The sequence below is a fragment of the Leisingera sp. ANG-M1 genome (assembly GCF_000813745.1).
Classification (GTDB): Bacteria; Pseudomonadota; Alphaproteobacteria; order Rhodobacterales; family Rhodobacteraceae; genus Leisingera.
Genome location: NZ_JWLC01000021.1, coordinates 1 through 113,655, shown reverse-complemented (window position 1 = coordinate 113,655; position 113,655 = coordinate 1). Strand labels below are relative to the sequence as shown.

The window sequence follows — 113,655 nt, the reverse complement described above, 5'->3', positions numbered from 1 at the left end:
GCTGGTGCTGCGCGGCATGCGCACCCTGCATCTTCGAATGGCCCGCCACATGCAGAACGGGCTGGCACTGGGGCGGGCGCTTTCGGCCCACCCCGCCGTGACCCGTGTCCGCCACCCCGCATTCGAAGCCAACCCGGGCAACGCCTGCCTGTCCGGCTATGGCGGGCTGTTTGCCTTCGATCTGGACAGCAGCGTCGATATTCCCCGTTTCACCAACGCGCTGAAAGCGGTGAAAATCGGCGTCAGCTGGGGCGGCCCGGAAAGCCTGGTGATCCCGGCCCAGGCCGCCCTTGGCCTTTCCGGCCCGGCCAATGTGTTCCAGCGCTTCGGCACACCGGCCGGATCGGTGCGCCTCGCCGCAGGCCTGGAAAACGCCGATGACCTGGTGGCGGATGTGCTGCAAGCCATCGGGGAGGCCCGCCAATGACGCAGCTGCCGCCCCCCGCCGCCACCGGCGAGACCTGGACCGGAGCCCGCTGGCACGATGTCACCGACAGCGAAACCGGTGCTGTCCGCCGTGTCTTCATCTGGACGCCCCCGGGCGAGCCTCCTGCCGAAGGCTGGCCCGCCCTGTTCATGACCGACGGCAATGCAGTGATCGGCACCGCCATCGACGCGATGCGGGCGCAGGCCTGCTACCCCTCGGGCGCCAATGTGGGCTGGGGCGTGCTGATAGCCGTCGGCTACCCCACAGACGGCGCCTACGATCCCTTCCGGCGCAGCTGGGACCTCGGCCCGCCTCCGGGTCAGACCTATCCGCCGTTTTACGATGGCGGCGAACCGGTCCGCACCGGCGGCGCGGCAGAGATGGCGCGGTTCCTGCTGGAACAGGTCCTGCCGCAGGCAGAGACCCTTGCGCCGCTCAATCCCGCGCACCGCGGATTGTTCGGCCATTCCTTTGGCGGCTTGTTTGCGCTGTGGCTGCTGTTCACCCGGCCAGGTGCCTTCAGCCACTGGATCGCTGCCAGCCCCGCGATCACCTGGGAAGACAGCTTCCTGCTGCAGCATCAGGCGCGCTTTGATCCCGGCCCGCACCGCCCCTATGTGCATCTCTCTGCTGGCGAATGGGAAGGCGCGCGCCTGGCTCCGTTCCAGGAGGGGGCCGCCGATGCCGCCGAACGGCTGACTGAGAAGGAAAAGACCCGGACCATCGCCGCAGCACAGGACATGGCTGACGCATTGAACCAGCTGCCCGGGGTTGCAGCAGACTACGAAACCTATGCCGGAGAAAACCACATGTCGGTGCTGCCCGTGGCAGTCAACCGCGCCATCCAGAAGGTATTTGCCCTCAGCTAACACCTGATTTCCCAGTAAAAACCGCTCCCGGCCCTGTCTCCAGGCGCCGGGTTTTCTGGTTTGCATTCAGTCGCTTGCGAACAAATCCGCAAAATGCAGAGCACCTGATCTTTTTTGTAAATTTCCACCGCCCTCCAGCGTTCTCCAAGCAGTCCCGGCGCACATCCGCGCCGCCCAGCAAACGGAGGACCCTGCGTGTCATTGGATTACACCTCAGATCACAGCCCGCCCCATTGGGCCCGGCCCTGCCCCGGCGGTGTCACGGTTTACAGCCATGGCACCGCGCAAGAGATCGCCGTTACGAACCACGGCGGCGGCAAACAGCAGCTCGCTGCACCTGCCGGGCCGCTCAGCCTGGCCGCCCTGCTGGCCGCCTGCGAGGCCCTGACCAGCCACGCGGCAGAAGAAGTTCTGGTCCTGCTGAAGCGCGAGGACTTCGCCTCTCTGGAGCAGGAGCTCCTGTCCATTGGCGCTGCCTGCCTGCTGAACGGCGGCTGGCTTGGCGTTTTCCCGGAGATGCTCTGGCAAATTCCGGACCTCTGGCTGGTGCAGCCGCCCCGCAGCTACCCGCAAGTGCCGGTGGCGGGCCCGCATGGCAGCCACCCGCTGCGTCCAGCCAAACCGTCAGGCCTCCTCTACCGCCGCCGCATCCCCTGGCTGCAGCAGTGCTTCTCGCTGCGCACGCTGGACCCTGCCGCCGACCTGGAGCTGTTCCACGCCTGGATGAACGACGAGCGCGTCGCCGCCTTCTTCGAGGAATCCGGCACCCTGGAATACCACCGGGACTACCTCGCCCGGATGCAGGCCGATCCGCATATGATGCCGGTCCTTGGCTGCCTTGACGGCCGCCCCTTCTGCTACTTCGAACTCTATTGGGCTCGGGAAAACCGCATCGGCGCCCATTACCCGGCCGGAGACTGGGACCGCGGCTGGCATGTGCTGGTGGGGGACCCCGAGGCCCGCGGCGCCGATTTCATCACCGCCTGGCTGCCCTCGCTGATGCATTACATGTTCCTGGCCGAGCCCCGCACCCAGGCGCTGGTCGGAGAACCGGCCGCCAGCCATACCCAGCAGCTGCGCAACCTGACCCGTTCCGGCTTTGCCGCGGTCAAGGAGTTCGACTTTGCCCACAAGCGCGCAACGCTGGTGCGGCTGGAGCGGGCGCATTTCTTCCAGGCCCGCCTCTGGTCCCGCCCCAGCCCTGCAGATCCCGGCCGCCCGCTGCAGCTGTCCCCCTTTGCCCAATTGAAACCCGGAGAAACCCGATGAGCGAACCGCACCACATCCACGACATGATCGGCGTGGGCTTCGGCCCCTCGAACCTGGCCCTGGCCATCGCCCTGCAAGAGCGCGCGCAGGCCGGCGCGCCAAAACTGGACGCCCTTTTTCTAGAGGCCAAACCCCGCTTCGCCTGGCACCCGGACATGCTGCTTGAGGGGTCGGACATGCAGGTTTCCTTCATCAAGGACCTTGTGACCCTGCGCAATCCCGCCAGCCCCTACTCCTTCCTCAGCTACCTGCACGCCCAGGGCCGTCTGGAGCGTTTCGTCAACCGCAAGAGCTTCTTTCCCAGCCGGCAGGAGTTCAACAGCTACTTCGTCTGGGCTGCCGCGCAGCTCGAGGATGCCTGCCGCTATGGCCAGCGGGTGATTGGCGCCGAACCCGTTCAGGACCCCGGCGGCAGCGGCGAGGTGCTGGCGGTCACTGCTGAGGACGGCAGCGGCCAGCAATCCCGCTACCTGACCCGGGATCTGGTGCTGGCCATCGGCGGCAAACCCGCGATTCCGGACATCTTTGCTGCGCTGCAGGGCCACCCCGGCGTGGTCCACAGCTCCAGCTACCTCAGCAGCGTCAAACCCAGGCTGGCAGCAGCGGACAGACCGCTGAAGGTGGCAGTCATCGGCTCAGGCCAGAGCGGCGCCGAGATTTTCATGGACCTGGCCAATGACCCGGCCCGGCCCCAGGTGGATTTCATCTTCCGCAGCCACGCGCTGAAACCGTCGGACGACAGCCCTTTCGTGAACGAGATTTTCGACGCCAGCTTCACCTCCCATGTCTACCAGCAGCCCGCAGACCAGCGCCGGGCCCTGATGGCGGAGTATTCCAACACCAACTACGCCGTAGTGGACGGCGATCTGATCGATCAGGTCTACGGACTGTTCTACGAGCAGGAAGTGGCCGGCAGCTCATCCTACGGGCTGCTGCGCAGCACCTGCGTCACCGCGGCAGAAGCCAGCGGTCAGCAGACACTGCTGACCCTGCAGCCCGCCCAGGGCGGCGAAACCCGCAGCAGCGCCTATGACCTGGTCATTCTGGCAACCGGCTACCGCCGCCGTCTGGGGGAAACCCTTCTGGCCGGGCTGGAGCCGCATGTGCATTTCGAAAGCCCGGACCGGAATTACCGGATGCGGACCTGCGGAAGCTTCCGCCCCCGCATCTTCCTGCAGGGCTACTGCGAAGAAACCCACGGGCTGAGCGACACCCTGCTGTCGGTCCTGGCGGTGCGCGTGGATGAGATTGCCGAAGCGCTCCTGACACCGCAGCCCGCACAGCTCGCCGCCGCGGAATAAACCGCCTGCAGCGGCCCGCAGCAGCGGGCCGCACACCCGCTTACGGCATTTCTCTGCCAATCTCACACGCAAAGATTGACCTCGCAATCCACCTGGGAGATAACGGCTGCGCGACCCAGGGCCTGCAGGCCCAAAGGCAGTTTTCTCCAAAAACATCACCTTCCCGGGCATTTGCCCGGACAAATGCCGATGGGATTGCCATGACAGATCACCCGCGCCCGCGCGTCTGCGAAGCTTTGATTGAAGAACTTGTCACCCACCGCAGGCTGCACCTGTGCGCCGCCCTGAAACTGGTAGGCTCGCTTGACGCTGCCGAAGACGTGATCCAGAACACGGCCCTGAAATGCCTGTCTTTCAAGCCCGGCAGCCTGCCGGACCGGGCCCGGCCTTATGTGGCACGGATGGTGCGCAATGCGGCCATCGACTATTTGCGCAAATCGCGGCGCGAGATCGCCACGGATTTCGAGGACGAAGGCCAGCTGGCAGCAGCCGGCGTGACGCCGCTGTGCGGGCAGGCAAGCCTGGAAGGCAAACAGGCGCTGCACGCGGTTGTCCAGAGCCTGGCCGGTAGCCCGCCGCGGAACCGCGACGTGTTCCTGCGCCACCGGCTGGACGGTGTCCCGCAAAAGGACATCGCAGAAGAGCTGCAGGTCTCCCGCGCACTGGTCAATGTGATCGTGCGCGATGTCCAGCAGCGCTGTGCCGACGGGCTGAAGGCTGCTGGCTGAAGAGAAGCCAGGCGTCTTCCATCCATGTTAGAAAACATCCTGAGTTCAGGCTCAGCACTCCTCGCCAATAGATGACAGATACCCCGAGAACGATTGCGGCGTCTGCACCTTCGCTTGCCGTACATGACGGTTGGTTTCCGCTGCCTTCGGCCAGGGATACAGGCCCTGCCTTCCAACGCTTCCCCGAACCAGCCGGCGCCACAGCAGCTCTGCCCGGGCGGCCATCAATGCCGAAGGATTGCCCTGCGATTGGCCCTCTTGAAGTTTCCGGTTTTGGATATTTTTCCGCACCAATCGCATATCTAGAGTGGTGGCTGCCAAACCCGTGCGGCGCCGGAACTGAGGCACCGCCGCTCGAAAAACAAATTAAAACCGGGAACAAACCAGATGACACGGACCAACCATCTTGGCCAGCCGATCGGCGACGCGCTTCCGGCGGGCTGGACACCGCCACCCAGGCCGGTGCCTGTGACGCTCGAGGGGCGGTTCGCGCAAATTGTGCCGCTGCAAGCGGGCCTGCACGGCGAGCAGCTTTTCGAAGCCTTCCGCAAGGACACGGACGGCGCCGGCTGGACCTATATGGCAAACGGCCCCTATGACCGGCTGGATGACTTCATGCAGTGGCTGACCGCCGCCGAAGCAAGCACCGATCCGATGTTCTTTGCCTATATCGACCAAAGCACCGGGCGGGCCGCCGGCTACGGCTCGTTTCTGCGGATCGAGGCGGCAATGGGGTGCATCGAGGCCGGCAACATCAGAATGTCGCCAGCAATGCAGCGCACGCCGGTGTCCACCGAAGCCATGCATCTCAAGATGGCCTATGCCTTCGGTCTCGGCTACCGCCGCTATGAATGGAAATGCGATGCGCTGAACGCCCCGTCGCGCCGGGCCGCGGGCAGGCTCGGCTTCACCTTCGAAGGCATCTTCCGCAAGGCCCTCCACTATAAGGGCCGGTCGCGGGACACGGCCTGGTTTTCGATTACGGATGACGAATGGCCTGCGGTCTGCAAGGCCCACCAGGCCTGGCTCCACCCTGGGAATTTCGATGCCGAAGGCAGGCAGAAGCAGCCGCTGGCCAGTTTCCTTGCCCCCGGACAGCCTGGCAGTCCCTAGGTGCGGATGGTCCTGAATGTCAGGCTGATGCGCGGCCGGGTGACCGATTTTGCCGGCGGCACCCGGTGCTTCCAGAAGGATTGCGTCGCATCTTTCATCACCAGCAGGCTGCCGTGCTCCAGGGTCACGTCAGCCTTCAGATCCAGGCTGTTGTGCTTGAAGGAGAACCGCCGCGCCGCCCCCAGGCTGAGCGATCCGATTGCACCGTTCCTGACCAGGTCGCTTTCGGCATCGCTGTGCCAGGACATCCCCTCGTCACCCGAGTGATAAAGGTTCAGCAGACAGGAGTTGAAACGCTCCCCGGCCGCCCTCTCCACGCAGTCTTTCAGGAGGCGCAGCTCCCGGGTCCAGGGCAGCGCGGTTCTAGTGACTCTGGAATAGGTATAGCGGAACGCCCGGTCTCCATACCACGCCACCTTGCGCTTTGTGGTAATGCGCTTGCCGTAAATGACGGCTTCGTCATGGCGCCAATCAACAGTCTCCATCAGCCGGGCAAAATACCAATCCGCCTGGTCTTCCGGCAGAACCGGCCCGAAGTAATGCACCGTGCCATCCGCCGGCAGCAGATTGACGGCCGGGTCTGCCGTATTTCCGAACAGGTCCATAAGCCTCTCCTGTCTTCATGCCGCGTGCTCAGGCCGCATCATGGAAAATGATGCCCATCGCATACCGCTCTCCCGCCCGGATCTCGCTGACGCCATGGCGGTGCTTGACCCTGTAATACCCTTTGACCCCCTGCTTGGGGCGGTCGTTCACTGCAAAGGCATACCCGTGCCCGGAACGCAGCGGCACGACCTCAGCCCGGGACTGCATCCTGGGGCGCTGTTCGGTCATCACAAATTCCCCGCCGTCAAAATCCGTTTCCTGCGACAGCAAAAAGACAACCTGCAGCGGGAACAGATGCGCACCGTACACATCCTGATGCAGGCAGTTGAAATCGCCGGGCCCGTATCTGAGGATCAACGGCGTCGGCCGCATCTGCCCGGCGGCATGGCACTCATCCAGAAACGCCGCATGGGTTTCCGGGAACCTGCCGTCCGCGTTCAGCCGCGCATTCCAGGTGTTGGCGATCCGGGCCAGCGGCGGGTAGAGGTCCCGGCGCAATTCCGCAATGACGCCAGGCAGCGGGTGGGTAAAATACTTGTACTCGCCCTGCCCGAACCCGTGCCGGGCCATCCGGATATGACTGCGGTACAGCGGACTGCTGCCGTAATTTGCAATCAATTCAGCCGCCGCCCCGTCCGGCAGCAATGCCCCCAGATCCGCATATCCGCGCGCATCCAGATCCGCCGCCGCCTGCGCCCAGTCGATGTCTGACACCCGTTTCGCCATTCCGTTTCCGTCTCCTGCACCCGCATCCCGTTCCTTTGCGCCGCCTGCCCGCTTGCAGATGCGCCGCAAAGATACCGCTACAGACCAGCCCTGGCCCCGGTCGACCCGGTTCCTGCGCAAAACCCGGCCGCTACCAAAGCACCGGAACCGCCGGACCCAGCCGGCCGGGTTTCCGCTCTGCAGCGCAGCCGGCTGCTGTGGCCCTTCGGCGGAAACCTTGCTAAGAGTAAACATTCAGGACGAAATTTTACCCGACCGGCGATCCGGAGGAAAGCCGCTCCCAGCGGCGCAGGAACACACCCATGGCAAGCGGCATCCCCCCGAGCAGCGACGCCGGAGACACCTCCGGAGCCCGCCCAGTTGGCCCCGAAATCCGGGCCGTGCGGCGTGCCCAGAACATGACGCTGAACGACCTGGCCCAGGCGGCGTCTTTGTCCGTCGGTTTCCTCAGCCTGGTGGAGCGCGGCCAAAAGCAGCCCTCGCTGGATGCGCTTCAGCGGATCAGCAAGGCGCTGTCGGTCGAGATCGGCTGGCTGTTTCCCGCCTCCCCCAGCGACGACCCTGTCGAAGACGCCTATGTGGTGCGCAAAGGCTTCCGCCGCCGGATTGATTACTCGCGCCTTTCCGGCACCGAATATCTGGGGGAGACTGACTATCTGCTGACGCCTACTGTCGACGGTCAGCTGGTGATGACAATGATGCAGTTCTCCCCCGGCGGCCATTCCGGCGACAACCCGTTGTCGCATGAAGGCGAAGAGGCGGGCTATGTGCTCTCCGGCCAGCTGACGCTGGAAGTTGACGGGCGGGTGTTCGTGCTCGAGCCGGGGGACAGTTTCGGCTTCTCCGGCGAGAAACCCCACCGCTACCTCAACAATGGCACCGAGGACTTGCAGATCATCCTGACCAACACCCCAGTAATCATGCGGCAGCGGTAATCGCGCCTAGCCTTCCTCCAGCATCATCTCGACAATCTTGCGCGCATAGCTGAGCGTCGGCCCCTCCCAATGCGGCGAGTAGCGGCCGCCGTCATAACCAGGGCAGCGCCGCCCCTGCTGCATGCCCTTCAGGATCGAAATGTCCTCGCGGTTCAGATCGTCCCACATCCGGATGACCTCCTCGCGTTCCTTGGCGTATTTCTCTCCGCTCGCTGCCTCATCGCCGATCAGGAAAACATGCAGCTCCTCGCGGCAGTGATCCGGCGCGTCCGGATAGGCGACCAGCACGGTGAATTGATCCGGAAAGATCTCGACCGCAAAATGCGGCATGGTCAGAAACCACTGCCCCTGCATCCTGTCTTCGTCTGACAGACCGGGATAATGCGGCAGCCCCTCGCCGCGCCCGGCCTGGATCTCCGGGAACCGGTAGCCGTTTACAAAAGTATTGCCGCGCCATTCCCCCGACCAGCGCAGATCCATCGGGGCGAACTCCAAGAGCCGCGGGTGCAAGGCAAAGACGTGATAGCCCTCCATGTAATTTTCATAGGCCAGCTTCCAGTTGGCCTCGATCTCGAAGTCCAGCTTTCCGGCCCAGCGGATGGCGGCCAGGTCATACCCTTTGAGCTGCTCCAGCACCGGCGCCATCCAGACATCCAGCGGGTCGGCGTCGCCCGAGATATTGACGAACAAACAGCCAAAGAACTCCTCAACCCGCACCGGGATCAGGTCCAGTTTCTCTCCGCCGCCGTCCTTGAAGCTGTCCGCCTGGTTCGGCCCCTGGAAATGCGGCCGCGAGCGCAGCTTGCCGTCCAGCCCGTAGGCCCATTTGTGATAGGGGCAGGTGAGCGTCGCCTTCTTGCAAGGCTCCGTGACCAGCTGCATCCCTCGGTGGCGGCAGACATTCTGGAACCCCCGGATCACGCCGTCGCGCCCATGCACCAGCACGATGGGAAGCCCGCCGATCTCCAGCGGCTTCATATCTCCCGGCGCTGCAATTTCGGCCCGCGCGCCCGCAAATACCCAGGAGCGGCGGAAAATCAGCTCCTGCTCCAGTTCATGCCACTCTTGCGACCAATAGGCGGCATTGGGCAGACCGCCGGCCTCTTCAATCGGGCGGAACACCTGGTCAAAGCCCTCCGGCCCCAGGATGCGCTTGATCCGCTGCTCCGTGGTTTCCGCTACGATGGTGCCGTCCATGGTGCCTCCCGAATCTGGATCTCGGTCGATTATTATCCCTTGGATAAAAAATGCTATGAAAATTTTTCCTTCGCCACGATAGTCACCCCAGGACAGCGGAGAACAGATCATGGAATCAGCGCGTGTTGTGGTGATTGGCGGCGGCAATATGGGCGCCGCCGTCCTGTATCACTTGGCCAAAGAGGGCTGGACGGACATCGTCCTGGTGGAAAAGGCCGAGCTGACGTCCGGCGCCACCTGGCACGCCGCCGGGCTGGTCAGCCGGATGACCCCGGGCCACGCCCTGGGGACCTGCCACGACTATGCGGTGGACCTTTACAAGACCATCGAGGCGGAGACTGGACAAGGCGTCAGCTGGCACAATTGCGGCTCGCTGCGCGTGGGCGCGACCGGGGATCACCGCGACTGGCTGCTGCACACCCGCGATGCAGTGCTGGCGCGCGGGCAGGAGTGCCATTGGCTGTCGCCCGCGGAAATCACCGAGCTGAACCCGATCTATGACACCTCGCATATCATCGGCGGCATCTATACTCCTGACGACGGCCACGTGGATCCCTCCGGCACCTGCCAGGCGATGGCCAAAGGCGCGCGGATGCGGGGCGCCAGGGTGATGCGGCGCAACCGGGTGACCGATGTGCAGCAGCTGCCTTCGGGCGAATGGAAAGTCTCCACCGAACAGGGCGATATCGTCTGTGAGCATGTGGTCAACGCAGGCGGCTATCACGCCCGCCAGATCGGCGCCTTCTCCGGCCTCGATCTGCCGATTGTTCCGATGCAGCACCATTACGTGGTGACCGACACGGTGCCTGATTTCGAAACCATGGGCCACGAAATCCCCGTCACCCGCGACGACTACTTCACCGGCTATCTGCGCCGGGAACAGGGCGGCGCGCTGATCGGCCTTTACGACACCCACGACGCGCTCGCCAAATGGCGCGAAGGCTGCCCCTGGGACAGCGAGAATGAGCTGTTCGAACCGGATTATGACCGCATCACCCCCTGGCTGGAGAGATGCTTCGAGCGCTACCCCAGCCTAATGAACCTGGGCATCAAACGCATCGTGAACGGCGCCATCACCTATACACCGGACGGGCATCCGCTGGTTGGCCCGGCGCCGGGGCTGAAAAACTACTGGCTCGCCTGCGGCGCCACCGTTGGCATCGCCTGGGGGCCGGGACTGGGCCGGGCGCTGGCGCAATGGATGGTGCATGGCACGGCCGACATCTCCATGCGCGGTTTCGACCCGCGCCGCTTTGGCCCCTGGGTGGATGAAGAACATGCCTATCAGCGCTGCCGCGAGAACTACATGACGCGGCTGTCGCTGCCCTATCCGCAGCTGCAGTATGAAACCTGCCGCAACATACGGATCTCCGGTGCCCACGAGCGGACCAAGGCCTTGGGAGCGGTTTACGAGGATGCCGGCGGCTGGGAACGCCCCCGCGTTTACGGCAAGGACTGGAACGGCGCCGAGCCCAAAGCCTGGCGCCGCGGCCCCTCCTGGGAGGCGGCCGTGGCCGAAGCCCGCGCAGTGCATGAAGGCGTCGGGCTGGGCGACTTCACCGCCTTTTCCAAATTCGAGATCACCGGGCCGGAGGCCGAGGCCTATCTCAAACGCCTCTGCGCAAACCGGATGCCACGCAACACAGGCGGCACCTGCCTTACCCTGCTCCTGAACGAACAGGGCACCATCGAGGGCGAGGCCACCATCGCACGCCTCGGTGAAAACCGCTTCTGGTTCGTCACCGGCGGCCCTTCCGAGCGGCGGATCTGGGATTGGATCACTCTGCACCAGCGCGGCAGCGAAGACGTCACCGTCCGCAACCTCTCAGACGATTGGGGCATCCTGACCATCGCCGGTCCAAAGGCGCGCGAGGTTCTGGCAACCCAAACCAGCGACCAGCTGGACAACGCCGCCTTTGGCTGGCTGAAGGCACGCGAGATCACCGTGGCCGGCATCCCGCTGATCGCCATGCGCATGTCCTTCTCTGGCGAGCTGGCCTGGGAGCTGCACGCCCCCAACACCCAGCTGGGCACCCTTTGGGACGCACTGTGGGAGGCCGGCCAGCCCCATGGCATCACCCCCTTCGGCTCCAAGGCGCTGGAGATGATGCGGATGGAAAAGGCCTACCGCGGCGGCCATGAATTGGCCAATGACGCCTCACCCGTCCACACCGATCAGATGCGGTTCGTGAAACTCGACAAGGACTTTGTCGGCCGCGATGCGCTCGCACGCCGGGCCGAATCCGGCGAAACCTCGGTCATCGCCTATCTGGAGGTGGAGGTCACCGACAGCGATGTGCTGGGCGGCGAAGCCGTTTTCTACAATGGCACCAGGGCCGGCTCTGTCTCCTCGGGCGGCTTCGGTCCCAATACCGGGCGCAGCCTCGCTTTTGCCTTCCTCCGCCCCGAAGCCGCACAGCCCGGCACCACGCTGGAAATCTCACTCTTCGGCGAATTGCACCGGGCAACAGTGCTGGCAGAACCTGTGCTCGATCCGCAAAATCTGCGTCTGCGCGATGCCGCGCAAAGCTGAGGGAAAACTGACATGAACATGCCAAACGGTTTCACCAAAGCAGAGCTGCCGCCGCCCGATATCGACTGGACCCGCCTGAACGACTACCGCATGGGCCGGATCCGCGAAGCCATGGCGGAAAGGGACGTGGAGCTGGCCATCATCACCAACCCGCTGACCATGCGCTATGCGGTGAACTACCATGAATACATGCAGTTCCAGGCGCGCATCCCGCTGATGACGCTGATGATCTTTGCCGATGGCCCAGTGGTCTTCAGCGGCGCCTTCATCAAGGATCTGGACCACGTCACGGAATACATCCCGATGTTCGGGCTTGCGCCTTTCCTTGCGGGCTTTGATCAGGTGGAGAATACCCGCAAGTTCGTGGATTTTGTCCGGGGACGATTGGCCGGCAAAGGGCGTTGCCGCGTGGCGCTTGACCGGCTGGATGCCTCCGCCGTGCAAGGTTTGATGCAGGCCGGGTTCGAGGTCGTGGACGCCCCCGGCTTTCTGGAAAAAGCCCGTTCGATCAAGTCCGCGGAAGAGATCACCCTGTGCCGCTATGCTATCGACGTGGCGCAGCTGGGCATCGCGAAAATGCATGAAGCCTTCCAGCCCGGCATCTCGGAAAACGAACTGTGGAGCATTCTGAGCCAGGTCAACATCGCCCATGGCGGCCTGTGGTCCGAGGCGCGCATGCTGGCCTCGGGCGAACGCACCAACCCCTGGCTGCAAGAGGCCGGCGAACGGCGTGTGCAGAAGGGCGAACTGCTGGGCTTTGACACCGATATGGTCGGCCCGTTCGGCTATATGTCCGACATCTCGCGCACCTGGTATTGCGGCGAAGGCAAGGCACCGGATGAGTTCCGCGACCTTTACAAACGCGCCCTGGATGAAATCGAACACAACAAGGCCAATGTCCGCCCGGGCGTGTCCTTCAAGGAGCTTGTGGACCAGAGCTTCCGCCACCCTGAAGAGTTCGTCGCCCACCGTTACCCCTGCATCATGCATGGCGTCGGCATGTGCGACGAATACCCCTACGTCCCCTATCCCCAGGATTGGGACGACATCGGCTACGACGGCATCATTGAGGAAAACATGATGATCTGCGTTGAAGGCTATGTCGGATCGGATCGCGGCGGCAGCGGCGTCAAGATCGAACACCAGTTCCTGGTGACCGCGGATGGTCTCGAACAGCTCGACTCCTATCCCTACGACGAAAACCTGCTGCGCTGAGCAAGCCCCCGACACACGGTTGCCCCATGAAAATCACCCGCATTGAAACTTTCCCGCTGGAACCCCGTTTCAAGGGCGGGGGCTACGCCATGTCGATGGGCCGCCAGACCGTCCTCTGCCACCGGCTGCTGCGGCTGACCGCGGATGACGGCACCGTCGGGATCGGCGAGTTCGTCCGCCCGCCCACCTATACCGTGGCCGAAATCGAAGCCTTCGAAGACGAATGCCTGCCCGCCTTGCAGGGGCTCGCTCTCTCTGATCTGCCCGCGCTCCTGGCCAAATGGCGCGGCGGCGAGAAACGCCTGCAGTATGCGGTGGCCGGGATCGACCTGGCGATGCTCGACATGATGGGCCGCGCGCTTGGCATGCCGGTCTCCAGCCTTTTGGGCGGTGCCAGGGCCGCGGACTGCCCGGAATACCTGTCGCTCTCCTGCGAAGCGCCCGAGGCCATGGCAGAGACCGTGCGCCGCGACGGCGGGCCGTTTGCCGTGGTGCAGGCCAAGCTCGGCTCGGATACGCTCGGCAACGACCTCGACCGGGTCCGGGCGGTGCTGGCGGCCATGCGCCCGGATCAGCTGCTGCTGGCGGATTTCAACGGCGCGCTGGCGCTCGATGACGCTGTCCGCGCCCTGCCCGAAATCAGCGACCCCCGCGTGATATGGGAGGAGCCCTGCGACGACTACGGCGATGGCGCTGCTGTCGCACGCGGGATCAAGGCTCCGGTGATGCTGGATCAATGCCTCAAGGATCTGCCCACCTATATGCACGCCATTCAGGACCGGGCAGCGTCGGCGCTGGTGATCAAACCCGATTCCATCGGCGGCCTGAGCGCCGGGCGCACCGTGCGCGACGCCTGTGCGGCGTCCGGCATCAAGGTACGCATCGACGGCTGGTGGGCCGGTCAGGTGGCTGGCGCAGGCGCTTTGCACCTCGCCGCAGGCACCGCCCCTGGGATGCTCCTGTCCACCATTGACCTGACCGACCCGATCGATACCGGCCGGACCATGATCCGGCGCCCTGCCCCCGGCAGGGTCTGTGCCGCACCCGGCCCCGGCCTGGGCCGCATACCTGAAGGTCTTTTCCCCTGACACCCGGCCGCGGCCTGCACCGGATCCGTCCAAACGCTAAAGGCGCACCGGACGCCCGGAAGGCATCACTGCACTACACGCGCCGTCCCGCGCGCAGCCCTTCCAGCACTGCCTCTTCGGCGGTGCGCGGCGCAACACAATCGCCCGCCAGGTGATGCTCCAGCCCAAGCCCGCGCACCATTTCCTCAACGCTGTTGCGCGGCACATGCCCCTGGCACAGCACCAGCGTGTCCACGCCCTCGCAGATCACCGCCTCATTGCTCATGATGTGCTGCAGATAGACGCTGTCTTCATCGGCCCCGAACAGCCGCATGTAGGGCAGCACCTCAACGCCCAAGGAGTGCAGCCGCCCGATGCCCGCATCGCGCACATACATCTGGATGGTCTGCCCCGGCATATAGCCGTTCACCGCCAGCCGCACATGATGCCCGTTCTGCGCCAGCAGCTCCGCCACACCCATGCCAACCCAATCGGCGCGCCAATCCGCAACCAGCACCGATTTGCCGATGTCCGCCTGTCCCTGCAGCACCTGCCAGGCATCCACGGTATGCGCTTCCCCGCGCCCCTCGAACTCCGGCCAGCGCGGCGCAGCACCCGTGGCAATGATCACCGCATCCGGGCCGTAGTCCCGGATCACACCGTCATCCACGGCCGTGCCGGTGCGGATATCCACCCCGGCCAGCTCCATCTCGCGTGTCAGGTTGGTGATGATGCCGCCGAACTCCGCCCGGTGCGGCAGCAGCTGCGCCAGCCGCGCCTGGCCGCCCAGCTGCGCTTCCTGCTCGAACAGGGCAACCTCATGCCCCCGCTCCGCCGCCACCGCCGCAGCCTTCATACCGCCGGGGCCGCCACCGATCACCATCACCCGGCGCTTGGCGGCAGCCAGAGACGGCGTGCCCAGCTGCAGCTCCCGCCCGCTCACCGGGTTCTGGATGCAGGAGATCGGATAGCCGTCATGGAAGTGGCCGATGCAGGCCTGGTTGCAGCCGATGCAGGCGCGGATGTCCTCCGCACGGCCCTCTTGCGCCTTATTGCCCGCTTCCGGGTCGCAAATCATCGCCCGGGTCATGCCGCACATATCTGCCTGGCCGTTGGCAATGATCTTCTCCGCCTCCTGCGGCTGGTTGATCCGCCCCGTCACAATGGTCGCCAGCCCGGTCCGCTCCCGGATCGCCTGCCCCAATGGCGCGGTATAGCCCGCCGCCTCATACATCGGCGGCGCAATATGCACCGAGCCCGCCAAGGTTGCCGAGGACCCCGCCACCACGCTCAGGTAATCCAGCGTCCCCTCCGCCGCGATCAATTCGCAGGCGTCCAGGATCTCATCCGCCTCCAGCCCCTCATGGCTGCGCTCATCGCCAGACAAACGCAGGCCCACCGCAAAGCCCGCCCCAGTCTCAGCCCGGATCGCCGCCGCAATCTCGCGGATGAACCGGGTCCGGTTCTCCAGCGAGCCGCCATAGGCATCCTCGCGCCGGTTCACCTGCCCATTGAGGAACTGCGCCGGCAGATACCCGTGCGAGGCGACAATCTCGACCCCATCGAGCCCGGCTTCCTGCATCCGCCGCGCCGCCGCACCGTAAGAGGCAATCACCTCCGCAATCATTTCCGGCGTCATCGGCCGCGGCATCACATGGAACCGCTCATTCGGCGTGGCCGACGCGCTGTATGAGACCGGCGCGGTGCCGTCTTCCGAGGCCAGCATCTCGCGCCCCGGATGGAACAGCTGGGCAATCAGCCCGCTACCGTGGCCCTTCACCACCTCCGCCAGCCGCCGGTAGCCGGGAATGCAGTCGTCCGTATCGACCCGAATCGGATCCGCCACAAACACCGCGCTTGGATGCACCAGCGCCACCTCCACCACGATCAGCCCGGCGCCGCCCCGCGCCCGCGCCTCGTGGTAGGCGATCATCCGGTCGCCAATCCGCCCCTTCTCGTTCAGATGCGTCTCATGCCCGGTTGAGACAATCCGGTTGCGCAAGGCAAGGCTGCCCAGGGTGATCGGGGAGAACAGATTGGGGAAACTGGCCTGGCTCATCGCTACTGCCTCTCGGGTCTATGTCTTTGTCAAATCGCGGATCGCCGCCCCGGCGCCATCGGGCCGCGGCAGCTGTGCATGGGCGCATTCCAGCGTTTTCAGGGCATCAGCAACATGCGGCAAAGGGTCTGACACCCGCCGCGTTGCCAGATCCACATGCAGGATCATCATCTCCACCGTGGCGCTCAGGCCCTCCGGCCCCAGGATGCGGTGAAACAGATGCGTCTTCTTGCCCGAGCCATGCAGCACCTGGGTCTGCACGGTGATCTCATCGCCTTCATGCAGCTCTGCCAGATAGCGCACATGGGTTTCGGCAGTGAAATGGCTGTTGCCGCCTGCGATATACTCCGCCGTCACCCCGCAGCTTTCGGTCAGCGCATCGGCGGCGTTTGAGGCCACCTCAATGTAATGCGCCTCGTTCATATGGCCGTTGGCATCGGTCCAACTGGGCGGGATCACCCGTTTGGCCGTGACCGGCAAATCCGCGGTCTGTGGGATCGCCAGCTTTGCCTCCTGCGCCTTCACCGGGCGCCCTGCCCCGGCATCCCGCTGCTTCAAGGCCCGGATCAGCGCCACCAGATTGGCATCCCGCGCCCGCTCCATTTCGCGGATGCTCAGATGCCCCGACTGTGCGTCAGACTGCGCCGCCAGCCGCTCCACCAGCGCGCCGTCCAGTTCCGGCACATCCATCAGCCGGGTGAGCGGCTCCTGCAAGGATGGCCCGAACTGCGCCAGGAAATGCCGCATCCCGGCCTCGCCGCCCGCCAGCCGGTAGGTGTCGAACTGCCCCATCTGCGCCCATCGCAGGCCAAAGCCATAGAGGATCGCCTCGTCGATCTCCTGCGTGGTGGCAACACCCTCCTTCACCATCCACAATGTCTCGCGCCAGACCGCCTCCTGCAGCCGGTTGCCGATGAAGCCGTCAATCTCGCACCCCATCACCAGGGGATGCATCCCGATCCCGCGCAGCACCTCCGCCGCGCGGGTTTTCAAATCCTCAGGCGTCGCGTCCGAACCCACCACCTCAACCAGAGGCACCAGGTAGACCGGGTTGAACGGATGCGCCACGATCAGCCGTTCCGGGCGCTCCAGCAATTCCTGCAGCTGGCTCGGCCTGTAGCCCGAGGTCGACGACGCCAGCACTGCGCCCTCCCCCAAATGCGGCTCAATCTCCCTATACAGAGCCTGTTTTACGTCCAGCCGCTCCGGCGCGCTCTCCTGCACCCAGTCCGCGCCGGCCACCGTCTCCGCCAGCGAGGCCGAGAAGCGCAAAGCCCCTTCCGGCGGCAGCGGTCGGTCATACAGGGCAGGCAGGCTGGCGCGGGCGTTGTCCAAGACCTCGCCCAGCTTGCGCTCCGCATCCGGCGCGGGATCATAGACCGCCACGTCGTGGCCATTGAGCAGGAATCGCGCCGCCCAGCCGCCGCCGATCACCCCGCCGCCAAGGATCGCAACCTTCATTCCGCCGCCTCCCGCACAGCGCTTTGCGCAGGCACGATCAGCGCATCCACCGCCATCGCGCCGGTATCTGTCACCATCACCGGGTTCACGTCGATCTCCGCCACCTGATCCCGCATCGCAGCACAGGCCACGGAAAACGCGCTCAACGCCTGTGCCGCCGCCGCCATATCGCGCGGTTCATCACCCCGCACCCCGTCGATCAGCTTGGCCACCCGCAAGCGGCGGATCATTTTCTCCGCCTGCCCCGGCCCAAAGGGCGCGCGGGCGAACTGACGCTCGTCAAACAGCTCCACCAGCGTGCCGCCCGGCGCCACCATGACCAGCGGGCCAAAGTCCGGATCCATCACGCAGCCAAAAGCCAGTTCAACGCCTTTCGAGGCCTGTTTCTGCACCACCGCCCGCGGCCCCAGCCGCGCCGACAGGTCCGCATAAGCCGCCGCCAGCGCAATCTCATCGCCAAGGTTCAGGATCACCCCGCCCAGGTCGCTTTTGTGGTCGATCCCGGCCTCGGCAGTCTTCAGCACCACCGGAAAGCCCAGTTCCTGCCCCGCGGCAGCCACGCTGCCCGCATCACTGCACACCCGGCTCAGCGCCCCCGGCACGCCAAAGCCGGAGAGCACTTCCAGGCTCGCCGCCTCATCCAGATCCGCAGGCAGTGCCTGCCCGCCAGGCACCTCAGGCGCGGTCTCAACCTCCGCCCGCAAGCCATCGGCCCAGGCCTGAAACGCCTTCACGGCTTGCATCGCGGTTTCAGCCCCGTTCAGGCAGGGCACACCCGCTTCCGCCAGCGCCTCGCCAATGCCGCGGTTATGGGTCTGGCCGAAACTGGCGTAGAAAAACACTGGTTTGTCCGTGCGTGCCCGCAGTTGCCTGGCGTGTTCCAGCAGCTGAGGCTCATAGACATAATCGTCCCGCAGGTCCGCCTCGAACCCCAGCATCGACACCTCCGGCGCCGCCGCCAGGATGTCCAGCCCGCGGTCAAACACCTTGGGAAACTCATCCGTCAGATCCGCCGCGCAGTCGAGCGGGTTCGACGGCTCCAGCTCCGGCGGCAAAGCCTCGCGCAAGGCAGCCCGCGTCGCCGAACTCAGCACTGCCAGCGGCGTGCCGGTCTCTGCCGCCAGATCGACCTGCATCTCGCGCAAGCCGCCACTGTCGGTCACCAGCCCGGCGCCACCCGGCCCCGGAATGCGGCCGCCCGAGCACAACAGCGCCGTGTTCATCAGCGCATCGACCGTATCGACCGAAATCGCGCCGCATTCCTCAAACACCGCCTCATAAGCCGCATGGCTGCCCGCCAGCGCCCCGGTATGCGAGCGCGCCAGCCGCGCGCTTTCCTCGGTGCGGCCCACCTTGCAGATGACCACCGGCTTGCCCGCATCCCGCGCCAGCTTCAGCGCCTCCACCAGCCCTTCAGGGTTGCGGGCGCTTTCCATGAACACCGCAATCGCCTTGGTGGTTTCGCGGCTGGCGGCATAGGCGATGTATTCATCCACGGTCGCGCCGATCTCCTGCCCGGGCGAGGCGACCAGATCGAAGCGGAAGCGCGGATCGTTCATCCCCAGCACGGTGAACACACTGCCCGAATGGGCAATCAGCGAGATGCCCCCGGCCCGCATGTGATCCGCCGGATAAAAACTGCCCACCAGCCCGGTCTGCGTGTTGATCACCCCCATGCCCGAGCCGCCGCAAATGGGTATCCCGGCCTCCGCCGCAATATCCTTGAGCCGCGCCAGGATCGGCGTGCCATTGGCCGTCTCGCCATGGCAGACATCAAAAATCACCGCCGATTTCGCGCCCATCGCAATCGCATCCACCAGAGCACCTTCCAGATTGGCGCCGCCAATCCCCAGCACCGCCACATCCGGCGCATGGTCCAGTTCCCGGATCGAGGCCAGCGCCTGCCGCCCCAGGATCTCGCCGCCGCGCGGGTTGATAAAACTGATCTGCCCCTGGAACCCGCCGGACAAAGTGGCCTCAGCCAGCCGCGCGCCAAAGGAGCTGGCCCGCGCCGAGGCGCCCGCCACAGCCATCGAACGGGCCTCAAACATCGGAGAAAGCCTGTGCATCATCTCAGCCCTTGAACTTGGGATCGCGTTTTTCGGCAAAGGCGACCGAGCCTTCGGTGAAATCGTCCGACCGGATCATCTGCTCGTACATCGGCATGTCGCTCTTGCCGACCCAGGCCCGGCGCACCGCCGCATGGCTTTCCTCGACCGAGCGGTGGCCGTATTTGCGCATGTATTCCTTCAAGGCGCCGGCAACCAAAGGCGCCCCTTGCGCAATCGTATCCGCCACCCCGCGGGCGTGCTCCATCAGCTGATCAACGGGCACCACATCGCGCACCAGCCCCCAGTGCTTGGCTTCATCCGCATACATCTTGCGCCCGGTCAGGATCAGATCCATCGCCACGTTCCACGGAATCCGGTGGTGCAGTTTCTGGATCGCGCCCGCATCCGGCAGGAACCCGCGCTGCATTTCCGGCAGCCAGAAATAGGCATCCTCGGCACAGAGGATCACATCTCCCCCCAGCGCCAGCTCAAAGCCGCCGCCGATGGCGCCGCCCGCCAGCGCCACCACCACGGGTTTGTAAAGGTCGAAGTACTCCGGCAATCCGCCCAGGCCGCCAGGCCCAAGGTCGAACCCCTGCTCTGCATCGGCGCTTTCGCCGGCGGCAAAAGCCTTCAGATCCCAGCCCGCCGAGAAAATGTTTTTGTCATTGCCCAGGCTCGACAGCAGCCCGACACTCAGCCCCTCGTCCTCGTTCAGCCGCTGAAACGCGGCATACATCTGGCGGCTCAGATCCAGATTGATCGCATTCACCGGCGGCCGGTTCATCGCCACCTCCAGCACACGGCCGCGCGCGCGCACCTCTATCAGCCCTGCCATATCGTCTCCCCTCATGCCTCCCGCGGGCACCAGCCCTGCGCATTCCGCTTGATTTCAACGGCAAACAGGCGGCAAGGGTAGAGAGAAAGCGATCATTCTATCATGAAGGAATTTCATGATGCACTACTGGAAGACCATCCCGCCGCTAAAAGCCCTCTTGGCGGTTGAGGCCGTGGCCCGCCTGCGCAGCTTCACCCGCGCGGGCGAAGAGCTGAACACCAGCCAATCCGCCGTCAGCCACGCCGTGACCCAGGCGGAAAGCTTCCTGGAAACCAAACTGTTCGACCGCTCCGCCCGCCCCGTCGCGCTGACGGCTGAGGGCACCGAATACATTGCCTCGCTCAGCACCTGCCTGGCGCAGCTCTCGGCCGACACCCAGGCGCTGCGGCAGCGCAAGGAAGACAACACCCTGACGATCTCCTGCAACCTGGCTTACGGCAACTACTGGCTGCTGCCGCGGCTCAAGGGGTTTCACGCCGCGCACCCCGGTGTCCAGGTCAATATGGTCACCGCCTTCCACGGGCTGTCCACGCTTGACCCCGGCATCGACGTGGCGATCCGCTTTGGCCGCGGCAGCTGGCCCGGCTGCCAGTCGCAGCTCTTGTTCCGCGAGCAGATCCTGCCGGTCGCCTCCCCCGGCTACATCGCCCAGACAGGCGCCGCTTCCAGCCCGCAGGACCTGCTGCGCCATACCCTGCTGCACGCCCGCTCCAACGACAAATCCTGGTACGACTGGACGCAGTGGTTCTCTTACTTCGGCGTCAGGCAGAGCGGCCCCCTGCCCGGCCCTGCCTTCGACAATCACCTGCTGATGATGCAAGCCGCCCTCAGCGGCCGCGGCATCGCGCTCGGCTGGATCGGCACCGCCACCGATTTCCTGCAGGAAGGCCAGCTGGTGCCGGTCCTCAACACACCGGTGGTGCTGGAGGAAGGCCTCTATGCCGTAGCCCGCGACCGCAGCTCACCGCGCATCAATGCATTTCTGGAGTGGTTCGCCAACTACACCGCGACTGAGTTCCGCGGCCAGACGCAAGCGCACTGGCCCGGGCTTGCCGCCCCCCTGCCCCGGGACTAAGCTCGAAAACAGGCTCTAAATTGGGGTTTCCTTCTGAATCAAAGACCGGCCCCGCGCGCCGTGCAAGCCAGCCGCGAAACGCGGCCAACTATAGAAAACACTTGCACGAATCCGCCTGTTTCGCCAATAGTCACGAAAAAGAGGCGGTAAACGCCAATTTCCGTGAACACGCCGCCAGGCAGAAAAACGGAATTACATACGGGCAGCGAGCAGATGGATACTACACACACTCCCGAGGACCTCAACGCGGTTATCCGCCAGCATTCCGAATGGATTGCGGCGCAGCTGCACGCGCAGCGCGAGAGCCTGTTTCCGCCCAACGCCTCGAAAACCATGCGGAAATTCACCTCTGGCGAGGCCGCGGCCCTGCTTGGTGTGAATGATTCCTACCTGCGCAAGCTGCATCTGGACGGCAAGGGCCCCTCGCCTGAGCTGACCCCCGGCAACCGCCGCCAGTACACCGCCGACGACATCCAGGAACTGCGCGAACTGCTGGAAAAAACCGCCCGCAAGCCCGGCGACTACCTCCCCGGCCGCCGTGACGGCGATAAAATGCAGGTCATCGGGGTGATGAATTTCAAAGGCGGCTCGGGCAAGACCACCTCCTCCGCCCACCTCGCACAGCGGCTGGCCCTCAAAGGCTACCGGGTGCTGGCCATCGACCTCGACCCGCAGGCCTCGCTGACGGCACTGCACGGAGTGCAGCCGGAGTTTGACCTGCAGGATGGCGGCACGCTCTATGACGCGATCCGCTATGATGATCCCGCACCGATCCAATCGGTGATCCGCAAGACCTATATCCCGAACCTGGACCTGATCCCCGGCAACCTCGAACTGATGGAGTTTGAGCACGACACCCCGCGGGCGCTCGCCCAAGGCAGCGCCGGGCTGTTCTTTTTCCGGGTAAAAGAGGCTCTAACACAGGTGGATTCGGACTATGACGTGGTGGTCATCGACTGCCCGCCGCAGCTCGGCTTCCTCACCATGTCGGCGCTTTCCGCCGCCACCGGCGTGCTGGTCACCATCCACCCGGAAATGCTCGATGTGATGTCGATGTCGCAATTCCTGCGCATGACCGCCGACCTGATGGACGTGATTGCGGAATCCGGCGCCGATATGAGCCACGACTGGATGCGCTACCTGCTGACCCGCTACGAACCCTCGGACGCGCCGCAGAACCGCATCGTTGCCTTCCTGCGCACCATGTACGGCGACAAGGTGCTGAACGCGCCGATGCTGAAATCCACCGCGATCTCCGACGCGGGGCTCACAAAACAGACACTCTACGAGGTCGAACGCAGTGCCTTCACCCGCTCGACCTATGACCGCGCGGTCGAAAGCCTGAACGCAGTCAACGACGAGATCAGCCAGCTCATTCAGGAAACCTGGGGGCGCACATGACCAAGAGCAAAAAGTCCCGGCTGTCGATGCTCGACAGCCTGGCCGCCGCCGGCGCGCCGATGGCCTCCCCTGGCCCGGCCACTTCGATGATGACCAGCAACCGCGCCCTGCGCTCGGCCCGCGACGCGGTGGACTCGCACCGGGTCTGGGAGCTGGAGCCGCATCAGATCGAAGATACCCGGATCAACGACCGGCTCGACCCGTCGGACATCATCGACCTGCGCGACGCGATTGAGACCAACGGCCAGACCGTGCCGATCCTGGTGCGCCGCCACCCGGCCGAGCCCGACCGCTATCTGCTTGTCTATGGCCGCCGCCGGCTGGAGGCGATCCGCTCGTCGGACAAGGTCGCCAAGGTCCGCGCTTTGGTTGCCAATCTCGACGATGACGCCGCAGTACGCGCCCAGATCTCCGAGAACATGGCCCGGCGCGACCTCACCTTCATCGAAAAGGCCCTGTTTGCGCAGGAGCTGGTCGAGAACGGCTTTGGCAACCAGTCGCAGGTGGCCGAGGTGCTGACCGTCACCAAATCCTCCGTCTCGATGGCCATCGCCATTGCCGAAGCTGTCGGCCCCGAGCTCGCCCGCGCCATAGGCCCCGCCCAGGGCATTGGCCGCCCCCGCTGGGACACCCTGGCCAAAGCCATCGAGGAAACCGGCGCCGACCGCGACGCGCTGATCCGGATTGCCGAGGCTGAGTACAGCAATTTCGCCGTGGAAGCCGTAATCGAAGGCTCAGAAGCCTCACCTGCAGACCCCTCGCTGCTGGCCTTTGAAGCCGTTTTCAAGGCCGCGGTTCCCTCCCCTGCCCCGCAGGCTGCCAAACCGGCAAAGAAGGTGCTGCAAGGCGCGCAGAAACTGACCATCGGCGGCAAACGCGGTGCCACTCTGCGCCGCTCTGCCAAGGGTTTGAACCTGGAGCTTCCCGGCGGCGATTTCGCCGACTGGTTCGAGGCCGAGGCCCAGACCCTGATCGAAGAGCTTCACGCCCGCTGGCAAGAACGGGTGGAAGGTTAAATGAAAACAATAACTTAAGGAGGCACAGAGCAGACTAAAAAGAAGGCCCCGCAAAGCCGGAGCTCCACGAGACCTACTTGTTTCTAGCACTCTCAAGTTAGTGGCCGGAGCCTGTAACCGCAAGTCCAAAGCGATTCGCGGGCCGCTCTTTTTTTGTCTTTCGTGATGATGACATGGGATACATGCCGATCACGCCTTTCGGGCGAACGGTGGACGCTGTCCTGCTGCACCAGCAGGCCGCCACCGAACGGGCCATTGCGCCCGCTGCAGTGAACAAATGGGATGTGCTGCGCGAACTCGCCGCCGCACGTAAGCACTACGGCCTGAATGACCGCGACCTCACCGTTCTGCAGGCGCTGCTCAGCTTCCTGCCCGGCAAGATGATTGAGTCCGCCTCCGGCACCCCTGTGGTGCATCCGGCAAACCAGACCATCTGCGAGCGGCTGAACGGCATGCCCTGCTCCTCCATGCGCCGCCATCTTGCCAAGCTGGTTTCCGCCGGCCTGCTGATCCGCCGCGACAGCCCCAACGGCAAACGCTACGTGCGCCGCTATGGCGGTGAGCGGGTGGCCTATGGGTTTGACCTCTCCCCCCTCGCCCGCCGCTTTGCCGAAATCTCCGATGCCGCCGAAGCCGAGCGCTCTCTTCAAACCCGCATCAAACAACTGCGGGAAACCGTCAGCCTGATGCGCCGTGACCTTGCCAATCTCACGCTTCTGGGTGAAGCGGAACGCCCGGATCTGCCCCACTGGACCCGCTTCCAGGACTGCGCCCTGCTGACCGCCCGGGCCCTGCGCAGAAAGCTTGGTTTGGACGAACTGCAGCTGATCGCCTCGGGTCTGGAGCAAATGCTGACCGAAGTAAAAGCTCTTCTAGAGCCTGTTTTGACCGAGGATCTGAGCACCAGTGACAGCCATATTGAGCAGCACTATCAGAATTCAAAGAAAGACTCTTATGAATCTGAACAGGCGACTAAGGCTACGCACAGATCTGAAAGCATACCGCATGAGGACATGGCATATGCTGAGAAAACCTCAGCGCAGATCCTGCCGGACCGCACAGTTTCAAACCAAACCCCAAGGAGCGCTACAACGGGACCGAATATCTCTCTCCGCCTGATCCTGGCATCCTGCGGAGAAATCCGAAGCTATGCCGAAGGCGGAATCACAAATTGGTCCAGCCTCCAGCGCGCCGCGGATACCGTGCGGCCCATGATGGGGATCTCTTCCCAGGTCTGGGAGGAAGCCAAGCGCACTATGGGAGCGGTGGAGGCCTCGGTTGTCGTGGCAGCAATGCTGGAACGGTTTGGCGACATTCGCTCTCCCAGCGCCTATTTGCGGAGCCTCAGTGCCAAGGCTTTGGCCGGAACATTCTCCAGCGGGCCGATGGTGGTTGCGCTCTCGCGCCGGGCGGCTGTGTGAGGAGTTCACAGCTGTGAACTTTGGCTGGGTACGGCTGTGAACAGGGCCTGGGGTCTGAAAACTTTGCATCGGCGCATAGTAGCGCAACGCGGTTAACACCCGGCAAGTTGTGCGTGCGGAGGCAACGCAACGGCCAGGGCACAGAGTTCGAAAGCTCGGATAACGGAGTGGTTGCAGACCGTTCAGAAACGGATAACAGCTTCTGGCCTAAGGCCCCTGCCCCGGTTTTCATAGGGCTACGAGCAAGGTCCGGGGTCTCTGGGCCAGCCGGGATGACCGGCCCAAAGAAAGAGGCTTAGACCCAGCCCATCTTGTAGTGATGATGGTCAAAGGAGAGATGCTGGCCGCAACCGGCCAGTCCCGGGCGGTGGTGGCGGTAGAGCGCGCGCCAATAGGGCTGGATGGCGACGCCCTCGTCCTGGATCAGCTTTTGGATCTTGGCCATGACGTCACGGCGTTTGTCTGCGTCTGCAATCGACAGGGCCTCGTCCAACAGGGCGTCGAACTCGGGGTTGTCCCAGCCGAATTCGTTCCAGGCCTCGCCGGAGCGGTAGGCCACGTTCAGGATCTGCACCGCCAGCGCCCGGTGGTTCCAGTTGGTGGCCGAGAACGGGTATTTGGTCCAGTCGTTCCAGAAGGTCGAGCCGGGCAGCACTGTGCGCTTCACCTTGATGCCTGCATCGCGCAGCTGGGCGGCCACGGCATCGCAGGTGTTGCGGCGCCAGTCGTCGTCGATCGAGATCAGCTCATGCTCGAAGTCGCCCATACCGGCCTCGTCCATCAGCGCCTTGGCCTTTTCCGGGTTCACCTCCAGCGGCGGCAGTTCGGCGTAGGCCGGATGCACCGGGGAGACGTGGTGGTTTTCGGCAGGCGCGCCGAGGTTGTTGTAGCCCAGTTCCAGGCAGACCTTGTTGTCGACGGCCAATGCCAAGGCTTTGCGGACGCGGACGTCGGCATAGGGTTTGACGCCGTTCACCTCGGCCTGCTGGTTGGGGCGGATCACCAGGGTTGAGGCGGTCACAACCTCGGACTTCTCCAGGCCGAGATCGTCGAGGATGGAGATATATTCGCCGACGGATTCATGCAGCATGTCGACTTCCTCGGACTCCAGCGCCGCCAGCCAGGAGGAGGGATCGGTGCCGAAATCGAGGTATTCGATGCGGTCGAGGTAGGGTCCGCCATAGACCTCGGTGCCCCACCAGGTGAAATCCGCCTTGCGTTCGAGGATGCAGTTCACGCCGACCTGATGTTCGGCAATCACATAAGGGCCGGTGCCGATGTTGTTCAGCAGGTCGGCGGTGTCGAAATTGGCGTGGATGATTTGCGCCGGGTAGTCGGCCATCGCCGGGATCAGCGAGATGTCAGGGCGGGGTAGGGTGAGTTTTACTGTCAGGTCATCGGCCACAGTGATGGCGCCGGGGAGGGCCTTGCCGCTGTCCCTGTCGACCAGGGTAGCCATGCGGCCGGCCATGGAGTTGCCCTCGACGGATTTGTCGCACCAGCCTTCGATATTGCGGGCGACGTCGGCGGCGGTGAAGGGATCGCCGTTGTGCCAGGTGACGCCGGGGCGGACGTGCAGGGTGTACTCGGTGGCGCTGTCGTTCACCTCCCAGCTTTCCAGCAGCATGCCGCGGAAGGAGCCGTCGTTGTTGTACTCGACCAGGTATTCAAAGGTGCCGCGGGTGATGTTGCCGATCTGCGACCAGTCGTAGACGCGGGGCTCCTTGAGGCCTTTCACGTCCATCTGGATGCGCAGGGTGCCGCCCTGCTGGGGCACGGTTTCGGCGCGGGCCGGAGCCGTTGCGCCGATCAGCCCGTAGGCTGCTGTGGCACTGACGCCAAGGGCGGTGGCGCGGGACAGGAATTCGCGGCGGCTGAGTTTGCCGTCCTGCAGTTCTGCGGCGTGCATTCGGGCCGCGGGGTGGATGTGGGGATGGGTCATTCTGGTCTCCCTGGAGTGATCTTGGCCTGCGCGCCTCAATAGGTCGCAAGCGATGGGCCGCCGGCCTCGGGGGCGGGCGGGAATTCGCGGGTGAGCTGCTCGGTAAACTGTTGTTTTTGTTTGGTATAGTCGGGATGAAAGTAAAGATTTACGTGTTCGCCCGGGTCAGAGGCGAGGTGGAACATCTCACCCCAGTCCGGATTCTCCGGATAAAGGGTGAAACGCCAGTCCGCGCTCAGCAGGGTCTGGTTGTAGGTGTCCATGCGGGTGCGCGGGTGGTACTCGGCATAGAAGGTATCGCGGCCCGGGCTTTCGGGTTCGGCGAGCATGGGCTGGAAGGATGTTCCGTCTGTATGCTGGGTGGGCAGGGCGAGGTGGTCCTGCAGCGTGGCGCGCAGGTCCAGGTGGCTGGTGATGCCGTTCCGCTCGCCAGGGGTGACGCCTGGTCCGGCCATGATCAGCGGCACATGCAGGAGCGGGAGGTAGGGGGAGGGGCCCTTGCGGATCAGCCCGTGGTCGCCCAACAGCTCGCCGTGATCGGAGGTGAAAAGGATCAGGGTGTCCCCGGTCAGGCCTTGGGCGTCGAGCTGGGCGAGGATGCGTCCGATGCCGTCGTCGATCATCGAGACCATGCCGTAGGTATGGGCGATGGCCTGGCGCAGGGAGGCGTCGGAGAACCGCTGAGTGGTCTGCATGAACCCCTGCTCGCGCGGGGGGCCGGGGTTGCGCAGGAAATCGACGTAGCTGCTGGCGGCTTCCTCGCGGTCATTGTCGAGGATGTAGGAGGGCATTGCGGCCAATTCGTCGGGGACTTGGGCCGGGGCAGGGACCTCGGCAGGGTCGTACATGTCGCACCAGGGGGCGGGCGGTGAGAACGGGTGATGCGGGTCGGGATAGGAGACGAAGAGGAAGAAGGGCGCGTCGCCGTTTTGGTCCTGCAGGAAATGGCAGGCGCGGTCGGTGATCCAGCTGTTGTAGTGGAGCTCTGCCGGGATGGCGGACTTCCAGACCTCGTCCATGTCCTCGGGCGGCTGCTCCAGCGCGTTTTCGGGGAGGTAGAGGGCGGCGGCCTCGGGGGCGGTTTCACGCAGCCAGTTGGCGTAGTGGCCGCCCTCGGTGGCGCTGACGGATTCGCCGATCAGGATGTCGACGGTGTCAAAGCCGTAGAATGGGCCGGTCCAGCCGTCGCTTTGCGGCAGGTCCCAGAAGGCGTTGCTGTCGGGCATCTCGTGTTCAGCGCCAGCGAGGATGGGCTGGAAGTGGAACTTGCCCGCGCCGTGGGTGCGGTAGCCGGCCGCCTTCAGGTCATGGGTGATCAGCGGCAGCTCCTCGGGCAGGGCGACGCCGTTGCGGGTCAATCCGTGGTGGCGGGCGAACAGGCCCGAGAACAGGGTGGAGCGGCTGGGCGAGCAGATCTGATGCGGGGTGAAATGGTTGCGGAAGACCGCACCGCGGGCGGCGAGGGCGTCGATCTGCGGGGTCTGCACCACCGGGTTGCCGGTGCAGCCGAGGCTGTCGGCGCGCTGCTGGTCGGTCATGATCAGGATGACATTCGGAGGCGTGGGGGGCGGCATAGGGGTCCTCTGCGGTTGCGGCGCAGGGACGGTAGCGGGCCAGAGAGATTTGGAAAAATACTATGTTTTTCCCATGATATTCGTAGAGTGAATATCATGTTCAGTCAGAAGCAGCTCGAAGTGTTCCGCGCGGTGATGTCCACCGGCTCTGTCTCCGCCGCCGGGCGGCGGCTAAACCTGTCGCAGCCGAGCGTCAGCCGGATCCTGGGCGATCTGGAACGGCAGTTCGGGGTGCCGCTGTTTCAGCGCAAGAGCAAGGGTGTGCATCCGACGCCAGAGGCGGAGGCGTTTCTGGAGGAGGTGGAGCGGAACTATCTGGTGTTGTCGAACCTCGAGGAGGCGGCGGCGCAGATTGCCCGCAAGGAACGCGGCACGCTATCGATTGCCACCATCACCGCCGCGTCGCTGGAGATCGTGCCGCGGGCGCTGGAGCGGCTGGGGGTGCAGGAGAAGCAGATCAAGGTGTCCTGGCAGGTGAAATCCTCGAAATGGGTGCTGGATTTTGCCCGCTCGGGGACGCTGAAGACCGGCTTTGCCAATGTGCTGCATATGCCGACGGGGATGCATCTGCTGTTTGAAGGCGCGGTGCCGCATATGGTGTTTGTGCCGAAGGGGCATGTGCTGGCCGCAGACGCCGGGCCTTTACCGCTGCGGGAACTGCGCGGCGAGCCGTTGATTGGCCTTCTGGGGCAGGTGGCGGATGAGTTGGCCTTGCGCAATATAGGATCTAATGCGGGCGCTCCGATGACCGCGGAGACCTCTTTGGCGGCGCTGACGCTGTCGCAGCATTGCGGCGGGCTGCCGGTGGTTGATGCCTTTACTGCGCATTACTGGCAGCAGCGCCAGGGTGGGCAGGCGCGGATCGTGCCGGACCTGCCGGCCTACCGGTTTGCGGTGTTTGAGCCGCTGGGCAGCCGGGCGTCGATGATCGACCGGGAGTTTCAAGCCTGCCTGATTGATGAAATCAAAGAGATCATGAGCTGGACTGGGGCAGAGCCCCAGGAGGATGCGCGTGCATAAACGTGAGGGCGGCGCATGACCTTGGGGAGGCGTGTAGCGCCTTCCCAGAGGGAAGGTCAGGCGCTGCCCGGCGGTGCCGCCGGGCGAGTCTGCTGCTACCGGTAGGTTCTGTCTTCCAGCGGGGTGTCTTCTAGGAAGGATTTTACCTCGCCGATCAGCGCGGTTTCGGCGGGGTTCAGGCTGCGCTTGGGGTTATAGGCGAAATGCACGTCGATCGGGGGCAGGTCGTCATAAGGCGGCAGCTGGCGCAGGTTGCCGAGCGCCACGTCGCGGTTGGCCACGTGAACGGGCAGGGCGCCGATGCCGATGCCGGCCATGATCATCCGGCGCACCTCGGGCAGGTTGGCGGAGACGCCTTTGAGCCCCGGCTTCAGCAGCGCCCGTTCGCGCAGCTGGGTGACGGCATAAAGCGGGCCGCTTTCGATGTCGGTCTGGAAGGAAACCGAGTTTTCGCCGCGCAGCTCAGCCAGCTGAATGGTGTCCTGGTTGAACAAGCGGTGGTGCGGGCCGCAGTAGAGACCGAAGAATTCGCGGAACAGCGGCGCGCTCCATAAGGCCGGGTCGGGTTCGCGCATCAGGCACATGCCGAATGAGGCCTGGTTCTGCCGCAGCCGGTTCATCACCTCGGAGCTTTCGGCCACGGAAATGGAATAGGTCACATCCGGATGGCGGCTGTTGAAGCTGTGCAGCAGGTCCTCGAACTGGCTGGAGATGACATGGCTGGCGACCACGATGGCGATATGGCCGGTGACCTGGGCTTTGACCGCATTGACCAGGCCGGGGATCTGCGACACGGCGCCGAACATCGCCTGGCATTCGCGGTAGAGGATTTCGCCCTCGGGCGTGACGGCAAAGAGGTTGGGCTTGCGGTCGATCAGCCGCTTGCCGACGGTCTCCTCCAGCCGTTTTAGGGCGCTGCTGATGGTGGGCTGGGTGAGGCCCAGAAGCTCGGCCGCGCGGGTGATGCCTTGCTGGTCGACAACCACCATGAAGGTGCGCAACAGGTTCCAGTCCAGGGTCCAGGGGAAGCGCTGTTCATAGGGTTTCATCATAGATCCTATCAATGATGCCAATTCAGATTATTTTTTTGCTCTATGTTGAGGGCACATGCAACAGTCCGGCACCGAGCGAGGAGGCCATAGCGCTGCCTGAAAGGCGGGCGTGGCATGTCATTAGGGAGGACACCGCATGAACGCTCTCACCAAAACCATCAAAACCGTGCTGGCGGCCGGCGCGCTGGCTGCGGCCTCGTTTGGCGCGGCGCCTGCGGCAGCCGAGGAGCTGGACACCATCAAGGAAAAGGGCGTGATGCGTATCGCCATGAGCGGCGCCTACCCGCCGTTCAACTTTGTCAATGAGCAGAATGAGGTGGTGGGCTTCGACCCGGCCATCGGCGAGGAGATCGCCAAGCGCATGGGTGTTGAGGTCGAGATTGTGACCACCGCCTGGGACGGCATTATCGGCGGGCTGCTGGCGAATAAATACGACGCCATTGTAGGGTCGATGTCGATCACCGACGAGCGCAAGGAAGTGGTTGATTTTGTAGGCCCGTATTACCGGATGAGCCGGGGCATTTTTGTCAAGGAAGGCTCGGACGTCAGCGATATGGCGGCGCTGGCCGGGCGCAAGATCGGCGTGACTCTGGGCGAGACCCATGAGCAGTGGGCGCGCGAGCAGGCGGGCTGGACCATCCGCACCTACAAGGGCCTGCCGGAGCTGCTTCTGGAGTTGGACAACGGCCGCATCGACGCGATTGTGACCGATGACATCCCGGTGCTGCTGGCGGTGCGCAACAACGGCAACAAGATTGCGCAGCTGGATACCTCGGGCCTGGCGGGGGTTGCCGATCAGGCAGGGATTGCCATCCGCAAGGGCAACCCGGAGCTGGCGGCGGCAATGCAGGCGGCGCTGGACGCGATGCAGGACGACGGCACCTATGTGAAGATTGCCGAGGAATGGGTCGGCGGCGATATCCGCTAATTTGAGCCGCAGGCCCGGCCGCGGCGTTCTGCGGCCGGGCATCCCTTGAACTTTCTGCCCGGAACTGACCATGGATTTCGACCTTATCCTGCGGGTCTATCCCTTTTTCCTGGAGGCCGCCTGGGTCACCATCCAGCTGTCGGTCTACTCGATTGCGCTGGGGCTGGCCTGCGGCGCCTTAGGGGCCGCGGCGCGGCTGTCGCGCAGCAAACCGGCGCGGGCGGCGGGGGCGGTGTATGTCTCGGTGATCCGCGGCACGCCGGCGCTGATCCAGCTGTTTATCCTCTATTTCGGCGGGCCGCAGATCGGCATTCAGCTGGATGCGTTTGAGGCGGGGGTGATCGGACTGGGCGTGAACATTGGCGCCTATATGACCGAGACCATGCGCGGGGCGATAATTGCGGTCGATAAAGGCCAGGGCGAAGCGGCGCGGACGCTGGGGATGAGCCGGGCGCAGGCGATGCGCAAGGTGATCCTGCCGCAGGCGGCGCGGCTGATGATCCGGCCGCTGGGCGTTAACATCAACGCGCAGATCAAGGGCACCGCGCTGGTGGCAGCGATCTCGGTTGTGGAGCTGACCTACACCGCGCAGCGCTATATCGGATCAACCTACAAACCGTTTGAGATGTTCTTTCTGGCGGGGGTCATCTACCTGGTGATCATCTATGCCACCGGGCTGGGGATCTCCTATCTGGACCGGAAGGCGGCGCTGCGATGACCGGGGCTATTCAACGGGCAGGGGGCTGTCATGGGGCTTGATTTCACGGTGCTGCCAAAATTCATCGACCAGCTGCTGCTGGGGTCGATGTGGACGGTGGCGATCACCGTGTCGGCGGCGGTGCTGAGCTTCTTTGGCGGGATCTTTCTGGCGGTTGTGGTGCTGTATGCGCCAAAGCTGGTGAGCCTGCCGTTCCGGGTGTTTTCCTGGCTGTTCATGGGCACGCCGCTGCTGTTGCAGCTGTTCCTGATCTATTTCGGGCTGATCGAGCTGGGCGTGGACCTGCCGGCCTTTGTCGCCGGGGTGATCGGGCTGGGGCTGCATTTTGCGGTCTATAACTCCGATATCATCCAGGCGGGCATCAAGGCGGTGGACACTGGTCAATACGAGGGCGCGCGGACGCTCGGCCTCAGCAAGCTGCAGACCCTGCGCAAGGTGGTGGTGCCGCAGGCGGTGCGCGCCGTGGTGCCGCCCATTGGCAACAACATGATCGCGCTTTTGAAGGACAGCGCGCTGGTGTCGGTGATCGGGGTGACGGAGCTGACGCTGAGCTCGCAGCTGGCGATCTCAAAAACCTTCCGGCCGTTTGAATTCTATCTGGCAGCGGCGGCCTGCTATTACGTCATCAACCTGGGGCTGGAGGCGGGTCTGCGCCGGATCGAGCGCCGCATCCAGACCGCTCGGTAGCCTGGGCAGGGAGGGTCATTCACATGAGCAAACCGTTCGTAGACATCCGCCACGCGGCCAAGAAATTCGGCGAGCTGGAGGTGCTGCATGACATCAGCATGCAGATCGGCAAGGGCGAGATTGTGGCCATCATCGGCCCCTCCGGGTCGGGAAAATCGACCCTATTAAGGGCAATCAACGATCTGGACCCGCTGAGCTCGGGCGAGGTCTGGCTGGAAGACATGCAGGTCAACAAGGCCCTGCCGCCGCGCCAGTACGAGAAGCACATCAATCAGGTGCGCCAGGACATCGGCATGGTGTTCCAGCACTTCAACCTGTTTCCGCATCTGACGGTGCGCGGCAATATCACCCTGGCGCCGAAGATGCTGAAGGGGATTTCCGACGCCGAGGCCAATGCGCTGGCCGAGGAGCAGCTGAAGCGGGTCGGGCTGTTGGAGCGGATCGACTATTACCCGAGCCAGCTGTCGGGCGGCCAGAAGCAGCGGGTGGCGATTGCCCGGGCGCTGGCGATGAAACCCAAGGTGATGCTGTTTGACGAGGCGACCTCGGCGCTGGACCCGGAGCTGGTCGAGGAGGTCAACCAGGTGATGAAACAGCTGGCCGAAGAGCACATGACCATGATCATCGTGACCCATGAGATGGGCTTTGCCGAGAGCGTCTGCGACCGGGTGGTGTTCATGGATGGCGGCTATGTGGTGGAGGAGGGCCCGCCTGAGGTGCTGTTCCGCAACCCGTCCCACGAGCGGACCAGGAATTTTCTGCGCAAACATCTGCAAGGGCAGAGCTGAACGTGAAAGACCAGACCATGACAGAGTCGAACCTGTTCTATCAATCCCGACTGGCGCGCCCGATGCTGGACCGCGCCGAAGGGATCTATCTGTGGGACACTTCGGGCAAGCGCTATATCGACGGCTCATCCGGCGCGATGGTTAGCAATATCGGCCATTCCAACCCGAATGTGATCGCGGCGATGAAGGCGCAGATGGACAAGTCCACCTTTGGCTACCGGCTGCATTTCCAGAACGAGCCGGCCGAGCAATTGGCGCGGATGACGGCCGGGCTGATGCCCGAAGGCCTGGACCGGGTGTTCTTTGTCTCCGGCGGGTCGGAAGCGGTGGAAAGCTCGATCAAACTGGCGCGGCAGTATGCTTTGACCCAAGGGCAGGAGAGCCGCTGGAAGGTTATCTCGCGGTTTCCGTCGTACCATGGCGGCACGCTGGGGGCGGTTGCGCTGACCGGCTATGACCCGCTGTCCAAGCCGTTTGCGCCAATGCTGCGCGACATGCCCAAGATCGCGGCGCCGCTGTGCTACCTGGACCAGGACAATCTGGATGATGAGGCGCGCGGGCTCAAATATGCCGAGCTGCTGCGCGACAAGATCATCGCGGAAGGGCCGGAGAGCGTGCTGGCCTTCATCATGGAGCCGGTGGGCGGCGCCTCGACCGGGGCGCTGGTGGCGCCAGACAGCTATTACGCGCGCATCCGCGAGATTTGCGACGAGTTCGGCATCCTGCTGATTTATGACGAGGTGATGACCGGCGCCGGGCGCACCGGGCGGTTTGTCGCCTCTGAGCATTGGCGGGTGACGCCCGATATTGTGGCTCTATCCAAGGGATTTGCCGCGGGTTACGCGCCCTTGGGGGCGATGGTGGCCAAGGGTTCGATTGTCGAGGCCGTGCTGGATGCGGGCGGTTTCATGCATGGGTTCACCTATGCCGGCAACCCGCTGGCCTGTGCCGCCGGGGTGGCGGTGCTGGGCGAGCTGCAGCGTCAGGACATGATTGGCAATGCCGCGCGGATGGGGGAACTGCTGAAGGAGCGGCTGGCGGGGCTGATGGAGCGTTATCCCTTCATCGGCGATGTGCGCGGCAAGGGGCTGCTTTTGGCGTTTGAGCTGGTCGCAGACCGTGGAACCATGGCGCCGCTGCCGAAAGGTTTGAACGCTTATAACCGGCTGGTTGATCTGGCCTATGAGCGCGGGCTGATCATCTATTCCCGCCGCACGCGGGGCGGGCTTGAGGGCGATCACTTCCTGGTCTGCCCGCCGCTGATTGTGACAGAGGCCCAGGTGGATGAGATCACCGGCATCCTGACCGAGAGCCTTGATGCGATGGCGGCGGAGATGTCCCTGCCGGTGGTGCGCTGATGCCGATGCTGGACAAGTCTTGCGGGATGGCGGAGGCGATTGCCCGCATCCCCGATGGCGCCAGCGTGATGCTGGGCGGCTTTGGCGTGCCGGGCACGCCGTTCTGCCTGATCCAGGAGCTGGTGCGCCATGGAGCCCGCGATCTGACGATCATCAAGAATGACAGTAATGAAGCGGGGATGGGCGTCGACTGGCTGCTGCAGAGCGGCCAGGTGGCTAAGCTGATCACCAGCCATATCGGGCTGAACGCCAACGCCGTGCGGATGATGAACGCGGGCGCGCTGGAGGTGGAATTTGTGGCGCAGGGCATCCTGGCTGAGCGCATCCGCAGCGCCGGGGCCGGGGTGATGGGGTTCGTCACCGATATCGGCGTTGGCACGGAACTGGCCGAGGGCAAGCAGGTGGTCACCGTGGACGGGCAGACAGGGGTGTTTGAGCCGTCCTTGCGCGCCGATTTTGCGCTGCTGCATGCAGCGCGGGCGGATAGCTTTGGCAACCTGGGCTTTGCCGCCGCCGCGCGCAATTTCAGCCCGCTGATGGGGATGGCGGCGCGCCATACCATCGTGGAGGCCGAGGAGGTGGTGCCGCTCGGCGCGATCCACCCAGAGGATGTGCATCTGCCGGGGCCGTTTGTGGATGACGTGATTGCTTTGCCTGAACTGCCGGAGGTCTATGGTGTCGTTGAACGCTAAGGAACGGATGCTGCGCCGGGCGGCGGCGGATATCGAGGCCGGGATGACGGTGAACCTTGGCATCGGACTGCCGACCCAGGTGCTGCGCTATGTGCCTGCGGATCTGCCAGTCTGCTTGCATTCCGAGAACGGCATTGCCGGGGTCGGGCCGGTGGGCAAGCCGGACCGCAATCTGATTGATGCGGGCGGGGCTTATGTGTCGCCGATTGCCGGCACCTCTTACTTCGACAGCGCGGTGAGCTTTGCGATTGTGCGCTCCGGGCGGCTGGATCTGACCATGCTGGGGGCGTTCGAGGTTGCGGGCAACGGCGATCTGGCCAACTGGATGATCCCGGGCAAGTTCACCCCCGGGGCAGGCGGCGCGATTGAGCTGGCGCAGAAGACCCGCAAGGTGGCGGTGCTAACCACCCATACCGACAAGAAGGGCAACCCCAAGATCCTGGAGGCCTGCACCCTGCCGCTGACCGCGCGCGCCTGCGTGCACCGGATTTTCACCGACATGGCGGTCTGCGATGTGACGCCGGAGGGGCTGGTGCTGCGCGAGGCCGCCGAAGGGGTGAGCGTGGCGGAAATCCGCGAGGCGACTGGGGCGCGGCTGATCGTGCCGGATGCTCCCTTGCCCGTTTTTTGAGGACATTAGCGATGGATCAACAGACCCAAACCCGCATCCTGCACGCGGTGGATGCCGTGTTCGACGGCGAGACCGAGTTCCTTCTGGAGCTGAGCCGCCACCCCTCGACCCGCGGCAATGAACAGTCGGCGCAGGATTTCATGGCTTCTGAACTGACCGGGCGCGGCTATGCGGTAGACCGCTGGCAGATTGATGTCGATGAGATCTCGCATCTGCCCGGGTTCTCGCCGGTGCTGGGGCCTTATGAAGATGCCGTCAATGTGGTCGGCAGCCATCGCAGCCGCACGGGCAAGGGCCGCAGCCTGATCCTGAACGGCCATATCGATGTGGTGCCCGAGGGGCCTTTGGGGATGTGGGACACGCCGCCTTATGACCCGCGGGTGGATGACGGCTGGATGTACGGGCGCGGCACTGGCGACATGAAGGCGGGGCTGGCCTCGAATCTGTTTGCGCTGGATGCGCTGCGCAGCATCGGCGCGGCGCCGGCGGCGGATGTGTTTTATCAGTCGGTGGTCGAGGAGGAATGCACTGGCAACGGCGCGCTGGCCTGCCTGCAGCGCGGCTATAGGGCGGATGCGGCGCTGATCCCCGAGCCCTTTGCCGAAAGCCTGGTGACGGCGCAGCTGGGGGTGATCTGGTTCCAGGTGCATCTGAAGGGGATGCCCACCCATGTGGCCTATGCGGGCAGCGGCTCCAACGCGATTGAGGCGGCAATCCCGCTGATCAGCGCCCTGCATGAGATGGAGGCGCGGTGGAACCGGCCGGAGTGCCGCCATCACGCCTATTGCACACATGATCATGCGCTCAATCTGAATGTGGGCAAGATCCAGGGCGGCGACTGGACCAGTTCGGTGCCGGCCTGGTGTGTGTTCGATGTGCGGATGGGGCTGTTTCCGGAGCAGGACCTGGAGGAGGCCAAGCGCGAGATCGAGGCGGTGCTGATGGAAGCGGCGCACACCCACTCCTTCCTGCGCAACAACGCGCCGGAGATTGTCTATCACGGCTTCCACGCCGAGGGCTATGCGCTGGCGGATCATGACGTGCCGAACGCGCATGGGGCGGTTTCGGCGCTGGGGCAGGCGCATGAGGCTGTCACCGGTAAGGAGCTGGACAAGATGGCGATCACCGCCACAACGGACGCGCGGTTCTTTGGCCTTTATGCGGATACCCCGGCGCTGGTTTACGGGCCGGTGGCGGAGGCCATTCACGGCTTTAACGAGCGGGTTGATATGGAGTCGGTGCGCCGCATCACCCAGGCCACCGCGCTGTTCATTGCCGATTGGTGCGGGCTGGAGGAGGTCTGAGCATGCAGGACGCCGTCATCGTCTCCACCGCGCGCACAGGCATCGGCAAGGCCTATCGCGGCGCTTTCAATAACACTCAGGGACCGGTGCTGGCGGCGGAGGCTGTGCTGGCCGCGGTGTCGCGGGCTGGGCTGGAAGGGGGCGAGATTGAGGATTTCACCCTCGGCTGCGCCTTAACCCAGGGCACCACGGGGATCAATGCGGCGCGCCATACGGTCTTTGCCGCCGGGCTGCCGGACAGTGTTTCGGCGGCGACTCTTGACCGGCAGTGCGCCTCGGGGCTGTCGGCGATTGCCGTGGCGGCCAATCAGGTGCGGCTGGGCGAGGCGGAGGTGGCGCTGGCCGGCGGGGTGGACTCGGTCTCGCTGGTACAGAACAAGGATTGGAACGGCACCCATCACCGGATTCCGGCGGTGCGGGATGGATATTACATGCCGATGCTGGAGACGGCGGAGGAGGTTGCCAAACGCTATGGCGTCAGCCGGGCGGCGCAGGATGAATATGCGCTTCTGAGCCAGCAGCGCACGGCGGCGGCGCAGGCGGCGGGGCACTTTGACGCCGAGATCGTGCCGGTGCGTGCGGTGAAGCTGGTGAGGGACCGGGAGACTGGCGCGGTTTCCGAACAGGCGGTGACGCTGGCGGCGGATGAGTGCAACCGGCCCGCGACCTCTTTGGAGGGGCTGCAGGGTCTGGCGCCGGTGATGGGCGACGGGCATTGCGTCACGGCCGGCAATGCCAGCCAGATGTCGGATGGCGCCGCGGCCTGTGTGATCATGTCGGGGGCGGAGGCCGCCCGGCGCGGGCTGGCGCCCTTGGGTGTGTTTCGTGGCATGGCGGTGGCGGGCTGCGCGCCGGAGGAGATGGGCATCGGACCGGTGCTGGCAATCCCGAAACTGCTGCAGCGGCATAGGCTGACGGTGCAGGACATCGGACTGTGGGAGATCAACGAGGCCTTTGCGGCGCAGCTGGTCTATTGCCGCGATAAGCTGGAGATCGACCCGGAGCGGCTTAATGTGAATGGCGGCGCGATATCCATCGGCCATCCCTATGGCATGAGCGGTGCGCGGATGGCGGGCCATGCGCTGCTGGAGGGCCGCCGCCGCGGCGTGCGCTATGCGGTGGTGAGCATGTGCGTCGGCTGGGGCATGGGTGCCGCGGCGCTGTTTGAGGTGGCCGGGTAGGGCTGGCAGCCGCTAAATCTGCGGCGTTCAAATTCAGGCGCAAAGGGTTCAGAGATCCGCGGGGTGGCGCAGCCTTTAGGTGCGGGTCTTGCGTTCCTCGCCCTGCCATTCGAGGAAAGCGTTGAACAGCTGCTGCTGGGTGCTGATGCCCAGTTTGGCATAGGCGTTCTTGCGGTGGGTTTTGACCGTCGGCAGGGCGATGCCCAGGGTCAGGCTGATCGACAGGCTGGAGTGGCCCTTGAGGATCATCTGCACCACCTCCGCCTCGCGCGGGGAGAGGATGGTGCGGGCGAAATCCTTTAGCTTGCGGTCCGGTTCCTGGGGGCTTTGGCTGGCGGGCAAGGTCGAGGCCTGCCGGGACCAGAGCTGGCGGAAGGCGGCGGCGAACAGCGGCAGGAAGGGGCGCAGGCGCGCCAGAAGATCATCCGGGAAGCCGCCTTCGGATGCGGGGCGGGCGAAGCTGATCTCGCCCATGGCGCCGCCGGGCAGTTCTGTCAGCAGCGTGAGCTCCACCAGGCCTGCGGGCCAGCCGGGGGTGCGGTAGCCGATTTCCTCGGCATCTTCGACCAGAATGCCGGGGGTTTCCGGCGCTGGGTTCCAATTGTCGGGGGCGAGGTCTGCCATCCGGTAGAGGCCGGGCTGCAGCCCGTCGAGCAGCGCGTTGTAGACTGGGTTCAAGAGGTAGGTGCTGCTGACGTAGAGCTGCACCGCGTCCTTGGCGGCACCGTCGGGATAAGTGTCATCCAGGTAGTGCGGGCGCTGGCCGGGGCGGTTCACCACGCAGAAGGCGGCGGTGAAGGGCAGCAGGGGGCGGGCGGCGGCAATCAGCTCCGGTGCGCCGCCGCTGCCGTCGATGACGCGGGCCAGCGCGCTGTTGGCCGTTTCGATGTCAGTGCCCTGATAGTCCACATCATCCTCCTGGTTCCGGCGGCATAACATGGCGGTGCGGTGGGCGCATCATCCTTGGGGAGGATGGCGCGGGGTGCGGGGGCTCCTTAGAGACGCGGGCAAAGAAGGAATGTGCCGATGACGACTCCCCCGATTGTTCTGGATGCCGAAGCCGTGGCGCGGCTGCTGCCGCAGGTCGATGTGTTGCAGGAAATGCGGGCGCTGTTTGCCGAACTGGGCCGCGGCCAAGCGGTGCAGCCGGCGCAGACGCTGACACTGTTTCCGGAAGGGCAGGGGGATTTCATCACCTATCTGGGCGCCGGGGGCGGTTCGTTTGGTGCGAAGCTCTCGCCCTATCTGGTGCGGGAGGTCGGGCCGGTGATCACCGCCTGGACGGTTCTGATGTCGATGGAGACCGGCCAGCCGCTGATGCTGTGCGATTCCGGGCGGCTGACCACTGAGCGCACTGCAGCCACTACCGCGCTGGCGGTGGATCTGCTTGCTGGGAAAGAGGCAAAGACGGTAGCCATAATCGGGTCCGGTGCCGTGGCGCAGGCGCATTGGCGGCATGTGCAGGGCCTGCGCGATTGGCAGCAGGTGCGGGTCTATTCGCCCGGCCTAGGTGCGGACGCGGGCAAGCAGGCCGCTTGGCGCGGGATCTGTCCGGAGGCTGCCTTTGCCGTCAGCGCCGAAGAGGCTGCACGGGAGGCGGATGTAGTGATGCTGTGCACCTCGTCGGGCACGCCGGTTCTGGACGCCGCGGCGGTGGCGCCGGGGGCGCTGGTCACCTCGATCAGCACCAATGCGGCTGAGGCGCATGAGATCGCGCCCGCGTTTCTGGCTTCGGCGCAGGTCTATTGCGACTATCGTGAGACCACGCCGGCAAGCGCCGGAGAGATGGTGCTGGCTGCACGGGATCATGGCTGGAGCGCGGATCAGCTCCGGGGCGATCTGGCGGGGCTGGCCGCCGGAACGTGTGAGGGGCCGGAGCCTGGGCGGCCGGTGTTCTTCCGCTCGATCGGGCTGGGGCTGGAAGACATCGCCATCGCCAATGCCATCTACCGCGCCGCAAGCGCTTGAGAGACAGGAGAGTGATCCATGCATATCGAACCCTTTGGCGTTGAAATCTGGATGAACGAGTGGGAGACCAAATGCGAATGGAACCTCGCCGAGACCTGTGTCGAGAGCCTGACTATTGACGAGTTGCTGCAGCTGGCGGGGAGAAACTCCGCCGATGTGTCTGAGCTGCTGGGCATGAAAATGACCTATGGCGCCATTGAGGGCTCGGACCGGCTGCGCAACGCGATTTCGGCTCTGTACAAGGGGCAAAGCCCGGAGAATGTGATCGTCACCCATGGCACCATCGGCGCCAATATGCTGGTGCATAAGACGCTGGTCGCGCGCGGCGACCGGGTGGTGGCGGTGGTGCCGACCTATCAGCAGCATTACTCGATCCCCGCGAGCATCGGCGCGGATGTGCATCAGCTGCGCCTTTGCGAGGAGAACGGGTTTCTGCCCGACCTGGAGGAGCTGCGGGCGCTGGTGACGCCGGAGACCAAGCTGATTGCCATCAACAACCCCAACAACCCGACCGGGGCGCTGATGGACCAAGCGATGCTGGAGGAGATTGCGGCGATTGCACGGGAAGCTGGCGCCTGGATCCTCTGCGACGAGGTTTACCGCGGCACCGATCAGGACGGGGACGGGATGACCGCCTCAATCGCGGATATCTATGAAAAAGGGATCTCCACCGCCGGCATGTCCAAGGCCTATTCGCTGGCCGGGCTGCGGCTGGGGTGGATTGCCGCGCCCAGGGAGGTGATCGAGGCAGTGGCCATTCACCGCGATTACGACACCATCTCGGTGGGGATGATCGACGACCATTTTGCAGCCCTGGCATTGGAGAACCGGGAGGCGGTGCTGGCGCGCAGCCAGCGGATCACCCGCGGCAACCTGGCGATCCTGGAAGCGTGGGTGGAACAGGAGCCGCGGATCTCTTGGGTGAAGCCGCGGTCCGGCACCACGGCGCTGCTGAAATATGATCTGCCGATGAGCTCGCGGGAGTTCTGCGTGGCGCTGCTGCAGGAGACCGGGGTGATGTTCACGCCGGGGTCGGCCCTGGGCATGGAGGGCTATGTGCGGATTGGCTATGCCAACGGGCCGGAGGTTCTGAAACAGGGTCTGGAGCGTGTTACGGCATTTCTGTCGGCACAGGAGCAGTGAGGCCTGCGGCCCGCTAAGCTGCAACAAAACATGATAAATTGAACAGCGCCGGAGGTCTCCGGCGCTGATTTTGTTATAGACGTCCGAAAGCGGTTCCAGCGCCTGCGCGCAGGGCTCTTGACAGAACAGCACGAATACCAAAAGGTACAGGTAGGAACAGGTACTATGACTCGCAAGCCAGTGAAACACGTCGGACTCCCAAAATCTGAGCAGGTGGCGCAGACCATCGAGCGCGAGATCCGCGAGGGCCGTGTTGGCCATGGCGACCAGCTCGAGAGCGAAGGCGCGCTGATGCGCCGGTTCTCGGTCAGCCGCAACACGGTGCGGCGCGGGCTGGAGAAGCTGTCGCGCCAGGGGCTGATCACCACACGGACCGGGATCGGGTCCTTTGTGACCTATGACGGGGCGACGATTGACAGCAATCAAGGCTGGACCGTGGCCTTGTCCGAGGGCGGCGGCGATGTGTCGACCCGGCTGTTGTCGCTGCGCAAGGACGGGTGCGCCCGGGCAGATACGGCACTTGGCGGGCAACAGGACTACCTGTGCCTGGACCGTCTGCGGTATTGCGGCACCGCGGGGCAGGGCATTTCGCTGGAGCGCAGCCGGCTGCCGTGGCGCGATGGATTTGAGGCGGTGCTGGAGCAGGGGCTGCAGGACGGCTCTTTGAATGAAACGCTGGCGGGGCAGGGCCTGGCGGCGGCCAGCGGCGAAGAAACCGCCGGGGTGATCCCGGCGCTGGAAGCGGTGGATGCGGCGATCATGGAGCGCCCGGCCGGCGCGCCGATGCTGCGGCTGCAGCGGGTGACCCGCTGCGAGGACGGCAGCGTGCTGGAGTTCGTGGAAAGCATCCTCGATCCGGACCGCTTTGGCTTGAGGATTTCGTTTTGACGGAACGGTTCGATAGGGCGCTTGGGGCGCTGGCCGGGGTGGCCCTGGGGGATGCCATGGGCATGCCGGCGCAGACCCTGCCGCGGGCGCAGATCCGGGCGGCCTACGGGCGGATCACGGATTTCATCGATCCTTTCCCGGATCACCCGGTGTCGCACGGGCTGCGGGCTGCGCAGGTGACGGATGACACAGAACAGACCCTGCTGCTGGCGGATCTGCTGCTGGAGAACCCGGACGGGTTTGACGATCACCGCTGGGCGCGGGCGCTGCTGGACTGGGAAGCCGACGTGCGGGCTCGGGGCCTGCGGGATCTGCTGGGGCCCTCGTCGAAAGCGGCGCTGGATGCGTTGCTGGCGGGCACGCCGGCCAGCGAGACCGGCAGGGGCGGCACCACCAATGGCGCGGCGATGCGGATTGCGCCGGTGGGGATTGCATGCCACTCGCAGGATATTGAGGCGCTGGTGGCCAAGGTGGCCGAGGCCTGCCGGGTGACCCATGCCACGCGCGAGGCCATTGCGGCGGCGTCGGCCGTGGCGATGGCGGTGAGCTGCGGCATTGACGGCGCAGATTTCGAGGCGGCTTTGCCCGCGGCGCGGGAGGCGGCCCGGATCGGCGGCACCCGGGGCTATCCGGTTGGCGAAGAGGATATGGCCGGGCGGATTGCCCGCGCGGTTGAGGCTGCAGACAGCGGCGGCGAAGAGGCGCTGCTGCGGGCTGCAGGCAACTCGGTTGCCAGCCGGGAGTCGGTGGCGGCGGCCTTTGGCATTGTACGGCTGGCACAGGGCGATCCCTGGCAGGCGGCGCTGCTGGCGGCGAATTTCGGCGATGACACCGACACCATCGGCGCCATTGCCTGCGCCATGGCAGGGGCCTGTGCCGGGATCGACGCCTTTCCGGCAGATAAGCTGGCGCAGGTTACGGAGGCCAACGGGCTGCAGTTGGGACCGGTGGCGCAGGGGCTGCTGGAGCTGCGTGCGCAGAGGGCTTCGGGATGAGCGCGCGGCTGATCCAGCTGTCCGGGGTGATCATCGACATGATCTACTCGGTGGACGCGGTGCCGGCGCCCGGAACCGAGGCCGTGGTATACGGCAGCGCCATTGCTGCGGGCGGCGGGTTCAACGCGATGGTGGCAGCGCGCCGGGCCGGATTGGATGTGGATTACGGCGGCACGCTGGGCAGCGGGGCGTTTGCCGGGATTGCCGAAGCCGCGTTGAAAGACGAGAGCATCGGCATTCTGCGGCCGCGGCTGGACGGCCAGGATCAGGGCTGCTGCACGGTATTGATCGACCGCGATGGCGAGCGCAGTTTCATCGCCTCTTCCGGGGCGGACGGGGTTGTGACGGATGCGGACCTGGCGCGGATCGTCCCCGGGGCAGGGGACTGGCTGCTGCTGTCGGGCTATGCGCTGCACTACCCGGGCAGCCGGGACGCGCTGACGCGCTGGCTGCAGGCGCAGGCCGGGCGCGGGCTTGATCTGGTGTTCGACCCTTGCCCGCTGGTGGCGGAACTTCCGGCGGAGGCCGTTTCGGCGGCTTTGGGTGCTGCGGCCTGGGTCACGGCCAATGCTGAGGAGGCGCGGGTGCTGACCGGCCTCTCGGCCCCGGTGGAGGCCGCTTGCAAACTGGCGGAGGGCCGCAAGGGCGGCGCGCTGGTGCGGGCGGGGGCCGAGGGCTGCTGGCTGGCGCTGCCGGGTGGGGCGGTCTCGCATCTGCCGGGGCATAAGGTTGCGGCAGTAGACACCAACGGGGCAGGCGATGCCCATACCGGCACCTTCATCGCGCTGATGGCGCAGGGCTGGGCGGCGGCGGAGGCCGCGCGGGCAGCCAACATCAGCGCGGCGCTTTCAACAACCAGACGAGGGCCATCAACGGCTCCGGCATGGGACGAGGTTCAAAGCGTGCTGGAGCGCGCAGAGGCCCCGGCCTGACACACCACACACATATCTGGGAGGATATCATGAAGAAACTGCTCGCCGCATCGGTGCTGGCCCTGGCTGCCCAGGGAGCGCTGGCCGATGAAATCCGGGTGCTGAACTGGCAAGGCTACGGCACCGATCTGGACTGGTCGCTGGAGGCCTTTACCGAAGCCACCGGCCATACCGTGGTGCATGAGTATTTCACCTCGGAACAGGAGATGCTGACCAAGCTGCGCACCAATCCGGGCGCCTATGACGTGGTGCTGGTCAACGCGGCCTATACCGCGCAGGCGCAGGAAGAGGGGCTGATCGGGCCGGTTGATGCGGCGCTGATCTCGAACTTTGCCGATCTGGACCCGAACCTTACGGGCAATGAGGACCTGAATCCGGGCGGTGCGCTGCATGGGGTGCCCTGGACCTGGGGGCTGACCTCGCTCGCGGTGAATGCAGGCGAATTCCCCGATGCGCCGACCTCGCTGTCGGTGCTGTGGGATCCGGAGCTGAAGGGCCGCGTGTCGATCCGCGACGACGGGCTGGAGGCGGTGCAGTTTGCCGCAATGGCGACCGGGCAGAACATCAACGACATCCAGGACATGGATGCGGTGAAGGCGAAGCTGACCGAACTGCTGCCGCAGATCACCACTTTCTGGGGCTCGGAGAACGACTGGAACCAGTTCATGGCAGCGGGCGATTTTGCGGTGGCGACCTACTGGTCGGGTTCTGCCTCGCGGTCGATTTCCAAGGGGCTGCCGATCACCTTTGTGGTGGCGGATGAAGGCGCCATCGGCTGGCTGGACGGGCTGTCGATCCCGGCAAGCTCGACCCACAAGGAGGCCGCACACGCCTTTATCGACTGGATGGTCGATCCCGAGTTCTATGTGAAATGGGACGCCGAAGGCGCGCCGGCCACCTCCAACGCCAAGGCGGCGGCGGCTTTGCCCGAGACCAGCTTCAATCGCACCGTGCTGGGCGATCCGGCGACCGTGGCCAAGGTGCAGTTCATGCGGCCGGTGTCGGAAGAGAACCGTGAGACCTACCTGAAGCTCTGGCAAGAGCTGAAGGCGGCGCAGTAGGGCGGGCCAAAGCTATCTGAAAGCAAAGCTGCATGCCGCTGATGATTGCCGCAACAACAGGTTCGCGCCCGCCCTGGGGGGCGGGGACGGGCGCGAACCGGGCCGCAAGCGGCCCGGGGATTCAATCAGGTTAGGTTTCGAAATGCCATGACCCCAAGGGAATTGAGATGAGCAGCTTATCTGCCAGACAGGACCGGATACGGGCGTTCACGCTCCTTTCCCCGGCGTATCTGTGGCTGACGGTGGCGGTGTTCCTGCCGCTGTCGGCGATGGTGTTCTTCAGCTTTCTGTCCGATGTGCCGTTTGGCGATCGCGAGTGGCATGGGACGCTGGAGAACTATCAGGAGTTCTTTCAGACCAGCACCTATGCGACGCTTTTGTGGAAGTCGCTGAAGCTGGGGCTGATGGTGACGGGGATCTCGGTGCTGATCGGGTTCCCATGCGCCTATGTGCTGGCCAAGGTGATCAAGGGCCGCTCGCGCGAGGCGCTGTTCCTGCTGGTCATCCTGCCGTTCTGGTCCAACTCGCTGGTGCGGATCTTCTCCTGGGCGATTGTGCTGCGCGGCAACGGTGTGCTGGATTTTGCCGCCAATGCGGTGCTGCCCTGGGACGTGCGCATCAACCTGATGTTCAGCCCCACCGCCATTGTGATCGGTTTGGTGCATTCCTATCTGCCTTACGTGATCCTGACCTCCTACCTGGCGCTGCAGGCGATTGACGACAGCCTGATCGAGGCGGCGCGGTCGCTGGGGGCCAAGCGGCGCACCATCCTGACGCGGCTGATCCTGCCGCTGGCCGCACCTGGCATCCTGGCCGGTGCGGTGCTGATCTTTGTACCCGTGGTGGGCTCTTTCATGGAGCCGCGATTGCTGGGCGGGCGTCGCGGCACCTATTACGGCACTGTGATCGAGGACCAGTTCGTGGCGGTGTTCAACTGGCCCCTGGGCGCGGCGCTGTCCTTCATCCTGCTGGCCGTGGTGCTGGTGATCCTGGGCGCCTTCAGCCCTGTCTTGCGGAGGGCGCGGACATGAGCAACCGGCTGCTGGCCCATCTGGGCAAAGCCTATCTGGGGCTGATCCTGTTCTTCCTTTATGCGCCGATCCTGGTGATGGCGGCGATGTCGTTCAACGCGTCAGAATTCTACCAGCTGCCGTTCAGCTTCTCGACCGAATGGTACGAGCGGCTGTGGAAGAATGACGAAATCCTGGAGGCGGCCTGGCGCTCGGTCTGGATTGCGGTGGTGGTGACGGTGATTGCCACCTCATTGGGCACCGCGGCGTCGATTGCGCTGTTCCGCTATGAGTTTCCCGGCAAGACGGTGCTGCAGCTGCTGCTGTTCCCGCCGATTGCGATCCCCTGGCTGATCACCGGCACCGCAATGCTGATCTTTTTCTTCGGCATTGGTCTGGACCGCGGCACGCCGGCGGTGATCATCGGCCATGTGGCGCTGGCGCTGCCTTACGTGATCGTGGTGGTGACGGCGCGGCTGGCAACCTTTGACAGGACGCTGGAAGAGGCGGCGCGCTCATTGGGGGCCAGCGCCTGGAAGGTGACCATGGCAGTGACTGTTCCCTGGATTTTGCCGGGGATCATCGCGGGCGGCCTCTTTGCCTTTGCCGTCAGTTTTGACCAGTTCGTGGTCTCCTACTTCCTGTCGGAGCCGGGCGACAGCACCCTGCCGGTGCTGATCTACACCTCGATCCGCAAGGGTTTCACACCGGAGATCAACGCGGTCTCCACCATCATCATCGCGGTCTCCATGGGCATCATGCTGCTGGCCGCGCGCTATTCAAATTTCGGAGGCGAACAGTAATGGGCGAAGTCCGGGTAGAGCATCTGGTCAAGACCTACGGCCCCGCGCGGGCGCTGGATGATGTGTCGCTGACCTTTCCTGACGGCGGGTTCTTTGGCCTGCTGGGGCCGTCGGGCAGCGGCAAGACCACGCTGCTGCGGGCGATTGCCGGCTTTGTGGCGCCGGATACGGGGCGGGTGATCATCGGCGGTGATCCGGTGGAAAACGTGCCGGTGGAGAAGCGCGAGATCGGCATGGTGTTTCAGAACTATGCGCTGTTTCCGAACATGACCGTGGCGGAGAATGTCGGCTTTGGTTTGGAGGTGCGCAAGGTTTCCGGAGCCGACCGCGCCCGCCGGGTGGCGGAGGCGCTGGAACTGGTGCAGCTGGGCCATCTGGGGGAGCGCAAGCCGCATCAGCTCTCGGGCGGCCAGCGCCAGCGGGTGGCAATGGCGCGGGCGATTGTGACCCAGCCGCGGGTGCTGCTGCTGGACGAGCCGCTGTCTGCGCTGGACAAGGCGCTGCGGGTCGACATGCAAATCGAGCTGAAGCGGATCCAGCGCGAGATCGGCATCACCACGATCTTTGTCACCCACGACCAGGAAGAGGCGCTGACCCTGTCGGATCAGATCGGCATTCTGAAAGACGGGCGGCTGGTGCGCCACGGCCCGCCGCGCGCGGTATACGACGATCCGCAGGATGCCTTTACCGCACGTTTCCTGGGTGAGGCGAACCTGTTCAACGGCACGCCGGAGGCAGGCGGGCTGCGGCTGGCGGATGGGGCCTTGATTGCGGGCTGCACGGGCTCGACCGCGGCAGTCCGGCCTGAGAACATCGAGGTTTCGCTGCAGGAACCGGACAGGCCGAACAAGCTGCAGGCGCATTTGGTGCAGCAGGTCTTCGGCGGCGCCATGGGCACCTGCATCCTGGACTGGCAGGGCGAAAGCCTGAAGGTGATCGGGCGCGACCAGGACTTGCAGGGGCTGCCGGAGCAGGGGCCTGTGTGGCTGTCGTGGGACAGCAGCAAGACCATTGCGCTGAACGGTTAGGGGCTGGCAGGAGGGGGAGGGGCGCTGCCCCTCTTGGGCCTTTGGCCCAATTCACCCCGGGATATTTTTGGCCAGAAGAAGGCCGGGGGCTGTCAAACCACTTCCGGCAGGTTTTGTGCAGGCGGGGTGTTGCGGCTGCGATGGCTGCGGACGATGCCGTCGATGATGGTCATGCCGACGCCAGGCAGGTTGCCGAGCTGGACCGACTCCAGAAGGGTCTTGCCCGGCGCGTGCTGGGCCTGGTCCATCAGCACAAAATCGGCAGCATAGCCGGGTTCCAGCAGGCCGGTGTCCAGCTCGCGCTGGCGGGCGGTGTTGCCGTTGGCAAAGCAGAAGGCCAGCTCGGCCGGGACATTGCCCAGGCTCGACAGCATCGCCACCATGCGCAGGATGCCCAAGGGCTGCACGCCGGAACCGGCCGGGCCGTCGGTGCCGAGAATGATCTGGTCCAGCTTGTCCAGCTCGCGGGCGGTGTTGAGGGTGAGGAGCGCGGCGCGCTCGTTGCCGTTGTGCACGATCTCCAGCCCCTTGGTGCAATTCTCGCAGAGGCAGATGATCTGGTCGTCCGGCAGCGCCGAATGGCCGCCGTTGATATGGCCGACCACATCGGTGCCGGTCTCCAGCACCATATCGGCGTCAATGAGGCCGGAGCCGGGGATCGAGGGGCCGCCGGTGTGGATGGTGGACTGGATGCCGTATTTGCGGGCCCAGTTGACCATCTGATTGGCGGTCTTGCCGTCCTTCACCGTGCCAAGGCCCACTTCGCCCAGGAACTTTACCCCGGCATCGGCCAGGTCTTTGAAGTCCTGCTCCTCCATGCCGTGTTCGATCACCGGCGCGCCGGCCAGCACCTTGACGCCGGAAGGGCGGAAGTTTTCATACCAGCGCTGCGCCGCAATCGCCATTGCCTTGAGGCCGACGATATCCTTGGGGCGGCCCGGCATGTGGACTTCGCCTGCCGAGATCATCGTGGTCACGCCGCCGTGCAGGGTGGAATCGATCCAGTGCAGCTGCTGCTGGCGCGGGGTGTAGTCGCCGACCACCGGGTGGATATGGCTGTCGATCAGCCCCGGAGCCAGTGTCACGCCTTTGGCGTCCACAGTGGTTGCGGCGCCTTCGGTGTCGAGGTCCTTTTCATAGCCGAATGCGGTGATCCTGCCGTCCACGGCGATCACACAGTCGCCGTCGGCAACCGGGGCTTCGAGCTTGCCGGTCAGCATGAGGCCAATGTTCTTGATCACCAGTTTGGTTGCCGGGCTGTCCATCGGCGCCTCCCTTTGCTGTTTGTTTGTATGCTAACGAATTTGGGAGCGATTTCAAGCTTGCGTTTGCAGCGCGCCCGGGTTGGCCTTATGGGAGCGGGAGCCTTGCCTGAAGGAGCGCAGACGTGAGTGAGCCGTCCGGAACAGATGAAACGCAGCGCCCGGCCTATGTGCTGGATGCGCAGGTCGGCTATCTGATGCGGCTGGCCGGGCAGCGGCATGCGGCGATCTTTCAGAAGCTGGCGCCGCTGGAGCTGACGCCGACGCAGTTTGCGGCGCTGGTGAAACTGGCCGAGCGGGGGGCTTGTTCGCAAAACGAGCTGGGGCGGCGGACCGCGATGGATGTGGCCACCATCAAGGGAGTGGTGGACCGGCTGCGCAAGAAGGGGCTGGTGCAGCTGCAGCCTGACCCCAATGACAAACGGCGTTTGATGCTGTCAATTTCCGAAGAGCATGCCGGTCTGGTGCCGCAGCTGTATGAGTCCGGGCACAGGATTTCGGAGGCAACGCTGGCGCCGCTGACCGAGTCTGAGAAAGACACCTTTCTGGAGCTGTTGAAGAAGCTGGGCTGAAGCCCGGCTGAGTTTCCGCAATTGGCGGGATGCGCCTTGGCTGGCGGCCAAGAGTGTTGACTCAGGTGTTTTGCGTCCATATCGTTTGTATACTAACGAAAAGCTGCGGGGAGGCTGCGCGTGCCGTATCTGGTGCCCAGAGATGTTGAGGAGGCCTGTTCGATCCTGGCCCGGGGTTCGCCGAGGGTGATCGCCGGGTGCACCGATTTCTTTCCAGGCCTGCCGGCAGGGGCATGCGGCGATGTGATGGATATCACCCGGTTGGCCGGGGCGCGCGGGGTTGAGGAAACGGCGGAGGGCTGGCGGATCGGTGCGGCCGCCACTTGGACCGACATTGTTCAGACGCCGCTGCCGGGTTGTTTTGACGGGCTGAAACAGGCGGCGCGGCAGGTTGGTTCGCGGCAGATCCAGAACCGGGCGACGGTGGCCGGCAATCTCTGCAATGCCTCGCCCGCGGCTGATGGCGTGCCGCCGCTGCTGGCCTTGGATGCGCAGGTAGAAGTGGTGTCGCACCGCGGCGTGCGGCTGGTGGCGCTGCGGGACTTCATCACCGGGGTGCGGCAGGTGGATCTGGCGGCAGACGAGTTTGTGCTGGCGGTGCATGTGCCGCGCCAGGCAGGGGAGGCCAGGGCGGCGTTTCTCAAACTGGGCAGCCGCACGCATCTGGTGATTTCAATTGTGATGGCGGCTGCCGTTGTGACCGTGGAGCAAGGCGTGATCACCCGGGCGGCGCTGGCTGTTGGCAGCTGTTCGCCGGTGGCGCAGCGGCTGCCGGGACTGGAGGCGCAGTTTACCGGGCAGCGGGTCTCGGAGCTGGTGGATCTGCCCATTGATCCGGAGCTGCACTTGGCGCCGCTGGCGCCGGTGTCCGATGTGCGGGGCTCGGCGGGCTACCGGCTGGAGGCGGCGGCGGAGCTGTGCCGCCGGGCGCTGCTGCAGGCGGCAGGGGAGGATGCGCGATGAAGGATCAGGCGGTAAATCCGGCAGTGGCCTTTACCTTGAACGGCCAGGCGGTGCGGGCGGTGCCGCGGCTGGGGGAGCGGCTGTCGGAGATGCTGCGCGAACGGCTGGGCGCGCGGGATGTGAAGACCGGCTGCAACGCCGGCGATTGCGGTTCTTGCACGGTGCTGGTCAATGGCGAGACGGTGTGCGCCTGCCTGATGGCGGCGCAGCAGGCCGAAGGGCAGCAGGTGGAGACTTTGGCGGGCCTGATGGCAACCGATGGCGTGGCGCAGGCGCTGGCGGAGCGGTTTCAGGATCATGGCGCCGCGCAATGCGGGATTTGCACGCCGGGAATGATGGTCTCGGCGGTGTCCTTGCTGCGGCAGAACGCCAGCCCGGGAGAGGACGAGATCAAGGAGGCGCTTGGCGGCGTGCTATGCCGCTGCACCGGTTACCGCAAGATATTGGATGCGGTGATGGATGCGCCTGCCGGCCTGCATGGCAGCGGGCTGGCCGGGGATGCAATCCGGCGGCTGGATGGGGCGGCCAAGCTGCGCGGAACCGAGCTGTTTGGCGATGACGTGGCACCGCCCGGCACGCTGGAGGTCAGGGTGATCCGCTCGCCTTTTGCCCATGCACGGTTTGCGTTTGGCGATCTGGAGGGCTGGTGCGCGTGTGCCGAGGGGATCGAGGCGGTTTTGACCGCAGAGGACGTGCCGGGGGAGAACCGGTTCGGGGTGATCCCGGACTTTGCCGACCAGCCGGTGTTTGCCGAAGGCACCGCCCGGTTCCGCGGCGAGGCGGTTGCAGCGGTGGTGGGCACACCAGACGCGATTGCCGCCTTCCGTCCGGAGGATTTCCCTGTCGCTTGGCAGGAGTTGGAGAGTGTGGCCGATGTTGCCGCCGCACAGGCTGCTGAGGCACCGCAGCTGCATGCGGGCCGCGAACACAATGTGATGTGCCGGGGCTTTGTGGCCTGCGGCGATCCGCAGGCGGGGTTCGCGCAGGCGGATGCAGTTGTGGAGGGGCGTTTCTCAACCGGATTTGTCGAACACGCCTATATCGAGCCTGAGGCGGGCTTTGCGGAAATCGTGAAGGGCCGGGTTGAGGTCCACGCCTGCACCCAGGCGCCGGTGATGGATCTGGAGGCGATGGAGATCATCCTTGGCAAGGACCGCAAGGATATCCGCATCGTGCCCACCGGGGTGGGCGGCGGATTTGGGTCCAAGCTGGATATCTCGGTGCAGCCCTATGCGGCGCTGGCGGCGCTCAAGACCGGGCGTCCGGCCCGCATTGCCTACAGCCGCGCGGAGTCGATGCAGTCGACCACTAAACGGCACCCAGCGGAGATCCGGCTGAAGATCGGCGCTGCCAGCGATGGGCGGATTTCCGGGTTCGACTTCCAAGGCGAATTCAATACCGGCGCCTATGCCTCGTGGGGGCCGACGGTGGCGAACCGGGTGCCGGTGCATGCCTCGGGTCCATACAGAATAGGCGATTACCGCGCCGAGGCTATGGGCATCCATACGCATTGCCCGCCTGCGGGCGCTTTCCGCGGCTTCGGTGTGCCGCAGTCGGCGATTGCCCAGGAGCAGCTGTTTGACGAGCTGGCGGAAAAGCTGGGCATCGACCCGCTGGAGTTCCGCATCCTGAATGCGTTGCGCGATGGCGAGCCTACCGTTTGCGGCCAGGTGTTTGACCAGGGCGTCGGCGCCCGCGCCTGCCTGGAAGCATTGCGTCCGTCCTGGGCAGAAGAACGTGCTAAGGCTGAGGCTTTCAATGCCAGGGCTGACGGTCCTTTGCGCCGCGGCGTGGGGGTGGCGGCGGGCTGGTACGGCTGCGGCAACACCTCGCTGCCGAACCCGTCAACGATCAAGGCGGGCGTCCGCGCCGACGGCACCGTGGTGCTGCATCAGGGGGCTGCGGATATCGGCCAGGGCGCCAATACGGCGATTGCGCAGCTCTTTGCCAGCGCGCTGGGGATTTCTGCAGCTGATTTGCAGCTGCTGGGCGGCGACACCGATATCACGCCGGATGCAGGCAAGACCTCAGCCTCGCGCCAGACCTTTGTGTCGGGCAATGCGGCACGGCTGAGCGGAGAGGCGCTGCGGGCGCAGATCCTGCGCCACGCCAATGCCTCGGAGGCGGCTGTGCTGGGATTTGGCGGCGGTGCCATTACCATCGCGGATGGCGCCTCTGACCACGTGATTGAACTGGGCAGCCTGCCGGCGGATGGCGACGGCTATGTCTTTGCCGCTGAAGAGACCTATGACCCGCCGACCAAGCCGCTGGATGAGAACGGCCAGGGCGAGCCATATGCGCAGTTCGGCTATGCGGCGCAGCTGGCGGTGGTGGAAGTGGATATGGCGCTTGGCACCGTGACGCCGCTGCACTTCGTGGCCGCGCATGATGTCGGCAAGGCGGTCAACCCGATGCTGGTCGAGGGCCAGGTGCAGGGCGGCATTGCCCAGGGGCTGGGCATGGCGCTGATGGAGGAATACCTGCCGGGGCGCACCGAGAATCTGCATGATTATCTGATCCCGACCATCGGCGATGTGCCTCCGGTCGAGACGCTGATTATCGAAGTGCCGGACGCCCATGGCCCCTATGGCGCCAAGGGGCTGGGAGAGCATGTGCTGATCCCCACTGCGCCGGCGCTGCTGAATGCAATCACCCAGGCAGCAGGCGTGCGGATGCGGCGCGTTCCGGTGACGCCCTCGCGCCTGCGCCAGGCAATCAAGGACAAGACAAATGGCTGACAGCCCGCGCCCGCAACCCGAAAAGATCCGCTGCGATGCCTGCCCGGTGCTGTGCTTTATCGCCGAGGGCCGCTCCGGCGCCTGCGACCGCTATGCCAACCACGGCGGTGAGCTGGTGCGGCTGGATCCGCTGACCATCATCGAAAACGCGGCCGAAAGCGGCACCCAGGCAGTGCCGTTCCTGAAGGGCACCGATGGCAGCGACTGGGACGGGGATATCCTGCAGGGCAGGCGCCCGTTTGTCACTGCGGTCGGGGCCGGCACCACCTATCCCGACTACAAACCCGCGCCCTTCATCGTCAGCCAGAAAGTGGCAGACGCCGATATGGTCACCGTCGTGACCGAAGGGATCTTCAGCTATTGCGGGGTGAAGGTGAAGATCGACACCGACCGCTTCCTGGGCCACGAGCGTGCTGTCGTGCGCTGCCAGGGCGAACCGGTAGGCCATGTGATGACCAGCGAATACGGCTCCAAGATGCTGTCGCTGGGCGGGGTCGAGCATCTGACCGGCGGCACCAAGAAGGAAGGCCGCGTCACCTGCGATGCGCTGCTGAAACTGTGCAATTGCGAGGCGGTGGAGCTGACCATCGACGACGGCGCCACGGTGGTGGTGCAGGCCGGCGCCGCGCCCATCGTGAACGGGGTCACGGAACAGCGGATGCGGGTTGGCTGCGGCTCGGCCACCATCGGCATGTTTGCCTCGCAATGGGCGCAGCATGTCGACGAGGTGATCGTGGTGGATGACCATATCACCGGGGTGCTGTCCGAGCATCAGGCCGGCAAGCTGCTGAACGTGCCGCCCACGGGGATCAAGATCAAGGGCCGCCGCTCGACTCCCGGGCGCTACTTCCAGGTGGCGGAGCCTGGCACTGGCTGGGGCGGCACCGATATCGACGACCCGCTGACCATTCTGAAGCCAGCCGATGCAAAGGTGGCCTGGCAGGGGCTGCGGTTGCTGATGGTTTCCACCACGGGAGAACAGCACGCCTACTTCGAACTGGACGAAAACCTTGAGCCGCAGCCGGCTGAGCTGCCTGCAGACCTGCAGGTCTCGGTGGACAGGATCACCGAGAATTGCGAGCCTTCGGTCTGTTCGGTTCTGTTCATGGGCGGGGCGGGGGGATCGCTGCGGGCAGGGGTGACCGAGAATCCGGTGAAACTCACCAACTCGGTGAAGGACTCGCTGACCCATGTGTCCTGCGGCGGTGCCAACGCCTATGTCTGGCCCGGCGGCGGCATCACCGTGATGGCGGATGTGCTGGATATGCCGTCGAACTCCTTTGGCTATGTGCCGACGCCGGCGCTGGTGGCGCCGATCGAGTTCACCATGCGGCGCACGGACTACGAGGCGCTTGGCGGGCATACGGACAGCATCCGGCTGGTTGATGAGGTGATCACCGAAGATGTGCGGCGGGTCGGGCAGATTGACCCGGATGCCGACCCGGTTGCGCGGCGCAACTACCGCTGGAAACCCGGGAGCTGAGCGGTGCAGGGTCCGGCAGCGGCATATCTGGACGGCGGCGCGCGGCTGCATCTGCAGCACGGGCCGATTGACCTGATCATCGGCGCGGAAGGCGCCGATGCGCCGGCGCGGCAGGCGGCTTTTGCTGCGGCGGTTGAGCGGTTTGAGACCATCCTGCCTGGGCTGGTGGCCGAATTGCCGGTGCTGCGCAGTCCGCTGCAGGCCGAGGCGCCTGAGCTGCAGGACCCGGTGGCCCGGCGGATGGCGGCGGCGGCCCTTCCCCATGCCGCCGGGTTTGCGACCCCGATGATTGCGGTGGCCGGAGCGGTGGCTGATGCGGTGCTGGCAGCGATGTGCCGCGCCGTTCCACTGCAACGGGCCTATGTCAACAACGGCGGCGATATTGCGCTGTTTTTAGCGGCCGGCGAAGTGTTCTCTGTCGCCATGGCGGAACAGGCCGGCGCGGACCTGGGCCGGATCCGGGTGTGCGCGGGCGACGGCATCGGCGGCATTGCCACCAGCGGTGCAGGCGGGCGCAGTTTCTCGCTGGGCATTGCCGACAGCGTGACCGTTCTGGCGCACTCTGCGGCAGCGGCGGATGCTGCGGCGACGCTGATTGCCAATGCGGTGGACCTGCCTGGCCACCCGGGCGTGCAACGCCGGCCTGCTTGCGAACTCAGCCCCGACAGCGATCTGGGCGCGCGTCTGGTGGTGACCCATGTGCCGCTGCTGGCGCCCGAAGACTGCCGCCGCGCCATTTCGGCGGGCCAGGCGGTTGCGCAATCAATGCTGAAGCGCGGTTTGATCAAGGGCGCGGCGCTGTTCCTGCGCGGGGCGCAGGCCGCCCTGGGGCAGGCGGTGCCGCAGATATCCAACAGAAAGGAGCTTCACCATGCCTGAAGTGAAAGTCAGGAAAATGCTCCTGGCCGTCGAGGAAATCTATCACGAAGGCGGCCCGGTGGCGGAGACACCGCTCTTGCGCGGCGCCTGCTATGCGGTGGTCAAAAACCCCTTTGCCGGCCGCTATGAGCCGGAGATCAAAGGCTTCATGGAGGATTTGAAGCCGTTGGGGCTGGAGATGGCCCGGAAACTGGTGGACGCCCTGGGCGGAGCTGACCGGATCGAGGGCTATGGCAAGGCCTCGCTGGTGGGCGGCGCGGGAGAGCTGGAGCATGGCGCCCTGTGGCACGCGCCCGGCGGCTATGCGATGCGGGAGCTGATCGGCAATTCCAAGGCTATTGTGCCCTCGGCCAAGAAGGTGGGCGGCCCGGGCACCCGCATCGACGTGCCGGTGACCCATGTGAACGCCTCCTATGTGCGCAGCCATTTCGACTCGATGGAAGTAGGGCTGAACGACGCCCCGCGGGCGGACGAGATGCTGCTGGCGCTGGTGATGACAACGGGGCCGCGCATCCATTCCCGTTCGGGCGGGCTGGAGGCCTGGCAAATCAAGGGAGAGGACGGCTTGCGATGAAGGCGGAGATCAGGAAGACCGGTGTCTGGGTCGAGGAAACCCACAGCGAAGGCGGGCGGCACATTTCGCCGCCCACCCGCAAGGCAGTGGCGGCTGCGGTGATCCGCAATCCGCACGCCGGCGCGTACGTCGAAGATCTGTCCGGGCTGATGGAAATCGGTGCTGAGCTCGGCGGGCTGTTGGGACAGAAGGCGGTGGCCGCCCTTGGCATCCGGCCGGAGCAAGCGGAGAGCTATGGCAAGGCGGCCATGGTCGGCGAAAACGGCGAGCTGGAGCATGCCGCAGCGCTGCTGCACCCCAAGATGGGCGCGCCGCTGCGGGCGGCGGTTGAAAAAGGCGCAGCGCTGGTGCCGTCGTCGAAGAAGCGCGGGGGCATGGGCCAGGATCTGGATGTGCCGCTGGGGCATAAGGATGCCGCCTATGTGCGCTCGCATTTCGACGGTATTGAAGTGCGCTTCAACGATGCGCCCAGGGCAGATGAAATCCTGGTGGCCATTGCCCTCACTGACAGCGGCCGCCCGTTGCCGCGTGTCGGAGGGCTGACCGCGGAAGAGGCCGAGGGCAAGGACGGGCTACGCTGAGTCTGCCCAGCGGCTGACCTTACAATGCTGCGCATCTGATACCCCCGGGACCCAAGGCGGCCCCGGGCCGGATCTCTGCGCCTGTCTGAAATCCACATTGCGAGGACAACATGTCAGATATTGAACCTATCGTGCAGGGGGCGCCCGCAGGGTTTGCCATTCCGGCCGGGGTGTTTGCCCAGACGGTCACCTCGGTCGAACATTACACGGACCGGCTGTTCAAATTCCGCATCACCCGGCCCGGCAGCTTCCGGTTCCGCTCGGGCGAGTTTGTGATGATCGGCCTGCCGAATGCGGAAAAGCCGGTCTACCGGGCCTATTCCATTGCCAGCCCCTCCTGGGACGAGGAGATCGAGTTCTATTCGATCAAGGTGCCGGACGGGCCGCTGACCGGCAAACTGCAGAAGATCCAGCCCGGCGACACGGTGCTGATGCGCAAGAAGCCGACCGGAACCCTGGTCAATGACGCGCTGCTGCCGGGCAAGCGGCTGTACATGTTCTCGACCGGAACCGGGATTGCCCCTTTTGCCTCGCTGATCCGGGATCCCGAGACCTATGAGAAGTTCGACGAGGTGATCCTGACCCATACCTGCCGCGAGGTGGCGGAGCTGGCTTATGGCGAGGCGCTGGTCAAGGGCGTGCTGGAGGATCCGCTGGTCGGTGAATTCGCTGCAGGGCGGCTGCGCCGCTATGCTACGGTGACGCGGCAGGACTATGGCCGGCGCGGGCGGATCACCGATCTGATGACGTCGGGCAAGCTGTTTGAGGATCTGGGCGTGCCGGTGATCAGCCCGGACGCGGATCGCGGCATGATCTGCGGGTCGATGGCAATGCTGCAGGAGACCAAGACGGTGCTGGAAGGCTTTGGCCTGGCGGAAGGCGCCAACAGCAAGCCTGATACCTTTGTCGTGGAACGGGCTTTTGTGGGTTAGGACCGGGCGGGTGCGGTTGCGGCTGGGTATGTAGTTTGCGCTGTAGCGTAAATTCTGCATTTTTACGTTGCAGCGTAAATTGCTCCGAGTTACGCTGCGGCGTAAAAAGGAGCCCCGTCATGGACCTCTCAGCAAGAACCGCTGAACAACTCGGTGAAGCGGTCCGGCGGGTGCGCAAGGCACGCGGCTGGACGCAAAGCGATATCAGCGCGCGCACCAATCTCCGGGTGGCGACGATCTCGTCGCTGGAAAACGGCGATGCCGGAACCAAGCTGGCCACAGTGCTGGCGGTCATGGCTGCGCTGGGGCTGGAGTTCCGGCTGGCTGAACGCGGCGGATCGGTGGATATCGAGGATATCTTCTGATGGCGGGGCAGGCGCGCGGCGGTCAGATGCAGGTGCTGCTGAACGGGCGGCTGGTCGGGATGCTGCGCCTCGCCGGCTCTGGCGCGATCAGTTTTGTCTACGATCCTGACTGGCTGGCGTGGGAGCACGCCATGCCGGTATCGCTGTCGCTGCCCTTGCGTGAAGATGCGCATCAGGGCGGGCCTGTCATCGCCTATCTTGAAAACCTTCTGCCGGACAATCAGGCAATCCGCGAGCGCGCCGCGGCGCGGGTTCGGGCCGGCGGCACCGATGCCTGGCATATGCTGGAAAAGATCGGGCGCGACTGCGTGGGCGCGCTGCAGTTTGTCCCGGGTGAGGTTCCCGGGACCGGTGCGCTGGAAGGCGAGCCCGTGACCAGTGCTGAAATTGCCCGCATGCTGCGCAATCTGGCGAGCGCGCCGCTGGGGCTGGAGGAAGAAGACAGCTTCCGCATTTCCATTGCGGGCGCGCAGGAGAAAACGGCGCTGCTGCGCTATAACAATGAATGGATCAGGCCTTCGGGCATGACCCCTACGACCCATATCCTCAAGACGCAGCTTGGCGTTCTGCCTGCCGGAATTGATCTGTCCGACAGTGTCGAGAATGAGTTCTTCTGCATGAATTTCTGCCGCGCCATGGGTATGGATGCGGCTGAAGCCGAAATCGTTGATTTTGAGGATGTGCGCAGCCTTGCGGTGACGCGATTTGACCGGCGCTGGACCAAGGACGGGCGGCTGATCCGCCTGCCTCAGGAGGACTTCTGCCAGGCGCTTTCGGTGCCGCCCAGCCGGAAGTATCAAATGGACGGCGGGCCGGGGATCACGGACAGCATCGGCTTGCTTGCGGCCAGCGATGCGCCTGAGGCCGATCAGCGTGCTTTCTTTCGCTCCCAAGTGCTGTTTTGGCTGCTGGGGGCGACTGACGGGCATGCCAAGAATTTCAGCGTCGCCCTGCGCCCCGGCGGATTCCGGATGACACCGCTTTATGATGTGCTGAGCGCGCAGAAGGCAGTCGACGATGGGCAGATCCGCCAAAACCGCATGCGCCTGGCGATGGCGGTTGATGGTCACTACAGGGTCAACGAAGTGGTTCCGCGCCACTTTTTGCAGGCGGCCAAGGCGGCAGGGTTTGGCGTGGCCCTGGCGGAGGAAGCATTGTCGGAAATTGCGGCGCAGCTTGAGCCGGCTCTGGAGAGTACGCTTGCCGGATTGCCGGCAGGTTTTCCGGAGGCGCTGGCGGAGGCGATTGCGCGCGGGGTCCGCGTTCGGGCGGCAGCCCTCCATCTGGCGTGAGGCAGAGAACAATCCGCTGAACAGTCTATCGCGCATCTTCGGCGGCAGGGAAACGCAATGCCTTTCGGTCCCTTTGGGACGGCCGGAGAGGCTTTCTGCCAGCATCTGCTCCTGCAGCGCGAACCATGCGGAAAGCGAAGGGGACGCGGCGGCGCTGATGAACGTTTTCGGCGAGGCCTTTGGCAAGGCGGGTAGTGGCCGCGCTGGGGAAACAGTGGCTGCGGGGATAGGCTGATAAGCCTTTTCGGCAGCCTCAACCTGTTGGAAAGCCCGGCAGGGCTGGCTTTGGTCCGGTTCAGGCCGGGCGTTGATGCACGTTTTTTCTCCTTAAAATCATGGTGTTTTCAGCTTTGCATCCGACTGGCTTGCCAGTTTGGGGGCGGGGATGTCCGTGCCGCTGAAGCTGGCGGGGTGTCGGCCAGGAGGACCCCGGGCAGTTCCGGCAGCCGGGGAGAAATACAATTCAGAGGTGAGTTTTTGGCCTTGCGCGCCGATGCGCCGCTTGCCGAGCCGCCGGTAAGCTGAACCTGTGCTGGCGTTTGCCAGCTTCAAATTGATGGGAGACACAACATGACTGCTTATCTGAAGATGATGCTGTCGCGCCTGCGCCGGGATGAGCGCGGGGTGACACTTGTGGAATACGGCATTGCCATCGCCCTGGCGGTGACATTGGGTACCGCCGCACTGAACGGGCTGGCAACCAATGTCGGCGATGCAATGACTGCGGCCGGCAACGAGATGCCGGATCCCTAAGAACTGCCTTGAGCCTTTTCCCGCAGGGGCTGCTTGCGGGCGGGCGTCCAAAGAATGCCGCGGCTGCAATGCGGCTGCGGCATCCTTTCATTCAAATTCCCGGGGGCTGGCACGGCCCGGCCAAGTTCAAACCGCCGCGCGGAAAGGATGCATGACATGAATATTTCATCGCTTTTGAGCATGATCTCCGGGCTGGCGCTGGCGGGCGGCTCGGCCTATGTCGCCAAGGACTATATGGACGGCCAGCATGCCGCTCGCATCACCGCGGGGCCGGAGCTGGTGGAAGTTGTGGTGGCGTCGCAGGACATTGCGTTTGGTGCGGCTATCACGGCGCAGTCGCTGACCACCATCGCCTGGCCTGCCGAGGCGCGGCCGGGGGGGACCTTTACCGCGTATGACACGCTGTTGCCGGAGACGGGCAAGCCGCCGCGCCGGGCGCGCCGCGCGATTGCCCAGGGCGAGCTGATCCGGGCCTCGCGGATTTCCAAGTTCGGCGAGAAGGTGACGATTGTGCAAACGCTGCGCCCGGACCACCGGGCGATGGCGATCAAGGTGAGCGCCGAGACCGCGGTGGGCGGATTTGTGACGCCCGGCGACCGGGTCGACATTCTGCTGACCCAGGGCCGCGGCAATGATCTGAAGACCGTGACCATCCTGCAGAACTCCCGTGTGGTGGGGGTGGACCAGGATGCCAATGAAGAATCTGAAACTCCGGGGGTGGCCCGGACCGTGACCGTTGAAGTGACCCCGGAGCAGGGCCAGCGGCTGGCGCTGGCGCAGCGGGCGGGCACGCTTAGCCTCACATTGCGGACGCTGGATGCACCGGCGGAGGAGGTGCCGCTGGAGTCGATCGGGCTGGGCGATGTGCTGCGCAATCTGCCGCCGGCCGATGCGGCCGTGCCGGTGCGCAAGACCGTTCTGATCCGGCGCGGCACCGAGGTTACGGAAACCGAGATCCGCTGAACTTCGGCACTGTCCGGAATGGGGCAAGGGGGTGGCCCCGGAGTCCCGGAACAGGCAGCGCCGGAGAGCGGAGCCAAACCCGGCCCGCTGATCCGGGCCGGGTTTGGTCGGAAATGCAGAAAGGAAGGGCCGATGCAGGCTGAGACGCAATCCATCGTGGTGATCTCCAAGGATCCGGCCATCAGCACCCTGGTGGCCAGCGTGGCGCAATTCTGCCCCGGCACCGGCGTGCACAAATGCGCGGCGGCGCTTTCGGACATCAACGGCACCGCGCTGCAGCTGGCGAGCGGCAACGACCTGGTGATTTTCCGGGTCGGGGGCAGCGCGGAACAGGATGCGGCTGCGGTGCGCGGAATCATGCAGCACACCGGGAATGCGGCCCGGATCCTGGCGCTGGCCGATGCCGCCTTGCCCTTTGCCGAACTGCGCCGCCTGACCGATGCCGGGGTGCGCGAAGTGCTGCCCGACACGGTCTCGGCGGATGAGCTGTCGGCGGCGATCCGCAAGTGCCTCAGCCAGGACGGGCTGCCTGCCGGCGCCAGCGGCAGCCGCGACGGCATGGTGATCCCGGTTGCGCAGTCCTGCGGCGGCGCAGGCGCCACGACGCTGGCGGTCAACCTGGCCGATTGCCTGACGCAGCGCCGCGGCTTCCGGCAGCAGCAGCCGGAGTTCCGGACGGCGCTGCTGGATCTGGATCTGCAGTTCGGCGCGGTGGGCAGCTTCCTGGACCTGCCGCCGAACCGCTGCCTGTATGAACTGGCCAGCAAGGGAATTGTCCCGGACCATGTCTTTGCCAAACAGTCGCTGACCGAAGCCGCTCCGGGGCTCTGGGTGCTGGCAGCCCCTGCTGAAATCGCCCCTTTGCATGCCTTGAAACCGGAGCAGCTGCAGGCGTTGATCGCTCATCTGCGGCTGCAGTTCGACTTTGTGGTGATCGATTTGCCGCGGGCGCTGGCAGAATGGCTGTCACCGGTTCTGGAGGCGTCGGAGCGGCTGCTGATGGTCACCGCCAGCTCGGTGCCAGCGATCTGCCAGGCCCGGCGGCTGCTGGATTTCTATGGCGAAGCCAGCCCGGCTTTGCAGTCTGATATTGTGATCAGCCGGGAGCGCAAGCCGCTGATCGCTCCGAGCCATCACAGGGAAGCTGCCAGGCTTCTGCAAAAGCCGTTCCGGTACTGGCTGCCCAATGACGCCTCCGCAGCGGCGGCGGCGTCGGATCACGGGGTGCCGCTGTCCGCAGCGGCAGGGCGCTCGGGGCTGGCCAAGGCGGTTCGGCGGATGGCTTTGGATCTGATCGGAACCCGGAATGCCCGCGCCGGTGCGGAGCAGCCCTCGCATGGAAAGGCGGTTTGAGATGTTCAAGAACTTTGGCAAACGGACGGACACCCCTGCCGATGCGGGCAAGATCGTGCCCTTGCGGCCGCAGGGCGGGAGTGCGGCTGATCCGGAACCCGCACCGGAAGACCTGAAACTCATTGCCTTTCTCGAGCTTAAGAGCCGGATGCATGAGGCTGTGATCGAGCGCCTGAACCTGGCCGTGATCGACAAGGTGGAGCCCGAAGAGCTGCGCCGCGAAGTGGCGGCGCTGGTCAGCGATGTGCTGTCCGAGGAGAACAATCCGCTGCGGGCGGATGAATTCCGCCGCCTGGTGGATGAGCTGATCGACGAAGTGCTGGGGCTGGGGCCCTTGGAGCCGCTGCTGGCAGATCCGGGCGTGAATGACATCCTGGTCAACGGCCACAAGACAGTATTTGTCGAGCGCAGCGGAGTGCTGGAGCAAACCGCGGTGCGGTTCCGTGATGAAAAGCACCTGCTGCGGATCATCGACAAGGTGGTGTCGCGGGTCGGGCGGCGGGTCGATGAAAGCAATCCCTGGGTCGATGCGCGGCTGGAGGACGGCAGCCGAGTCAATGCAATCATCCGGCCCTGCGCGATTGACGGGCCGTCGCTGTCGATCCGCAAATTCTCCCGCGATCCCCTGACCCTGGAGAAACTGGTGGCAGGCCAGGCGCTGAACGCCCAGGCCGCAGCCTTTTTGCAGGCGCTGGTCGAGGCGCGGATGAACATCCTGATTTCCGGCGGCACCGGTTCGGGCAAGACCACGATGCTGAATGCGATTTCCGCAGGCATCGACCAGCGGGCGCGGATCGTCACAATCGAGGACGCTGCCGAGCTGCAATTGCAGCAGGCGCATGTGGTGCGGCTGGAAACGCGGCCGCCGAACCCCTCGGGCGGTGGTGCCGTCAGCCAGCGCGACCTGGTGCGCAACGCGCTGCGGATGCGGCCCGACCGGATCATCGTGGGTGAGGTGCGCGGGGCCGAGACCTTTGACATGCTGCAGGCGATGAACACCGGCCATGACGGCTCGATGACTACGGTGCACGCCAATTCCGCCCGCGACGCGCTGGGGCGGATCGAGCAAATGGTCTCGATGATGGGGATGGAGCTGCCTTTGCCTGCCATCCGGGCGCAGATCGCCTCGGGGCTGCAGATCATCGTGCAGCTGGCACGGCTGGCGGATGGCCAGCGCCGGGTCGTCAGCATTTCCGAACTGACAGGCCTGGAGGGCGACGTGATCACCATGCAGGATATTTTCCTGTTCCGCCGCCAGGGCAAAACGGCGGATGGCCGCATTGCCGGGGAGTTCATTCCCACTGGCATCCGGCCGCAATGCGCCGCGCTGCTGGAGGCTGCGGGGGCGGTGTTCGACCAGAGCCTGTTTTTGCCGGAGGAGGCATAGATGCTGGACGCGCTCCTGAATACGGCCCGGGGGTGGGACGGGCATCTGGCCGGATATGCGATTGCCTGCGGCCTGGCTCTTGGCGTGCTGCTGATTGCATCGGGGCTGCACCAGCTTTTGAGCCGCACAAGCCTTGCTGCCGCGGCGCGCAGCCGCCGGATGCGGATGATAGCGCAAGGGCGTGCCGGGGCCGAGCGGCTGGCGCTGCTGAGGCCGCCCGCGCGGCGGACGGGCTGGCGGCGGTTGCCGCTGATCGGCGGGCTGCCGAAGGCGCTGCGCCAGGCCGGGGTGCCGCTGAGCACCGGCGTTTTTCTGGCTGGGTGCCTGGTGCTGTCGGCGGTGCTGTCGTTTGCGGTGGCCGCTTTGGCGGCACCGGGGCTTGCCGTTGCGATTGGCGCAGTCTTGGGGTTTGGCGTGCCGCTGGCCTTGCTGAAACTGCAGCAGGGGAAGCAGATGGACAAGCTGGTGCACCAGCTCCCGGATGCGCTGGAGATGATGGCGCGCGGCTTGCGGGCGGGGCATCCGCTGAACAACTCCATCGGCATTGCGGCCCAGGAAATGGCGGATCCGGCGGGCACGGAACTGGGGATTATCTTTGACCAGGTGAGCTACGGCGAGGACCTGCCCGCCGCAGCGCAGGAGTTTGCCGAGCGGAGCGGCCTGGAGGACGTGCAGTATCTGGCGGCCAGCATCAGCATTCAGCACGGCACCGGCAGTGATTTGTCCGGAATGCTGGATACGCTGGCGCGGGTGATCCGGAACCGCATCGCCCTGCGGCGGAAAGTGCATGCGCTGGCCTCGGAAGGGCGGCTCACCGCCTGGCTGCTGTCGGCGCTGCCGCTGGTGATCTTCGGCTCGGTCTCGGTGCTGACGCCTGACTACTTTTCCGGGGTGGCGGATGATCCGCTGTTCCGGCCGATGGCGGGCGGCATCATCCTGCTGACGGTGCTGAATGCGGTGGTGCTGAAGAAGCTGGTCAGCTTCCGGATCTGACGGGGAGAGACGCTATGGAACAGTTGCTTGCCGAAGCCATCAGCCGCACTGGCCTTTCGGCCGCAGCCTTGGCCGCCGCAGCGGCGGGGGCGGCGGTGCTGCTGCTTTATTTCGGGCTGGCGGGCAGCCTGATGCGGAGCTCCCCGGCCGCTGCGCGGCTGCTGTCGCTGCAGGAGGCCCGCCGCCGCCAGCGCCGCGATCTGAACATTCTGAAGGCGCCGGCAGAACAGGCGGGCGGGCTGATGAAAGCCTTTGTGCCCGCAGATCTGCGGGAACGCTCAGCGCTGGAAAACAAGCTGGCCCAGGCCGGGTTTTCGCAAGCGGGTGCGTTGCGCAAATTCACCCTGATCCGGGTGCTGCTGGGTTTGGTGCTGCCGGGCCTTTTGCTGCTGGTCATTGCCGCCGGGCGGACTCCGGGTCTGCTGCCGCCCAATCCGGTCACAGGTTTCGCTGCGGGCTGGACCAGCCTGCAGGTGTTCCAGGCCCTGAGCAGTTTGGTGGGTGCAGGGTATTTCGGCCCGGTCTACGTGCTGAATGCCCGCGCCGCTGCCCGCCGCCGCCGGATCGAAGAGGCGTTTCCCAACGCGCTGGATCTGATGCGGATATCGGTGGATTCCGGCCTGGGCTTTGACGCGGCCATGACCCGTGTCGGCAATGAGCTGGCCGGTGTCTCGCCCGATCTGGCTTTTGAGCTTCTAAGCGTGCAGCGCCAGATCCAGGCCGGGCGACAGCGCGAGGATGCATTGCTGGATATGGCGCAGCGGACCGGGGTGGAGACTGCGCGCTCCTTTGCCAATGTGGCGCTGCAGTCGATGCAGTTCGGCACCAGCATGGCCTCGGCGCTGGCCACCTATTCCGAAGACCTGCGCGCCCAGCGGGAAATGCGGGCACAGGAAATGGCCAACAAGCTGCCGGTGAAAATGTCGGCGGTGCTGGCCTCGCTGATGCTGCCCGCGCTGATCGCCATAACCATCGGCCCGGTGGTGATCCGCTATATCCGTCTGCTCGGCGGTTGATTCGTGCGCGCCTGAACAATCCGCCGGAACCAGCTGCATTGATCCCGCAGGCTGTGGGCAAAAGGAGCAGTTTTTCTGCCTGTGATTGAGTTTTTGAGCGGCAGCGGCCAATTCCATTCAAATTATTGACGCATTTGAAAAAAGCCGGCAGCATTACTGGAGCAACAAAGGAGTGTTTGGTTTTTGCGCTTGCTAAGCTGCTAAAAGCGCTAGGTTAATAAGTATACTTTGCTGTGGGGGATGCGCGTTATGGGGACCAATGCGCTTTTTGACACCCGCACCATCCAGGCCGCTGAGGCCGGAATGATTGCGCCTATTGCGCGATGGTGTGAGTGCCTTCATGGCTGCGCGCCATTCCGGGACGCTTTGCGCGCCCTGGCGGCAGCCATTAATGGGGAAGCGGCTGCAGTTTGCAGGGTTTCGACCGGCCGGGGCCGGGCTTCAGGATCAGTTTTCTTCGATGCGGCCGCGGGTGAAGGCCCGCCGCTGGACCGGTCTTTTGCCCGGTCGGTTCTGGGCGGTTACCTGGACAAGGCCAAGCCAGGGCTGATCTGGTACAAATCCATGAGCGACCAGGAAGGCGATCCGGCGTTGGACCGGTTCCATGCGGCGCGCAGGCTGGCCGAGCTGGCGGTTATCCCGCTGTCGTCCGGCAAGCGGCACACCGATTTCCTGGAGCTGCATTTTGCGTCGCGCCCGGCGGCGGTGCAGCAGGCGCTTTTGAACATCATTTCCGACACGCTGGTGCGGACATGGACCAACCGTTCGCCCGGGCTGTACACAGAGGCGTGCCTGAGCGAACGGCGGCTGCGCCGCAATGACGGGATCGAAGCGCATCTGCTGAGCATGGAGAACCCGGCGCAGCTGAGCCGGGCCGAGTACCGGGTCTGCGTGCTGTTGAGCAAGGGCCAGCCGGCCAAGCGGGTGCAGACGGATCTGGGGATTTCGAAATCCACCCTGCGCACCCATCTGCGCAACATCTATGCCAAGACGCGGACACGAAACCTGACCGAGCTGGTCTATCATCTGGTTTCAGTCGACACCTTTGCCGGGCAGTCGCCGCGGCGGGGCACAGCAGCATGAACGGGCTAGACGGGTTCGTGCCCCTGGCGGCGGCCGCTCCGCTGCTGGTTTGGGCTGCCATTGGCGACCTGCGGCACTTGCGGATACCGAATTGGCTGGTGCTGGGGCTGGCGGCGGTGTTCGTACTGGCGGCGCCGTCGCTGCCGCTGCAGGAAATCGGATTGCGGCTGCTGGCGGCGGCTCTGGTGTTCCTGCTCTGCGCGGCCTTGTTTCACTGGCAGGTGCTGGCGGGCGGAGACGTCAAGATGATGGGGGCGGCGATGCTGTTTGTGCCGTCTCCGGCGTTGATCAGTTTCGGGTGGAGCTTCAGCGCGGCGATGATCGCGGTGGTGATCGCCGCCGCTGCGCTGCGGGTGCGCCGGCCTGCCGCAGCGGAAGGTTGGGCCGTTGTGCGTGCGCCGGGCAGCATGCCGATGGGGGCCGCGATCTCATTGGCATTGATGCTTTTGCCTGCGGTTTGGCTGTATGCGGGCTGAGTGCTGTGCTCAGCCTGGCAGCGGAAACACCGCGGTGCGTTTCACAGTGCTGTAGACAAAGCTGGTGTCGATCGAGGCAATGCCGCCAATCGGGTGGATGCGGTTGCGGATGAAATCCTCGTAAGCTTCCAGGTCGGGCACCAGCACCCGCAGTTGGTAATCCATGGCGCCGGTCAGTACGTGGCATTCCAGCACTTCCTCGATCATCTGCATCCGGCGCTCGAAGTGCTGCACGTCGGTTTCATTATGCCGTTCCAGCTTGATGCGGACAAAGACGGTGATGGCAATCCCATAGGCCTTGGCGTCCACCTCGGCGCTGTAGCCGCGGATCACACCCTTGGCTTCAAGGTTGCGGACCCGGCGCAGGCAGGGGGAGGGCGACAGGTTCACCGCTTCGGCCAGCTCCTGATTGGTCATCCGGCCGTCGCGCTGCAGGGCGCGGATGATTTGCCTGTCCTTGTCGTCCATTTTCGGCCTCATTTTGGCAGATTCTGCTAATCAGCATAGAGGTTGAGGCAGAATTGGCAATCAATGGCCTGCGATTGAGGCGCAGCATGGCTGTAAAGAGATTGAGGAGACAGCTATGACCAAGACGCCCGGCTTTGCCACCCGTGCCATCCACCACGCCTATGACCCGCAGGAAAACGAGGGTGCGCTGACGCCTCCGCTGCATCTGACCTCGACCTTTGCGTTTGAAACGGCTGAGGCCGGCGGCGAGATGTTTGCGGGCGAACGGGCCGGCCATATCTACAGCCGGATTTCCAACCCGACCTGCGATCTGCTGGAGCAGCGGATTGCCACATTGGAAGGGGCGGAGGCCGGACTGGCCTTGTCCAGCGGCATGGGCGCGGTGACGGCGGTGCTGTGGACGCTGCTGTCGCCCGGCGATGAGGTAATTGTCGACAAGACGCTTTATGGCTGCACCTTTGCCTTCATGCGCCACGGGCTGTCGAAATGGGGCGTGACCATCACCCATGTGGATATGACCGATATGGAAAACCTGCGCGCGGCGGTCTCGGACAAAACCCGGGTGGTCTATTTCGAGACCCCGGCCAATCCGAACATGCGGCTGGTGGATATTGCCGGCGCTGCAGAGATTGCCCATGCGGCGGGGGCGCAGGTGGTGGTGGATAACACCTACTCCACGCCTTACCTGACCCGGCCGATTGAGCTGGGCGCGGATATCGTGCTGCATTCGGCTACCAAATACCTGGGCGGCCATGGCGATGTGGTGGCAGGGCTGGTCGCAGGCCGCGCCGAGCAAATTGCCGAGATCCGCCTGGTCGGCATGAAGGACATGACCGGTGCGGTTATGGCGCCTTTCAATGCGATGCTGATCCTGCGGGGTCTGAAGACGCTGAACCTGCGGATGGACCGTCATTGCGCCTCGGCCCGGGTGGTGGCGGATTTCCTGGCTTCGCACCCGGCGGTGCGGGAGGTGCATTTCCCCGGGCTGGAGAGCTTTGCGCAGCATGGCATCGCCGAGCGCCAGATGGACCAGCCCGGCGCGATGATTGCCTTTGAGGTCGAGAGCGGGCTGCAGGGCGGCATTGCCCTGATGAACGGTCTGCAGATGATCCAGCGGGCGGTGTCGCTGGGCGATGCAGAGACGCTGATCCAGCATCCGGCCTCGATGACCCATTCGACCTATACTCCGGAAGAGCGGGCCGAGCATGGCATCAGCGACGGCCTCATCCGCCTGTCCGTGGGCCTGGAAGAGGTGGAGGACATCTTGGCCGATCTGGAGCAGGCCCTGCCCGCGCCGATGCAGCACGCCGCCGAATAAGGAGAGAGCCATGCGCCCGGACCTGATCCATCTTAAGACCGTCGAGCAGCGGCTGCTGTGGCTGTCGCACTGGATGATCCACAACGCCAACCACATCCGCCCCAACCCGGACGGGATCAAGGTGGGCGGGCATCAGGCCTCATCCGCCTCGATGGTGTCGATCATGACGGCGCTGTATTTCTCGGCGCTGCGGCCTGAGGACCGGGTGGCGGTGAAACCCCATGCCTCGCCGGTGTTTCATGCGATGCAGTATCTGATGGGCAACCTGAGCCGGGAAAAAATGCAGAACTTCCGCGGCTTTGGCGGGGTGCAGAGCTATCCGAGCCGGACCAAGGACGTGGATGACGTGGATTTCTCCACCGGCTCAGTGGGGCTGGGTGTGGGCATCACCGCGCTGGCCTCGATGGTGCAGGATTTCATCGCTGCCAAGGACTGGGGTGCGGAGACCCGGCTGGGGCGCATGGTTGCCCTGGTTGGCGACGCCGAGCTGGACGAGGGCAACATCTACGAGGTGCTGCAAGAGGGCTGGAAGAACGGCCTGCGCAACACTTGGTGGATCATCGACTATAACCGCCAGTCGCTGGACGGGATCGTGCGTGAAGGCCTGTTCGAGCGGGTCGAGAAAGTGTTCGGCGCCTTTGGCTGGGATGTGGTGCGGGTGAAATACGGTGCGCTGCAGCAGGCTGCGTTCGAGGAACCGGGCGGGGAGGCTTTGCGCGGCTGGATCGATGCCTGCCCGAACCAGGAGTATTCGGCGCTGACCTTTATGGGCGGTGCGGTCTGGCGGCAGCGCCTGCTGGATGATCTGGGCGACCAGGGTGAGGTGACGGCGCTGATCGAACGGCGCAGCGATGCCGAGCTGGCGGAACTGATGGAGAACCTCGGCGGCAACTGCGTGGAGACCATGGCAGAGAGTTTTGCCGCCATCGACCATGACCGTCCGGTCTGCTTCCTGGCCTATACGGTCAAGGGCTGGGGCACGCCGATTGCGGGCCACAAGGACAACCATGGCGGCCTGATGACCAAGGCGCAAATGGCAGAGTGGCAGGCCCATATGGGGGTGCCGGAGGGGCAGGAGTGGGAGCCTTTTGCCACCGTCAGCGATGTATCTGCGCTGCAGGCATTCCTGGGGCAGGTGCCGTTCTTTGCGGAAGGCCCGCGGCGTTATTCCGAAGCCCCCTTGGCGGTGCCTGCGGTGGCTGTGGACACGTCCCGCGAAATCTCGACCCAGATGGCCTTTGGCAAGATCATGGACACGCTGGCCCGGGGCGAGAGCGATTTGGCGTCGCGGATCCTGACCACCTCGCCGGATGTGACCGGCACCACTGGGCTGGGGCCCTGGGTGAACCGGCGCAAGCTGTTTGCACGCGAGGCGCAGAAGGATGCGTTTATCGAGCACCGCATCCCCTCGACCGCGAAATGGAACTTTGCCCCGGATGGCCAGCATCTGGAACTGGGTATCGCCGAGATGAACCTGTTCCTGCTTCTGGGGGCGGCGGGGCTGGCGCACAGTCTGTGGGGCAAGCGGGTGATCCCGGTGGGCACCGTCTATGACCCCTTTGTCTGCCGCGGCCTCGATGCGCTGAACTATGCCTGCTACCAGGACGCGCGCTTTATGATTGCGGGCACGCCCTCGGGTGTCACGCTGGCGCCCGAAGGCGGCGCGCATCAGTCGATCGGCACGCCCCTGATCGGGATGAGCCAGGACGGGCTGGCGGCCTTTGAGCCTGCCTTTGCCGATGAGCTGGCGGTGATTATGGAATGGGCCTTTGGCTATCTGCAGCGCGATGGCGAGGGCGACCCGGATGAGCGCACCTGGCTGCGGGATGAAACCGGCGGCTCGGTCTATCTGCGCCTCTCGACCAAGCCGCTGGAGCAGCCGGGCAAGCGCGTTGATGACGCGTTCCGGCAGGGGGCCATTGATGGTTCCTACTGGCTGCGCAAGCCCGGGCCCAACTGCTCGGTTGTGATCGCCTATCAGGGTGCGGTTGCCGATGAGGCGATTGCCGCGGCCGGCATGATCGGCGAGGTGCGCCGCGATGTGGGGGTGCTGGCAGTCACCTCGGCGGATCGGCTGAACGCGGGCTGGACCGCTGCCCAGCGGGAGCGCGCCCGCGGCAACCCGGCGGCACTGTCGCATATCGAGCGGCTGCTGGGGGAGCTGCCGGCCCATTGCACGCTGGTCACCGTGATCGACGGCCACCCGGCAACACTGGCCTGGCTGGGTGCGGTGGCGGGGCACAAGACGATCCCGCATGGCGTAGAGCATTTCGGCCAGACCGGCACCATCGGCGATCTGTCGCGGCATTTCCGGATCGACCGGGAAGCGATTGTGAAATCCGTGGGCAGTCTGACCGCGGGGCGCACGGCGGCGCTGATGCCGGTGAGCCACGGCTGATGAGATTGGCCGGAGCGGGGGTTCCTCACGCTCCGGCCGTGCCACGGTCAGCCGTGGGTGCGGGTTTTCTGCGGGTCGTAGATTGGGCTGTTCACAACAGTTGCAGTAGTGTCCAGCGCCTCGCTTTTGACCTGCAGGGTAGCTCCGGCTGCGATCCCCGGGCGGATATGGGCCAGCGCCAGGGATTTGCCCAACCGGTGCGAATAGCAGGGGCTGTTGACCACCCCGATTTCCTCACCGTCCAGCAGCAGGGTCTCGCCGCCCTCAACCATGTCTGAGTGGTTGATGTCGAGGCAGACGTTGCTGATTTTTTCCCGGCCTTTCGCCGCCATCACCGCGTGTTTGCCGCGGAAATCTCCCTTGGCGCTGCTGACGGTGAAGCCGAGGCCAACCTCCCAGGGCGTATGCTCCTCAGTCATGTCGTAGCCGTAGAACAGCAGCCCCGCCTCGATCCGCACCTTGTCGAGGGCGGTGAAGGAGCAGGGCATAACGCCCGCCTCGGCCAGCTTGTCCCAGATGTCCGTGACCACGGCTGCGCTTGCAAAGATCTCATAGCCGCGCTCGCCCGAGTAGCCGGTGCGGGAAATCCGGCAGGCATGGCCAAACAGGGTGGCGGGGGTGTGTTCGAAATAGCCGAGGGCGGCCAGGTCGATATCGCAATGGGCGTTCAGGATCTCCAGTGCGGCGGGGCCTTGGACCGAAACGTCGTGCAGGTCGTCGGTGAATTCCAGCCAGACGTCGCGGCCTTGGGCGGAGGCCGCGAGCAGCGCCATAGTGCCGCCGGAGCCATGCACGATCATCCACTCATTGCCGCCGTTGTTGGAGACAATGGCGTCGTCAGCAATGCCGCCCGCTTCGGTCAGCACACAGAGGTAGGCAGCCTTGCCCGGCGGCACCTTGGACAGGTCGCGGGTGGTCAGGTGGTCGAGCACGGCCTGTGCATCCTTGCCGCGGACAAAAACCTTTTTCAGCGGCGACATGTCGAACATGCCGGCATGTTCGCGCACCGCGTCGTGCTCGTCATTCGGGTTGGTGTTGTAGCTCCAGGCGGTGCCCATGCCGTTCCAGTCCTCCAGCCCCGATCCCAGGGCGGTGTGGCGGGAGGCAAGCGCCGAGGTGCGGCTCAGTTCTTCGGTCATCTTCAGTTGTCCTTTCTTAATACCATTCGTCGGGCTTGGCGGCTTTGCGCGCCGCCACGAATTCCTTCAGGGCTGTGCGGGTGTGTTCCGGCATTGCCGGCGGCTGATACTCCGCCAGCATCTGCCGCCAGAGGGCGGCGGCGCGCTGGTCTGCGGTCTGGCGGCCGTTTTCGTCCCAGGTTTCATAGGGGGCGCCTTCGGGCACCTGGGGTTCGAAATTAGCGGTGGTGTAGTGGCGCAGGGTGTGGCCGGTGGAGAGGAAGTTTTCGCCCGGCCCTGCCTCGGCGTAAGCATCGCGGCCAAAGGCCTCGTCATCGGTGCCGAACCCCTGCAGCATCTTCAGCATGGCGCCGCAGTGGTCGAGGTCCATCACGAATTTCTCGTAAGACATCACCAGCCCGCCTTCGAGCCAGCCCGCTGCGTGCCAGACCTGATGGCCGCCGGACAGAAGCGTCGCCCACATCGCGCCGGTGCTGTCCTGCATCGCCTGGCCGTCGGCAGCGTTGGAGGCGGTGACCTGGCCGCCGCCCGAGCGCACAGGCACCCCCAGCCTGCGGCCCAGCTGGCTGAGCGCCATGGTGGTGAGGTTGGCTTCCGGAGAGCCGAAGGTCAGCGCGCCGGTGCGCAGGTTCATCGAGGAGTGGAAGCTGCCGAAGACCACCGGGCAGCCGGGGCGCACCAGCTGCGTCAGGGCAATGCCCGCCATCGCCTCGGCCAGGGTCTGGGCTGCGGTGGCAGCGGGGGAGAGCGGCCCCATGGCGCCGGCAAAGATGGCGGGCGAGATGCAGACGCATTGGTTGGCCTCTGCATAGATGCGCAAGGAAGCCGACATCACCTCGTCATAGATCAGTGGCGAATTGACGTTGATATTGGCCTGCATCACCGGGTTTTGGTCCAGGAATTCCACGCCAAACGCCAGCCGGGCCATTTCGACACTGTCCTTGGCGGCCTGCGCCGAGGTGACGCCGCCCATGAAGGGTTTGTCCGACAGGGTCAGATGCGCCAGCATCATGTCCAGATGCCGCTTGTTCACCGGAATATCCGTCGGCTCGACCACGGTGCCGCCGGAGTGATGCAGGGCGGGCGACATATGGGCAAGCTTCACAAAATTTCCGAAGTCTTCCAGCGTGGCATAGCGGCGGCCCTGATCCAGGTCGCTGACAAAGGGCGAGCCGTAGCCGGGCATCAGCACCAGATTGTCTCCGCCCAGCGTGACCGTGCGGGCGGGATCGCGGCCGTGCAGCCGGAATTCGGCGGGGGCGGTTTGGCAAAGCTGCCGGACATGGCCCGGCGCAAAGCGGACGCGGACGCCGTCGACACGGGCCCCGGCTTCGGCAAAGAGCGCCAGCGCCGTGCCGTCGCCGCGGAATTCGATGCCGATGTGTTCCAGGATCCAGTCCGCCTGGGCTTCGATGCGCAGAAGTGCGGTCTCGTCCAGCAGGCTGTACGCAGGGATCTTGCGGCGCTGATACACCGGTATTGCCTGCGGCGCATTGTGCCGGGTCAGCCGCCCTCTGCGCGATTTACCGCGCTGGGTGATATGGATTTGGGTGTTCACATTTCCCAACGGAGCGCCTCCCTGACAATGTTGCAGGGTCCATATTTTATGAAAGCGTCAGTTCAACAATCGATTTTATTTGCTCTGTGCGTTCAGGAAATTTATACGCTCAAGCCATGCCCGTAGAATTCCGCCACCATGACAGCCTGCGCCTGTTTGCCGAGATCGCCCGCTACCGGAGTTTTTCCGATGCGGCGGAGGCGCTGAACATGACCAAAGGCGCGGTCAGCTATCAGGTCAAAACGCTGGAGATGGATCTGGGATTTGCCCTGTTTCAGCGCAGCGCCCGCGGGGTGGAGCTGACGCCGGGCGGGCTCAAGCTGCTGGCCGCCTGCCAAAGCCACTATGAAGAGATCGAGGCCGAAATCCTGGCCCTCAAGGGCGTGTCGACCAGAACCTTGACGGTGGGGGTTTCCACCTATTTTGCCGCCCGCTGGCTGTCGCCGCGGCTGATGGCTTTCATGCAGGAACACCCGGATATCCAGCTGCGGCTGCAGCCGATGATCCGCTTGTTCGATCTGGAAGCGCAGGGTGTGGATATCGCGATCCGCTGGGGCAGCGGGCAGTGGGAGGATGGAGAGATCACGCCGTTTATGCCATGCCCGGCCTATCCCGTGGGCAACGCAGCGGCACTGCAGCGGGTGGAGCAGCAGGGCTGGGCGCACGCGATTTCCGGCTTTACCCTGCTGCGGGATCATGACGACAGCAATGCCTGGACCGACTGGCTGAACACTGCGGGCCTGCCGCATCAGACCCGGCGGGACACGCTGATCATCCCGGATCCGAATGTGCGGGTTCAGGCCGTGATCGATGGGCAGGGCATTGCTCTCATGGACGCTCTGGCGGGGCAGGAAGCGGCCGAGGGCAAGCTGTTTCGCCTGTCTCCGCGCGCGCTGGAGGATTACGGCTATTTCCTGGTCCGTCCGCAGCGGGGCGGTGCCAGGAAAAGCGTGCAGGCCTTTGCCGATTGGCTGCAGGGCCAGTAGCGGGCGCGTGCGGGGACCATTGGAGGCGGCCCTTTGCGGCGGCCTGGGGCATCTCAGGCGCTGCGGGCTTGCGGCAGCAGGAAGGGCATTCCGGGAGGCGGCGGCGTGTTCACCGGTACCGGGCAGCCATAAACCTGGGCAAGGGTTTCGCTGGTCAGAACCTCCGCGGGGGAGCCGTCGCAGGCCACCCGGCCGTTGTGGATCAGGGTGATGCGGTCGGCAAACATCGCCGTCAGGTTCAGATCGTGCATCACCGCCACCACGCCGCCGCCGCGCGCGGCATAATTGCGGGCCAGGTCCATCACGGTGAACTGCTGGCCGATGTCGAGGCTTGCCACCGGCTCATCCAGGATCAGCCAGCGCGGGGTGCCATCCGCAACGGGCTCCCAGACCTGTGCCAGCACCCGGGCCAGCTGCACCCGCTGCTGCTCGCCGCCGGAGAGATCCTGATAGAACCGGCCGGCGTAGCCAGCCAGATCCACTTGTTCGAGCGCCTGCAGCGGCAGGCTGGTCTCTGCGGCAGCGAGACCGGCTGAGAGGCCAAGGCGGACGATTTCCAGCACGGTGAACGGAAAGGCGATGGCGGCGGCTTGCGGCTGAACGGCGCGGATGGCCGCGAGCTGCCATGGCTTCATTACGCTTGTGTCCTGGCCATTCAGCAGCACCCGGCCGGTAAAGGGCACCTCGCCGGTCATCGCCCGCAGCAGCGTGGTCTTGCCGGAGCCATTGGGGCCTGCGATGGCGGTGACCTGGCCGGGCCTGGCCTCGAAATCCACGCCCTTCAGGATGGTGCGGCGGCCGAGGGTTACAGTGATATCAAAAACTTGCATGATGTGTTCTCAAATCCCCATGTGGCCGAAGCGGCGCAGCAGGATCCACAGGAAGAAAGGTGCCCCTAGCACTGCGGTGATGATGCCGATGGGCAGTTCGGCCGGCGCCACGATTACCCGGGAAATCATGTCGGCGCCGATCAGCAGCGCCGCGCCCAGCAGGGCTGCGTTGGGCAGCAGGCTGTGGTGGTCCGGGCCGGTGGCCAGGCGCAAAAGATGCGGCACCACGATACCGACAAAGCCAATGCCGCCGGAGACCGCAACGGCGGCGCCGGTGGCGGCAGCAACCGTCAGGATGGAGATGTTCTTGACCCGCTGCACCGGAATGCCGGTGTGGCCGGCCGCAGCCTCTCCTAGCGCCAGGCCGTTCAGGCCGCGGGCCAGGAAGGGGGCGGTGAGCAGCGCGGCGCAGATCACCGGCGCAGCTGCCAGCACCTTGGTCCAAGTGGCGCCGGCCAGCGAGCCCATGCCCCAGAAGGTCAGATCGCGCAGCTGTGCGTCATCGGCCATATAGGTGATCATGCCGGTGGCAGCACCCGCCAGCGCACCGATCGCGATGCCTGCCAGCAGCATGGTGGCCACCGAAGTCCGGCCGCCGCGGGTGGAAATCCGGTAGAGGACCAGGATTGCGATCCAGCTGCCCAGGAAGGCGGCGATAGACACCAGATAGCTGCCGGCAGCCTGCTGGACAGGGCCGGGCAGCGCGCTGCCCAGCACGATCGCCGCCACCGCCGCTAGCCCGGCACCGGAGCTGACGCCGACAATCCCCGGGTCGGCCAGCGGATTGCGGAACAGGCCTTGCAGCACTGCGCCGGAGACCGCCAGCGCTGCGCCCACAAGCAGCCCCATGAACAGGCGCGGCAGCCGGATATCAAAGAGGATGATCCGGTCCAGACGGCTCAGCTCGCGGCCTGATGCCAGATCGGTCAGCGCCCCCCAGAGCGAAGCGCCCGAGGCGCCCCAGGCCAGGGAAAAGACCGACATCACCGCCAGCAGAACCGCCAGCAGGCCTGTCAGCCGCCGGGCCTGCACCCGGCGGTCCGTCACGCCCCCTGCGGCGGGCGCGTCAATGGCCAGCGTCATTTTGGCTGCCTCCGCCGTAGATTTCCTGGCTTAGCTGCGCAATGGCTGAAGCGGTGCGCGGGCCGAAACCGATCAGATGCAGCCCGTTCATCCGCACGATGGCGCCGTTCTGCGCCGCCGGGGTCGGCTGGATTGCCGGAATGGCCAGCAGGTCTTCGGTGGTGATGCCATGGTCGCCGCTGCGGGTCATCATCAGGATGACGTCGGGGGCGGCCTCAGTGATGGCCTCGTCGGTCATCGGCTTGTAGCCCTCGAAGCCGGCCGCTGCGTTGACGCCGCCGGCCAGGCCGATGATGGCGTCCGCGGCCGAGTTGCTGCCGCCTGCCATCACTCTGCCGCCGCGGGTGGAGAGCACAAACAGAACCTTCTTGGGCGTGCCGTTTGCTGTCTGTGCTGCCCTGGCCTGGGCGGCGTTGACCTGGGTGATCACGTCCTGTGCCAGGGCTTCAGCCGCCTTGTCCTGCCCCAGAGCCGCGCCGACGATGCGGATCTTGTCGGCAATCCCCTCTGCTGTGTAGGTTTCGGGTACGCTGACCAGCGCGACCCGGGCTTCCTGCAGCACATCCAGGGTTTCCGGCGGCCCGGCGCCTTCGGTGGCCAGGATCAGGTCCGGCGCCACCGACAGAACCCCTTCCGGCGCCAGCGCGCGCTGGTAGCCGATGTCCGGCAGTTTGGTTGCGGCTTCGGGATAGGTGGAAGTGGTGTCGCGGGCGATCAGCCGGTCCTGCTGGCCGAGGGCATAGACAATCTCGGTCACCGCGCCGCCGACCGATACGACGCGGCTGGGCGTCCCGGCCAACGCCATGTGCCCTGCAAAGACCGTGGCGATCAGCAGGTTCAGGCTCAGATACAGGCGGGAAAGCAAGGACATCACGCGGTCTCCTTCGCGGGCAGCGCGGCCAGGTTTTCAACGATGGTATTCCATTCGGGGCGGTGATCCTTGGCTTCGGTACGGCGGCCGAAGACCTGGAAGATGATGCCGCCATCGGCGTCAAACGCCTCAACCGATATGGCGTCGCCGCGCTGGGTGGGTTTGGTGACTGCCCAGACCTCGGCTATATGATCGAGCCGCAGGTGCAGATCGAAGCCGGGGTCGAGGATGTTTTGCCAGGGCCCCATCTCGCGCAGGGTTTTCACGGGGCCGCCGTGGATCTCGATGCAGCCCATGTTGCCCACGAAGATCATCACCTCGACGCCCTGATCGCGCACTGCAAACAGCATCTCATTGACTGCGGCGGGGGCCAGTTCTCGCGCCAGCGGCGCGCCGGCGATGCGGTAGGCGCCCAGCCGGTTCATCTTCAGCTTGGAGGTCAGCCGCAGGAACTGGTGGGTGTCGGTCATCCTGGCCCATTCGCGGCGCAGGGCCTCGGCCTTGTCCGGATTGGCCTTGGGCGGCTCGGCGGGTTTGCGCGGTTCCACCTTCAGGTCCTGGCTCTGCTCCGGCAGCGCCAGTTCTGCGACCAGCTGCTCCCAGGCCTGCAGGTCCGAGGCTTCGCGCAGATGCACCTTGTGGACCGCATCACCCGCCGCGTCAAAGATCTGGATCGAGCGTTTGGTGCCCTTGTCTGTCTGCCGCTCCACCGCAAAGGCAGAGACGAAATGCTTGGGGAACAGCCGCAGGTCGATGGCCTCGTTCAGGATCATCGAGGCGTGCTGGCCGGAGTGGTAATTCTCGTAGACCCCAACCTTCTCGATCACGCACGACTGGTTGCGGGTCAGCGCCATCACTTCGCCCAAAGACGCAAGCCGCGGCATGATGCGGTCCGGATGGGCAGAGATGCGGGTCACGCCCTCGCCTGCGTAGGCCGCCACCAGTTGGCCTTCAGAGATGCCGAACTTGTCGGCAAAGTCGCGGTCGCGCAGGTTTGAGTGTTCAGCACGGGCTGCGCGGATCGCGGCCGGCGCCATCGGATAATCTGTCATGTCAGCCCTTTCAGGTGCGATGTCGGGGAAAGGGCTGGCAGCGGCAGAAAGAGCGCAGCGGCTGGCCACCGTGGTTAACGGTGTATTAATTTATGTTGACTGTTTTTATCACCTTTATTAACAGGCTCAAGCGGAATTTGTGATTCCGCGAAATCAACAGACAAACGACCACGCCAGCCCCGACGCAAGCATCCGGTTCGAAGAACGAATGAGATGCGAAGGGACGCGAGATGGGGACTTACCACAAGGGTTGGCGGCTGCTGAGCACCGTGTCGGTGCTGGGCCTGATGGCCAGCGCAGGCAGCCTGACAGCGCAGGAGATCATAGAAGACGAGGACTTCCTGGGCACGGTTGAGCTGGGGGCAGGTAAACGCGAGGTCCAGACCAGCACCGCAAAAGCCGTGACTGTGATCAGCCAGGAAGAGATCGATGACCGCCAAGCCAGCACGATTGCCGAACTGATTGACTCGGTGCCGGGCGTGACACTGGTCAACGGGTCGACACCACAGGGGTCCGGCATCAACATCCGCGGTTTTGGTGCCAACAGCACTTTCGGGACCGACAACAAGGTTCTGATCGCCATCGATGGCGCCACCACCGGGGCCGAAGAAATCTACCGTATCGGCAACCAGCTGTTCACCGACCCGGCACTGTTCCGTGAAGTCCGGGTGAGCCGCGGCATCAATGGTTCTTTCGAGTTTGCTTCTGGTGTCGTCGGCGGGATTGTTGAGTTGGAAACCAAGGACGCTTCGGATTTTACTGGCGGTGAGATCGGCCTGCGGGTCCGTCAGTCGCTGGAGGCTTCCAGCAATGCTCAGGGCTGGAATTCGTCAACGACACTGGCCTGGATGCCTACCGAAGATCTGGAATTCCTCGCGCATTACACAGTTCGCGATAATGATGACTACAAGGATGGTGATGGCACGGTTGCACCCAACAGCGCCTTCCGCACCCCGTCCTGGCTGGTGAAGGGCAAATATACCTTTGGCGATGCGAGGGAGCATTCGATTGCCGCAACCTTCACCGATACAACTTCTAACGATCAAGACGTGCCCTATGATACGTTTACCACCACCAGCGGGTCCTTTGGCAACGTCGACCGTGAAGTGCGGACCAAAGTCGCGCAGTTGAACTATAACTACAATCCCGTCGGCAACGATCTCGTCGATTTGGACGTTATCCTGAGTTACTCCGAACAGACAATCGAGCAGGCATACCGCACGGGGTCATCCTCCTGCGACGTGGGCGGCCTGCTGCTGATTGCGCCTGGTTGCTTTTTCGGCCCACCTCCCGCACCCGGCACTGCCTATGATAGCTCGACACAGGATGCGGACCATTACTATGAGATCACCAAACTGACGGTGAAGAACAGCATGTTCCTGCAGACCGGCGCCGCGTCGCATGATCTGCGTTTTGGCGTGGAGTATCTGCACCGTGAGCGCCCCTTCGAAGCCGCTGCAGCGCCAGCAGGGACGGACAAGCGTTTCGCCCTGTTTGTAAGCGACGACATTTCGATCGGCGACGCTTGGACCATATCCCCGGAACTGCGTTATGAGATGCAGGACATCTCCGGCACCCCGGAGCTCTCCTCTCCGAGCGCCAGCAATGCCGGGGATGGCGAGTATGACAATTCCGCTCTGATGGGCGGGTTGTCTGTACGCTATGAATTCCAGTCCGGCTTTGCCCTGTTCGGCAGTGCGGGCTACACGGAATCGCTGCCGATTATCGATGATCTCGAAAACCCGGCCTTTATGACCCGCCCGGAACTGGCAACCGGGTTTGAAGCAGGCGCGTCTTACAGCGGGGCTGATGTCCTTGCCTCAGGCGATACGGTGCAGGCGAAGATCAATGTCTACGACACCACGTTGCGGGACGTGACCACCAGCGGCCGCGGCACCATCGACAGGATCGAAATCCAAGGGGTTGAGCTTGAGGCAGGTTATGGCCTGGCCAACGGGTTTTACGCCGACTTGAACGCAAATTGGTCGACTGGCAGCCAAACGACGACCTCCGGTGCCGAAACGGGCTGGGCTGGCATTCCGGCAAATTCCGCACGGCTTACACTGGGCAAGCGCTTTGGCGAGACCGTCGATCTGAGCTGGGAACTGGCTGCAAGCGTTGACAGCATCAACCCGCAAAACGAAGCGGTTGCGGGGTATGGCATTCACAACCTGCGCGCCACCTACAAGCCGCAGACAGGCGCTTTGGAAGGGACCGAAATTCGGTTCGGCATCGAAAACGCGTTTGATAAAACTTACCGGACGTCGCTGGCCACCCGGAACGCGCCTGGCCGGAACTTCAAGGTCAGCATCGCGAAAACCTTCTGATCCCGTTGCAAAACCCGAGAGGTGTGACATGGCACTTGGACTGAAATCCGTGAAACCCATGCTGCTGGCCGCTGTGCTGGCAGCAGCAAACTCTGCGGCGGCCGGCGAGGCCGCCAAACCCGGGGTTGCCATCGAACTGAGTGCCGCCGAACCGGCAGGCGAGGCCTGCAAGCTGTCCTTTGTAGTGCAGAACGCCCACGCGGCGGACATCGGCAAGGCGGTTTATGAAACCGTCCTGTTCGATGCCCGGGGGCAGGTGGCGCGGCTCACGCTTCTCGACTTTCAGGATCTTCCTGCCGGGCGCCTGCGCGTGCGGCAGTTCCAGTTCCCGCAGGCCTGCGAAGGCATCAGCCGGGTTCTGATCAACGGGGCTGACACGTGCGCGGGCGAGGGGCTGCCGGAAGGCGCCTGTTCGCGCGGGCTCACCCTCAGCAGCAAGGTGATGGAGCTGGCCGGATGACAGTGGTTCAGGATGCCTTGGCACGGGTGCTGGAGCTTGGCGGCCCGGTGGTTCTGCTCCTGCTGGCGGTCTCGGTGCTGACGACTGCCCTGGTGCTCTACAAGATCTGGCAGTACCGCGCGGCGCGGGTCGGCCAGCACCGCGCCCTGGCCGCTGCGGTTGAAGCCTGGGACCGGGGCGAGGCTGATGCCGCCCTGCACAAGCTTGGCCAAAGCAAATCCTACCTGGTGCCGGTGATGCGGCTGGCGCTGGACGGCGGCCGGGAGGCTGGCACCGGCCCATTGCTGGCCGAGCGGGCGGATGCTGAGGCCGAGGAACGGTTCTCAAAACTGGAGCGCGGGCTGGGTGCCCTGGATATGGTGGCGCAGCTGGCGCCTTTGCTGGGGCTGTTCGGCACCGTCCTGGGCATGATCGAAGCCTTTCAAAAGCTGCAGTCGGCGGGATCTTCGGTGGATCCCGCACTGCTGGCGGGCGGTATCTGGGTGGCGCTTTTGACCACTGCGGCGGGGCTGGCGGTGGCGATGCCGACCTCGCTGGTGCTCAGCTGGCTGACCGGGCGGATGCAGCGCGAACGGGTCTTTGCCAACCGCGCACTGCGGGTTGTCTTTGCGCCTTCGGGCCAGGCCGGCAGCCATGCAGAACTGCGGGTGGCGCATGGCGGTTAAGCTGCAGGGCATCAAACGCGGGCGGCTGTCGATGACCTCGCTCATCGACGTGATCTTCCTGCTCCTCCTGTTCTTCATGCTGACCTCGACCTTTTCGAAATTCGGCGAGGTTGAGCTGATGGCAGCGGGGCAGGGGGCTGGTGCTGGTGAGCGGCAGATGCTGTTTGTCTCGCTGAATGAAGACAGCCTGAGCCTGAACGGCCAGCCCGCCGATCTGGAGCGGATCGCCGATCTTATCAAGCTGCAGCCGCAGGCGGGCCGCGGCCATCTGGTTCTGATCAGCCCCGGGGAGGATGCGTCCTCGCAGCGGCTGGTCGACCTGCTGTCGCAGCTGCGGCAGGTGGGCAATCTTCAGACTCTGGTGCTGGGCTGATGCGCATCAAACCGCCGGCAGCTGCGCAGAAGGAGCCGACGATCGCGCTGATCAACATCGTCTTTCTGATGCTGATCTTCTTCATGATCGCAGGCACCCTCGCTGTGCCGCTCGACAAGGATGTGACCCTGATTGAGGCGAAGAACCTGGAACGCCGCGAGCCGCCGGATGCGCTGGTGGTGCATGCGGACGGGCGGCTGACCCTGCGCGGCGAGGTTCTGGCGGATGCAGCGGCCTATGCTGCGGTGCTATCTGATGACGAACGCGAGGCGGTGCGGATTGTGCCGGACCGGGACTTGCCCGCGCGCGACTTGGTGAAACTGGGCAATGCACTGCGCGCGGCGGGCGCCAAACGGGTGCTGCTGGTCTCGGAAAGGGCGCTGCAATGAGGGTGCCGCAGTCCCGTCTGATGGGCCTGGCCGCAGTGTTTGCGGCCGCCGCCGGGCACGCTGGTTTTGCCTATATGGCCAGCGGGGAGCAGGCAGAGCAGGCTGGCGGCAACACGGGGTTGGCCGCCGAAGGCTATGCCTTTGCCGATTTGGTTCAAGGCACCGATGTGCCCGAGACAACCAGCGAGCTTTTGAAAGCGGAAACGATAGAGGTTGCAAAGAAACCGGTTCAGGAGCCGGTGCTGCAACCCGTTCTTCAGTTGCAGCCCCTGGTGGCGGAAGCGGTGCGGACGGAGGCCGTGGCCGTGCGGGCCCCGGTGGCCAATGCGGAACCGGTTCTGCCCTTTGCGCAGACTGAACCGGTGGAAACGCAACAGGTCGCCGACCCGGTGCAACCACAGTTCCAGGCGGAGTCTGCCGGGCAGCAACAGCCCGAAGCGGCTGAAACAGCGCCTGAGCCGGATGTTCAGGAGCCTTTGCCGGAGCCCAAACCCGAACCAAAACCAGAACCAAGGCCTGAGCCGGAACCTGACCCCAAGCCCCGCCGGAAACAGCAGCGCGGGAACAACACTGAGGCGAATGCAGCGGCGGGCACCGTTACGGGCACCGCAGCAAAAAACGCGGGGCAGGCAGCTTCCGCGCCTGGCGCCGCCAAGCAGCAGGGTAATGCGGCGGCGGACAATTACCGCGGGCAGGTCTTGCGGCGGGTGATGCGGGCGAAGCGGCAGAAGGTGAACATCCGCGGTGCGGCGCTGGTGCGCTTCACCATCACCGGCAGCGGTGCCTTGGGGTCGGCGCGGATTGCCAAGAGCTCGGGCTCGGCCAAGCTGGACAGTATCGCGCTGGCACAGGTGCGCCGGGCAGCGCCGTTTCCGCCGCCGCCTGCCGGGGCCAAGACCACTTACTCTGTACGGATCAAGGGCAAGTGATCCGCCCCGGCCATGAGGGCCGGGACTGGGGTTAGAAGTGGTGCTCCAGCGAGACTGACAGGAAGTCGTCCTCGCGCAGCGCATCCAGCGGGTTGGCGGCATCGGTGTGGCCGAAGCCCTGGCCGGTGACTTTCAGCAGCAGCCCGTTCTCCAGCCGCCGCTCGAACTCGGCGCGGAAGCTGGTGGAGCCGTCTTCCAGATCATAGAAACCGCCGGCCAGCAGGCTGGTGTCATTGCTGTCATTGGCGGTCCAGCGGGCGCCAAGGAAAACGTCGTCCTGAAAGGCGGTGACCGGCGCCCCGGCGCCGCGGCCGTCATAGAGGTATTCGGCAATCAGCCCCAGGTCGCCGTCGCTGCCGCCGATCTGATAGACAGTGTATTCGATGCCGCCAACCGCGGCCTCGAAAGTCTCGAATTCCTCGCTGCCGCGGCGGATGGCTTCCAGCTTCCACAGGGCTGCGTCGCCTGTCCATTGCACGTCGATCCCCGTCTGCCAGATGCGGGCGTAGTGGGGCCGCAGCGCCGTGCCGCCTGCGGTAGGCAGCAGCAGAGGTTCGCGCGAGGTGCCCTGGAAGGCCGAGAGGCCGAGGTCGACGCTGCCGAAGGTGTTGGAATAGCGCAGGGCGGTGTCCGGTGCCCATTCCTCGGAGCTATGGCCATAGGTGGCGGCGCTTTCATCCACCACCAGCGGTGCGCGCAGGCGGCCGCCGGTGCCGGGGAACTCCTGCTCGCGGAAACCGGTCATGAAGAAGGCCGAGACGGTGCCCCAGTTCTTGCTGAGTGACAGTTCCAGCATCGGCTGGCCTAGGCGGGCGTCATCGTCAGTGTATTCCAGCAGGTCGAGCTGGTTGATCACATCAACCAAATGACGGCTTTCGGTGACGCCCCAGAACACCTTGTTGGCGCCCAGAAGCACCGAAAAGTCACCCATCTGGCGGCGGATATAGGCTTCGCGCACGTCCCAGTGGGTGCGGTTGCTGTCCTCGCTGTCCCAGCGGGCAAAGCCACTGAAGCGGATTTGGGTGTCCCGGTCGTCCGAGCGCCAGCGCAGTTCCGGCGCAAAGACAAAGCTGCCCTGGAAGTCTTCCAGCTGGCCCGGATAGAGACCTTCGCTGGTGAAATAGGTGGCCTCGGCGCCAATGTAGCCCGAGAGCCGCGGCGCCTCGGCCTGCGCCGCTGATGCGGTCAGCAGTGCAGACAAGAGTAGTGAGTGTTTCAGCATCTAAGTGAGCCTGGCAAGATAGAGGGCCGGTTGCCGCGTAACACTGAAGGCGGCGCCTGACCCTGGGTGGGTGCGTAAGCGCTCTCCCGTTTTGCTGAAAGCAAACCTCCGGTTTGACGGAGAGGGTCGGGCGCTGCCCGGCCAATCGGCCGGGCAATAGGTTTGATGAGAGGCTTTAGTCCAGGCTTTCCAGCGCATTGGAGCGGAAGTCGCCGTCGCGCAGACCGGTGGCAAAGCGCCAGTTTGCAAAGCTCAGGCTGGTGGACTTGCCGTTGCGGTGGTTCACCATGTGCAGCTTGGCCTGGCGCCAGAAACCGCCGCGCTTTTTGATGCCGGTGGCGGTCATGGTCTTGGCGTGGTTGCCTGCGCGGTCGTAGTATTCGATCTTTTCCGCCTGCCAGTGCTTGGTGCTGAACCAGACCACCTGCTTGGAATAGCCTGAGTTCTTGTAGGCCGGCACCCGCTCAACCACCTCGCATTTGCCGCCGCCGGGGCAGGTCTCGGTGCCGATCCATTTGTAGGTGAACTTGCCCAGTTCCTGCGCGGTGATGTCCTCATAGGCAAATTCCGAGCCCACAAACGGGCCGGATTTGTTGGAGGACGAGATCCGCTTCACTCGCTGCGCTGCGGGCAGGTAGATCCACTGGTCGTCGTTTGCGGTCAGCTTGGCGTGGCTCAGCACCGCGGTGCCGTCGATGTCGGCGGGGGTCGAGAAGATCGAGATCGACTTGTCGCCCACCTTGGCGCTGGCGCGCTCCAGGGTCAGGATGCGCAGCTGGCGGCTGCTGGACTGGCCTGCGGCGTTTTTCAGCTCCATGGTCACGTCGACCGCGCTGTCGCGGAAGCCGTTGTCGCTGACATCAGAGCGGGCGGCGATCTCATAACCCTTTTGGGCGGCGTCCTGGGCCAGCAGCGGCAGCGGCGACAGGGCCAGCGCGGCGCCTGTGATCAGGGCCAGGGCGGAACGTTTACTGAGCAGGGGTTGCAGCGGCATCATAGCCTCCATTGTTGGATTGAACGTCGGATTTGCGGCGGCCTGCCAGCAGGATTGCCGGCAGCACCAGGAAGTCGAACACCATGGCCACGGCAACGGTGATCGCGGTCAGAAGGCCCAGCTGGGCGTTCACCTGGAAGGTGGAGAAGGCGATCAGCGCAAAGCCTGCGCCAACGATGATTGAGGTGAAGACAATTGCGTCGCCCACTTCGGCGAAGGCATAGCGGATCGCATCCTCGCGGTTCAGCGCCTTTTCGCGGCGGCCGCGCAGGTACTTGGTCAGGAAGTGGACGCTGTCATCCACCACGATGCCCAGCGACGCCGCGCCGATCACCGCTGCCGCCATACCGATATGGCCGACAAACACCGCCCAGAGGCCAAAGGTGATCATCGCAGGCACTGCATTGGTGATGATCGAGATCATACCGATGCCAAAGCTGCGCAGGGTGACCATCATCATCAGGCTGATGGTGACAACAGCGATCATGTTGCCGGTGATCATCTCGACGATATTGCGCAGGGTCAGCGAGGCAAAGATCAGCGAGATGCCGGTGGGCGGCTCGATCATGCCGTCGGGAGAGTTCGCCTCGACCCAATCGGCAACCCGGGCGTGAAAGGCGTTCTGGCCCTCCAGGTTGATATCGGTGATCACCACGGACAAGCGGGTGGCCGACTTATCGATGTTGATCTGGTTGTTCAGGTCCAGGCCAAAGGGCAGCGACAGCTCATAGAGCAGCAGGTACTGCGCCGCCAGCTTGGCGTTCTGCGGCACCGCATAGAAGCCCTGGTCGCCGCCGTTCATGTCCCGGTTCAGCCGCTTGATCACATCGGTGAAAGCGGTGACCTGATCCACTTCGGGCTGTTCGCGCAGCCACAGGGTGAAATTGTCCAGAGTGGTCAGATACTGCGGGTCGCTGATGCCGCCCGGGCCCTCGGCGCGGATCTCGTATTCGAAGATATCCTGGCCGCGCAGGTTTTCAGCCGCAAAGTCGATGTCCTGGCGCACGGTCAGGCTTTCGTCAAAGTAGCGCGAGAAGCGGTCGTCGAGGCTGTTGGTCAGCGCGAGGCCGATCAGCGCGGCGGCGCCTACGGTGCCCGCAACCAGAATGGCGCGCGAGCGGCGGATGGTGAAATCAGCCAGCGCGGCCATCGCCTGCTGCATCCGGCTTTCGCGCGGTGCGGCGGCGGGTTTCAGCGGCATGTAGGACAGGAAGGCCGGCACAAATGTGATCGCCAGTATCCAGGCAGCCAGCACGCCAAAGGCAGTGATATTGCCCAGCCACTGGAACGGCGGCGCGTCGGAGTAGTTCAGCGCCAGGAAGCCCGCCGCGGTGGTGGCCGAGGTGACAAAGACTGCGGTGAAGTTCTTGCGCAGCGCTTCCTTGATCGCGGCCTGTTTTTCCATCCCTGTGCGCAGATGCTTCTGCACTGAGCTGATGATATGGATACAGTCGGCAACCGCCAGTGTCAGGATGATGTTCGGCGCGATGATGGTGACCGGCGCCAGCCGCATCCCCAGAAGGCCCGCAATCCCCAGTGCCACAGTGGTCGACAGGATGATGGTGATCAGCGTGGCAATCATGCCGGAAACCGAGCGCAGCATCACCAGCGTCAGCACCAGCATCAGCCCGTACATGCCGGGGATCAGGCTGGTGGCATCGGCCTCGCCTGATTGCACAAAGCCGTAGTTCATGATCATCGAGCCGGTCAGCGCGATCTTCAGATCCGGGTATTTCGCCCGCATCTCATCCGCCATGGCATGGGCGGCAATTGCGGTGCGGCGGCCTTCGGCATCGGCATCGCCCTGCAGCTCGATCGAGACGTTGATACCGTTGGTGCGCAGGTCCTCGGACAGCAGCGCGCGGTAGAGCGCCGGCTCGCCCACGGCAAAATCGGAACGCTCGCGCAGGTCCTCTGCACTGAGATCCGTGGCGCCCAGCACCAGATCCTCGACCTCCAGGAAATCGCCATCCACCCAGGTGCGCTGGAAGTTGCTGAGCGAATCCACCCGGGTTGCATTGGGCAGCGCCCAGGCCCGTTCGGTCAGATCCTCGATCACAACCGCCATCCGGCGGTCAAAGGCCTCGCCCTCCGGGTATTGCAGGATGAAGAACACGTTGTCGTTCTTCGAGAATGTCGCCTGGAAATCGTCCCAGCGCTTCAGGTCCGGGTTATCGGCCCCGAAAAACACCCGGTAGTCGCTGGCCATCGTCAGCCGCGACATGCCGGCCGACGCGGCAAAGCTGACGGCGAGAATGCCGATCAGCACCCATAAGCGCCACGCCAGCACAAAGTCGATGTACCGCAATAGGAGTCTCGTCATGTTGCACCGCCCTCTTGTCTGATTGCCGCTTGTGCGCGCGGCGGAATCGCTTCACTTTTTGAAGCGATATGAATTTCACTTCGCAAAGTAAAGCTAATTTCCGAAGCGTCTGTGACCGGGTTCACATTGCGGTGAGGGCAGGCAGAGAGGCCGCTTGCCGCCGCGTGGCAATTGCCTCGGGCGTCGATTCATGGCATCACAGCAGCGCTGCCGGGTGTGGTTCCGGCCTGTTGAACATGTGCAAATGACTGATCATTCTCCGGAAATCTGCCGCTCTGAGTGCCTTCTGAATGGCGCGTTGGAGTTCTTTGGTGATTGCTGGTCACTCCTGATCGTGCGCGACTTGCTGCAGGGGCCGAAGCAATTCAGCCAGATTCTGCGGATGGAGGAAGGTATCTCCACCGGCACGCTGACCAATCGTCTGAGCCGGCTGGTGTCCTTGGGGGTGCTGGCGCGGCAGGTCTGCGAGAACGACCGCCGGGCGGTCAGCTATGAGCTGACGGACAAGGGCCGGGCGCTGGAGCCGGTGCTGCTGGAAATGGCGCTGTGGATGGCCGAGCACACGGACACCGAGTTTCCACCGGAGGATCTGGAAATGCTGCACGGACGCGCGCGCGAGATCTGCCAGACCCGCATGAACAGGGACGGCTGAGAGCCGGCGCTGCCGGTGGCCGGGGCATCGCCGGTTGCGGCTACCCGAGACGGCAGATCGCGGGCTGCCGGACCGGCCAGGGGGCTGGCCTCGGTGGGTGTCGGGGGCGACGGCAACTTCCCTGCAAAGGGCGACTTCCCTTCCTTACCGCTGTTTCGCCAGCCGCTGCTCCCGGTAGCGTTTTGGCGTCTCGCCAAACTTGGTTTTGAACCAGCGCGAGAAATGGCTGCTGTCGGAGAACCCGCACTCATAGGAAATCTGGGTGATCGTGCGTTTCGAGTTCATCAGCCGCCAGCGCGCGTGCTGCAGCCGCATGTCGCGCCAGACCTCCTGCGGCGTAGCCTTGGCGTGCTGCAGGAACACCCGGTTCAGCTGCCGCACGGTGGAGCCCAGCATCTCCGCCAGATGCTCCGTCGTATCCGGCTCCCGCAGCTTCTGCCGCATGATCTTGACCGCCTGCTCAACCCGCCAGTTGCCGCATTCCTCCAGGTCCTGATAGGGCAGCCGCGCCACCTCATGCGCTGAGCGGTGCTCATCCACCACCAGCGCCGTCAGCCCCTTCATGCCGCGCGAACGGCCGCAGTGTTCGATCAGGATCTCCACCGCCAGGTCGATCGCCGCAGTACCGCCGGGGCAGGTCAGGATATCGCCTTCCGAGACATAAAGCTCGTTCTCCACCGGCACCACATCCGGGAACATCTGCATGAATTCCGGCCGGTGATGCGCATGGATCGCCGCCCGCCGCCCGTCCAGCAGCCCGGTTTTGGCCAGCGCAAAACTGCCGGTGCACAGCCCGACCAGCTTGGTGCCCTTGGCGTGTTCTGCGCGCAGAAACGCGTAGGTGTCCGGATGCACCTCCTCCAGCTGGTCGATCAGTCCGCCGACAACAACGACATAGTCGTACTCCCCGGCCTCGGCATACGTCTTCCAGGGGGTGATCGCCATGCCGGTGCTGGAATGCACCGGTGCCAGATCATGCCCCAGCACCTCCCAGTGGCAGAAGATCTGGCGGCTGCGGTCCGCCTCGTCCGAGGAATGCCGCACCGCATCGGCAAAACCGGCCAGGGGCAGGATGGTGAAGGCCGGCGTCAGGATGAAGGCAAAGCGCACATCCGGTTCCTGCCCGTCGGGCCGCTCCGGGGTCCAGAACTCCATTTTCGCGCCTTTCTGTCCGGGAAATGTCCGGACTATCCTATTCTTGGACTGCTGCGTTCCGCAAGTTTCCGCCAAAACGTAAGGAGTGATGATGCGCTGGAACAAGACAGTGACCGTGATCGGGGCCCATGCCGAAGGCGAGGTTGGCCGGGTGCTGACCGGCGGCGTGCTGGACATCCCGGGCGCCAGCACGCTGGAGAAGATGCAGTACCTGCAGGCCAATGACGCGCTGCGCCAATTTGTGAACAAGGAGCCGCGCGGCTGCGCCCAGATGACCACCAACCTGCTGCTGCCGCCCGCGGCGCCGGGTTCGGATGCGGCCTTTATTCCGATGCAGGCGGATGGCACCCACGCGATGTCCGGCTCCAACGCCATGTGCGTCGCAACCGTGCTGCTGGAGACCGGCATGCTGGAGATGCAGGAGCCGCAGACCACCGTGGTGCTTGATACCGCCGCCGGGCTGGTCAAGGCGGTGGCAGACTGCCGCGGCGGCCGGGTCGAGCGGGTGACCCTCGACTTCTTCCCCGCCTTTGCCGAGCATCTGGACGCGCCGCTGGAGGTCGCGGGACTTGGCACCCTCACCGTCGATGCAGCCTTTGGCGGCGTCTACTACGTTCTGCCCCGCGCGCAGGAGCTGGGCTTCCGCATCGGACCGGACATGGCGCAGGACATGGTGTCGCTCGGTGCCCGCATCAAAGCCGCCGCGCAGGAGCAGCTGCCGGTTCAGCACCCGGAGACCGCTGCCTTCAACAGTATCGACTTCCTGATGTTCACCGATGAGGTGGACCCGGGCCAAGCCCTCTACCGCAACGCCACCATCATGCCGCCGGGCCGGGTCGACCGCTCCCCTTGCGGCACCGGCACCGCGGCCCGGCTGGCGGTGATGCACACCAAGGGCCAGGCTCGGCCCGGGCAGGAGTTCAAAATGCGCTCCACCATCAATTCCGAATTCACTGCCTCGATCCTGGGCACCACCGAGGTTGGCAACCGCCCCGCCATCCTGCCGCGCCTGTCAGGCCGCGCCTGGATCTACGCCACCATGCAGCTGGGCGCCGATCCAAGCGACCCCTACCAGCTCGGCTACACGATGGCAGACACCTGGGGCACCGAAATCGAGCATGTGATTCCGGGGCTCTGACCCTGACGAATAGGGCTGCGCCGTCCCGCGGGGTGGCGCAATTGCGCCGCCCTATGGGGCGGGACGGCGCAGCCCGGCCTGCAGCCGGGCGGTACTTCGCTGACATGATGAGACACACAATAGTTCCTCCCCCACTGAACCGGCCGCTCTGCGTGCCGGTTCTTTTTTGTTTCAAACCTGGCCGAATTCCACGTCCGCTGTATTATGAAAAAGGGCCAATATATACAATTATGCCCGGGAATTCCTCTCCTATCCTTTTCTCAGAGCCGCCGTTCCCGGCGCTTCTTGGAACCTGAAACGGGAGGAAAACCATGTTCTCGAACCTCAACCGCCGCGCGGTTTTGGGCGCTGCCGCCGCCGCGGCCCTCACCTTCACCGCCTTTGCTGCCTCAGCCGAAACCACCCTGCGCCTGTCTCATCTGTCGCCGCCGGAAAGCGACATGGACAAATGGGCGCATGAGTTTGCCTCCCGCGTCGCAACTGAAACCGACGGCCGCATCAACATTCGCATTTTCCCCGCCAGCCAGCTCGGCGACTGGGAGGAAGTCTACGAACAGCTGAGCCAGGGTTCGGTCGACCTGGCAATCCAGTCGGTCTCCACCAAATTCGACTCCCGCCTGGCGCTGACCTGGTTCCCCTACACTGCGGTTGACTACGACAGCGCCAAGGATGCCTGGAACACCGGCGGCTTCCTGTTCAACATCGTCAACGACCTGATCGAGCCGCAGCAGATCCAGGCGCTGGCACCCTATGCCTTTGGCCTCGGCGGCGTGGCCGTAGGCAAGCCGGTGGCCGATCCCAAGAACCCCGATGCCGATCACAGCGACCTGAAGATCCGGGTCTGGCCGTCGGGCGTCGGCACCCACAAGCCGCTTTTGGAGCGCCTCGGCTACTCCACCACCACGATGCCCTGGGCCGAGCTTTATACCGGTGTCCAGACCGGCGTGATCGACGGCATGGTCGGCGGGGTGCCGGAGAACGCGGTGCGCGATTGGAACGGCGTTGTCGACACCTGGCTGCAGCTGAATGACCACTTTGAGATCAACTGGCTCCTGGGCTCTGCATTCACCATGGCCAGCCTGTCCGAAGAAGACCTCGCCGCGATCTCCAAAGTGGCCGCGGAACTGGCGACCGAGCGTTTCGACGCGGTTGAAGCCGCCGACAACGGCTATTTGCAGCAGCTGCGCGATGCCGGTGTGACCGTGGTTACCTACTCCAAGGACGAGATCGAGACCATGGCCGCCGCTGTGCGCCAGGACGCCTGGCCGCAAATGAAACCGGAAATCGGCGACGAGCTCTATGAGCTGATCCAGAGCCACTACGGCAAGTAACCAGAAAAGACCCCGGAGGGCGCCCGCCCTCCGGACCGCCCGCGCGGGAGGGACCCATGCTTCAAGAACGGCAAACCCAAATCCAAAATCCCATCTGGCAGCTCAAGCTGAAGATCCAGCGCCTGATGATGTTCGTCACCAGCATCGCCTTCACCATCGCGGTCTTCCTGCAGGTGGTGACGCGGTATCTGTTCAACTACTCGCTGTTCGGCATCGAGGAGTTCGCCAGTTTCGCCGGCGTCATCATGTATTTCGTGGGCTCTGCCTACGCCACGCATGAGCGCAGCCATATCTCCGCCAGCCTGGTCGACACCATCTTCGGCGAAGGCCGCATCACCGCCGGTGTGCATGCCTTCACCCGTCTGCTGGCTGCGGTGCTGACGATCTACATCCTAGTGGTGATGTGGGACCTCCTGGTCTTCACCGAACGCATGAACACCAAATCGACCGAGCTCAGGGTCCCGATGATCTGGATCTACGGCACCATGTTTGCAGGGCTCGCCCTCACCGCCTTCTACTTCCTGCTCGAATTCTACGACAGCCTGCGCGCCGCCATCCGGCACACGCCCGCTGAGGAGACCGCAAAATGAGCACCCTGATCCTGCTGGATGTCGCCCTCTTGGTGACACTGATGATCCTCGGCGTGCCGGTCGCCATGACCTTTGTCGCCGCCGCCGCCTTCCTGATCATCTTCGGCGACTACAACTCCACCACCTTCCTGATCACTTCCGGCTATTCCAAGGTCTCCTCGGTGGTGCTGCTGGCGATCCCGCTTTACATCCTGGCAGGCGGCATCATGACCCAGGGAGGCATCGCAAAGCGGCTCTTGGATCTGGCCGACAGCATCCTCGGCCGCTACCGCTCGGGCCTGGGTGTGGTCACCGTGATCACCACCGCCATCTTCGGCGCAATCTCGGGCATGGCCTCCTCTGCCGTGGCCGCCATCGGCTCCATCGCCATTCCGCGCATGGTGGAACAAGGCTACGACCGCGGCTATGCCACCTCGCTGGTCAGCTGTTCGGCGGTGCTGGCGCTGCTGATCCCGCCAAGCGCCACCATGATCCTCTACGGCTGGGTCACCGGCACCTCGATCGCGGCCAGCTTCCTGGCGCCGCTGATCCCCGCGCTGATCCTGATTGCGCTGTTTTCCTTCTGGAACATGGTGCTGACCCGCAAGATGGACATCGCTGTGGCCGAACCTCAGCCCCTTAACCTGCAGATGAAAACCGTCTTCCAGCGCTCGCGCGAAGCCGGATTCGGCCTGGCGATGCCAATGATCATCCTCGGCTTCATCTACGGCGGCATCACCACCCCAACCGAGGCCGCTGCCGTTGCCGTGGTCTATGCGCTGCCGGTCGCCTTCCTGATCTACCGCGAGCTCACCTTCAAATCCTTCTACGACGTGGTCTGGAAGTCCGCCCAAGTAACGGCCGTTCTGATGCTGGTGATCTTCACTGCCAACATGCTGGCCCGCGTGTTGACGCTGGAGGAGGTGCCGCAGCAGATCCTCACCTCGATGCTGGCAATCTCCGAAAACCCGATCGTGCTCCTGCTGCTGGTCAACGCCTTCCTCTTGATGATCGGCATGTTCATGGAGGATGTCTCCGGCATCCTGCTGGCCGCACCTCTCCTGCTGCCGGTTGTGACCGAGGCCGGCGTCCACCCCGTCCACTTCGCCGCCATCATCGGCGTCAACCTCGGAATGGGACTGATCACGCCCCCTACGGCCCCGATCCTCTATTTCGGCACGCTGATCGGCCAGACCACCCTGGCCAAAGTGATGAAACCCACCCTGGTCTTCGTGTTCTTCGCCTATTTCCCGGTGGTGATGCTGTCCACCTTCATCCCCTCGCTGGCATTGTGGCTGCCGGAACTGATCACCGGACTTTAGAGCCGCGCCGCCCTGCCAGAATTTCAACCGAACGGAAAGACCCATGCCCCCCATGCCCCATGGCCGCGCGGCCTTTCGCGCAGGTCCGCTTTCGGTGGCCGTCATCATGACCGGCGGCACCATTGCCAAAAGCTACCATCCAAATGAGGCCCGGCTGTTCAACTTCGAGCGCAAAATCAAGGAGCTGATCGAGACCCTGCGCCTCGATGACCTGCAATTCACCTATCTCGACCTGATGCAGAAGGACTCGCTGGACATCACAGACCAGGACCGCAGCCGGATCGCCCAGGCCGTGGCAGAGGCCGCCAAGACCCACGACGCCGTGCTGGTCACCCACGGCACCGACAGCATGGCTGCCAGCGGAGAGACCCTTTGTGCGCAGATGGACAGCATCCCGGTGCCAGTCGTCTTCACCGGCGCCATGGTGCCTTACGCCGTCACCGGCTCTGACGCTGCCCAGAACGTGACCGAGGCACTCCTGGCCCTGCGGCTGCTGCCGCCCGGCGCCTACATCAGCTTTCACAACCGCATCCTGGCGCTGCCCGGCGTGCGCAAGAACCACTCCACCCTGACTTTTGAGGAGGCCTGAGACATGCCCCGTTCCGAGACCGACAGCATCGGCACCCGCGCGTTGCCCGACACCGCGCTCTATGGCGTCAACACCCTGCGCGCGACCGAGAATTTCGACATTTCACCGCTCAGCATCGCCAGCGAACCCGCCTTCATCCGTGCCCTGGCCGCCATCAAGAAAGCCGCGGCGCAAGCCAATGGCGAGATCGGCGTGCTGCAGCCAGACCAGAGCGAAGCCATCGCCGCCGCCTGCGATGAAATCCTTGCCGGTCAGCATCACGGCCAGTTTGTGGTGAACATGCTGGAGGGCTCCGGCGGTACCTCGATCAACATGAACACCAACGAGGTGATCGCCAACCGCGCCCTGCAGATCCTCGGGCACGCGCCTGGCGAATACCAGCACCTCAGCCCCAACGACCACGTCAACACCGGCCAGTCCACCAACGACGTGGTGCCCTCGGCGGTGAAACTCGCGGTGCTGGAAAAAGCCCCCGTCCTGACCGCCGCCCTTGGCCACCTTGCGGACGCCTTCCAGACCAAGGCGGAAGAGTTCGCGGATGTCCTGAAAATCGGCCGCACCTGCATGCAAGCTGCCCAGCCGATGACATTGGGGCAGGAGTTCGGCGGCTATGGGGCCGCCATCTCCCGCGCCCGGGACAAGGTCGAGGCCGCGGTGGCAGACCTGCAGGTGCTGCCGCTTGGCGGCACCGCCATCGGCACCGGCCTCGGCGCGCAGCCCGGCTACAGGGCAGCCGTCTACCGCCACCTGTCGGCCAGCCTGAACATGCCGCTGCGCCCGGCGGACGATATGTTCGACGGCATGCAGAACGCTGACAGTTTTGCCCGCGTCTCCTCGGAACTGCGCATCGCAGCCGAGGTGATCGGCAAGATCAGCCTCGACCTGATCATTCTTTCTTCCGGCAGCAAATCAGGTATCGGTGAGATCAAATTGCCCGCGGTGCAGCCCGGCTCCTCGATCATGCCGGGCAAGATCAACCCGGTGCTGCCGATGATGATGCAGCAGGCAGCCTATGCGGTGGCCGGTAGTGACACAGCGGTCTCCATGGCCGCGCTTGGCGGCCAGCTCGAGATCAACCATTTCGAGCCAGTGATCGCCTCGCGCCTGTTTGACAGCATGGATCTCCTGACCCGCGGCTGCCGGATCTTTGCAGACAAGTGCATTTCCGGGATCTGCGCGCGCGAAGAGCAGGCGCTGGAAAACCTGATGGGGTCCTCGGCGCTGGCCACCGTTTTTGTACCCCGGTTCGGCTACGGGAAGGTTGCAAAACTCGTCAAGGAGGCAGAAGCAGAGGGCAAGCTGTTTTCGGAAGTGCTGACCGAAATGGGCGTGCTGACCGAGGAAGAGATTACAGCTGCCTTGCGCGCAGCGGCCTGCCCGCCAGACTGACGGTGAGACTCTTTCAGCCTGTGCGCCTGGGCAAGGTGAGTTCGGTGTGATTCGGAAGGGCGGTCTAAGCACCCTTCGGGTCTCTCTAGGTGCGGCGCTTTGCCAGCCCATGACAGCTTTGGGTGCGAAAGGAGGCATCCGGGGCAGCGGAAGACGCCGCACAAGCCCCTGGCATGCGGGGACCGCCAGCAGTCAATGCTGGCTCCTGGCGGCACTCTGCTTCCGATAGCATTGAAGGGGGTTTGTGAAGGCTGCTGAGAGGCTGGCCACTGGGAGGGGAAATGGATGGTCGCTTGGAAGGGTAGGTGAGAAATCACATATTAACAAAGTGTTGTCGTCATAGTTTGCAACACCTCCCCCGCGCAGGTTTATTCATTCCCGACTTCCTGGGCTATAAACCTATGAGGGTGTGTTTCTAGCGGGTCATTATTTGAACCAGGCCAGCCATCAAATTAACGCTGGCTGACAGCATGTTTATGAGTGAATTTCTCTCATGTTAATGCTCCTATTATTAAATTGAAATAACACAAGTCTCCGCAAATACTGCTCCCTGCGTTCGGCCGGATCCCGGGTTTGGGTAAAGCCGTTTCCTTTCAATTGCTTATCAATGAATCTCTGCGCCGTGCGACAACCCGTCCCTGGCCAGGGAAATACGGGGGGAGAGGGGAAATGCCTGCTTCAGAAGCCAAACCGGTGCCGCCGGATTTTTCAACCGAAGATCTGTTCGACGTCGCTGCGTATCCTTTGAATAAGCCAGAATCCGCGGCTTACAAGGATATGCTGGCGGCAGCGGTTGAGGGGCTGAACACCGTCAACTGCGCGCAGCTTGCGAACTTTGTCAGGCCGGAAACCCTTGCCGCGATGCAAGCCGAAGCTGAGGCCCTAGCGCCAGATGCAGTCTTCCATGAAGCCAGCCTGAACCCCTATTTTTCGCAGCCGCCCGAAGGCACGCCTGCGGACCATCCGCTGAACCGGTTTTCACCGCGCCGCCATGGCATGGTGCGCGGCGACAAGTTTGCCCGCGGCGGGGTGATCTGGTCGGTGTTCCAGAACCCGGACCTGTGCCGCTTCGTGGCTGAGGCGCTGGGGTATGAGAAGCTCTACACCTACCGCGATCCCTATGCCTGCACCAATGTGAACGTGCAGCCGGAGGGCTGCGAATTTGCCTGGCATTTCGACAACAATGATTTCACCGTCTCGTTCGGCCTGAAGCAGACCGAAGAGGGCGGCGCGTTCGAATATGTGCCGAACCTGCGCAGCCGGGAAGACGAGAATTACGATGCGGTGAAGCAGGTTCTGGACGGGGACCGCAGCAATCTGCGGAGCCTGAAGCTGCGCCCTGGCGATCTGCAGCTGTTCCGCGGCGGCTACACCTTGCACCGGGTCACAGCGCCCGAAGGCGGCGAGCGGCAGAGCCTGCTGCTGAGCTATGTGACCGACCCGGAGGACATCGCGACATCGGACAAAGCTATCCGGATCTGGGGCGAGGCCCATCCGGACCACTACGCGCGGGACCGCCAGTTGGCGGAAATCAACTAACGCATTTTGCAGGGGAGGAGACCCAAAATGACGAAATTCGGATCCAGCCTTCAGATCGGCCGACGCGGCTTTCTGGCGGGCTCGGTTGCGCTGGCTGGCCTGAGCCAGATGCCCCGGGCGGCGCAGGCGCAGCCGCAGAAGGGCGGCGTTTTCCGCCTGTCGGTGAACCAGGGCGGCACCAGCGACACGCTGAACCCGGCTGAGGCCAGCGGCTCGCAGCAGATCATGGTCGGCTGGGCGCTGCGCAACAACCTGACCGAGATCGGGTCTGACAACAAGCTGAAGCCGGAACTGGCCACCAGCTGGTCGTCGGACGACGCCCAGACCTGGGTATTCAAGCTGCGCCAGGGCGTGACCTTCCACAACGGCAAATCGCTGGCGCCGGAAGATGTCATTGCCTCGCTGGACCTGCACCGCGGCGAAGAGTCGACCTCGGGCGCGAAATCGCTGCTGGCGGGTGTTGAGAACATCACCGCCGACGGCAGCGATACCGTGGTTTTCAGCCTGTCGGCACCGAATGCGGACTTCCCGTTCATCCTGTCAGACTATCACTTCCAGATCATGCCGGTCGGCGCTGACGGCGCGCTGGACATGTCAGGCACCGGCACCGGCGGTTATGTGCTGGACAGCTGGAAGCCGGGTGTAAAAACCGTGCTGAAGCGCAACCCGGACTACTGGAAAGAGGGCGCGGCCAACTTTGACACCGTCGAAGTGCTGCTGATCTCCGACAGCGGCGCGGCCACCACGGCGCTGGTCACCGGCGAGATCGACGCGGTACAGTCCGCTGAATACAAGACGCTGGGCCTGCTGGGCCGCGACAAGAACGTCGAGATCGAGTCGATCTCGGGCGGCTTCCACCCGACCTTTGCCATGCAAAGCTCACAGGCGCCGTTCCAGGACAACAACGTGCGCCTGGCGCTGAAATACGGCGTTGACCGTGAAGCCCTGGTCAAGCAGGTGCTGCGCGGCCATGGCACCGTGGCGAACGACCACCCGATTGCGCCTTCGATGCCGTTCTACGACGCCTCGATCGAACAGCGCGCCTATGACCCGGACAAGGCGAAATTCCATCTGAAGGAAGCCGGACTGGACAGCCTGAGCGTATCGCTCAGCGTGTCGGACTCGCTGTTTGCCGGCGCGGTGGACGCGGTGACGCTCTACCGCGAGCACGCGGCGCCTGCGGGCCTGGACGTGCAGGTCGTGCGCGAGCCGGGCGATGGCTACTGGTCGGATGTGTGGATGAAGAAACCCTTCTTCACCAGCTCCTGGGGCGCGCGCCCGGTGCCGGACATGATCTTTGCCACCGCCTATACCGGCGACTGGAACGAAAGCCAGTTCAGCAACGAGACGTTCTCGCAGCTGATGCTGGCGGCCCGGTCCGAGCTGGACGAGGGCAAGCGGGCGCAGATGTACAGCGACATGCAGGTGATCCTGCGCGATGAGGGCGGCTCGGTGATCCCGTTCTTCCGCAACTTCGTCTATGCCCGCCGCGCCGATGTGGCGCATGGCGAAGACGTGGCCTCGAACTGGGCGCTGGACGGCTACAAGGCTATCGAGCGCTGGTGGAAAGCCTAAAACCGGAAACGGCTGGCGGGGCAGGGGCCCCGCCAGTTTCCTGAACTCTGCTTCAGAGACATCAAATGCACTATCTACTCAGGCTTTTCGTCCAGCGGCTGGCGCTTGGCCTTCTGACCTTGTTTGTCGTGTCGCTTGTGATCTTCCTGTCGATCGAGCTGTTGCCCGGCGACGTGGCCCAGCAGGTGCTGGGGCAGTCTGCAACGCCGGAGAACCTGGCCGCCTTCCGCCGCGAGCTGGGATTGGATCAGCCTGCACATACCCGTTATCTGAGCTGGCTTGGCGGGTTTTTGCAGGGGGATCTGGGCAATTCGCTGATCTCGGGCCTTCCGATCAAGGATCTGATCAGCGAGCGGATGTACAACACCTTCTTCCTGGCGGGCTTTGCTGCCGTGATCTCGGTGCCGCTGGCGGTGCTTCTGGGGGTGATTGCGGCGCTCTACCGCGAGACCTTTCTGGACAAGTCGATCAACGTGGCAACGCTGACAGCAATCTCGGTGCCCGAGTTTTTTGTCGGCTATATCCTGGTGTGGCTGTTTGCGGTTGAGCTGGGCATGTTCCCGTCGATTGCCAACCTGTCCGAGGACGCCAGCCTGGGCGACCGGATCTACCGCACCTTCCTGCCGGCGCTGACACTGACGCTGATCGTCACCGCCCATATGATGCGGATGACGCGGGCGTCGCTGATCAACCTGCTGGCGCTGCCCTTTATCGAAATGGCACAGCTGAAGGGCGCGAGCCAGCGCCGCCTGATCGTGATACACGCGCTGCCCAACGCCATTGCGCCCATCGTGACCGTGATCGCCATCAACCTGGCCTATCTGATCGTCGGCGTAGTGATCGTCGAGGTGGTCTTTGTCTATCCGGGCATGGGGCAGCTGTTGGTCGATAGCGTGGCCAAGCGGGACTTTACTGTCGTGCAGACCGCCTGCCTGCTGTTTGCCGCCACATATATCCTCTTCAACCTGGCGTCCGATCTGATCTCGATCGCGTCCAACCCGCGCCTGCTGCACAGGAAATAACCATGAACGCGATCCTTCATGAGCTGCGCAAGGCGCCGCTGACCGCAAAATTCGGCATCGCGGTCGTGTTGTTCTACATCTTCGTGGCGGTTTTCGCGCCGCTGCTGGCGCCTTTTGGCGAAAGCGAAGTGGTGGGCTATGAATACGAGCCCTGGTCCGCCGTGAACTGGCTGGGCACCGACAGCCTGGGCCGGGACATGGCAACGCGGATGATCTATGGCGCCCGCAACACCATCGGCATCGCGCTGGTGACCACGATGATCGCCTTTGCCGTCGGCAGCGCGGCGGGGTTCTTTGCCGCGGTGCTGCAGGGCTGGGTCGATCAGGTGCTGTCGCGGGCGGTGGATGTGGTGATTTCGATCCCAACGCTGATCTTTGCGCTGCTGCTGCTGACCATTTTCGGCGCGTCGGTCACCAGCCTGATCGGGGTGATCGCGCTGATCTATGCCACCTTTGTCTACCGGATTGCCCGCGCTGTCGCGATGGGGGTCGTGGTGATGGACTACGTCGAGGCAGCGCAGGTCCGGGGCGAGGGCCTGTGGTGGATCATGCGCAAGGAGATCCTGCCCAATGCGGCGCCGCCGCTGGTGGCGGAGTTCGGGCTGCGGTTCTGCTTTGTATTCCTGACCATCTCGGGCCTGTCGTTCCTGGGCCTGGGTATTCAGCCGCCGGCCGCGGACTGGGGCTCGATGGTGCGCGAGAATGCCTCGCTGATCACCTTTGGCGATCTGACGCCGCTGATCCCGGCGGCCGCCATCGGACTGCTGACAGTTGCGGTGAACTTTATCGTCGACTGGATGCTGCACAAGGCCAGTGGCCTGAAAACCTGAGGGGCTTACAATGACAGATACACAAACCCCGCTGCTGGTGATGCAGAACCTGCAGATCGAAGGCCTGTCCGAGGACCGTTGGAAGCCGATTGTCAAAGGCGTCAACCTGACCCTGGGCAAGGGCGAGGTGCTGGGGCTGATCGGCGAAAGCGGCGCCGGTAAATCCACCATCGGCCTGGGCGCCATGGGCCATGTGCGTGATGGCTGCCGGTTTTCCGGCGGCACCGTGCACTTTGACGGGATTGAGCTGACCGGCGCCAGCCGCGAGACCTGCCGCGATCTGCGTTCAACCCGGATTGCCTATGTGGCGCAATCGGCGGCGGCCAGTTTCAACCCGGCCTTCAAGCTGATCAGCCAGCATGCGGAATTCCCGGTTCGCCGGGGGCTGATGCAGCGCGAGGAGGCGGAAAAGGACGCAATTGATCTTTACCGCCAGCTGCAGTTGCCGAACCCCGAGGAAATCGGCTTCCGCTATCCGCATCAGGTGTCCGGCGGCCAGCTGCAGCGCGCGATGACCGCGATGGCCATGGCCTGCCGCCCGGACCTGATCATTTTTGACGAGCCGACCACGGCGCTGGATGTGACCACCCAGATCGAGGTGCTGTCTGCGATCCGCAATATCGTGGAGGAGTTCGGCACCTCGGCGATCTATATCACCCATGACCTGGCGGTTGTGGCCCAGATGGCGGACCGGATCATGGTGCTGCGCTATGGCGAAGAGGTCGAGGCTGCAGATACCGCAACCATGCTGAACGACCCCAAAGAGGAGTATACCAAGTCGCTTTGGGCGGTGCGGTCCTTCAAGGCGGCCCAAAAGGCGCCGGTGGCCGAGGCCCAGGTGCCGGTGGTATCGCTGAAAAACGTGACCGCGCAATACCCTGGCACAGCGCGTCCGGTGCTGAATGACATCTCGATGGATTTCCACGCAGGCCGCACCGTGGCCGTTGTCGGGGAAAGCGGATCGGGAAAATCGACCACTGCGCGCAGCCTGATGGGGTTGCTGCCGCCGGTGCAGGGCGAGATTCTGCTGAACGGCGCGCCGCTGGCGCCGGAATTCCGCAAGCGCAGCAAGGCCGAGCTGCAGGCGGTGCAGATGATCTATCAGATGGCCGATACCGCGCTGAATCCCAAGCAGCGGATCAAGGATATCATCGGCCGCCCGATGACCTATTACCGCGGGCTGAGGGGCAAGCAGCTGACCCAGGAGATCCGGGCGCTGCTGGCCGACATCGAGCTGGAGCCGGATCAGTACATGAACCGGCTGCCGTCCGAGCTGTCGGGCGGGCAGAAGCAGCGGATCGGCATTGCCCGGGCGCTGGCAGCCTCGCCCAAGCTGGTGATTTGCGACGAGGTGACTTCGGCGCTGGACCAGCTGGTGGCGGAGGGCATTCTGCGGCTGCTGGACAAGCTGCAGAAGGAGCATGATCTGGCCTATATGTTCATCACCCACGACATCTCGACCGTGCGCGCGATCGCGGATGAGGTGGTGGTGATGCAGCAGGGCAGGGTTGTGGAGCAGGGTGCCAAAGAGGCGATCTTCTCGCCGCCGCATGCGCCCTATACCGATTTGCTGCTGTCGTCGGTCCCCGAAATGGATCCGGCCTGGCTGGACCGGGTGCTGGCGGACCGCGCGGCGGCGCAGGGCTGAGGCCTCTTGCTTTCCTCAGCCGCAGGATATTGCGGCTGAGGCGACTCGCAGATCTTTGAGTGAATTTCGTTCATCAAAGTGTGCAAATAATGGAATTGAGCTAACACTTCTGTGTTTTTAAGATGCCGCCAAGACAAACACCAATGAGGATGCGCAAATGCGGCGAACACGATCTAAACGGGGCACTAGCGCCTCTGCGCCACAGCTGACCCAACCGCCTGCGGGCGGCCGCTTTATGCCGCTGGATGACAGCAAGCTTGCGTATATCACCGACACGGCTTTTGAGATCCTGAAACGGATCGGTGTGTCGCAAGCTCCTGAAGACATTCGCGAACTCGCCTTGGCCAACGGGGCGGTGGCACGGGCGGACGGGCGGATCACCTTCCCGCGCAGCTTGGTCGAGGATATGATTGCCAAGGCCTGCAAGCGGGTCGAACTGCCGGGTTTCAAACGCGACCGGGGGATCGAGGTTGGCGGCGGCCGGGTGCATATCGGCACCGGCGGCGCCGCGGTGCAGGTGCTGGATGCGGCAACCCAGACGTTCCGCGATTCGACGCTGCAGGATCTTTACGGACTGATGCGCATTGTCGATGCCTGCGACAGCATCCATTACAGCCTGCGTCCGGTTGTGGCGCGCGATCTTGAGGTTCCGCTGACGCTGGACATCAACACCGCCTTTGCGGCGATGAAGGCAACTTCAAAGCCGATCGGCACCAGCTTCTTTGAACCGGATAATGTGGCACCGGTAATCGAAATGTTCGACCAGGCCCTGGGCGGCGAGGGGGCGTTCAAGGCGCAGCCGTTCTGCTTTGCCTCAATCTGCCACGTGGTGCCGCCCTTGACCCTGGCCGAAGAAGCCTGCGGCGTGATGCGGGAGTGCGTGCGCCTGGGGATGCCGCTGCAGATCTGTTCGGCGGCGCAGGCAGGTGCGACCAGCCCGGCGGCTTTGGCCGGTGCTTTGGCGCAGGGCCTGGCGGAATCGCTGGCGGGGCTGGTGCTGGTCAACATGATGCAGCCAGGCTTCCCCTGCATCCTGGCCTTCCTGCCGTTCATCTCGGACCTGCGCACCGGCGCGATGACCGGCGGCTCGGGCGAAGCGGCGGTAGCCAATGCCGCCGCCGCGCAGCTGCTGCTGAACCTCGGCCTGCCGTCTACCGTTTCGGCCGGCATGACCGATGCCAAGACCGCGGACGCACAGTCGGGCTATGAGAAAGGCTACACCATCGCGCTGGCGGCGCAGGGCGGGGCGGATATGATCAACCTCAGCGTTGGCATGCTCGGCTCGATCATGGCGGCCAGCAAAGAGGCGCTGGTGATCGACAACGACATGTGCGGCGCGATCCTGCGCTCGGTGCGCGGGGTGGAGATGTTCGACGGCGCCATCGATCTCGACATGATCGAGCAGGTGGTGACTGGCGAGGGGCATTTCCTGGGTACCGGGCAGACCCTGGACCTGATGACCAAGGAATATGTCTATCCCAAACTTGGCGACCGCCAAAGCGTGAACGACTGGCTGGACAGCGGCGCGCTGACGGTTTGGGACCGGGCGCTGGCCCGGGTGGCTGAGATCGAAGCCATGCCCGCGCCGGACCATCTGCCTGCGGCAGCCGAGGCCGCGATCCGCGCCCGCCTGCCGATTCATCTGCCCGAGCTTCTGAAAGTATAAGACCATGAAAACTCAAGCCAAAGTTGTCATTATCGGGGGCGGCGCCGTTGGCGTCTCGACCCTTTACCACCTGGCCAAGGCAGGCGTGACCGATACGCTCCTGATCGAGAAGAACGAGCTCACCTCGGGCTCGACCTGGCATGCGGCGGGCAATATTCCGACCTATGCCAACAGCTGGGGCGGCATGCGCGCGGGCAACTACGCCTGGCGGCTCTACAAGGATCTGGCGGAGGAGGTGGATTACCCGATCACCTACCGCCACACCGGCGCCTTCTGGCCTGCGCATACGCAGGAGCGGATGGACCTGTTCCAGCACCTGGTAGGGATCTCCAAGGGGCTGGGCTATGACATGGCGATGCTGACCCCGTCTGAAATGGACGGTATGCATCCCTACTTCAGCTCGGGCGACAGCATTATCGGCGGTATTCTCGACCCTTACGAGGGCGATGTGGACCCCTCGCAGCTGACCCAGGCGCTGGCCAAGGGGTCCCGCGATCTGGGCGCAGAGATTGCGCGCTTTACCCAGGTCACCGGCATCAACCGCCGCCCGTCGGGCGAATGGGAAGTTGTGACTGACAAGGGCAATGTGATCTGTGACATCGTGATCAACGCAGGCGGCTACTATGGCCGTGTCGTGGGTGAGATGGTCGGCCAGAAACTGCCCGTCGTCACACTGGAGCACCAGTATCTGGTCACCGACAGCCTGCCCGAGCTGGAAGCGAACCCTGAGAACTTCCCGCTCGTCCGTGACCCGGACATCATGTACTATCTGCGCCGCGAGCGGAACGGGCTGCTGCTGGGCTCCTACGGCCATGAAGGCCGCCCGGCCTGGCTGGACGGAATGCCGGACTGCTTTGCAAACCAGCTCTATCCCGACAGTGTGGACGACATTGCCGAGATCCTGGAAGCAGCGCTTGAGCATGTGCCGCTGCTGGGCGAGGCCGGCGTCAGCCGCTTTGTGAACGGCCCGATCCCTTACAGCCCCGACGGCGCCCCCTTGTGTGGCCCGGCCTTCGGCCTGCCGAACTTCTACCACGCCTGCTGCTTCCCGGTGGGGATCACCCATTCGGCAGCGGCAGCAAAAACCCTGACCGAATGGATCACCGAAGGCGAGACCGAGTGGGACATGTCGTTCTGGGATCCGCGCCGCTTTGGCGAAGAATGGGCGACGTTTGATTACACCGTCAAACGCTCCAGCGAGCTTTATGAGAACCAGTATGCAATCCCCTATCCGCACCGTCTGTGGAAAGCCGGGCGTCCGGTGCAGACAACGCCGCTCTACGATACGCTGAAATCGAAGGGCGCAGTGTTCGGCCAGGTGGCCGGCTGGGAGCGGGCGTTCTGGTTTGAAACCGATGCGGTCAAGGACGATGGCGAGCTGAGCTTCCATCACGAAGCCTGGCACGATGCGGTAAAAGCCGAATGCGAAGGCGTGCGCGACAATGTCGGCGTGATGGATCACGGCGGCTTCACCCGCTACGAGGTCGAAGGCCCCAAGGCAACCGAGTTCCTGAATCATGTGTTCTGCGGCGCGATGCCCTCGGTGGGCCGGGTCAAGCTCAGCTATATGCTGACGCCCAAGGGAAAGGTCTGGTCCGAAGCCACCATCGCCCGGCTGGAGGAGAACAAATACCTCTTGTGCGGCCCGACCCTGGCGGATCAGCGCGACCACGATTGGATGTCGCAATTCCTGCCGGAAGAGGGCGTGAGCCTGCGCCGCGGCTCGGCTTTTGATGCGGCGCTGATGGTGATGGGGCCGAAGTCCCGTGATGTTTTGCAGCCGCTGACAGAAGACGATCTGTCGAAAGAGGCAGCACCCTGGATGTCGGTGCGCGAGATCACCATTGCCGGCGCGCCGGTGATTGCGCTGCGGGTCTCTTATGTGGGCGAGCTGGGCTGGGAGCTGCATATGCGCTCATCCGATCTGGTGGCGGTCTACAGCGCTATCCTGGAGCAGGGCGCGGACAAAGGCATAGTGGAGTTCGGCTCTTACGCGCTGAACGCGATGCGGATCGAAAAGGGCTATCACGGCTGGGGGGCGGACTTCGGCATCGAATACACCGCCTTTGATGCGGGGCTTGACCGGTTCGTCAGCAAGAAGAAAGACAGCTTTGTTGGCCGCGATGCGTTTCTGCGCCAAGCAGAGCAGCCCAAGGACTACCACTTCACCGCCTTTGTGCTGGAAGGTCATGGCGCGGATGCGCTGTCTTCCGATCCAATCTGCCGCGATGGCAAGCCGGTGGGCTATGTCAGCTCGGGCGGCACCGGGTTCCGGATCGATAAACGAATTGCCCTGGGATATCTGACGGTCGAGGCGCAGCCGGGCGATGTCTTTGACATCGAAGTTCTGGGCCAACCGGTGAAGGCTACTGTCGCCACGGTGCCGTTCTACGATCCTGAAAACGACCGGCTGCGGGGCTAAGGACATGGCAAAATCCCTTCCCCAGGACGTGCAGGTCGCCATCGTCGGCGGCGGCATCGTTGGCTGTGCAACGGCTTACCACCTCGCGAAAGCGGGGTGGTCGGTGGCGCTGTTTGAGCGCAAGAAACTGACGAGCGGAACAACCTGGCACGCCGCCGGGCTGGTCAGTGAAACCCAGGGCGTGCCGGTGATGACGGCGCTGGCCAAATACGGCCTTGACCTGATGGAGAGCCTGGAAGACGAGACCGGCCAGAACACCGGTTTCAAGCGCAACGGCTCAATGACGCTGGCGCTGACGGATGCGCGGATGGAGGAACTGCGGCGCAAGGTGGATTATGCCCACGGCTGCGGTATCCGCGCGGAAGAGATCAGCGTGGCCGAGGCGCTGGAGCGCTGGCCGCTGCTCTCCGCTCATGATGCCAAGGGCGCCTTCTGGTTCCCCGGTGACGGCTATACCAACCCGATCGACACCACCATGGCGCTGGCCAAGGGCGCGCGGACAAATGGCGCGCAGATCTTTGAGGACACCAAGGTCGAGCGTGTGGTGATCGAGGGCGGCCGGGCCATTGGCGTGGAAACGGCGCAAGGGCTGGTGCGGGCGGAACATGTGGTCAACGCCACCGGCATGTGGGCGCGCGAATTCGGCCTGAGCCACGGCGTGCAGGTGCCGCTGCATTACACCAACCACTACTATGTGGTGACCGATCCCATCGAGGGCGTCACCGGCGACCTGCCGGTGCTGCGGGTGATGGATGAATACGCCTATTACAAGGAAGATGCCGGCAAGCTGCTGATCGGCTGCTCCGAGCCCAACGCCACCCCCTGGCTGCCTGAGGGCGGGTTGCCGGAGGCTTTCGAGTTCGACGAGCTGCCCTGCGACGAGGAACACCTCTACCCGGTGCTGGAAGCGGCGATGGAGCGGGTTCCGGCGCTGGCGGAGTCTGGCATCCGCAAGTTCTTCAACGGGCCGGAGTGTTTTACCCCGGACGCCAAGCACTACCTGGGGCCGGTCACGGAAGTGAAGGGCCTGTGGGTGGCTGCCGGCTTCAACTCGACCGGCATCCAGAACGGGCCCGGCGCGGGCAAGGCGCTGGCCGAGTGGATCATGGCCGGGCATATGACCATGGATCTGACCGATGTGGATGCACGCCGTATCGTGCCGGCGCTGAATGCGCGCAGCTACACCGCAACTAAGGCGGCGGAAACGCTGGGCCATGCCTATGCGATGCACTGGCCCTATTTGCGCAAGACCGAGGCGCGGGGGCTGCGGCGGACGCCGTACTACGGCCATCTGAAGGCGGCGGGTGCTCAGTTCGGCAGCGCCAACGGCTGGGAGCGACCCTTGTACTATGGCCGCGAGATGACCGACGGCTTTGGCCGCGAGCCCTGGTTTGACGACTGGAAAGCCGAACATGAGGCCTTGCGCAACGATCTCGGCATGATCGACCTGACCTTTGGCCGGTTCATTGTTGACGGGCAGGGGGCCGAAGCGCAGATGCAGCTCCTCTGCGGTGCCAATATGGCGGTGGAACCAGGCGCGCTGGTCTATACCCATATGTTTAACGAACAGGGCGGGATCGAGGCGGATGTCACCGTGGCGCGGCTCTCGGGTACCCGGTTCATGGTGATGGCCTCGGCGGGGGCCGAGCCGCAGACCGAAAGCTGGCTGAAAACCCAGCTGGAAGGCTCCGGCGTCAGCGTGGTCAATGTGACCGCGTCCGAGGCAACCCTGGCCGTCATGGGGCCGCGCTCTCGGACGTTCCTGCAAGGTTTGACCGGCGCTGATCTGTCGAATGAGGCCTTCCCCTTCGGCAGTTTCCAGAACTTGCATCTGGGCCACTGCCCGGTCCGCGCGCAGCGGATCACCTATGTGGGCGAGCTGGGCTGGGAGCTGCATGTTCCGGCCGAATTTGCGCAAGCGGTATTCGAAGCTGTCATGACAGCCGAAGGCGCCCCGCGGCTTTGCGGCGGCATGGCGGTGGACAGCTGCCGGATCGAGAAGGGCTTCCGCCACTGGGGCCATGACATCGGCCCGCATGACAGCCCAGTGGAAAGCGGCCTGGTCTTTGCCTGCGACTTTGCAACCGAGTTCACCGGCAAGGCCGCGATCGAGGCCAAGCGGGCGGAAGGAACCGCCAGCCGCCTGCTGAGTTTCAAGCTGGAAGACCCCGAAGCGCTGATCTTTGGCAAAGAGCCGGTTCTGCGTGATGGCAGGATCGTCGGGCGGCTGACCTCGGCGTCTTATGGCTGGACCGCCGGCAGTGCCGTCGGCCTGGGCTATGTGGCCAAGGAAGAGGGCATGACCCTGAAAGATCTGGCAGACAGCGGCTATGAGGTGATGGTGAACGGCCGCGCAGTCAAAGCAACGGCCAGCACCCGGCCCCTTTACGATCCGGCAATGGCACGGGCCCGCAGCTGACCCGCGCATCGGAAGGGCGGCTTTAGCCGCCCTTTCCCGCTACACGATGTGGAACCCTGCATCCGGCAGGCTGCACCATTCCGACAGCAACTGCGCAACCTGATAGATCGGATCGCCATCTTCCATGTCTTCAGCCCGGATGGCCGCGCACCAGGGCACCGAGATGCCGTCCTGGGTCACCCGGGCGCCAACGATCCTGCCTTCGTTGAGCGCTGATTGCAGCGCCCAGTTCGACAGCACGCTGGTGCCGAGATCGGAGGCCACCAACTCGACAATCGCTTCGGGAAGCTCCACCGTGGCCGCCCATTTCGGATAGCTGTCGGTCGGGCGGAACAGCAGGGCAAACTCGCGGTCGGGCTCCGGCACTTTGGTGTAGGTGATGAAGGGCTCGCCGACGATATCGGTGCCTTCGACAAACTCCCGGTCTGCCAGCCGGTGGTTTGGCGGCATGATGTAAAGCAGAGGGTCTTCAAACAGCGGCAAGCTGCGCAGTCCGGCCTGGGCAACGGTGCCCGACATTACTGCGATATCAAGATGGCGGTTCAGAACCCCGGTCAGCGGATCGCTGCGGGCGCCCGCCATGATCTGCAGATCGATGCCGTCGGTGCGGGACTTAAGAAACTTGATGAAGGCCGGCAGCCAGCGGTAGTTGCTGTAAGCCTCCACCGACAGCCGCACCACGTGCTGCACATTGGCGTTCATGCGGCGCACGTCTTCTTCAGCGCGGCTGAGATCGGAGAGCACGCGCTCGGCCACCACCGCCATATAGTCCGCGGCGGGGGTGCGGCGCAGCTTCTTGTGCATCCGTGTGAACAGCGGCACATCCAGCCGCCGCTCCGCCTCGCGCAGGCGGTGCGACAGGGCCGAAGGTGTGACGCCGAGCAGCTTGGCGGCGTCGGTGATCCGGCCGGTTTGGATGATGGCCTGGATCAGTTGCAGATGGCGCAGGTCGAGTAAAGGTTTCATGGTTTGCCTGAATTGGATTCATCAAAGTGAGAAAACTTCGAGATTGAGTTTCAGTCAAGATGAATGTGAAATCGGGCGCGAAGAATTCCTTTGGAGCGAGATATGAACGCCGACGCCAAACGCTCGATTGAGCAGGACAAAGCCCACCACGTGCATCCGCAGTCGAACCTGCGCCAGCATGCGGAAAACGGGCCGACGATGATCACCCATGGCAAGGGTGTGTTCATCTATGACAGCGAGGGGCGTGAGATCATCGACGGGTTTTCCGGGCTTGGCTGCGTGTCCCTGGGCTATCACAACGAGCGGCTGGCCAGCGCGGCGATGCGGCAGATGAACACGCTGCCGTTTGCGCCGACGTTTTACAACCGCTCGCACCCGAAGGTGGCGGAGCTGGGCGAACGGCTGACGGCGATGGCGCCGAACGGAATGACCCGGGCGATGTTCCAGTGCTCAGGGTCCGAGGCCAATGACACCGCGATCAAATTGCTGTGGTACACCAATACCGCCAAGGGCGAGCCGGAGCGGCGCAAGGTGATCGGCCGGGTGCGCGGCTATCACGGCAACACCATTGCCACCGTGTCGCTGTCCGGCCAGCCGCATATGCATGCGAAGTTCGGCCTGCCGCTGCCGGAGTTCAAGCACACCGAGCTGCCGAACTACTACCGCTTCCACATCGACGGCGAGAGCGAAGAGGAGTTCTCGGCGCGGATGGCGGCGAAGTTCGAAGAGCTGATCCTGTCGGAAGGCCCGGAGACGATTGCGGCTTTCTTTGCCGAGCCTGCGATCTCGGGCGGCGGCGCGCTGATGCCGCCGGAGGGCTATTGGCGCGAGATGCAGGCGGTGCTGCGCAAGTACGACATCAAGCTCCTGGCTGATGAGGTGGTCTGCGGCTTCGGGCGCACCGGCAATATGTGGGGCTCGGAGACCTGGGGCATGAAGCCCGACATGGTCACCTGCGCCAAGGCGCTGTCTGCGGCCTTCTTTCCGGTCTCGGCCCTGATGTTCAAGGACGACATGTACGCCGACATGATGAAGAACTCCGACGAGGTCGGCGTCTTTGGCCATGGCTACACCTATGCGGGGCACCCGGTGGGCGCCGCGGTGTCGCTGGAGGCGCTGGACATCTATGACGAGATCGACCTGGTCGGCCATGTGCGCAAGGTGAGCGACCGCTTCCTGAGCCGCTGCCACGCGATGGCGGATCATCCGCTGGTCGCTGAAGTGCGCGGTGTCGGGCTGTTCTGCGGCTTTGAGCTGATGAAGGATGCCAGGACGCGCGAGCCGTTTGATCCGTCCTGGAAGGTGGGCGAGCTGGTGCAGAACTTTGCCCATGACCGCGGGCTGTACCTGCGGGCGATCGGC

Annotated in this window: 100 protein-coding genes and 1 pseudogene (1 of these 101 only partly in view); 76 read left to right on the top strand and 25 right to left on the bottom strand. The window is 64.4% G+C overall.

The features are described from left to right. From RA19_RS18195 to RA19_RS18175, 5 genes are all read left to right on the top strand, one after another. On the top strand, positions 1-427 hold the end of the coding sequence (locus RA19_RS18195) for a PLP-dependent transferase (RefSeq protein WP_039165261.1). It extends 764 nt beyond the left edge of the window; 427 of the gene's 1,191 nt are visible here — the last part of the coding sequence; the start codon falls outside the window, past its left edge; the stop codon is at positions 425-427. Continuing rightward, complete coding sequence (locus RA19_RS18190) at positions 424-1,296, top strand: alpha/beta hydrolase (protein WP_039165259.1); 873 nt, start codon at positions 424-426, stop codon at positions 1,294-1,296. The genes RA19_RS18195 and RA19_RS18190 overlap by 4 nt, the downstream gene beginning before the upstream one ends. Positions 1,297-1,491: 195 nt before the next feature. Then, complete coding sequence (locus RA19_RS18185; RefSeq protein WP_206540291.1) at positions 1,492-2,565, top strand: GNAT family N-acetyltransferase; 1,074 nt, start codon at positions 1,492-1,494, stop codon at positions 2,563-2,565. Then, complete coding sequence (locus tag RA19_RS18180; protein WP_039165258.1) at positions 2,562-3,866, top strand: lysine N(6)-hydroxylase/L-ornithine N(5)-oxygenase family protein; 1,305 nt, start codon at positions 2,562-2,564, stop codon at positions 3,864-3,866. The genes RA19_RS18185 and RA19_RS18180 overlap by 4 nt, the downstream gene beginning before the upstream one ends. 200 nt (positions 3,867-4,066) lie before the next feature. Beyond that, on the top strand, positions 4,067-4,594 hold the full coding sequence (locus tag RA19_RS18175; RefSeq protein WP_052261897.1) for a sigma-70 family RNA polymerase sigma factor: 528 nt from the start codon (positions 4,067-4,069) through the stop codon (positions 4,592-4,594). An 89-nt stretch (positions 4,595-4,683) separates the two neighbouring features. On the opposite strand, the pseudogene RA19_RS27495 reads toward RA19_RS18175, so the two are convergent. Next, positions 4,684-4,791, bottom strand: a pseudogene (locus RA19_RS27495) (IS5/IS1182 family transposase); the annotation flags it as partial. Between the two features lie 190 nt (positions 4,792-4,981). Here RA19_RS27495 and RA19_RS18170 point away from each other — a divergent pair. Then, positions 4,982-5,707, top strand: a complete 726-nt coding sequence (locus tag RA19_RS18170) for a GNAT family N-acetyltransferase (protein WP_039165257.1) — start codon at positions 4,982-4,984, stop codon at positions 5,705-5,707. Here RA19_RS18170 and RA19_RS18165 read toward each other — a convergent pair. Both RA19_RS18165 and RA19_RS18160 read right to left on the bottom strand, forming a co-directional pair. Then, the gene (locus RA19_RS18165; protein WP_039165254.1) at positions 5,704-6,312 is read right to left on the bottom strand and encodes an alpha-ketoglutarate-dependent dioxygenase AlkB family protein; all 609 of its coding nucleotides are present in this window, start codon (positions 6,310-6,312) and stop codon (positions 5,704-5,706) included. The two genes, RA19_RS18170 and RA19_RS18165, sit on opposite strands and share 4 nt — an antisense overlap. Positions 6,313-6,340: 28 nt before the next feature. Next, on the bottom strand, positions 6,341-7,039 hold the full coding sequence (locus RA19_RS18160) for a 2OG-Fe(II) oxygenase (protein ID WP_039165252.1): 699 nt from the start codon (positions 7,037-7,039) through the stop codon (positions 6,341-6,343). A 302-nt stretch (positions 7,040-7,341) separates the two neighbouring features. Between RA19_RS18160 and RA19_RS18155 the strand changes: the two genes are divergently transcribed. Further along, positions 7,342-7,974 (top strand): helix-turn-helix domain-containing protein, encoded by a 633-nt coding sequence (locus RA19_RS18155; RefSeq protein WP_052261896.1) that lies wholly within the window; start codon positions 7,342-7,344, stop codon positions 7,972-7,974. 6 nt (positions 7,975-7,980) lie between these two features. Here RA19_RS18155 and RA19_RS18150 read toward each other — a convergent pair whose 3' ends face one another. After that, on the bottom strand, positions 7,981-9,171 hold the full coding sequence (locus tag RA19_RS18150; RefSeq protein ID WP_039165251.1) for an aromatic ring-hydroxylating oxygenase subunit alpha: 1,191 nt from the start codon (positions 9,169-9,171) through the stop codon (positions 7,981-7,983). Between the two features lie 109 nt (positions 9,172-9,280). Here RA19_RS18150 and RA19_RS18145 point away from each other — a divergent pair, with 109 nt between their 5' ends. Genes RA19_RS18145 through RA19_RS18135 form a run of 3 tightly spaced genes read left to right on the top strand, consistent with a single transcriptional unit; the run spans position 9,281 to position 14,007 of the window. Next, entirely contained in the window at positions 9,281-11,704 is a 2,424-nt protein-coding gene (locus tag RA19_RS18145) for a GcvT family protein (RefSeq protein ID WP_039165249.1), read from the top strand. Positions 11,705-11,716: 12 nt separating this feature from the next. Continuing rightward, the gene (locus tag RA19_RS18140) at positions 11,717-12,919 is read left to right on the top strand and encodes a M24 family metallopeptidase (protein WP_039165248.1); all 1,203 of its coding nucleotides are present in this window, start codon (positions 11,717-11,719) and stop codon (positions 12,917-12,919) included. A gap of 26 nt (positions 12,920-12,945) precedes the next feature. Continuing rightward, complete coding sequence (locus RA19_RS18135; RefSeq protein ID WP_039165246.1) at positions 12,946-14,007, top strand: mandelate racemase/muconate lactonizing enzyme family protein; 1,062 nt, start codon at positions 12,946-12,948, stop codon at positions 14,005-14,007. A 73-nt stretch (positions 14,008-14,080) separates the two neighbouring features. Here the strand turns inward: RA19_RS18135 and RA19_RS18130 are convergent, their stop codons facing one another. The 4 genes from RA19_RS18130 to RA19_RS18115 are packed head-to-tail and all read right to left on the bottom strand — an operon-like array spanning position 14,081 to position 20,395. Beyond that, positions 14,081-16,045, bottom strand: a complete 1,965-nt coding sequence (locus tag RA19_RS18130; RefSeq protein WP_039165245.1) for an oxidoreductase — start codon at positions 16,043-16,045, stop codon at positions 14,081-14,083. 18 nt (positions 16,046-16,063) lie between these two features. After that, a complete protein-coding gene (locus tag RA19_RS18125) occupies positions 16,064-17,506 on the bottom strand; it encodes a carnitine 3-dehydrogenase (protein WP_039165244.1) in 1,443 nt (480 codons plus the stop codon). Further along, entirely contained in the window at positions 17,503-19,578 is a 2,076-nt protein-coding gene (locus RA19_RS18120) for an acetate--CoA ligase family protein (RefSeq protein ID WP_039165242.1), read from the bottom strand. Before RA19_RS18120 ends, RA19_RS18125 begins: the two co-directional genes overlap by 4 nt. A 1-nt stretch (position 19,579) precedes the next feature. After that, on the bottom strand, positions 19,580-20,395 hold the full coding sequence (locus tag RA19_RS18115) for an enoyl-CoA hydratase-related protein (RefSeq protein ID WP_039165239.1): 816 nt from the start codon (positions 20,393-20,395) through the stop codon (positions 19,580-19,582). Positions 20,396-20,513: 118 nt separating this feature from the next. Here RA19_RS18115 and RA19_RS18110 point away from each other — a divergent pair, with 118 nt between their 5' ends. The 4 genes from RA19_RS18110 (at position 20,514) to repC (ending at position 25,308) form a co-directional block, all read left to right on the top strand. Continuing rightward, complete coding sequence (locus RA19_RS18110) at positions 20,514-21,470, top strand: LysR substrate-binding domain-containing protein (RefSeq protein WP_206540290.1); 957 nt, start codon at positions 20,514-20,516, stop codon at positions 21,468-21,470. 213 nt (positions 21,471-21,683) lie between these two features. Then, the gene (repA, locus tag RA19_RS18105; protein WP_039123518.1) at positions 21,684-22,871 is read left to right on the top strand and encodes a plasmid partitioning protein RepA; all 1,188 of its coding nucleotides are present in this window, start codon (positions 21,684-21,686) and stop codon (positions 22,869-22,871) included. Then, complete coding sequence (gene repB, locus RA19_RS18100) at positions 22,868-23,887, top strand: plasmid partitioning protein RepB (protein WP_039165238.1); 1,020 nt, start codon at positions 22,868-22,870, stop codon at positions 23,885-23,887. Before repA ends, repB begins: the two co-directional genes overlap by 4 nt. 182 nt (positions 23,888-24,069) lie before the next feature. Further along, the gene (gene repC, locus RA19_RS18095) at positions 24,070-25,308 is read left to right on the top strand and encodes a plasmid replication protein RepC (RefSeq protein WP_241479100.1); all 1,239 of its coding nucleotides are present in this window, start codon (positions 24,070-24,072) and stop codon (positions 25,306-25,308) included. Between the two features lie 295 nt (positions 25,309-25,603). Here the strand turns inward: repC and RA19_RS18090 are convergent, their stop codons facing one another. Further along, a complete protein-coding gene (locus tag RA19_RS18090) occupies positions 25,604-27,250 on the bottom strand; it encodes an ABC transporter substrate-binding protein (protein ID WP_039165234.1) in 1,647 nt (548 codons plus the stop codon). 35 nt (positions 27,251-27,285) lie between these two features. Continuing rightward, positions 27,286-28,824 carry a sulfatase family protein gene (locus RA19_RS18085; protein ID WP_039165232.1) on the bottom strand — a complete coding sequence of 513 codons (1,539 nt, stop codon included), beginning with the start codon at positions 28,822-28,824 and terminating at the stop codon, positions 27,286-27,288. 96 nt (positions 28,825-28,920) lie between these two features. Between RA19_RS18085 and RA19_RS18080 the strand changes: the two genes are divergently transcribed. Further along, on the top strand, positions 28,921-29,844 hold the full coding sequence (locus tag RA19_RS18080) for a LysR family transcriptional regulator (RefSeq protein WP_241479099.1): 924 nt from the start codon (positions 28,921-28,923) through the stop codon (positions 29,842-29,844). Positions 29,845-29,939: 95 nt separating this feature from the next. Here the strand turns inward: RA19_RS18080 and RA19_RS18075 are convergent, their stop codons facing one another. Next, a complete protein-coding gene (locus RA19_RS18075; RefSeq protein ID WP_039165421.1) occupies positions 29,940-30,893 on the bottom strand; it encodes a LysR family transcriptional regulator in 954 nt (317 codons plus the stop codon). Positions 30,894-31,032: 139 nt separating this feature from the next. Between RA19_RS18075 and RA19_RS18070 the strand changes: the two genes are divergently transcribed. The 9 genes from RA19_RS18070 (at position 31,033) to RA19_RS18030 (ending at position 39,183) form a co-directional block, all read left to right on the top strand. Continuing rightward, positions 31,033-31,824: a transporter substrate-binding domain-containing protein gene (locus RA19_RS18070; RefSeq protein ID WP_052261894.1), complete on the top strand. Its 792-nt coding sequence runs from the start codon at positions 31,033-31,035 to the stop codon at positions 31,822-31,824. Between the two features lie 70 nt (positions 31,825-31,894). Next, positions 31,895-32,542, top strand: coding sequence for an amino acid ABC transporter permease (locus RA19_RS18065; RefSeq protein ID WP_039165228.1), 648 nt, complete (start codon positions 31,895-31,897; stop codon positions 32,540-32,542). A gap of 30 nt (positions 32,543-32,572) precedes the next feature. After that, the gene (locus RA19_RS18060) at positions 32,573-33,229 is read left to right on the top strand and encodes an amino acid ABC transporter permease (RefSeq protein ID WP_039165226.1); all 657 of its coding nucleotides are present in this window, start codon (positions 32,573-32,575) and stop codon (positions 33,227-33,229) included. A 23-nt stretch (positions 33,230-33,252) separates the two neighbouring features. Continuing rightward, a complete protein-coding gene (locus tag RA19_RS18055; RefSeq protein ID WP_039165225.1) occupies positions 33,253-34,017 on the top strand; it encodes an amino acid ABC transporter ATP-binding protein in 765 nt (254 codons plus the stop codon). 17 nt (positions 34,018-34,034) lie between these two features. Continuing rightward, entirely contained in the window at positions 34,035-35,375 is a 1,341-nt protein-coding gene (locus RA19_RS18050) for an aminotransferase family protein (protein ID WP_039165417.1), read from the top strand. After that, a complete protein-coding gene (locus RA19_RS18045; protein WP_039165224.1) occupies positions 35,375-36,067 on the top strand; it encodes a CoA transferase subunit A in 693 nt (230 codons plus the stop codon). The genes RA19_RS18050 and RA19_RS18045 overlap by 1 nt, the downstream gene beginning before the upstream one ends. Then, positions 36,051-36,698: a 3-oxoacid CoA-transferase subunit B gene (locus tag RA19_RS18040; RefSeq protein ID WP_241479098.1), complete on the top strand. Its 648-nt coding sequence runs from the start codon at positions 36,051-36,053 to the stop codon at positions 36,696-36,698. The genes RA19_RS18045 and RA19_RS18040 overlap by 17 nt, the downstream gene beginning before the upstream one ends. Before the next feature lie 11 nt (positions 36,699-36,709). Next, positions 36,710-38,002, top strand: coding sequence for an ArgE/DapE family deacylase (locus RA19_RS18035; protein WP_039165222.1), 1,293 nt, complete (start codon positions 36,710-36,712; stop codon positions 38,000-38,002). Positions 38,003-38,004: 2 nt separating this feature from the next. Continuing rightward, complete coding sequence (locus RA19_RS18030) at positions 38,005-39,183, top strand: acetyl-CoA C-acyltransferase (protein WP_039165220.1); 1,179 nt, start codon at positions 38,005-38,007, stop codon at positions 39,181-39,183. Positions 39,184-39,258: 75 nt separating this feature from the next. Here RA19_RS18030 and RA19_RS18025 read toward each other — a convergent pair whose 3' ends face one another. Beyond that, positions 39,259-40,092 carry a response regulator transcription factor gene (locus RA19_RS18025; protein WP_039165218.1) on the bottom strand — a complete coding sequence of 278 codons (834 nt, stop codon included), beginning with the start codon at positions 40,090-40,092 and terminating at the stop codon, positions 39,259-39,261. Between the two features lie 117 nt (positions 40,093-40,209). On the opposite strand from RA19_RS18025, the gene RA19_RS18020 reads away from it, so the two are divergent. The 9 genes from RA19_RS18020 (at position 40,210) to RA19_RS17980 (ending at position 49,011) form a co-directional block, all read left to right on the top strand. Continuing rightward, complete coding sequence (locus RA19_RS18020; protein ID WP_039165216.1) at positions 40,210-41,151, top strand: ornithine cyclodeaminase family protein; 942 nt, start codon at positions 40,210-40,212, stop codon at positions 41,149-41,151. An 18-nt stretch (positions 41,152-41,169) separates the two neighbouring features. After that, positions 41,170-42,294: an aminotransferase gene (locus tag RA19_RS18015; protein ID WP_039165213.1), complete on the top strand. Its 1,125-nt coding sequence runs from the start codon at positions 41,170-41,172 to the stop codon at positions 42,292-42,294. A 165-nt stretch (positions 42,295-42,459) separates the two neighbouring features. Continuing rightward, the gene (locus RA19_RS18010; RefSeq protein WP_039165211.1) at positions 42,460-43,182 is read left to right on the top strand and encodes a GntR family transcriptional regulator; all 723 of its coding nucleotides are present in this window, start codon (positions 42,460-42,462) and stop codon (positions 43,180-43,182) included. After that, positions 43,179-44,177 (top strand): ADP-ribosylglycohydrolase family protein, encoded by a 999-nt coding sequence (locus tag RA19_RS18005; protein ID WP_039165209.1) that lies wholly within the window; start codon positions 43,179-43,181, stop codon positions 44,175-44,177. The genes RA19_RS18010 and RA19_RS18005 overlap by 4 nt, the downstream gene beginning before the upstream one ends. After that, a complete protein-coding gene (locus RA19_RS18000) occupies positions 44,174-45,109 on the top strand; it encodes a PfkB family carbohydrate kinase (protein ID WP_039165207.1) in 936 nt (311 codons plus the stop codon). Before RA19_RS18005 ends, RA19_RS18000 begins: the two co-directional genes overlap by 4 nt. A 29-nt stretch (positions 45,110-45,138) precedes the next feature. Beyond that, complete coding sequence (locus tag RA19_RS17995) at positions 45,139-46,170, top strand: ABC transporter substrate-binding protein (protein WP_039165205.1); 1,032 nt, start codon at positions 45,139-45,141, stop codon at positions 46,168-46,170. Between the two features lie 167 nt (positions 46,171-46,337). Continuing rightward, a complete protein-coding gene (locus RA19_RS17990) occupies positions 46,338-47,201 on the top strand; it encodes an ABC transporter permease (protein WP_039165204.1) in 864 nt (287 codons plus the stop codon). Continuing rightward, entirely contained in the window at positions 47,198-47,983 is a 786-nt protein-coding gene (locus RA19_RS17985) for an ABC transporter permease (protein ID WP_039165201.1), read from the top strand. Before RA19_RS17990 ends, RA19_RS17985 begins: the two co-directional genes overlap by 4 nt. Next, positions 47,983-49,011, top strand: a complete 1,029-nt coding sequence (locus RA19_RS17980; RefSeq protein ID WP_039165199.1) for an ABC transporter ATP-binding protein — start codon at positions 47,983-47,985, stop codon at positions 49,009-49,011. The genes RA19_RS17985 and RA19_RS17980 overlap by 1 nt, the downstream gene beginning before the upstream one ends. 92 nt (positions 49,012-49,103) lie before the next feature. Here the strand turns inward: RA19_RS17980 and RA19_RS17975 are convergent, their stop codons facing one another. Next, entirely contained in the window at positions 49,104-50,276 is a 1,173-nt protein-coding gene (locus RA19_RS17975) for an amidohydrolase family protein (RefSeq protein ID WP_039165198.1), read from the bottom strand. Positions 50,277-50,398: 122 nt separating this feature from the next. Here RA19_RS17975 and RA19_RS17970 point away from each other — a divergent pair, with 122 nt between their 5' ends. From RA19_RS17970 to RA19_RS25905, 18 genes are all read left to right on the top strand, one after another. After that, positions 50,399-50,845, top strand: coding sequence for a MarR family winged helix-turn-helix transcriptional regulator (locus RA19_RS17970; RefSeq protein WP_039165196.1), 447 nt, complete (start codon positions 50,399-50,401; stop codon positions 50,843-50,845). A gap of 120 nt (positions 50,846-50,965) precedes the next feature. Further along, positions 50,966-51,808, top strand: coding sequence for an FAD binding domain-containing protein (locus RA19_RS17965; protein ID WP_039165194.1), 843 nt, complete (start codon positions 50,966-50,968; stop codon positions 51,806-51,808). Then, on the top strand, positions 51,805-54,546 hold the full coding sequence (locus RA19_RS17960; protein ID WP_039165192.1) for a molybdopterin-dependent oxidoreductase: 2,742 nt from the start codon (positions 51,805-51,807) through the stop codon (positions 54,544-54,546). The genes RA19_RS17965 and RA19_RS17960 overlap by 4 nt, the downstream gene beginning before the upstream one ends. Further along, positions 54,539-56,029, top strand: a complete 1,491-nt coding sequence (locus RA19_RS17955) for a 6-hydroxynicotinate reductase (protein WP_039165190.1) — start codon at positions 54,539-54,541, stop codon at positions 56,027-56,029. Before RA19_RS17960 ends, RA19_RS17955 begins: the two co-directional genes overlap by 8 nt. A 3-nt stretch (positions 56,030-56,032) precedes the next feature. After that, complete coding sequence (locus tag RA19_RS17950; protein ID WP_039165188.1) at positions 56,033-56,908, top strand: thiamine biosynthesis protein ApbE; 876 nt, start codon at positions 56,033-56,035, stop codon at positions 56,906-56,908. Continuing rightward, entirely contained in the window at positions 56,901-57,482 is a 582-nt protein-coding gene (locus RA19_RS17945) for an amino acid synthesis family protein (RefSeq protein ID WP_039165186.1), read from the top strand. The genes RA19_RS17950 and RA19_RS17945 overlap by 8 nt, the downstream gene beginning before the upstream one ends. Continuing rightward, positions 57,479-58,063, top strand: coding sequence for an amino acid synthesis family protein (locus tag RA19_RS17940; protein WP_039165184.1), 585 nt, complete (start codon positions 57,479-57,481; stop codon positions 58,061-58,063). Before RA19_RS17945 ends, RA19_RS17940 begins: the two co-directional genes overlap by 4 nt. Before the next feature lie 110 nt (positions 58,064-58,173). Further along, a complete protein-coding gene (locus RA19_RS17935; protein WP_039165182.1) occupies positions 58,174-58,995 on the top strand; it encodes a ferredoxin--NADP reductase in 822 nt (273 codons plus the stop codon). A 119-nt stretch (positions 58,996-59,114) separates the two neighbouring features. Next, on the top strand, positions 59,115-59,360 hold the full coding sequence (locus tag RA19_RS17930; protein WP_039165180.1) for a helix-turn-helix domain-containing protein: 246 nt from the start codon (positions 59,115-59,117) through the stop codon (positions 59,358-59,360). Next, on the top strand, positions 59,360-60,652 hold the full coding sequence (locus RA19_RS17925) for a type II toxin-antitoxin system HipA family toxin (RefSeq protein WP_039165179.1): 1,293 nt from the start codon (positions 59,360-59,362) through the stop codon (positions 60,650-60,652). The genes RA19_RS17930 and RA19_RS17925 overlap by 1 nt, the downstream gene beginning before the upstream one ends. Before the next feature lie 570 nt (positions 60,653-61,222). Next, positions 61,223-61,405 (top strand): Flp family type IVb pilin, encoded by a 183-nt coding sequence (locus RA19_RS17920; RefSeq protein ID WP_039165178.1) that lies wholly within the window; start codon positions 61,223-61,225, stop codon positions 61,403-61,405. Between the two features lie 156 nt (positions 61,406-61,561). Further along, positions 61,562-62,368, top strand: a complete 807-nt coding sequence (gene cpaB, locus RA19_RS17915; protein ID WP_039165416.1) for a Flp pilus assembly protein CpaB — start codon at positions 61,562-61,564, stop codon at positions 62,366-62,368. A 132-nt stretch (positions 62,369-62,500) separates the two neighbouring features. Next, positions 62,501-63,721, top strand: coding sequence for an AAA family ATPase (locus RA19_RS17910; protein WP_039165177.1), 1,221 nt, complete (start codon positions 62,501-62,503; stop codon positions 63,719-63,721). Position 63,722: 1 nt separating this feature from the next. Further along, on the top strand, positions 63,723-65,108 hold the full coding sequence (locus tag RA19_RS17905; protein ID WP_241479097.1) for a CpaF family protein: 1,386 nt from the start codon (positions 63,723-63,725) through the stop codon (positions 65,106-65,108). Then, positions 65,109-66,101: a type II secretion system F family protein gene (locus tag RA19_RS17900; RefSeq protein WP_039165174.1), complete on the top strand. Its 993-nt coding sequence runs from the start codon at positions 65,109-65,111 to the stop codon at positions 66,099-66,101. It abuts the gene before it with no gap. Positions 66,102-66,115: 14 nt separating this feature from the next. Beyond that, entirely contained in the window at positions 66,116-67,117 is a 1,002-nt protein-coding gene (locus RA19_RS17895) for a type II secretion system F family protein (protein ID WP_039165172.1), read from the top strand. Positions 67,118-67,366: 249 nt separating this feature from the next. After that, entirely contained in the window at positions 67,367-68,200 is an 834-nt protein-coding gene (locus RA19_RS17890) for a helix-turn-helix transcriptional regulator (protein WP_052261893.1), read from the top strand. Then, on the top strand, positions 68,197-68,676 hold the full coding sequence (locus tag RA19_RS25905; protein WP_052261892.1) for a prepilin peptidase: 480 nt from the start codon (positions 68,197-68,199) through the stop codon (positions 68,674-68,676). Before RA19_RS17890 ends, RA19_RS25905 begins: the two co-directional genes overlap by 4 nt. A 9-nt stretch (positions 68,677-68,685) precedes the next feature. On the opposite strand, the gene RA19_RS17880 is transcribed toward RA19_RS25905, so the two are convergent. Continuing rightward, positions 68,686-69,144: an Lrp/AsnC family transcriptional regulator gene (locus tag RA19_RS17880; RefSeq protein ID WP_039165171.1), complete on the bottom strand. Its 459-nt coding sequence runs from the start codon at positions 69,142-69,144 to the stop codon at positions 68,686-68,688. Positions 69,145-69,259: 115 nt separating this feature from the next. Between RA19_RS17880 and RA19_RS17875 the strand changes: the two genes are divergently transcribed. Continuing rightward, a complete protein-coding gene (locus RA19_RS17875) occupies positions 69,260-70,462 on the top strand; it encodes a methionine gamma-lyase (protein WP_039165170.1) in 1,203 nt (400 codons plus the stop codon). Between the two features lie 10 nt (positions 70,463-70,472). After that, entirely contained in the window at positions 70,473-72,860 is a 2,388-nt protein-coding gene (locus RA19_RS17870) for a transketolase (protein ID WP_039165168.1), read from the top strand. Between the two features lie 47 nt (positions 72,861-72,907). Here RA19_RS17870 and RA19_RS17865 read toward each other — a convergent pair whose 3' ends face one another. Further along, complete coding sequence (locus RA19_RS17865) at positions 72,908-73,999, bottom strand: aminomethyltransferase family protein (RefSeq protein WP_039165166.1); 1,092 nt, start codon at positions 73,997-73,999, stop codon at positions 72,908-72,910. Positions 74,000-74,015: 16 nt separating this feature from the next. Next, a complete protein-coding gene (locus tag RA19_RS17860; protein ID WP_082020617.1) occupies positions 74,016-75,557 on the bottom strand; it encodes a trimethylamine methyltransferase family protein in 1,542 nt (513 codons plus the stop codon). A 116-nt stretch (positions 75,558-75,673) separates the two neighbouring features. Here RA19_RS17860 and RA19_RS17855 point away from each other — a divergent pair, with 116 nt between their 5' ends. Continuing rightward, positions 75,674-76,543, top strand: a complete 870-nt coding sequence (locus RA19_RS17855; protein ID WP_039165164.1) for a LysR substrate-binding domain-containing protein — start codon at positions 75,674-75,676, stop codon at positions 76,541-76,543. A gap of 53 nt (positions 76,544-76,596) precedes the next feature. Here the strand turns inward: RA19_RS17855 and RA19_RS17850 are convergent, their stop codons facing one another. The 4 genes from RA19_RS17850 to RA19_RS17835 are packed head-to-tail and all read right to left on the bottom strand — an operon-like array spanning position 76,597 to position 80,379. Then, complete coding sequence (locus tag RA19_RS17850) at positions 76,597-77,373, bottom strand: heme ABC transporter ATP-binding protein (protein WP_193748295.1); 777 nt, start codon at positions 77,371-77,373, stop codon at positions 76,597-76,599. Positions 77,374-77,382: 9 nt separating this feature from the next. Further along, entirely contained in the window at positions 77,383-78,456 is a 1,074-nt protein-coding gene (locus RA19_RS17845; RefSeq protein WP_052261891.1) for a FecCD family ABC transporter permease, read from the bottom strand. Next, positions 78,440-79,327 carry a heme/hemin ABC transporter substrate-binding protein gene (locus tag RA19_RS17840; protein ID WP_039165162.1) on the bottom strand — a complete coding sequence of 296 codons (888 nt, stop codon included), beginning with the start codon at positions 79,325-79,327 and terminating at the stop codon, positions 78,440-78,442. The genes RA19_RS17845 and RA19_RS17840 overlap by 17 nt, the downstream gene beginning before the upstream one ends. Then, the gene (locus tag RA19_RS17835) at positions 79,327-80,379 is read right to left on the bottom strand and encodes a hemin-degrading factor (RefSeq protein WP_039165159.1); all 1,053 of its coding nucleotides are present in this window, start codon (positions 80,377-80,379) and stop codon (positions 79,327-79,329) included. Before RA19_RS17835 ends, RA19_RS17840 begins: the two co-directional genes overlap by 1 nt. Positions 80,380-80,609: 230 nt before the next feature. Between RA19_RS17835 and RA19_RS17830 the strand changes: the two genes are divergently transcribed. The 6 genes from RA19_RS17830 to RA19_RS27030 are packed head-to-tail and all read left to right on the top strand — an operon-like array spanning position 80,610 to position 85,522. After that, on the top strand, positions 80,610-82,706 hold the full coding sequence (locus RA19_RS17830) for a TonB-dependent receptor domain-containing protein (RefSeq protein WP_039165157.1): 2,097 nt from the start codon (positions 80,610-80,612) through the stop codon (positions 82,704-82,706). A 28-nt stretch (positions 82,707-82,734) separates the two neighbouring features. Then, entirely contained in the window at positions 82,735-83,166 is a 432-nt protein-coding gene (locus tag RA19_RS17825; RefSeq protein WP_039165156.1) for a hypothetical protein, read from the top strand. Then, complete coding sequence (locus RA19_RS17820; protein ID WP_039165155.1) at positions 83,163-83,831, top strand: MotA/TolQ/ExbB proton channel family protein; 669 nt, start codon at positions 83,163-83,165, stop codon at positions 83,829-83,831. Before RA19_RS17825 ends, RA19_RS17820 begins: the two co-directional genes overlap by 4 nt. After that, positions 83,821-84,204: an ExbD/TolR family protein gene (locus RA19_RS17815; protein WP_241479096.1), complete on the top strand. Its 384-nt coding sequence runs from the start codon at positions 83,821-83,823 to the stop codon at positions 84,202-84,204. Before RA19_RS17820 ends, RA19_RS17815 begins: the two co-directional genes overlap by 11 nt. After that, positions 84,204-84,593: an ExbD/TolR family protein gene (locus RA19_RS17810; RefSeq protein ID WP_039165154.1), complete on the top strand. Its 390-nt coding sequence runs from the start codon at positions 84,204-84,206 to the stop codon at positions 84,591-84,593. The genes RA19_RS17815 and RA19_RS17810 overlap by 1 nt, the downstream gene beginning before the upstream one ends. After that, positions 84,590-85,522, top strand: a complete 933-nt coding sequence (locus RA19_RS27030; protein WP_039165152.1) for an energy transducer TonB — start codon at positions 84,590-84,592, stop codon at positions 85,520-85,522. The genes RA19_RS17810 and RA19_RS27030 overlap by 4 nt, the downstream gene beginning before the upstream one ends. A gap of 31 nt (positions 85,523-85,553) precedes the next feature. On the opposite strand, the gene RA19_RS17800 is transcribed toward RA19_RS27030, so the two are convergent. From RA19_RS17800 to RA19_RS17790, 3 genes are all read right to left on the bottom strand, one after another. Then, the gene (locus RA19_RS17800) at positions 85,554-86,744 is read right to left on the bottom strand and encodes a hypothetical protein (RefSeq protein WP_039135011.1); all 1,191 of its coding nucleotides are present in this window, start codon (positions 86,742-86,744) and stop codon (positions 85,554-85,556) included. A gap of 175 nt (positions 86,745-86,919) precedes the next feature. Next, entirely contained in the window at positions 86,920-87,738 is an 819-nt protein-coding gene (locus RA19_RS17795) for an outer membrane lipoprotein-sorting protein (RefSeq protein ID WP_052261890.1), read from the bottom strand. After that, complete coding sequence (locus tag RA19_RS17790; RefSeq protein WP_082020598.1) at positions 87,713-90,061, bottom strand: efflux RND transporter permease subunit; 2,349 nt, start codon at positions 90,059-90,061, stop codon at positions 87,713-87,715. The genes RA19_RS17795 and RA19_RS17790 overlap by 26 nt, the downstream gene beginning before the upstream one ends. A 244-nt stretch (positions 90,062-90,305) precedes the next feature. Here RA19_RS17790 and RA19_RS17785 point away from each other — a divergent pair, with 244 nt between their 5' ends. After that, positions 90,306-90,713, top strand: coding sequence for a winged helix-turn-helix transcriptional regulator (locus RA19_RS17785; RefSeq protein WP_052261888.1), 408 nt, complete (start codon positions 90,306-90,308; stop codon positions 90,711-90,713). A 144-nt stretch (positions 90,714-90,857) separates the two neighbouring features. On the opposite strand, the gene RA19_RS17780 is transcribed toward RA19_RS17785, so the two are convergent. After that, complete coding sequence (locus tag RA19_RS17780; RefSeq protein WP_052261887.1) at positions 90,858-91,868, bottom strand: GlxA family transcriptional regulator; 1,011 nt, start codon at positions 91,866-91,868, stop codon at positions 90,858-90,860. Positions 91,869-91,959: 91 nt separating this feature from the next. Here RA19_RS17780 and RA19_RS17775 point away from each other — a divergent pair, with 91 nt between their 5' ends. The 14 genes from RA19_RS17775 (at position 91,960) to RA19_RS17710 (ending at position 111,327) form a co-directional block, all read left to right on the top strand. Next, a complete protein-coding gene (locus RA19_RS17775) occupies positions 91,960-93,006 on the top strand; it encodes a proline racemase family protein (RefSeq protein ID WP_039165394.1) in 1,047 nt (348 codons plus the stop codon). Between the two features lie 311 nt (positions 93,007-93,317). Further along, a complete protein-coding gene (gene dctP / locus RA19_RS17770) occupies positions 93,318-94,337 on the top strand; it encodes a TRAP transporter substrate-binding protein DctP (RefSeq protein WP_039165148.1) in 1,020 nt (339 codons plus the stop codon). Between the two features lie 56 nt (positions 94,338-94,393). Next, positions 94,394-94,927 carry a TRAP transporter small permease gene (locus RA19_RS17765; protein ID WP_039165146.1) on the top strand — a complete coding sequence of 178 codons (534 nt, stop codon included), beginning with the start codon at positions 94,394-94,396 and terminating at the stop codon, positions 94,925-94,927. Next, positions 94,924-96,228 (top strand): TRAP transporter large permease, encoded by a 1,305-nt coding sequence (locus RA19_RS17760; protein WP_039165145.1) that lies wholly within the window; start codon positions 94,924-94,926, stop codon positions 96,226-96,228. Before RA19_RS17765 ends, RA19_RS17760 begins: the two co-directional genes overlap by 4 nt. A gap of 43 nt (positions 96,229-96,271) precedes the next feature. Beyond that, a complete protein-coding gene (locus RA19_RS17755) occupies positions 96,272-96,817 on the top strand; it encodes an asparaginase domain-containing protein (RefSeq protein ID WP_206540289.1) in 546 nt (181 codons plus the stop codon). Positions 96,818-96,820: 3 nt separating this feature from the next. Continuing rightward, positions 96,821-98,206 (top strand): aspartate ammonia-lyase, encoded by a 1,386-nt coding sequence (locus tag RA19_RS17750; RefSeq protein ID WP_039165144.1) that lies wholly within the window; start codon positions 96,821-96,823, stop codon positions 98,204-98,206. Between the two features lie 669 nt (positions 98,207-98,875). Continuing rightward, positions 98,876-99,745 carry a HalD/BesD family halogenase gene (locus RA19_RS17745; RefSeq protein WP_052261885.1) on the top strand — a complete coding sequence of 290 codons (870 nt, stop codon included), beginning with the start codon at positions 98,876-98,878 and terminating at the stop codon, positions 99,743-99,745. A 27-nt stretch (positions 99,746-99,772) separates the two neighbouring features. Beyond that, a complete protein-coding gene (locus RA19_RS17740; RefSeq protein ID WP_039165143.1) occupies positions 99,773-101,320 on the top strand; it encodes an ABC transporter substrate-binding protein in 1,548 nt (515 codons plus the stop codon). Between the two features lie 65 nt (positions 101,321-101,385). After that, the gene (locus RA19_RS17735; RefSeq protein WP_039165141.1) at positions 101,386-102,342 is read left to right on the top strand and encodes an ABC transporter permease; all 957 of its coding nucleotides are present in this window, start codon (positions 101,386-101,388) and stop codon (positions 102,340-102,342) included. Between the two features lie 2 nt (positions 102,343-102,344). Next, on the top strand, positions 102,345-103,172 hold the full coding sequence (locus RA19_RS17730) for an ABC transporter permease (RefSeq protein WP_039165139.1): 828 nt from the start codon (positions 102,345-102,347) through the stop codon (positions 103,170-103,172). 10 nt (positions 103,173-103,182) lie between these two features. Next, positions 103,183-104,820 carry an ABC transporter ATP-binding protein gene (locus RA19_RS17725; protein WP_039165138.1) on the top strand — a complete coding sequence of 546 codons (1,638 nt, stop codon included), beginning with the start codon at positions 103,183-103,185 and terminating at the stop codon, positions 104,818-104,820. A gap of 157 nt (positions 104,821-104,977) precedes the next feature. Continuing rightward, a complete protein-coding gene (locus tag RA19_RS17720) occupies positions 104,978-106,486 on the top strand; it encodes a trimethylamine methyltransferase family protein (RefSeq protein WP_082020595.1) in 1,509 nt (502 codons plus the stop codon). A 4-nt stretch (positions 106,487-106,490) separates the two neighbouring features. Continuing rightward, positions 106,491-108,908, top strand: a complete 2,418-nt coding sequence (locus RA19_RS17715; protein ID WP_039165137.1) for a GcvT family protein — start codon at positions 106,491-106,493, stop codon at positions 108,906-108,908. Positions 108,909-108,912: 4 nt separating this feature from the next. Continuing rightward, positions 108,913-111,327 carry a GcvT family protein gene (locus RA19_RS17710; RefSeq protein ID WP_039165135.1) on the top strand — a complete coding sequence of 805 codons (2,415 nt, stop codon included), beginning with the start codon at positions 108,913-108,915 and terminating at the stop codon, positions 111,325-111,327. A gap of 39 nt (positions 111,328-111,366) precedes the next feature. On the opposite strand, the gene RA19_RS17705 is transcribed toward RA19_RS17710, so the two are convergent. Continuing rightward, a complete protein-coding gene (locus RA19_RS17705) occupies positions 111,367-112,293 on the bottom strand; it encodes a LysR family transcriptional regulator (RefSeq protein ID WP_039165133.1) in 927 nt (308 codons plus the stop codon). Between the two features lie 102 nt (positions 112,294-112,395). Between RA19_RS17705 and RA19_RS17700 the strand changes: the two genes are divergently transcribed. Then, positions 112,396-113,655, top strand: a 1,260-nt coding sequence (locus RA19_RS17700) for an aminotransferase (protein WP_039165130.1), incomplete at its 3' end; no start/stop codon positions are given.

What these genes read in the sequence shown, in the direction of transcription:
- RA19_RS18190 (WP_039165259.1), top strand. Translation starts at nt 424, where the DNA reads ATGACGCAGCTGCCGCCCCCCGCCGCCACCGGCGAGACCTGGACCGGA.
- RA19_RS18180 (WP_039165258.1), top strand. Translation starts at nt 2,562, where the DNA reads ATGAGCGAACCGCACCACATCCACGACATGATCGGCGTGGGCTTCGGC.
- RA19_RS18175 (WP_052261897.1), top strand. Translation starts at nt 4,067, where the DNA reads ATGACAGATCACCCGCGCCCGCGCGTCTGCGAAGCTTTGATTGAAGAA.
- RA19_RS18170 (WP_039165257.1), top strand. Translation starts at nt 4,982, where the DNA reads ATGACACGGACCAACCATCTTGGCCAGCCGATCGGCGACGCGCTTCCG.
- RA19_RS18165 (WP_039165254.1), bottom strand. Translation starts at nt 6,312, where the DNA reads ATGGACCTGTTCGGAAATACGGCAGACCCGGCCGTCAATCTGCTGCCG.
- RA19_RS18160 (WP_039165252.1), bottom strand. Translation starts at nt 7,039, where the DNA reads ATGGCGAAACGGGTGTCAGACATCGACTGGGCGCAGGCGGCGGCGGAT.
- RA19_RS18155 (WP_052261896.1), top strand. Translation starts at nt 7,342, where the DNA reads ATGGCAAGCGGCATCCCCCCGAGCAGCGACGCCGGAGACACCTCCGGA.
- RA19_RS18150 (WP_039165251.1), bottom strand. Translation starts at nt 9,171, where the DNA reads ATGGACGGCACCATCGTAGCGGAAACCACGGAGCAGCGGATCAAGCGC.
- RA19_RS18145 (WP_039165249.1), top strand. Translation starts at nt 9,281, where the DNA reads ATGGAATCAGCGCGTGTTGTGGTGATTGGCGGCGGCAATATGGGCGCC.
- RA19_RS18140 (WP_039165248.1), top strand. Translation starts at nt 11,717, where the DNA reads ATGAACATGCCAAACGGTTTCACCAAAGCAGAGCTGCCGCCGCCCGAT.
- RA19_RS18135 (WP_039165246.1), top strand. Translation starts at nt 12,946, where the DNA reads ATGAAAATCACCCGCATTGAAACTTTCCCGCTGGAACCCCGTTTCAAG.
- RA19_RS18130 (WP_039165245.1), bottom strand. Translation starts at nt 16,045, where the DNA reads ATGAGCCAGGCCAGTTTCCCCAATCTGTTCTCCCCGATCACCCTGGGC.
- RA19_RS18125 (WP_039165244.1), bottom strand. Translation starts at nt 17,506, where the DNA reads ATGAAGGTTGCGATCCTTGGCGGCGGGGTGATCGGCGGCGGCTGGGCG.
- RA19_RS18120 (WP_039165242.1), bottom strand. Translation starts at nt 19,578, where the DNA reads ATGATGCACAGGCTTTCTCCGATGTTTGAGGCCCGTTCGATGGCTGTG.
- RA19_RS18115 (WP_039165239.1), bottom strand. Translation starts at nt 20,395, where the DNA reads ATGGCAGGGCTGATAGAGGTGCGCGCGCGCGGCCGTGTGCTGGAGGTG.
- RA19_RS18110 (WP_206540290.1), top strand. Translation starts at nt 20,514, where the DNA reads ATGCACTACTGGAAGACCATCCCGCCGCTAAAAGCCCTCTTGGCGGTT.
- repA (WP_039123518.1), top strand. Translation starts at nt 21,684, where the DNA reads ATGGATACTACACACACTCCCGAGGACCTCAACGCGGTTATCCGCCAG.
- repB (WP_039165238.1), top strand. Translation starts at nt 22,868, where the DNA reads ATGACCAAGAGCAAAAAGTCCCGGCTGTCGATGCTCGACAGCCTGGCC.
- repC (WP_241479100.1), top strand. Translation starts at nt 24,070, where the DNA reads ATGCCGATCACGCCTTTCGGGCGAACGGTGGACGCTGTCCTGCTGCAC.
- RA19_RS18090 (WP_039165234.1), bottom strand. Translation starts at nt 27,250, where the DNA reads ATGACCCATCCCCACATCCACCCCGCGGCCCGAATGCACGCCGCAGAA.
- RA19_RS18085 (WP_039165232.1), bottom strand. Translation starts at nt 28,824, where the DNA reads ATGCCGCCCCCCACGCCTCCGAATGTCATCCTGATCATGACCGACCAG.
- RA19_RS18080 (WP_241479099.1), top strand. Translation starts at nt 28,921, where the DNA reads ATGTTCAGTCAGAAGCAGCTCGAAGTGTTCCGCGCGGTGATGTCCACC.
- RA19_RS18075 (WP_039165421.1), bottom strand. Translation starts at nt 30,893, where the DNA reads ATGAAACCCTATGAACAGCGCTTCCCCTGGACCCTGGACTGGAACCTG.
- RA19_RS18070 (WP_052261894.1), top strand. Translation starts at nt 31,033, where the DNA reads ATGAACGCTCTCACCAAAACCATCAAAACCGTGCTGGCGGCCGGCGCG.
- RA19_RS18065 (WP_039165228.1), top strand. Translation starts at nt 31,895, where the DNA reads ATGGATTTCGACCTTATCCTGCGGGTCTATCCCTTTTTCCTGGAGGCC.
- RA19_RS18060 (WP_039165226.1), top strand. Translation starts at nt 32,573, where the DNA reads ATGGGGCTTGATTTCACGGTGCTGCCAAAATTCATCGACCAGCTGCTG.
- RA19_RS18055 (WP_039165225.1), top strand. Translation starts at nt 33,253, where the DNA reads ATGAGCAAACCGTTCGTAGACATCCGCCACGCGGCCAAGAAATTCGGC.
- RA19_RS18050 (WP_039165417.1), top strand. Translation starts at nt 34,035, where the DNA reads ATGACAGAGTCGAACCTGTTCTATCAATCCCGACTGGCGCGCCCGATG.
- RA19_RS18045 (WP_039165224.1), top strand. Translation starts at nt 35,375, where the DNA reads ATGCCGATGCTGGACAAGTCTTGCGGGATGGCGGAGGCGATTGCCCGC.
- RA19_RS18035 (WP_039165222.1), top strand. Translation starts at nt 36,710, where the DNA reads ATGGATCAACAGACCCAAACCCGCATCCTGCACGCGGTGGATGCCGTG.
- RA19_RS18030 (WP_039165220.1), top strand. Translation starts at nt 38,005, where the DNA reads ATGCAGGACGCCGTCATCGTCTCCACCGCGCGCACAGGCATCGGCAAG.
- RA19_RS18020 (WP_039165216.1), top strand. Translation starts at nt 40,210, where the DNA reads ATGACGACTCCCCCGATTGTTCTGGATGCCGAAGCCGTGGCGCGGCTG.
- RA19_RS18015 (WP_039165213.1), top strand. Translation starts at nt 41,170, where the DNA reads ATGCATATCGAACCCTTTGGCGTTGAAATCTGGATGAACGAGTGGGAG.
- RA19_RS18010 (WP_039165211.1), top strand. Translation starts at nt 42,460, where the DNA reads ATGACTCGCAAGCCAGTGAAACACGTCGGACTCCCAAAATCTGAGCAG.
- RA19_RS18000 (WP_039165207.1), top strand. Translation starts at nt 44,174, where the DNA reads ATGAGCGCGCGGCTGATCCAGCTGTCCGGGGTGATCATCGACATGATC.
- RA19_RS17995 (WP_039165205.1), top strand. Translation starts at nt 45,139, where the DNA reads ATGAAGAAACTGCTCGCCGCATCGGTGCTGGCCCTGGCTGCCCAGGGA.
- RA19_RS17990 (WP_039165204.1), top strand. Translation starts at nt 46,338, where the DNA reads ATGAGCAGCTTATCTGCCAGACAGGACCGGATACGGGCGTTCACGCTC.
- RA19_RS17985 (WP_039165201.1), top strand. Translation starts at nt 47,198, where the DNA reads ATGAGCAACCGGCTGCTGGCCCATCTGGGCAAAGCCTATCTGGGGCTG.
- RA19_RS17980 (WP_039165199.1), top strand. Translation starts at nt 47,983, where the DNA reads ATGGGCGAAGTCCGGGTAGAGCATCTGGTCAAGACCTACGGCCCCGCG.
- RA19_RS17975 (WP_039165198.1), bottom strand. Translation starts at nt 50,276, where the DNA reads ATGGACAGCCCGGCAACCAAACTGGTGATCAAGAACATTGGCCTCATG.
- RA19_RS17960 (WP_039165192.1), top strand. Translation starts at nt 51,805, where the DNA reads ATGAAGGATCAGGCGGTAAATCCGGCAGTGGCCTTTACCTTGAACGGC.
- RA19_RS17955 (WP_039165190.1), top strand. Translation starts at nt 54,539, where the DNA reads ATGGCTGACAGCCCGCGCCCGCAACCCGAAAAGATCCGCTGCGATGCC.
- RA19_RS17945 (WP_039165186.1), top strand. Translation starts at nt 56,901, where the DNA reads ATGCCTGAAGTGAAAGTCAGGAAAATGCTCCTGGCCGTCGAGGAAATC.
- RA19_RS17940 (WP_039165184.1), top strand. Translation starts at nt 57,479, where the DNA reads ATGAAGGCGGAGATCAGGAAGACCGGTGTCTGGGTCGAGGAAACCCAC.
- RA19_RS17935 (WP_039165182.1), top strand. Translation starts at nt 58,174, where the DNA reads ATGTCAGATATTGAACCTATCGTGCAGGGGGCGCCCGCAGGGTTTGCC.
- RA19_RS17930 (WP_039165180.1), top strand. Translation starts at nt 59,115, where the DNA reads ATGGACCTCTCAGCAAGAACCGCTGAACAACTCGGTGAAGCGGTCCGG.
- RA19_RS17925 (WP_039165179.1), top strand. Translation starts at nt 59,360, where the DNA reads ATGGCGGGGCAGGCGCGCGGCGGTCAGATGCAGGTGCTGCTGAACGGG.
- RA19_RS17920 (WP_039165178.1), top strand. Translation starts at nt 61,223, where the DNA reads ATGACTGCTTATCTGAAGATGATGCTGTCGCGCCTGCGCCGGGATGAG.
- cpaB (WP_039165416.1), top strand. Translation starts at nt 61,562, where the DNA reads ATGAATATTTCATCGCTTTTGAGCATGATCTCCGGGCTGGCGCTGGCG.
- RA19_RS17910 (WP_039165177.1), top strand. Translation starts at nt 62,501, where the DNA reads ATGCAGGCTGAGACGCAATCCATCGTGGTGATCTCCAAGGATCCGGCC.
- RA19_RS17905 (WP_241479097.1), top strand. Translation starts at nt 63,723, where the DNA reads ATGTTCAAGAACTTTGGCAAACGGACGGACACCCCTGCCGATGCGGGC.
- RA19_RS17900 (WP_039165174.1), top strand. Translation starts at nt 65,109, where the DNA reads ATGCTGGACGCGCTCCTGAATACGGCCCGGGGGTGGGACGGGCATCTG.
- RA19_RS17895 (WP_039165172.1), top strand. Translation starts at nt 66,116, where the DNA reads ATGGAACAGTTGCTTGCCGAAGCCATCAGCCGCACTGGCCTTTCGGCC.
- RA19_RS17890 (WP_052261893.1), top strand. Translation starts at nt 67,367, where the DNA reads ATGGGGACCAATGCGCTTTTTGACACCCGCACCATCCAGGCCGCTGAG.
- RA19_RS25905 (WP_052261892.1), top strand. Translation starts at nt 68,197, where the DNA reads ATGAACGGGCTAGACGGGTTCGTGCCCCTGGCGGCGGCCGCTCCGCTG.
- RA19_RS17880 (WP_039165171.1), bottom strand. Translation starts at nt 69,144, where the DNA reads ATGGACGACAAGGACAGGCAAATCATCCGCGCCCTGCAGCGCGACGGC.
- RA19_RS17875 (WP_039165170.1), top strand. Translation starts at nt 69,260, where the DNA reads ATGACCAAGACGCCCGGCTTTGCCACCCGTGCCATCCACCACGCCTAT.
- RA19_RS17870 (WP_039165168.1), top strand. Translation starts at nt 70,473, where the DNA reads ATGCGCCCGGACCTGATCCATCTTAAGACCGTCGAGCAGCGGCTGCTG.
- RA19_RS17865 (WP_039165166.1), bottom strand. Translation starts at nt 73,999, where the DNA reads ATGACCGAAGAACTGAGCCGCACCTCGGCGCTTGCCTCCCGCCACACC.
- RA19_RS17855 (WP_039165164.1), top strand. Translation starts at nt 75,674, where the DNA reads ATGCCCGTAGAATTCCGCCACCATGACAGCCTGCGCCTGTTTGCCGAG.
- RA19_RS17850 (WP_193748295.1), bottom strand. Translation starts at nt 77,373, where the DNA reads ATGCAAGTTTTTGATATCACTGTAACCCTCGGCCGCCGCACCATCCTG.
- RA19_RS17845 (WP_052261891.1), bottom strand. Translation starts at nt 78,456, where the DNA reads ATGACGCTGGCCATTGACGCGCCCGCCGCAGGGGGCGTGACGGACCGC.
- RA19_RS17840 (WP_039165162.1), bottom strand. Translation starts at nt 79,327, where the DNA reads ATGTCCTTGCTTTCCCGCCTGTATCTGAGCCTGAACCTGCTGATCGCC.
- RA19_RS17835 (WP_039165159.1), bottom strand. Translation starts at nt 80,379, where the DNA reads ATGACAGATTATCCGATGGCGCCGGCCGCGATCCGCGCAGCCCGTGCT.
- RA19_RS17830 (WP_039165157.1), top strand. Translation starts at nt 80,610, where the DNA reads ATGGGGACTTACCACAAGGGTTGGCGGCTGCTGAGCACCGTGTCGGTG.
- RA19_RS17825 (WP_039165156.1), top strand. Translation starts at nt 82,735, where the DNA reads ATGGCACTTGGACTGAAATCCGTGAAACCCATGCTGCTGGCCGCTGTG.
- RA19_RS17820 (WP_039165155.1), top strand. Translation starts at nt 83,163, where the DNA reads ATGACAGTGGTTCAGGATGCCTTGGCACGGGTGCTGGAGCTTGGCGGC.
- RA19_RS17815 (WP_241479096.1), top strand. Translation starts at nt 83,821, where the DNA reads ATGGCGGTTAAGCTGCAGGGCATCAAACGCGGGCGGCTGTCGATGACC.
- RA19_RS17810 (WP_039165154.1), top strand. Translation starts at nt 84,204, where the DNA reads ATGCGCATCAAACCGCCGGCAGCTGCGCAGAAGGAGCCGACGATCGCG.
- RA19_RS27030 (WP_039165152.1), top strand. Translation starts at nt 84,590, where the DNA reads ATGAGGGTGCCGCAGTCCCGTCTGATGGGCCTGGCCGCAGTGTTTGCG.
- RA19_RS17800 (WP_039135011.1), bottom strand. Translation starts at nt 86,744, where the DNA reads ATGCTGAAACACTCACTACTCTTGTCTGCACTGCTGACCGCATCAGCG.
- RA19_RS17795 (WP_052261890.1), bottom strand. Translation starts at nt 87,738, where the DNA reads ATGCCGCTGCAACCCCTGCTCAGTAAACGTTCCGCCCTGGCCCTGATC.
- RA19_RS17790 (WP_082020598.1), bottom strand. Translation starts at nt 90,061, where the DNA reads ATGACGAGACTCCTATTGCGGTACATCGACTTTGTGCTGGCGTGGCGC.
- RA19_RS17785 (WP_052261888.1), top strand. Translation starts at nt 90,306, where the DNA reads ATGACTGATCATTCTCCGGAAATCTGCCGCTCTGAGTGCCTTCTGAAT.
- RA19_RS17780 (WP_052261887.1), bottom strand. Translation starts at nt 91,868, where the DNA reads ATGGAGTTCTGGACCCCGGAGCGGCCCGACGGGCAGGAACCGGATGTG.
- RA19_RS17775 (WP_039165394.1), top strand. Translation starts at nt 91,960, where the DNA reads ATGCGCTGGAACAAGACAGTGACCGTGATCGGGGCCCATGCCGAAGGC.
- dctP (WP_039165148.1), top strand. Translation starts at nt 93,318, where the DNA reads ATGTTCTCGAACCTCAACCGCCGCGCGGTTTTGGGCGCTGCCGCCGCC.
- RA19_RS17765 (WP_039165146.1), top strand. Translation starts at nt 94,394, where the DNA reads ATGCTTCAAGAACGGCAAACCCAAATCCAAAATCCCATCTGGCAGCTC.
- RA19_RS17760 (WP_039165145.1), top strand. Translation starts at nt 94,924, where the DNA reads ATGAGCACCCTGATCCTGCTGGATGTCGCCCTCTTGGTGACACTGATG.
- RA19_RS17755 (WP_206540289.1), top strand. Translation starts at nt 96,272, where the DNA reads ATGCCCCCCATGCCCCATGGCCGCGCGGCCTTTCGCGCAGGTCCGCTT.
- RA19_RS17750 (WP_039165144.1), top strand. Translation starts at nt 96,821, where the DNA reads ATGCCCCGTTCCGAGACCGACAGCATCGGCACCCGCGCGTTGCCCGAC.
- RA19_RS17745 (WP_052261885.1), top strand. Translation starts at nt 98,876, where the DNA reads ATGCCTGCTTCAGAAGCCAAACCGGTGCCGCCGGATTTTTCAACCGAA.
- RA19_RS17740 (WP_039165143.1), top strand. Translation starts at nt 99,773, where the DNA reads ATGACGAAATTCGGATCCAGCCTTCAGATCGGCCGACGCGGCTTTCTG.
- RA19_RS17735 (WP_039165141.1), top strand. Translation starts at nt 101,386, where the DNA reads ATGCACTATCTACTCAGGCTTTTCGTCCAGCGGCTGGCGCTTGGCCTT.
- RA19_RS17730 (WP_039165139.1), top strand. Translation starts at nt 102,345, where the DNA reads ATGAACGCGATCCTTCATGAGCTGCGCAAGGCGCCGCTGACCGCAAAA.
- RA19_RS17725 (WP_039165138.1), top strand. Translation starts at nt 103,183, where the DNA reads ATGACAGATACACAAACCCCGCTGCTGGTGATGCAGAACCTGCAGATC.
- RA19_RS17720 (WP_082020595.1), top strand. Translation starts at nt 104,978, where the DNA reads ATGCGGCGAACACGATCTAAACGGGGCACTAGCGCCTCTGCGCCACAG.
- RA19_RS17715 (WP_039165137.1), top strand. Translation starts at nt 106,491, where the DNA reads ATGAAAACTCAAGCCAAAGTTGTCATTATCGGGGGCGGCGCCGTTGGC.
- RA19_RS17710 (WP_039165135.1), top strand. Translation starts at nt 108,913, where the DNA reads ATGGCAAAATCCCTTCCCCAGGACGTGCAGGTCGCCATCGTCGGCGGC.
- RA19_RS17705 (WP_039165133.1), bottom strand. Translation starts at nt 112,293, where the DNA reads ATGAAACCTTTACTCGACCTGCGCCATCTGCAACTGATCCAGGCCATC.